Annotated in this window: 102 protein-coding genes and 1 pseudogene (1 of these 103 only partly in view); 58 read left to right on the top strand and 45 right to left on the bottom strand. The window is 72.8% G+C overall.

Going from position 1 to position 113,186, the window contains the following annotated elements; genetic code table 11:
* Window positions 1-118: 118 nt before the first annotated feature.
* From ACFVXH_RS21155 to ACFVXH_RS21145, 3 genes are all read left to right on the top strand, one after another.
* Complete coding sequence (locus tag ACFVXH_RS21155; RefSeq protein WP_049651274.1) at window positions 119-1,297, top strand: ROK family transcriptional regulator; 1,179 nt, start codon at window positions 119-121, stop codon at window positions 1,295-1,297.
* 247 nt (window positions 1,298-1,544) lie between these two features.
* Window positions 1,545-3,452, top strand: a complete 1,908-nt coding sequence (gene dxs / locus ACFVXH_RS21150) for a 1-deoxy-D-xylulose-5-phosphate synthase (protein ID WP_387825953.1) — start codon at window positions 1,545-1,547, stop codon at window positions 3,450-3,452.
* Window positions 3,453-3,601: 149 nt separating this feature from the next.
* On the top strand, window positions 3,602-5,128 hold the full coding sequence (locus tag ACFVXH_RS21145) for a glycosyltransferase family 39 protein (protein WP_234348350.1): 1,527 nt from the start codon (window positions 3,602-3,604) through the stop codon (window positions 5,126-5,128).
* A gap of 182 nt (window positions 5,129-5,310) precedes the next feature.
* Here the strand turns inward: ACFVXH_RS21145 and ACFVXH_RS21140 are convergent, their stop codons facing one another.
* From ACFVXH_RS21140 to ACFVXH_RS21120, 5 genes are all read right to left on the bottom strand, one after another.
* Window positions 5,311-7,458: a 3-hydroxyacyl-CoA dehydrogenase NAD-binding domain-containing protein gene (locus ACFVXH_RS21140; protein WP_387825949.1), complete on the bottom strand. Its 2,148-nt coding sequence runs from the start codon at window positions 7,456-7,458 to the stop codon at window positions 5,311-5,313.
* A gap of 2 nt (window positions 7,459-7,460) precedes the next feature.
* A complete protein-coding gene (locus ACFVXH_RS21135) occupies window positions 7,461-8,705 on the bottom strand; it encodes an acetyl-CoA C-acyltransferase (RefSeq protein WP_049651277.1) in 1,245 nt (414 codons plus the stop codon).
* Window positions 8,706-8,999: 294 nt separating this feature from the next.
* A complete protein-coding gene (locus ACFVXH_RS21130) occupies window positions 9,000-10,241 on the bottom strand; it encodes a ribonuclease D (protein ID WP_049651278.1) in 1,242 nt (413 codons plus the stop codon).
* A 245-nt stretch (window positions 10,242-10,486) separates the two neighbouring features.
* A complete protein-coding gene (locus ACFVXH_RS21125; protein WP_387825945.1) occupies window positions 10,487-11,203 on the bottom strand; it encodes a LuxR C-terminal-related transcriptional regulator in 717 nt (238 codons plus the stop codon).
* 320 nt (window positions 11,204-11,523) lie between these two features.
* Window positions 11,524-12,186 carry a DUF3000 domain-containing protein gene (locus ACFVXH_RS21120; protein WP_074005620.1) on the bottom strand — a complete coding sequence of 221 codons (663 nt, stop codon included), beginning with the start codon at window positions 12,184-12,186 and terminating at the stop codon, window positions 11,524-11,526.
* A 235-nt stretch (window positions 12,187-12,421) separates the two neighbouring features.
* On the opposite strand from ACFVXH_RS21120, the gene hemE reads away from it, so the two are divergent.
* Window positions 12,422-13,435 (top strand): uroporphyrinogen decarboxylase, encoded by a 1,014-nt coding sequence (gene hemE, locus ACFVXH_RS21115; RefSeq protein ID WP_234348351.1) that lies wholly within the window; start codon window positions 12,422-12,424, stop codon window positions 13,433-13,435.
* 35 nt (window positions 13,436-13,470) lie between these two features.
* On the opposite strand, the gene ACFVXH_RS21110 is transcribed toward hemE, so the two are convergent.
* Window positions 13,471-13,911, bottom strand: coding sequence for a DUF523 domain-containing protein (locus tag ACFVXH_RS21110; RefSeq protein WP_049651282.1), 441 nt, complete (start codon window positions 13,909-13,911; stop codon window positions 13,471-13,473).
* Window positions 13,912-13,956: 45 nt separating this feature from the next.
* On the opposite strand from ACFVXH_RS21110, the gene ACFVXH_RS21105 reads away from it, so the two are divergent.
* The 3 genes from ACFVXH_RS21105 to hemQ are packed head-to-tail and all read left to right on the top strand — an operon-like array spanning window position 13,957 to window position 16,716.
* Window positions 13,957-14,529 carry a Uma2 family endonuclease gene (locus tag ACFVXH_RS21105; protein ID WP_387826195.1) on the top strand — a complete coding sequence of 191 codons (573 nt, stop codon included), beginning with the start codon at window positions 13,957-13,959 and terminating at the stop codon, window positions 14,527-14,529.
* A 34-nt stretch (window positions 14,530-14,563) separates the two neighbouring features.
* Window positions 14,564-15,994: a protoporphyrinogen oxidase gene (gene hemG, locus ACFVXH_RS21100; protein WP_387825941.1), complete on the top strand. Its 1,431-nt coding sequence runs from the start codon at window positions 14,564-14,566 to the stop codon at window positions 15,992-15,994.
* The gene (hemQ, locus tag ACFVXH_RS21095) at window positions 15,991-16,716 is read left to right on the top strand and encodes a hydrogen peroxide-dependent heme synthase (protein ID WP_117489931.1); all 726 of its coding nucleotides are present in this window, start codon (window positions 15,991-15,993) and stop codon (window positions 16,714-16,716) included. The genes hemG and hemQ overlap by 4 nt, the downstream gene beginning before the upstream one ends.
* Before the next feature lie 52 nt (window positions 16,717-16,768).
* On the opposite strand, the gene ACFVXH_RS21090 is transcribed toward hemQ, so the two are convergent.
* From ACFVXH_RS21090 to ACFVXH_RS21075, 4 genes and pseudogenes are all read right to left on the bottom strand, one after another.
* Window positions 16,769-17,356 (bottom strand): hypothetical protein, encoded by a 588-nt coding sequence (locus ACFVXH_RS21090; protein WP_387825937.1) that lies wholly within the window; start codon window positions 17,354-17,356, stop codon window positions 16,769-16,771.
* Between the two features lie 66 nt (window positions 17,357-17,422).
* On the bottom strand, window positions 17,423-18,205 hold the full coding sequence (locus tag ACFVXH_RS21085; protein WP_074001688.1) for a TIGR04222 domain-containing membrane protein: 783 nt from the start codon (window positions 18,203-18,205) through the stop codon (window positions 17,423-17,425).
* Window positions 18,206-18,294: 89 nt separating this feature from the next.
* The gene (locus ACFVXH_RS21080) at window positions 18,295-19,374 is read right to left on the bottom strand and encodes a TIGR04222 domain-containing membrane protein (RefSeq protein WP_387825934.1); all 1,080 of its coding nucleotides are present in this window, start codon (window positions 19,372-19,374) and stop codon (window positions 18,295-18,297) included.
* A 117-nt stretch (window positions 19,375-19,491) separates the two neighbouring features.
* Window positions 19,492-20,765: pseudogene (locus ACFVXH_RS21075) on the bottom strand (DUF692 domain-containing protein).
* Between the two features lie 326 nt (window positions 20,766-21,091).
* On the opposite strand from ACFVXH_RS21075, the gene ACFVXH_RS21070 reads away from it, so the two are divergent.
* From ACFVXH_RS21070 to ACFVXH_RS21040, 7 genes are all read left to right on the top strand, one after another.
* A complete protein-coding gene (locus ACFVXH_RS21070) occupies window positions 21,092-22,051 on the top strand; it encodes a GNAT family N-acetyltransferase (RefSeq protein WP_387825931.1) in 960 nt (319 codons plus the stop codon).
* A gap of 221 nt (window positions 22,052-22,272) precedes the next feature.
* A complete protein-coding gene (locus ACFVXH_RS21065) occupies window positions 22,273-23,283 on the top strand; it encodes an MBL fold metallo-hydrolase (RefSeq protein ID WP_387825928.1) in 1,011 nt (336 codons plus the stop codon).
* A gap of 107 nt (window positions 23,284-23,390) precedes the next feature.
* Window positions 23,391-25,352 (top strand): ATP-binding protein, encoded by a 1,962-nt coding sequence (locus tag ACFVXH_RS21060; RefSeq protein WP_387825925.1) that lies wholly within the window; start codon window positions 23,391-23,393, stop codon window positions 25,350-25,352.
* Window positions 25,349-25,780, top strand: coding sequence for a roadblock/LC7 domain-containing protein (locus tag ACFVXH_RS21055; RefSeq protein ID WP_387825922.1), 432 nt, complete (start codon window positions 25,349-25,351; stop codon window positions 25,778-25,780). The genes ACFVXH_RS21060 and ACFVXH_RS21055 overlap by 4 nt, the downstream gene beginning before the upstream one ends.
* Window positions 25,777-26,130, top strand: a complete 354-nt coding sequence (locus ACFVXH_RS21050; protein ID WP_049649592.1) for a DUF742 domain-containing protein — start codon at window positions 25,777-25,779, stop codon at window positions 26,128-26,130. The genes ACFVXH_RS21055 and ACFVXH_RS21050 overlap by 4 nt, the downstream gene beginning before the upstream one ends.
* Window positions 26,131-26,200: 70 nt before the next feature.
* Entirely contained in the window at window positions 26,201-26,818 is a 618-nt protein-coding gene (locus ACFVXH_RS21045) for an ATP/GTP-binding protein (protein ID WP_387826192.1), read from the top strand.
* The gene (locus ACFVXH_RS21040) at window positions 26,815-28,008 is read left to right on the top strand and encodes a cytochrome P450 (RefSeq protein WP_049649594.1); all 1,194 of its coding nucleotides are present in this window, start codon (window positions 26,815-26,817) and stop codon (window positions 28,006-28,008) included. The genes ACFVXH_RS21045 and ACFVXH_RS21040 overlap by 4 nt, the downstream gene beginning before the upstream one ends.
* Before the next feature lie 72 nt (window positions 28,009-28,080).
* On the opposite strand, the gene msrB is transcribed toward ACFVXH_RS21040, so the two are convergent.
* From msrB to ACFVXH_RS21020, 4 genes are all read right to left on the bottom strand, one after another.
* A complete protein-coding gene (msrB, locus tag ACFVXH_RS21035) occupies window positions 28,081-28,485 on the bottom strand; it encodes a peptide-methionine (R)-S-oxide reductase MsrB (protein ID WP_049649595.1) in 405 nt (134 codons plus the stop codon).
* A 40-nt stretch (window positions 28,486-28,525) separates the two neighbouring features.
* Window positions 28,526-29,935, bottom strand: a complete 1,410-nt coding sequence (murC, locus tag ACFVXH_RS21030; protein ID WP_387825917.1) for a UDP-N-acetylmuramate--L-alanine ligase — start codon at window positions 29,933-29,935, stop codon at window positions 28,526-28,528.
* A 120-nt stretch (window positions 29,936-30,055) separates the two neighbouring features.
* Window positions 30,056-30,517, bottom strand: coding sequence for an indole-3-glycerol phosphate synthase (locus tag ACFVXH_RS21025; protein ID WP_107086353.1), 462 nt, complete (start codon window positions 30,515-30,517; stop codon window positions 30,056-30,058).
* Window positions 30,518-30,574: 57 nt separating this feature from the next.
* Window positions 30,575-31,360 carry a pyrimidine reductase family protein gene (locus tag ACFVXH_RS21020; RefSeq protein WP_074001682.1) on the bottom strand — a complete coding sequence of 262 codons (786 nt, stop codon included), beginning with the start codon at window positions 31,358-31,360 and terminating at the stop codon, window positions 30,575-30,577.
* Window positions 31,361-31,486: 126 nt separating this feature from the next.
* Here ACFVXH_RS21020 and zapE point away from each other — a divergent pair, with 126 nt between their 5' ends.
* The 6 genes from zapE to ACFVXH_RS20990 all read left to right on the top strand — a co-directional run bounded on the left by zapE (window position 31,487) and on the right by ACFVXH_RS20990 (window position 37,463).
* Window positions 31,487-32,533, top strand: a complete 1,047-nt coding sequence (gene zapE / locus ACFVXH_RS21015) for a cell division protein ZapE (RefSeq protein WP_387826190.1) — start codon at window positions 31,487-31,489, stop codon at window positions 32,531-32,533.
* 58 nt (window positions 32,534-32,591) lie between these two features.
* The gene (locus ACFVXH_RS21010) at window positions 32,592-32,969 is read left to right on the top strand and encodes a type II toxin-antitoxin system RelE/ParE family toxin (RefSeq protein ID WP_387825914.1); all 378 of its coding nucleotides are present in this window, start codon (window positions 32,592-32,594) and stop codon (window positions 32,967-32,969) included.
* Window positions 32,966-33,274: a helix-turn-helix domain-containing protein gene (locus ACFVXH_RS21005; RefSeq protein WP_387825911.1), complete on the top strand. Its 309-nt coding sequence runs from the start codon at window positions 32,966-32,968 to the stop codon at window positions 33,272-33,274. The genes ACFVXH_RS21010 and ACFVXH_RS21005 overlap by 4 nt, the downstream gene beginning before the upstream one ends.
* Before the next feature lie 44 nt (window positions 33,275-33,318).
* Window positions 33,319-35,409 (top strand): excinuclease ABC subunit UvrB, encoded by a 2,091-nt coding sequence (uvrB, locus tag ACFVXH_RS21000; RefSeq protein ID WP_387825908.1) that lies wholly within the window; start codon window positions 33,319-33,321, stop codon window positions 35,407-35,409.
* A gap of 268 nt (window positions 35,410-35,677) precedes the next feature.
* On the top strand, window positions 35,678-36,256 hold the full coding sequence (locus tag ACFVXH_RS20995; protein WP_049649603.1) for a TerD family protein: 579 nt from the start codon (window positions 35,678-35,680) through the stop codon (window positions 36,254-36,256).
* A 226-nt stretch (window positions 36,257-36,482) separates the two neighbouring features.
* On the top strand, window positions 36,483-37,463 hold the full coding sequence (locus ACFVXH_RS20990; RefSeq protein ID WP_375873240.1) for a TerC family protein: 981 nt from the start codon (window positions 36,483-36,485) through the stop codon (window positions 37,461-37,463).
* Window positions 37,464-37,566: 103 nt separating this feature from the next.
* Here the strand turns inward: ACFVXH_RS20990 and ACFVXH_RS20985 are convergent, their stop codons facing one another.
* Together ACFVXH_RS20985 and ACFVXH_RS20980 are read right to left on the bottom strand one after the other, a co-directional pair.
* Complete coding sequence (locus tag ACFVXH_RS20985; RefSeq protein ID WP_049649605.1) at window positions 37,567-38,220, bottom strand: MBL fold metallo-hydrolase; 654 nt, start codon at window positions 38,218-38,220, stop codon at window positions 37,567-37,569.
* 48 nt (window positions 38,221-38,268) lie between these two features.
* Entirely contained in the window at window positions 38,269-38,997 is a 729-nt protein-coding gene (locus ACFVXH_RS20980; protein ID WP_387825904.1) for a maleylpyruvate isomerase family mycothiol-dependent enzyme, read from the bottom strand.
* Window positions 38,998-39,276: 279 nt separating this feature from the next.
* On the opposite strand from ACFVXH_RS20980, the gene uvrA reads away from it, so the two are divergent.
* The 11 genes from uvrA to ACFVXH_RS20925 all read left to right on the top strand — a co-directional run bounded on the left by uvrA (window position 39,277) and on the right by ACFVXH_RS20925 (window position 52,279).
* Window positions 39,277-42,189: an excinuclease ABC subunit UvrA gene (uvrA, locus tag ACFVXH_RS20975; protein ID WP_049649607.1), complete on the top strand. Its 2,913-nt coding sequence runs from the start codon at window positions 39,277-39,279 to the stop codon at window positions 42,187-42,189.
* Between the two features lie 107 nt (window positions 42,190-42,296).
* Entirely contained in the window at window positions 42,297-42,731 is a 435-nt protein-coding gene (locus ACFVXH_RS20970; RefSeq protein WP_380744579.1) for a Rieske (2Fe-2S) protein, read from the top strand.
* Between the two features lie 84 nt (window positions 42,732-42,815).
* Window positions 42,816-44,855 (top strand): excinuclease ABC subunit UvrC, encoded by a 2,040-nt coding sequence (uvrC, locus tag ACFVXH_RS20965; protein WP_387825900.1) that lies wholly within the window; start codon window positions 42,816-42,818, stop codon window positions 44,853-44,855.
* A 118-nt stretch (window positions 44,856-44,973) separates the two neighbouring features.
* A complete protein-coding gene (gene rapZ / locus ACFVXH_RS20960; RefSeq protein WP_234348205.1) occupies window positions 44,974-45,858 on the top strand; it encodes an RNase adapter RapZ in 885 nt (294 codons plus the stop codon).
* A 63-nt stretch (window positions 45,859-45,921) separates the two neighbouring features.
* Entirely contained in the window at window positions 45,922-47,019 is a 1,098-nt protein-coding gene (gene yvcK, locus ACFVXH_RS20955; protein WP_079271949.1) for a uridine diphosphate-N-acetylglucosamine-binding protein YvcK, read from the top strand.
* Window positions 47,010-47,990: a DNA-binding protein WhiA gene (gene whiA / locus ACFVXH_RS20950; protein WP_049649611.1), complete on the top strand. Its 981-nt coding sequence runs from the start codon at window positions 47,010-47,012 to the stop codon at window positions 47,988-47,990. The genes yvcK and whiA overlap by 10 nt, the downstream gene beginning before the upstream one ends.
* A 306-nt stretch (window positions 47,991-48,296) precedes the next feature.
* Window positions 48,297-49,304: a type I glyceraldehyde-3-phosphate dehydrogenase gene (gap, locus tag ACFVXH_RS20945; protein ID WP_387825896.1), complete on the top strand. Its 1,008-nt coding sequence runs from the start codon at window positions 48,297-48,299 to the stop codon at window positions 49,302-49,304.
* A 154-nt stretch (window positions 49,305-49,458) separates the two neighbouring features.
* On the top strand, window positions 49,459-50,670 hold the full coding sequence (locus ACFVXH_RS20940) for a phosphoglycerate kinase (protein WP_387825893.1): 1,212 nt from the start codon (window positions 49,459-49,461) through the stop codon (window positions 50,668-50,670).
* 6 nt (window positions 50,671-50,676) lie between these two features.
* Window positions 50,677-51,462 (top strand): triose-phosphate isomerase, encoded by a 786-nt coding sequence (gene tpiA / locus ACFVXH_RS20935; protein WP_049649614.1) that lies wholly within the window; start codon window positions 50,677-50,679, stop codon window positions 51,460-51,462.
* Between the two features lie 87 nt (window positions 51,463-51,549).
* Complete coding sequence (gene secG / locus ACFVXH_RS20930; protein ID WP_049649615.1) at window positions 51,550-51,786, top strand: preprotein translocase subunit SecG; 237 nt, start codon at window positions 51,550-51,552, stop codon at window positions 51,784-51,786.
* Between the two features lie 205 nt (window positions 51,787-51,991).
* A complete protein-coding gene (locus ACFVXH_RS20925) occupies window positions 51,992-52,279 on the top strand; it encodes an RNA polymerase-binding protein RbpA (RefSeq protein WP_030238413.1) in 288 nt (95 codons plus the stop codon).
* Between the two features lie 96 nt (window positions 52,280-52,375).
* On the opposite strand, the gene pgl is transcribed toward ACFVXH_RS20925, so the two are convergent.
* The 5 genes from pgl to tkt all read right to left on the bottom strand — a co-directional run bounded on the left by pgl (window position 52,376) and on the right by tkt (window position 59,217).
* The gene (pgl, locus tag ACFVXH_RS20920) at window positions 52,376-53,164 is read right to left on the bottom strand and encodes a 6-phosphogluconolactonase (RefSeq protein ID WP_387825889.1); all 789 of its coding nucleotides are present in this window, start codon (window positions 53,162-53,164) and stop codon (window positions 52,376-52,378) included.
* The gene (gene opcA / locus ACFVXH_RS20915) at window positions 53,161-54,273 is read right to left on the bottom strand and encodes a glucose-6-phosphate dehydrogenase assembly protein OpcA (protein ID WP_049649617.1); all 1,113 of its coding nucleotides are present in this window, start codon (window positions 54,271-54,273) and stop codon (window positions 53,161-53,163) included. Before opcA ends, pgl begins: the two co-directional genes overlap by 4 nt.
* Window positions 54,270-55,826, bottom strand: a complete 1,557-nt coding sequence (zwf, locus tag ACFVXH_RS20910) for a glucose-6-phosphate dehydrogenase (protein WP_049649618.1) — start codon at window positions 55,824-55,826, stop codon at window positions 54,270-54,272. The genes opcA and zwf overlap by 4 nt, the downstream gene beginning before the upstream one ends.
* A 61-nt stretch (window positions 55,827-55,887) precedes the next feature.
* A complete protein-coding gene (gene tal, locus ACFVXH_RS20905) occupies window positions 55,888-57,030 on the bottom strand; it encodes a transaldolase (RefSeq protein ID WP_380744584.1) in 1,143 nt (380 codons plus the stop codon).
* Window positions 57,031-57,117: 87 nt separating this feature from the next.
* Complete coding sequence (tkt, locus tag ACFVXH_RS20900) at window positions 57,118-59,217, bottom strand: transketolase (RefSeq protein WP_074001673.1); 2,100 nt, start codon at window positions 59,215-59,217, stop codon at window positions 57,118-57,120.
* 462 nt (window positions 59,218-59,679) lie between these two features.
* Here tkt and ACFVXH_RS20895 point away from each other — a divergent pair, with 462 nt between their 5' ends.
* On the top strand, window positions 59,680-60,627 hold the full coding sequence (locus ACFVXH_RS20895; RefSeq protein ID WP_074001672.1) for a heme o synthase: 948 nt from the start codon (window positions 59,680-59,682) through the stop codon (window positions 60,625-60,627).
* 65 nt (window positions 60,628-60,692) lie between these two features.
* Here ACFVXH_RS20895 and ACFVXH_RS20890 read toward each other — a convergent pair whose 3' ends face one another.
* A complete protein-coding gene (locus ACFVXH_RS20890) occupies window positions 60,693-61,334 on the bottom strand; it encodes a DUF2461 domain-containing protein (RefSeq protein WP_049649621.1) in 642 nt (213 codons plus the stop codon).
* Between the two features lie 73 nt (window positions 61,335-61,407).
* On the opposite strand from ACFVXH_RS20890, the gene ACFVXH_RS20885 reads away from it, so the two are divergent.
* The gene (locus tag ACFVXH_RS20885) at window positions 61,408-61,734 is read left to right on the top strand and encodes a hypothetical protein (protein ID WP_053111946.1); all 327 of its coding nucleotides are present in this window, start codon (window positions 61,408-61,410) and stop codon (window positions 61,732-61,734) included.
* Between the two features lie 69 nt (window positions 61,735-61,803).
* Here ACFVXH_RS20885 and ACFVXH_RS20880 read toward each other — a convergent pair whose 3' ends face one another.
* On the bottom strand, window positions 61,804-62,784 hold the full coding sequence (locus tag ACFVXH_RS20880) for a heme A synthase (RefSeq protein ID WP_074002120.1): 981 nt from the start codon (window positions 62,782-62,784) through the stop codon (window positions 61,804-61,806).
* A gap of 258 nt (window positions 62,785-63,042) precedes the next feature.
* Between ACFVXH_RS20880 and ACFVXH_RS20875 the strand changes: the two genes are divergently transcribed.
* Both ACFVXH_RS20875 and ACFVXH_RS20870 read left to right on the top strand, forming a co-directional pair.
* Window positions 63,043-64,356, top strand: coding sequence for a choice-of-anchor A family protein (locus ACFVXH_RS20875; RefSeq protein WP_387825883.1), 1,314 nt, complete (start codon window positions 63,043-63,045; stop codon window positions 64,354-64,356).
* Between the two features lie 413 nt (window positions 64,357-64,769).
* Window positions 64,770-65,444, top strand: a complete 675-nt coding sequence (locus tag ACFVXH_RS20870; RefSeq protein WP_181970706.1) for an LAETG motif-containing sortase-dependent surface protein — start codon at window positions 64,770-64,772, stop codon at window positions 65,442-65,444.
* Window positions 65,445-65,519: 75 nt separating this feature from the next.
* Here ACFVXH_RS20870 and ACFVXH_RS20865 read toward each other — a convergent pair whose 3' ends face one another.
* The gene (locus tag ACFVXH_RS20865; protein ID WP_074001670.1) at window positions 65,520-66,296 is read right to left on the bottom strand and encodes an ABC transporter permease; all 777 of its coding nucleotides are present in this window, start codon (window positions 66,294-66,296) and stop codon (window positions 65,520-65,522) included.
* Window positions 66,297-66,316: 20 nt separating this feature from the next.
* Window positions 66,317-67,243 (bottom strand): ABC transporter ATP-binding protein, encoded by a 927-nt coding sequence (locus ACFVXH_RS20860; protein ID WP_387825880.1) that lies wholly within the window; start codon window positions 67,241-67,243, stop codon window positions 66,317-66,319.
* A 154-nt stretch (window positions 67,244-67,397) separates the two neighbouring features.
* On the opposite strand from ACFVXH_RS20860, the gene ACFVXH_RS20855 reads away from it, so the two are divergent.
* The 8 genes from ACFVXH_RS20855 to ACFVXH_RS20820 are packed head-to-tail and all read left to right on the top strand — an operon-like array spanning window position 67,398 to window position 74,193.
* A complete protein-coding gene (locus ACFVXH_RS20855; RefSeq protein ID WP_259316761.1) occupies window positions 67,398-68,222 on the top strand; it encodes a metalloregulator ArsR/SmtB family transcription factor in 825 nt (274 codons plus the stop codon).
* A 50-nt stretch (window positions 68,223-68,272) separates the two neighbouring features.
* On the top strand, window positions 68,273-69,688 hold the full coding sequence (gene sufB / locus ACFVXH_RS20850; RefSeq protein WP_387825877.1) for a Fe-S cluster assembly protein SufB: 1,416 nt from the start codon (window positions 68,273-68,275) through the stop codon (window positions 69,686-69,688).
* A 54-nt stretch (window positions 69,689-69,742) separates the two neighbouring features.
* A complete protein-coding gene (sufD, locus tag ACFVXH_RS20845) occupies window positions 69,743-70,972 on the top strand; it encodes a Fe-S cluster assembly protein SufD (RefSeq protein WP_387825874.1) in 1,230 nt (409 codons plus the stop codon).
* Window positions 70,973-70,977: 5 nt separating this feature from the next.
* On the top strand, window positions 70,978-71,295 hold the full coding sequence (locus ACFVXH_RS20840; protein ID WP_063349526.1) for a bifunctional 3-phenylpropionate/cinnamic acid dioxygenase ferredoxin subunit: 318 nt from the start codon (window positions 70,978-70,980) through the stop codon (window positions 71,293-71,295).
* A gap of 6 nt (window positions 71,296-71,301) precedes the next feature.
* Window positions 71,302-72,066: a Fe-S cluster assembly ATPase SufC gene (gene sufC / locus ACFVXH_RS20835; protein WP_049650587.1), complete on the top strand. Its 765-nt coding sequence runs from the start codon at window positions 71,302-71,304 to the stop codon at window positions 72,064-72,066.
* Complete coding sequence (locus ACFVXH_RS20830) at window positions 72,063-73,322, top strand: cysteine desulfurase (RefSeq protein WP_049650586.1); 1,260 nt, start codon at window positions 72,063-72,065, stop codon at window positions 73,320-73,322. The genes sufC and ACFVXH_RS20830 overlap by 4 nt, the downstream gene beginning before the upstream one ends.
* A 19-nt stretch (window positions 73,323-73,341) precedes the next feature.
* Window positions 73,342-73,794 (top strand): Fe-S cluster assembly sulfur transfer protein SufU, encoded by a 453-nt coding sequence (sufU, locus tag ACFVXH_RS20825; protein ID WP_049650585.1) that lies wholly within the window; start codon window positions 73,342-73,344, stop codon window positions 73,792-73,794.
* 21 nt (window positions 73,795-73,815) lie between these two features.
* On the top strand, window positions 73,816-74,193 hold the full coding sequence (locus ACFVXH_RS20820; RefSeq protein ID WP_259316762.1) for a metal-sulfur cluster assembly factor: 378 nt from the start codon (window positions 73,816-73,818) through the stop codon (window positions 74,191-74,193).
* 238 nt (window positions 74,194-74,431) lie between these two features.
* Here the strand turns inward: ACFVXH_RS20820 and ACFVXH_RS20815 are convergent, their stop codons facing one another.
* The 8 genes from ACFVXH_RS20815 to ACFVXH_RS20780 form a co-directional block, all read right to left on the bottom strand.
* Window positions 74,432-75,322 carry a hypothetical protein gene (locus ACFVXH_RS20815; RefSeq protein WP_387825869.1) on the bottom strand — a complete coding sequence of 297 codons (891 nt, stop codon included), beginning with the start codon at window positions 75,320-75,322 and terminating at the stop codon, window positions 74,432-74,434.
* Window positions 75,323-75,465: 143 nt separating this feature from the next.
* Window positions 75,466-75,897 carry an NUDIX domain-containing protein gene (locus ACFVXH_RS20810; protein WP_387825866.1) on the bottom strand — a complete coding sequence of 144 codons (432 nt, stop codon included), beginning with the start codon at window positions 75,895-75,897 and terminating at the stop codon, window positions 75,466-75,468.
* Window positions 75,898-76,126: 229 nt separating this feature from the next.
* Window positions 76,127-77,074: a thiopeptide-type bacteriocin biosynthesis protein gene (locus ACFVXH_RS20805; RefSeq protein ID WP_387825863.1), complete on the bottom strand. Its 948-nt coding sequence runs from the start codon at window positions 77,072-77,074 to the stop codon at window positions 76,127-76,129.
* A 7-nt stretch (window positions 77,075-77,081) separates the two neighbouring features.
* Window positions 77,082-77,966, bottom strand: coding sequence for a lanthionine synthetase C family protein (locus ACFVXH_RS20800; RefSeq protein ID WP_387826184.1), 885 nt, complete (start codon window positions 77,964-77,966; stop codon window positions 77,082-77,084).
* Window positions 77,967-78,257: 291 nt separating this feature from the next.
* A complete protein-coding gene (locus tag ACFVXH_RS20795) occupies window positions 78,258-81,314 on the bottom strand; it encodes a lantibiotic dehydratase (RefSeq protein WP_387825860.1) in 3,057 nt (1,018 codons plus the stop codon).
* An 87-nt stretch (window positions 81,315-81,401) separates the two neighbouring features.
* Window positions 81,402-81,548, bottom strand: coding sequence for an FxLD family lanthipeptide (locus ACFVXH_RS20790; RefSeq protein ID WP_387825857.1), 147 nt, complete (start codon window positions 81,546-81,548; stop codon window positions 81,402-81,404).
* Between the two features lie 64 nt (window positions 81,549-81,612).
* Entirely contained in the window at window positions 81,613-82,848 is a 1,236-nt protein-coding gene (gene fxlM, locus ACFVXH_RS20785) for a methyltransferase, FxLD system (RefSeq protein WP_387825854.1), read from the bottom strand.
* Window positions 82,849-82,873: 25 nt separating this feature from the next.
* Window positions 82,874-83,260 (bottom strand): ATP-binding protein, encoded by a 387-nt coding sequence (locus ACFVXH_RS20780; RefSeq protein WP_387825851.1) that lies wholly within the window; start codon window positions 83,258-83,260, stop codon window positions 82,874-82,876.
* Between the two features lie 310 nt (window positions 83,261-83,570).
* Between ACFVXH_RS20780 and ACFVXH_RS20775 the strand changes: the two genes are divergently transcribed.
* Entirely contained in the window at window positions 83,571-84,911 is a 1,341-nt protein-coding gene (locus ACFVXH_RS20775; RefSeq protein WP_387825848.1) for a hypothetical protein, read from the top strand.
* On the opposite strand, the gene ACFVXH_RS20770 is transcribed toward ACFVXH_RS20775, so the two are convergent.
* Window positions 84,908-85,936 (bottom strand): NAD-dependent epimerase/dehydratase family protein, encoded by a 1,029-nt coding sequence (locus tag ACFVXH_RS20770; RefSeq protein WP_387825845.1) that lies wholly within the window; start codon window positions 85,934-85,936, stop codon window positions 84,908-84,910. The genes ACFVXH_RS20775 and ACFVXH_RS20770 overlap by 4 nt on opposite strands.
* Window positions 85,937-86,069: 133 nt before the next feature.
* On the opposite strand from ACFVXH_RS20770, the gene ACFVXH_RS20765 reads away from it, so the two are divergent.
* Window positions 86,070-86,717 (top strand): Uma2 family endonuclease, encoded by a 648-nt coding sequence (locus tag ACFVXH_RS20765; RefSeq protein ID WP_387825842.1) that lies wholly within the window; start codon window positions 86,070-86,072, stop codon window positions 86,715-86,717.
* Between the two features lie 132 nt (window positions 86,718-86,849).
* Window positions 86,850-87,326, top strand: a complete 477-nt coding sequence (locus tag ACFVXH_RS20760) for an NUDIX domain-containing protein (protein WP_387825839.1) — start codon at window positions 86,850-86,852, stop codon at window positions 87,324-87,326.
* A 234-nt stretch (window positions 87,327-87,560) separates the two neighbouring features.
* On the opposite strand, the gene ACFVXH_RS20755 is transcribed toward ACFVXH_RS20760, so the two are convergent.
* Complete coding sequence (locus ACFVXH_RS20755) at window positions 87,561-88,895, bottom strand: MFS transporter (protein ID WP_079271943.1); 1,335 nt, start codon at window positions 88,893-88,895, stop codon at window positions 87,561-87,563.
* A gap of 361 nt (window positions 88,896-89,256) precedes the next feature.
* On the opposite strand from ACFVXH_RS20755, the gene ACFVXH_RS20750 reads away from it, so the two are divergent.
* Window positions 89,257-90,873 carry a hypothetical protein gene (locus tag ACFVXH_RS20750; RefSeq protein ID WP_107418699.1) on the top strand — a complete coding sequence of 539 codons (1,617 nt, stop codon included), beginning with the start codon at window positions 89,257-89,259 and terminating at the stop codon, window positions 90,871-90,873.
* Window positions 90,874-90,899: 26 nt separating this feature from the next.
* On the opposite strand, the gene ACFVXH_RS20745 is transcribed toward ACFVXH_RS20750, so the two are convergent.
* On the bottom strand, window positions 90,900-91,373 hold the full coding sequence (locus ACFVXH_RS20745) for a VOC family protein (protein WP_049650575.1): 474 nt from the start codon (window positions 91,371-91,373) through the stop codon (window positions 90,900-90,902).
* A gap of 148 nt (window positions 91,374-91,521) precedes the next feature.
* On the opposite strand from ACFVXH_RS20745, the gene ACFVXH_RS20740 reads away from it, so the two are divergent.
* Both ACFVXH_RS20740 and ACFVXH_RS20735 read left to right on the top strand, forming a co-directional pair.
* The gene (locus tag ACFVXH_RS20740; protein WP_143204503.1) at window positions 91,522-92,832 is read left to right on the top strand and encodes a hypothetical protein; all 1,311 of its coding nucleotides are present in this window, start codon (window positions 91,522-91,524) and stop codon (window positions 92,830-92,832) included.
* Window positions 92,833-93,078: 246 nt separating this feature from the next.
* Window positions 93,079-94,569 (top strand): alkaline phosphatase PhoX, encoded by a 1,491-nt coding sequence (locus ACFVXH_RS20735; protein WP_049654998.1) that lies wholly within the window; start codon window positions 93,079-93,081, stop codon window positions 94,567-94,569.
* Between the two features lie 36 nt (window positions 94,570-94,605).
* Here the strand turns inward: ACFVXH_RS20735 and ACFVXH_RS20730 are convergent, their stop codons facing one another.
* Window positions 94,606-96,207: a PucR family transcriptional regulator gene (locus tag ACFVXH_RS20730; RefSeq protein ID WP_387825833.1), complete on the bottom strand. Its 1,602-nt coding sequence runs from the start codon at window positions 96,205-96,207 to the stop codon at window positions 94,606-94,608.
* A 388-nt stretch (window positions 96,208-96,595) separates the two neighbouring features.
* Between ACFVXH_RS20730 and pruA the strand changes: the two genes are divergently transcribed.
* Window positions 96,596-98,224, top strand: coding sequence for an L-glutamate gamma-semialdehyde dehydrogenase (gene pruA, locus ACFVXH_RS20725; protein ID WP_049654997.1), 1,629 nt, complete (start codon window positions 96,596-96,598; stop codon window positions 98,222-98,224).
* 160 nt (window positions 98,225-98,384) lie between these two features.
* Window positions 98,385-99,314 (top strand): proline dehydrogenase family protein, encoded by a 930-nt coding sequence (locus ACFVXH_RS20720; protein WP_049654995.1) that lies wholly within the window; start codon window positions 98,385-98,387, stop codon window positions 99,312-99,314.
* A 65-nt stretch (window positions 99,315-99,379) separates the two neighbouring features.
* On the opposite strand, the gene ACFVXH_RS20715 is transcribed toward ACFVXH_RS20720, so the two are convergent.
* A complete protein-coding gene (locus tag ACFVXH_RS20715) occupies window positions 99,380-99,940 on the bottom strand; it encodes a Uma2 family endonuclease (RefSeq protein WP_387825829.1) in 561 nt (186 codons plus the stop codon).
* Window positions 99,941-100,093: 153 nt separating this feature from the next.
* Between ACFVXH_RS20715 and ACFVXH_RS20710 the strand changes: the two genes are divergently transcribed.
* The gene (locus ACFVXH_RS20710; RefSeq protein ID WP_387825826.1) at window positions 100,094-100,780 is read left to right on the top strand and encodes an RraA family protein; all 687 of its coding nucleotides are present in this window, start codon (window positions 100,094-100,096) and stop codon (window positions 100,778-100,780) included.
* A gap of 11 nt (window positions 100,781-100,791) precedes the next feature.
* Here ACFVXH_RS20710 and ACFVXH_RS20705 read toward each other — a convergent pair whose 3' ends face one another.
* The 4 genes from ACFVXH_RS20705 to ACFVXH_RS20690 all read right to left on the bottom strand — a co-directional run bounded on the left by ACFVXH_RS20705 (window position 100,792) and on the right by ACFVXH_RS20690 (window position 105,139).
* Window positions 100,792-101,310, bottom strand: a complete 519-nt coding sequence (locus ACFVXH_RS20705; RefSeq protein ID WP_387825823.1) for a GNAT family N-acetyltransferase — start codon at window positions 101,308-101,310, stop codon at window positions 100,792-100,794.
* Window positions 101,311-101,369: 59 nt separating this feature from the next.
* Window positions 101,370-102,335 carry an SGNH/GDSL hydrolase family protein gene (locus tag ACFVXH_RS20700; RefSeq protein ID WP_049654985.1) on the bottom strand — a complete coding sequence of 322 codons (966 nt, stop codon included), beginning with the start codon at window positions 102,333-102,335 and terminating at the stop codon, window positions 101,370-101,372.
* A gap of 124 nt (window positions 102,336-102,459) precedes the next feature.
* Window positions 102,460-103,764, bottom strand: a complete 1,305-nt coding sequence (locus ACFVXH_RS20695) for a TerD family protein (protein WP_387826181.1) — start codon at window positions 103,762-103,764, stop codon at window positions 102,460-102,462.
* Window positions 103,765-103,936: 172 nt separating this feature from the next.
* Window positions 103,937-105,139, bottom strand: a complete 1,203-nt coding sequence (locus ACFVXH_RS20690; protein WP_387825819.1) for a hypothetical protein — start codon at window positions 105,137-105,139, stop codon at window positions 103,937-103,939.
* A 329-nt stretch (window positions 105,140-105,468) separates the two neighbouring features.
* Between ACFVXH_RS20690 and ACFVXH_RS20685 the strand changes: the two genes are divergently transcribed.
* The gene (locus ACFVXH_RS20685; RefSeq protein WP_074001657.1) at window positions 105,469-105,969 is read left to right on the top strand and encodes an SsgA family sporulation/cell division regulator; all 501 of its coding nucleotides are present in this window, start codon (window positions 105,469-105,471) and stop codon (window positions 105,967-105,969) included.
* A 39-nt stretch (window positions 105,970-106,008) separates the two neighbouring features.
* Here ACFVXH_RS20685 and ACFVXH_RS20680 read toward each other — a convergent pair whose 3' ends face one another.
* From ACFVXH_RS20680 to ACFVXH_RS20670, 3 genes are all read right to left on the bottom strand, one after another.
* Window positions 106,009-107,445, bottom strand: a complete 1,437-nt coding sequence (locus tag ACFVXH_RS20680; protein WP_220450064.1) for a helix-turn-helix domain-containing protein — start codon at window positions 107,443-107,445, stop codon at window positions 106,009-106,011.
* Window positions 107,446-107,614: 169 nt separating this feature from the next.
* A complete protein-coding gene (locus ACFVXH_RS20675; RefSeq protein WP_387825816.1) occupies window positions 107,615-108,739 on the bottom strand; it encodes a M56 family metallopeptidase in 1,125 nt (374 codons plus the stop codon).
* Window positions 108,736-109,140: a BlaI/MecI/CopY family transcriptional regulator gene (locus tag ACFVXH_RS20670; RefSeq protein WP_049654255.1), complete on the bottom strand. Its 405-nt coding sequence runs from the start codon at window positions 109,138-109,140 to the stop codon at window positions 108,736-108,738. The genes ACFVXH_RS20675 and ACFVXH_RS20670 overlap by 4 nt, the downstream gene beginning before the upstream one ends.
* A 114-nt stretch (window positions 109,141-109,254) precedes the next feature.
* On the opposite strand from ACFVXH_RS20670, the gene ACFVXH_RS20665 reads away from it, so the two are divergent.
* The 5 genes from ACFVXH_RS20665 to ACFVXH_RS20645 all read left to right on the top strand — a co-directional run.
* The gene (locus ACFVXH_RS20665; protein WP_049654256.1) at window positions 109,255-109,923 is read left to right on the top strand and encodes a DedA family protein; all 669 of its coding nucleotides are present in this window, start codon (window positions 109,255-109,257) and stop codon (window positions 109,921-109,923) included.
* On the top strand, window positions 109,920-110,591 hold the full coding sequence (locus tag ACFVXH_RS20660) for a phosphatase PAP2 family protein (RefSeq protein ID WP_380782060.1): 672 nt from the start codon (window positions 109,920-109,922) through the stop codon (window positions 110,589-110,591). The genes ACFVXH_RS20665 and ACFVXH_RS20660 overlap by 4 nt, the downstream gene beginning before the upstream one ends.
* 148 nt (window positions 110,592-110,739) lie before the next feature.
* On the top strand, window positions 110,740-111,255 hold the full coding sequence (locus ACFVXH_RS20655) for a pyridoxamine 5'-phosphate oxidase family protein (RefSeq protein ID WP_049654261.1): 516 nt from the start codon (window positions 110,740-110,742) through the stop codon (window positions 111,253-111,255).
* Between the two features lie 115 nt (window positions 111,256-111,370).
* Entirely contained in the window at window positions 111,371-112,492 is a 1,122-nt protein-coding gene (locus ACFVXH_RS20650; protein ID WP_049654265.1) for a TIGR03364 family FAD-dependent oxidoreductase, read from the top strand.
* Window positions 112,493-112,503: 11 nt separating this feature from the next.
* Window positions 112,504-113,186, top strand: the 5' portion of a protein-coding gene (locus ACFVXH_RS20645) for a phosphonatase-like hydrolase (RefSeq protein WP_074002110.1). 22 nt of this gene lie beyond the right edge of the window; 683 of the gene's 705 nt are visible here — the first part of the coding sequence; the start codon lies at window positions 112,504-112,506; the stop codon falls past the right edge of the window.

Here is a 113,186-nt window from a genome sequence, read left to right as displayed (position 1 = left end):
CGCCCCCCTGCGCGCCCGCCCGCCGCAGCCGGGATCCCCGCCCGGGCCCCCGGGCCGTACCCTTCAGGAGTTGAAGGGGACGCCCGGCGGAGGGGTCCCCGCCCTGGGAGGGTGGATCATGTCGACGGACACACCGGGCTCGCAGTCGTCGCTGCACCGGGCGAACCTGGAACGGGTGCTCCGCGCGGTGCGGATGGCCGGCTCGCTGACCCAGGCCGAGATCGCCCGCGGCACCGGACTGTCCGCGGCCACCGTGTCCAACATCGTGCGGGAGTTGAAGGAGAGCGGCACCGTCGTGGTCGCCGACACCTCCTCCGGCGGCCGCCGCGCCCGCAGCGTCTCGCTCAGCGGGGACGCCGGCATCGTGGTCGGCATCGACTTCGGCCACACCCACCTGCGCGTCGCGGTCGGCAACCTGGCCCACCGGGTGCTGGCCGAGGAGAGCGCCCCGATCGACGTCGACGTCTCCGCCCAGCAGGGCTTCGACCGCGCCGAGGCGATGGTCGAGCGGCTGCTGACGCAGGCCGGCTTCCGTTCCGACAAGGTGATCGGCGTCGGCCTCGGCGTGCCCGGCCCGATCGACGTGGAGACCGGCGCGCTCGGCTCCACCGCGATCCTGCCCGGCTGGACGGGCATCGCCCCGGGCCGGGAGCTGGCCGAGCGGCTCGGCATGCCGGTGCACGTGGACAACGACGCCAACCTGGGCGCGCTCGGCGAGCTGGTCTGGGGCGCCGGCCGCGGGCTGAGCGACCTCGCCTACATCAAGGTCGCCAGCGGGGTCGGCGCCGGGCTGGTGGTGAACGGCCAGATCTACCGCGGCCCGGGCGGCACCGCGGGTGAGATCGGGCACATCACCCTGGACGAGGCGGGGCCGGTCTGCCGCTGCGGCAACCGCGGCTGCCTGGAGACCTTCGTCGGCTCCCGCTACCTGCTCTCGCTGCTCGCCCCCACCCTCGGCCAGGACCTCAGCCTGCCCCGGGTGGTCGAGCTGGCCCAGCAGGGCGACCTCGGCTGCCGCCGGGTGATCGCCGACGCGGGCCGGCAGATCGGCACCGGCGTCGCCACCCTCTGCAACCTGCTGAACCCCCGCCGGGTGATCCTCGGCGGGGACCTCGCCGAGGCCGGTGAGCTGGTGCTCGCCCCGATCCGGGACTCGGTGGCCCGGTACGCGATCCCGAGCGCCGCCCGTCAGCTCTCGGTCGTCCCCGGCACCCTCGGCGGCCGGGCCGAGGTGCTCGGCGCGCTGGCCCTGGTGATGAGCGAGATGGGGGAGTCGGGCGCGCTGGGCCGCGCCTGACACCGCCGTCCGGCCCGCCCGCGTATTCAAACGCCTGTACGTCAACCTGAGGTGACCCGGCTTCCCGGCCCGACCTCCCGGAATGGCGGTAACCGAACGGTGGCACCGGGCGCGCCGCTTGGTGTCCGGCAGGCGGACATTAGACTCGACCGGTCGCCACCGGCCGGACCGTCGGACTGCCGCCGGGCCGGGCAGCGACGCCCGTCGGACCGTCCGTGGTCCGCGAACACTGAACGAGGAGGAACGGGTGGCCCTGCTGACCCGCATTCGGGGACCGCGCGATCTCGACCGGCTCACGCCCGGACAGCTGGCCGCACTGGCCCAGGAGATCCGGACCTTCCTGGTGACCGAGGTCTCCAAGACGGGTGGCCACCTCGGGCCCAACCTCGGCGTGGTGGAGCTCACCATCGCGCTGCACCGGGTCTTCGACTCCCCGCGCGACCGCATCCTCTTCGACACCGGCCACCAGAGCTACGTCCACAAGCTGCTCACCGGCCGCCAGGACTTCTCCCGGCTGCGGATGAAGGGCGGCCTGTCCGGCTACCCGTCCCGGGCCGAGTCCGAGCACGACGTGATCGAGAACTCGCACGCCTCCACGGTCCTCTCGTACGCCGACGGCCTGGCCAAGGCCAACCAGATCCTGGGCAAGAACGACCCGGTCGTCGCGGTGATCGGCGACGGCGCGCTCACCGGCGGCATGGCCTGGGAGGCGCTCAACAACATCGCCGACGCCAAGGACCGCCCGCTCGTCATCGTCGTGAACGACAACGAGCGCTCGTACTCCCCGACCATCGGCGGCCTGGCCAACCACCTCGCCACCCTGCGCACCACCCAGGGCTACGAGCGCTTCCTGTCCTGGGGCAAGGACGCGCTCCAGCGCACCCCGGTGGTCGGCCAGCAGCTGTTCGAGACGCTGCACGGCGCCAAGAAGGGCCTCAAGGACTTCATCGCCCCGCAGGGCATGTTCGAGGACCTCGGCCTCAAGTACATCGGCCCGATCGACGGCCACGACATGGCCGCCCTGGAGTCCGCGCTGACCAAGGCGCGCGGCTTCGGCGGCCCGGTGATCGTGCACTGCCTCACCGAGAAGGGCCGCGGCTACCACGCCGCCGAGAACAACGACGAGGACCGCTTCCACGCGGTCGGCAAGATCCACCCGGAGACCGGCCTGCCGATCACGAGCGGCGGCGGCCGGAGCTGGACCTCGGTCTTCGCCGAGGAGATGGTCGCGCTCGGCCACGAGCGCGAGGACATCGTCGGCATCACCGCCGCGATGCTCCACCCGGTGGGCCTGGCCCCGTTCGCCGAGGCCTTCCCGGACCGGATCTTCGACGTCGGCATCGCCGAGCAGCACGCCGTTACCAGCGCGGCCGGCCTGGCCACCAACGGCCTGCACCCGGTGTTCGCGGTCTACGCGACCTTCCTCAACCGGGCCTTCGACCAGGTCCTGATGGACGTCGCCCTGCACAAGCTGGGCGTCACCTTCGTCCTGGACCGGGCCGGCGTCACCGGCGACGACGGCGCCTCGCACAACGGCATGTGGGACATGTCGATGCTGCAGATCATCCCGACCCTGCGGCTGGCCGCCCCGCGCGACGCCGACCAGGTCCGCGCCCAGCTGCGTGAGGCCGTCGAGGTCAAGGACGCCCCGACCGTGGTCCGCTACTCCAAGGGCACGGTCGGCCCGGCCGTCCCCGCGGTCGGCCGGATCGGCGGCATGGACGTGCTGCGCGCCGCCGAGGAGCCCTCCGGCGCCCACCGCGCCGACGTGCTGATCGTCTCGGTCGGCGCGATGGCCCCCACCAGCCTGGAGGTCGCCGACCTGCTGGCCGCCCAGGGCGTCACCGCCACCGTGGTGGACCCGCGCTGGGTCAAGCCGGTGGACGCGGCCCTGCCGGGCCTGGCCGCCGAGCACCGGGTGGTCGTCACGATCGAGGACAACGGCCGGGTGGGCGGCGTCGGCGCCGCCGTGGCGCAGGCGCTGCGGGACGCGGACGTGGACCTGCCGGTGCGCGACTTCGGCATCCCGCAGGAGTTCCTGGACCACGCCAGCCGGGCCGAGATCCTGGCCGAGATCGGCCTGAACGCCCCGGACATCGCCCGAAAGGTGACGGCTCTGGTCGCCAAGCTGGACGCGGCGCCGGTCAAGGCCTGACCGGAGGCCGTCCGGGGGAGCGGTCACCCGTTCCGCAGACGACCGTTTGTCGTAACTCCGTAACAGTTCGTCACGGAACAAGCTGACAATCGCACTGAAAGGCGGGACCGGCGCCACCGGCGCCGATCCCGCCCGGTAGGTTGTCACCCGTGCCGACCCCCACCCGCCTCCGCCTCACCGGACTGGCCGAGCGCCTGCCCGAGCGCGTCCGTACCCGTGTTCTCACCGGGTACTGGACCAGGCTGGTGCCGGTGCTCGCGCTGGTCGCGCTGCTCACCCACATCCCCTCCTTCGCCCGGCCCGTCTGGAGCCCGGACGAGGGCTTCCTGGCCACCCAGGCCCGGATGCTGGCGGACGGCGGGGTGCTGTACGACACCGTGGTGGACCGCAAACCACCGCTGCTGCCCTGGCTCTACCAGGCCTGCTTCGCGGTCTTCGGCTCCGCCTCGCTCTGGCCGCTGCGCACCCTGGCGGTGGTGGCCCACCTGGTCACCGCGATCCTGCTGGCCTCGATCGCCCGCGGCCGCTGGGGCAACCGGGCCGGGGCCGGGGCCGGACTGCTCTACCTGCTGGTCTCCATCGGGCTCTCCCCGGAGGACACCCAGGCGGCGACCTTCGAGGTCTTCATGCTGCCCGCCATGGTGGCCGCCTTCCGGTACGCCGAACGGCGCCGCTGGCTGGCCGCGGGCATCGCGGTCGCCCTCTGCTCACTGACCAAGCAGACCGGCGGCGCGGTGCTGCTGCCGGTGCTCTGGATGCTGTTCCAGGACGCCCGCCGGCGCGGGGTGCGCTGGCCGCCCGCGCTGTTCAAGATCGGGTTCGGCTTCACCCTGCCGATAGCGCTGGTCGCGGTGATCCTCACCAAGCCCAAGGGCTTCCTCTTCTGGGTGGTCACCGGCAGCGGCGACTACGCCTCCTTCGGCGGCGCCTGGCTCCAGATGCTCGGCCGGGCCTTCGGCAACTCGGCCATCCTGGCCGCGGCCGGCCTGGGCTTCCTGCTCCCGGTCGGACGCCGGCTCTGGCTCAAGCACCGCCACCGCCCGCTGCCGGTGGCCGGCGAGGAGCACGGCTCGACCACCGACCTGTGGGTCTGGCTGCTCTCCTCGGTCGTCGCCGTCAGCGTGGGCTTCCACTTCTTCGGCCACTACTACCTCCAGCTGATCCCGCCGCTGGTGCTGCTGGGCACCGGGGCGGTCGCCACCTCGGCGATCCGCTGGAAGCCCGTCCTGCTGTACACCACGGCCGCCGCCACGGTGTTCTGGAGCCTGGCGCTGGCCTGGCCGGGGGAGCGGCTCAACCGCACCACCGAGGTCGCCACCGCCGTCGCCGCCCAGACCACCCCCAAGGACACCGTGCTGGTCTGGGGCATGCACCCCGAGCTGTACTGGCTGGCCGACCGCAAGCCCGCCACCCGCTACCTGACCGCCGGCTTCCTCACCAACTACAGCGGCGGCAAGGACGGCAACCAGAACGTCGGCGAGCAGTTCAGCGTCTCCAACGCCTGGCAGACCTTCGACAAGGAGCTGGCCAACGGCCTGCCCGAGGTCGTGGTCGACGACTCCGGCATCGCCCCGTACCAGCCGGTCATGGTCCCCCGGATCGAGAACCTGCTGGACACCCACTACGAGATGGTCGGCGTCTTCGCCGACACCGTGGTGTACCGCCTCAAGCACTGAGGCGGCCCGTACCCGGTTTCCTCGCGGCAACGCCGTACACGCCGGGTTCCCGGCGGCAGCGCCGTACACAGGACCTCGGGCGGAAACGCCGTACACGCCGCGTCCGGGCGGCAGCCCCGTACACACGGAGGAGCCCCGGTGACCGCATGGTCACCGGGGCTCCTCCGTGTTCGGGTGCTGCGTTACGCGGGCACCGAGGCCACGCCGGGGGCGAGGAAGGCCTTGCCGTTCACCCGCTCCGAGACGCCCTCACGGTCCAGGTACGGGGTGATCCCACCCAGGTGGAAGGGCCAGCCGGCACCGGTGATCATGCAGAGGTCGATGTCCTGCGCCTCGGCGACGACACCCTCCTCCAGCATCAGGCCGATCTCCTGCGCCACGGCCTCCAGGGCGCGGGCGCGGACCTGCTCCCCGGTGAGCACCGAGTCGCCGAAGGTCAGCAGCTCCAGCACCTCGGGGTCGAGGACCTGCTGGCCGTCCGTCCAGGTGTAGAAGCCGCGCTTGCCGGCCTTGACCACCTTGGCGAGGTTCTCGGAGACGGTGAACCGCTCCGGGAAGGCGCCGTGCAGGGTCTCCGAGACGTGCAGGGCGATGGCCGGGCCGACCAGCTCCAGCAGCACGATCGGGGACATCGGCAGGCCGAGCGGCTCGACGGCCTTCTCGACGTCGGCGATCGGGGTGCCCTCGTCGATGATGCCCTGGATCTCGCCCATGAAGCGGGTCAGGATCCGGTTCACCACGAACGCGGGGCGGTCCTTGCAGAGCACCGAGGTCTTCTTCAGCTTCTTGGACACCGCGAAGGCGGTGGCCAGCGAGGCGTCGTCCGTCGAGTCGCCGCGGACGATCTCCAGCAGCGGCAGGATCGCGACCGGGTTGAAGAAGTGGAAGCCGACGACCCGCTCGGGGTGCTTCAGCTTCGAGGCCATCTCGGTGACCGACAGCGAGGAGGTGTTGGTCGCCAGCACGCAGGTCGGCGAGACCACGTTCTCCAGGTCCGCGAAGACGGCCTGCTTGACGCCCATCTCCTCGAACACGGCCTCGATGACGAAGTCCGCGTCGCCGAAGGCGGCGGCCTTGTCCAGCGAGCCGGAGACCAGGCCCTTGAGCCGGTTGGCCTTGTCCTGGCCGATCCGGCCCTTGCCGAGCAGCTTGTCGATCTCGGCGTGGACGTAGCCGACGCCCTTGTCCACGCGCGCCTGGTCGATGTCGGTGAGGACCACCGGCACCTCCAGACGGCGGGCGAACAGCAGCGCCAGCTGCGAGGCCATCAGACCGGCGCCGACGACGCCGACCTTGGTGACCGGGCGGGCCAGCGACTTGTCCGGCGCGCCGACCGGGCGCTTGGCCCGGCGCTGCACCAGGTTGAAGGCGTAGATGCCGCTGCGCAGCTCGCCGCTCATGATGAGGTCGGCCAGGGCCGCGTCCTCGGCGTCGAAGCCGGCCTGCAGGCTGGCCTTGTCCGCGAGGTCGAAGTCCTTGGCGGCGGCGATGATGTCCAGCGCCTTGTAGGCGGCCGGAGCGGCGCCGTGCACCTTGGCGTCGGCGACCATGCGGCCCCAGAGGACGGCGTCGTCCCAGGCCTTGCCGCGGTCGATCGCCTCGCGCTCGACGACGACGTCGCCCTTGACGACCTTGGCGGCCCAGAGCAGCGACTGCTCCAGGAAGTCGGCCGGCTCGAAGATCGCGTCGGCGATCCCCAGCTCGAACACGTCCTTGCCCTTGAGCTGCTTGTTCTGGTTCATCGAGTTCTCGACGATGACCTTGACGGCCTTACCGGCACCCACCAGGTTCGGCAGGATGGTGCAGCCGCCCCAGCCGGGGACGAGGCCGAGGAAGACCTCGGGCAGCGAGAAGGCCGGGACGCCCGCCGACACCGTGCGGTAGTCGCAGTGCAGGCCGACCTCGACGCCGCCGCCCATCGCCGCGCCGTTGTAGAAGGCGAAGGTGGGGACGGGCAGCGTGGCGATCCGCTGGAAGACGTCGTGGCCGCCCTTGCCGATGGCCAGCGCGTCCGCGTGCTCCTTGAGCAGCTCGACGCCCTTGAGGTCGGCGCCGACCGCGAAGATGAACGGCTTGCCGGTGATCGCGGCACCGACGATCGTGCCCTCGGCGGCCTCGGCCGCGACCTGGTCCAGCGCCTCGTTCAGCTTGAGCAGCGAGCCCGGGCCGAAGGTGGTCGGCTTGGTGTGGTCGAAGCCGTTGTCCAGGGTGATCAGGGCCAGCCGGCCGGCCTGCAGCGGCAGGTCGAGGTGGCGGACGTGCGCGGTCGTGACGACCTCGCCCGGGAAGAGCTCGGCGCCGCGGGTCAGCAGCTCGGTGGTGTTCGTCATGGTCACTTACCACCCTCGAGCTCGGTGTTCTGGGTCGCTCCGCTCCAGTGCGGGTTCTCCCAGATGATGGTGCCGCCCATGCCGAAGCCGATGCACATCGTGGTGAGGCCGTAGCGGACGTCCGGGCGCTGCTCGAAGCGGCGGGCCAGCTGGTTCATCAGGCGCACGCCGGAGGAGGCCAGCGGGTGGCCGAAGGCGATCGCGCCGCCGTACGGGTTGACCCGCTCGTCGTCGTCCGCGATGCCGTAGTGGTCCAGGAAGGACAGGACCTGGACGGCGAAGGCCTCGTTGATCTCGAAGGCCTGGATGTCGTCGATGGTCAGGCCGGCCTTGGCCAGCGCCTTCTCGGTGGCCGGCACCGGGCCGATGCCCATGACCTCGGGCTCGACGCCCGCGAAGGCGAAGGAGACCAGGCGCATCTTGACCGGGAGGCCGAGCTCCTCGGCGACGTCCTCGGCGGCCAGCAGCGAGGCGGTGGCGCCGTCGTTCAGACCGGCCGAGTTGCCCGCGGTGATGTTGCCGTGCGGGCGGAACGGGGTCTTCAGGCCGGCCAGCGACTCCATCGTGGTGCCCGGGCGCAGCGGCTCGTCCACGGTGGCCAGGCCCCAGCCGGTCTCGCCGACCTCGGGGTTGGTGTTGCGGATCGAGATCGGCACCAGGTCGGGCTGGATGTCGCCGTTGGCGTACGCCTTGGCGGCCTTCTCCTGGGAGCGCACGGCGTAGGCGTCGCAGCGCTCCTTGGTCAGGTGCGGGAACCGGTCGTGCAGGTTCTCCGCGGTCATGCCCATGAACAGGGCGGACTCGTCGACCAGCTTCTCGGAGACGAAGCGCGGGTTCGGGTCGACGCCCTCGCCCATCGGGTGGCGGCCCATGTGCTCGACACCGCCGGCCACGACCACGTCGTACGCGCCGAAGGCGATGCCGCCGGCGGTGGTGGTCACGGCGGTCAGCGCGCCGGCGCACATGCGGTCGATCGCGTAGCCGGGGACGGACTTCGGCAGGCCGGACAGCAGGGCGGCGGTGCGCCCGATGGTCAGGCCCTGGTCGCCGATCTGCGTGGTGGCCGCGACGGCGACCTCGTCGATGCGCTCGACGGGCAGGTTCGGGTTACGGCGCACGAGCTCCCGGATGCACTTGACGACGAGGTCGTCGGCGCGCGTCTCGTGGTAGATGCCCTTCGGGCCTGCCTTGCCGAACGGGGTGCGGACGCCATCGACGAAGACGACGTCCCTCGCGGTACGAGGCACGGGGGCTCTCCTCCCAGGGACCAACATGACGATTGGGCGGGCTGCCGCCGTCGAAGACCCGAGCGGCGCCGCATCACCGCCATGCTACCCGCCGGTAACCAACCTGCCCAGGCCCCTCGGAGGGATCCGACCATGTGTCCCCCGACACGTTCCCCGGCCCGTCCGACCAGGAGCGTCGTTCCCGGGCGCGGCGAACGGTGCGACGAACGGGTACGACGGGCGGGCGCGACGGACGGGTACGACGAAGGGGATGTCACCCGTACGGATGACATCCCCTTCCACGTGTTGCCGTGATCAGTCCTGGGCCGCGGCCGCGGCGAACGCGGCGGCCACCGCCGGCGCCACCAGGTCCACCTGCCACTGCCGGGCGCCGAACCCGCGCAGCGCGGCGGCCACGGCCTCGGGGCCCGGCTCGGTCGGCGGGTGCCAGCAGACCCGGCGGACGGTGTCCGGGGTCATCAGGTTCTCGGCCGGCACGTGGTACCGCTCGGCCAGCTCGCTGATCGCGGCGCGCGCGCCGGACAGCCGGGCGGCGGCCACCGGGTCCTTCTCGGCCCAGGCCCGCGGCGGCGGCGGTCCGTCGTGCGGCGCGGTGGCCGGCGGCAGCATGTTCTCCGGGATCTCCCGGGCGCGCTGCACGGCCGCCAGCCACTGCTCCAGCTGGCGCCGGTGCACCCGCGGGCCGAAGCCCTGGACGGCCTGCAGGGAGGCGATGTTCAGCGGCATGGCCAGCGCGGCGTTGACGATCGCCGCGTCGGCGAGCACCCGGCCGGGGGAGACGTCGCGGTCCTGCGCCATCCGGTCGCGGACCAGCCACAGCTCGCGCACCACGGCCAGCTGACGGCGGCGGCGGATCTTGTGCAGCTGCGAGGTGCGGCGCCACGGGTCGTTGCGCGGGCCCGGGCGGGGCGCGGCGGCGATCGAGGCGAACTCCTCCATCGCCCAGCCGAGCTTGCCCTGGGCGTCCAGCTCCTGTTCGAGTGCGTCGCGCAGCTCGACCAGCACCTCGACGTCCAGAGCGGCGTAGCGCAGCCACGGCTCGGGCAGCGGGCGGGTGGACCAGTCGACCGCGGAGTGCTCCTTGGACAGGCTCAGTCCGAGCACGTTCTCGGTCATCGGCCCGAGGCCGACCCGGGCGAAGCCGGCGATCCGCCCGGCCAGCTCGGTGTCGAACAGGCGCTGGGGTCTCATGCCGACGTCGGACAGGCAGGGCAGGTCCTGGCTGGCCGCGTGGACGACCCACTCGGCGTCCTCGACGGCCTTGCCGAGCGCACTGAGGTCCGGGCAGGCGATCGGGTCGATCAGGGCGGAGCCGGAACCCGCGCGGCGCAGCTGGATGAGGTAGGCGCGCTGCCCGTAGCGGTAGCCGGAGGCCCGTTCGGCATCGACGGCCACCGGTCCGGTGCCCGCGGCGAAGGCGGCGACGACGGCGCCCAGCGCCTGTTCGTCCGCCACGACGGGCGGGATCCCCTCCCTCGGCTCAAGGAGCGGGACCGGGGCTGCTTCTTCTGGGATGGCTGCTACGGCGTCGGTCACCCCCCAAGGGTACGACGGTCCTCGCGGCCGGGAGTGTTGTCGGACTGGTCAGACTGTTGATCGCCCGGGGGCGGCCCGCCCCGCTCCGGGGCGCGGTTCGCCCGCCGCGGGCCCTCCGGGGGTGACGGGAGTTCGGCGGCGGGAGGTTGACGACGGGAGTTCGACGGCGGGCCCCGGAACAGCGCCGCGGCGGCCGAGGAGGAAACGTTCCTCCTCGGCCGCCGCAGCGGTCCGGAGCGTCCGGCTCAGTGGATGATGCCGGTGCGCAGCGCGACCGCGACCATGCCGGCGCGGTCGCCGGTGCCCAGCTTGCGGGCGATCCGGGCGAGGTGGCTCTTCACGGTGAGCGCCGACAGGCCCATCGCCACGCCGATCGCCTTGTTGGACTGGCCCTCGGCGACCAGCCGCAGCACCTCGACCTCGCGGCCGGAAAGCTCGCGGTAGGCGGCCTGCTGCGTGCCGGGCGCACCAGGGGCTCCGGGGGCGCCCGGTGCTCCGGCCGCGCCCGGCATGCCCGGCATCCCGGGGCGGCGCATCCGGCCGGCCAGCCCGGCGGCGCCGAGCGGCATCCCGGGGCGGCCCGGCATCGCGACGTTCGTCCGGGTGCCGGTCACCACGTATCCCTTGACGCCGCCGGCCAGCGCGCTGCGGACCGCGCCGATGTCGTCGGCGGCGGACAGCGCCAGGCCGTTGGGCCAGCCCGCGGCGCGGGTCTCGGCGAGGATGGTCAGCCCGGAGCCGTCCGGGAGGTGGACGTCGGCGACGCAGATGTCGCGGGGGGTGGAGACCCGTGGGCGGGCCTCGGCGATGGAGGACACCTCGATCACGTCCCGGACACCGAGGGCCCACAGGTGGCGGGTGACGGTGTTTCGGACACGGGGATCGGCGATGACCACCATGGCGGTGGGCTTGGTCGGCCGGTAGGCGACCACGTTTGCGGGGTGCTCAAGAAGGACCGACACCAGGCCTCCTGCGGGGAGTGGCGGACGGAACCCCGATGGGGGCGGTCGGAGTGTTCCGCGTTGGGAAAGGGTCACAGACTGCTTCGGCAGCATCCGTGCCCGGCTTTAGCGAAAGATCACGATCTAGTGAGTAACAATACGGACAAATCGCGCAAATGATTGATGCGACATGCCTGGTATTCGCACAAAATCGATCAGATTCGGTGCCGATCGGTCGGTATCGACCGGTGAATTGACGCAGAGCGGGTCCGAAGTCACACTCCGTCAGCCCTGGGGGTGGCGTCCGGCCCCCGGGTGCCGCCGGAGCCGCACACCACCCGTCAGTGCGACCGCGGGCGTCGCCGGGCCGGCATCGGGACCACTCCACCGAGTGAAGGAACCTCGGCGGGACCCTGCGGAGCCGGGGCGGCCGGCGGCAGGCCGGCGCTGACGCACAGCAGGTCCCCCCAGGCCGCCAGGTGCCGCTCGAAACGGCCGTCGGCCGGGGTCCAGGAGGCCCGGATCTCGATCTCCGTCGAGGACGGGCGGTCCGCCAGGCCCCCGAAGTACTGGGAGGAGGCCAGCGTCACCGTGCCGGACGGCTCCGCGAACCCGGCGGCGTGCGCCTGCAGGGAGTCCAGCAGCCAGGCCCAGCCCACCTCGGAGAGCATCGGGTCGCCGGCCATCTCCGGCTCCAGCTCGGCCCGGGTCATCGTGACCACCCGGAACTCCCCGTTCCAGGCCTCCTGCCCGGCCGGGTCGTACAGCAGCACCAGCCGGCCGTCCGCCAGCTCCTCGCCGTCCACCTCGACCGAGGCGGTCACCGCGAACGAGTACGGGGCGAGCCGGCGCGGCGCCGGCGCGGGGGAGAGCTGCACCTCGGGCCGCAACCGGGCCCCGTCCAGGGCCGCCACGGCCGCCCGGAACTCGCTCGGCGCCCCCTCGCGACCCGCTCCGCCACCTGCTCCGCCACCCTGTGCGGGGTGCCCTCCGACCGCTGCCATGTCCCGAAGACTAGGTCGAAGGACGGGGTTATCGCCGCAACTTCTCTCCCAGCGGCGTGCCGGAACGGCAAACCCGGACAGATCTTGGAGGAACCGACGAGACCGGCCGGGAAACCGGGCCCGGCACGCGTGCGAAGATTTGACGGTGAGCGAGACTACGGCAGACAGCACGGCGGCCACCCACGACGGCCCGACCACCCCCGGGCGCCGCGGCGCCGCGCACGACTCGGCGTTCCTGCGCGCCTGCCGGCACGAGCCCGTGCCGCACACCCCGGTGTGGTTCATGCGCCAGGCCGGCCGCTCGCTGCCCGAGTACCTGAAGGTCCGCGAGGGCATCCCCATGCTGGAGTCCTGCATGCGGCCCGAGCTGGTCAAGGAGATCACCCTCCAGCCGGTGCGCCGGCACAAGGTGGACGCCGCGATCTTCTTCAGCGACATCGTGGTGCCGCTCAAGGCCGTCGGCATCGACGTCGACATCAAGCCCGGCATCGGCCCGGTCATCGCCGACCCGATCCGCACCGCCGAGGACCTGAAGCGGCTGCGCCCGCTGGAGCCCGACGACGTCCCCTACATCACCGAGGCCGTCGGCCTGCTGGTGGACGAGCTCGGCGAGACCCCGCTGATCGGCTTCGCCGGCGCGCCGTACACGCTGGCCAGCTACCTGATCGAGGGCGGCCCGTCCAAGAACCACGAGAACACCAAGGCCATGATGTACGGGCAGCCCGAGCTGTGGGCCGCCCTGGTGGACCGGCTCGCGGACATCACCTCGGCCTTCCTCAAGGTGCAGATCGAGGCCGGCGCCTCCGCGGTCCAGCTGTTCGACTCCTGGGTCGGTGCCCTCGCGCCGGACGACTACCGCCGCTCGGTGATGCCGTCCAGCACCAAGGTCTTCGACGCCGTCGCCGGGTACGGCGTGCCGCGGATCCACTTCGGCGTCGGCACCGGCGAGCTGCTCGGCCTGATGGGCCAGGCCGGCGCGGACATCGTCGGCGTCGACTGGCGGGTCCCGCTGAACGTCGCCGCCGAGCGGGTCGGCCAGGGCAAGGGCCTCCAGGGCAACCTCGACCCGGCGGTGCTGTACGCGCCCACCAAGGTCGTCGAGACCAAGGCCCGCGAGGTGCTGCACGCCGCCCAGGCGCTCGGCACCAGCGGCCACATCTTCAACCTCGGCCACGGCGTGCTGCCGTCCATGGACCCGGACGCGCTCAGCCGCCTCGTCGCCTTCGTCCACGAGGCCAGCGCACGCTGACCCCCGGTGGTGGGCCCCCGGTCTCCGGGGGTCCACTACCCGGCCGTGACCTCGATCCCGGCCCGGCGCAGCAGCGCCGCCGTTACCCCGTCACCGGGGCGCAGCTCCCCGGAGAACGTCCCGTCGTACACCTGGCCGCAGCCGCAGGACGGGCTGCGCGCCATCAGCACCGCCCGCCGGGCCCCCGCCTCCTCGGCGGCGGACAGCGCCGCCCGGGCACCGGCCAGGAACTCCGCGGTGCAGTCCGCGCCCGTCGCGTCCACCACCCGGGCCCGCCCGTCCAGCACGTCCGCGCCGTCCCCGCCCACGATCTCCGCCGGCGGCCGCGGCGTCGGCAGTCCGCCCGCCCCCTCCGGGCACACCACCACGGCCCGCCCCTCCTCGACCAGCCGCACGGCGCCGTCGGAGGTCTTCGCCCGCCCGTCGTACCGACAGGGAATCCCGGCCAGACACGCGCTCACCACGATCGGTTCCATGGCAGGAGCGTAACGACGGGGAGATGAACTCGTTCGTGCAGGATGATGAGTGAACTTCCGGATTGGATGTACGCGCCCCGCATGGAGGGGTGGTTCGCCGACGATCTCGACCACCTGCCGCAGGCGCCACCGCACACCGAGCTGCTGCACGGCGCCTTGGTCTTTCGGCTCACGCCGCAGCGCTCGTGGCACAACCGGGTCACGTCGCGGCTGACTTCGGCGCTGGAGCGGATCGCCCCGGAGGGTGATCTGGCGGAGAGCTGGATGACGGTGACGCTGGACGAGCGGAACCGGTTGGAGCCGGATGTGCTGGTGTCCCGCGCGGCCTTCGATCCCGATCGCACCGGGTACGCCCCGGGCGAGGTTCTGCTCGTGGTCGAGGTGGTGTCGCGCGAGTCGCAGCACCGCGATCGCGGGGTGAAGTTCCGCAAGTACGCCGAGGCCGGCATCCCGCACTACTGGATCGTCGAGGAGGAAGAGGGCGGCCGGGCGGCCGTGCACGTCTACGAGCTGGACGAGGTGACCTCCTCGTACGTGCCCGCCGGGATCTTCCGCAGGACGCTGGAACGTCCGGTGCCGTTCCCGATCACGATCGATCTCCGACGTGCAGCGGATTGAGGGTCCGGTGTAAGGGTCTGCGAGACTGCGGAGCATGTCGGATGCACAGGTCGTCGTCGTCGGTGGTGGGATCGCGGGGCTGGCTGCGGCCGCCTTCCTGAGCGGGGCGGCCGGGGGGCCGGCGCGGGCGCGGGTGACGGTGCTGGAGGCGTCCGGGCGGGTCGGCGGGAAGCTGTGGGGCGGGGAGGTCGGCGGGGTCCGGGTGGACCTCGGGGCCGAGTCGGTGCTGGCCCGGCGGCCGGAGGCGGTGGAGCTGGCGCGGGCGGTCGGGCTCGGCGGGGAGCTGGAGCCGCCGACCACCGCGAAGGCCGCGATCTGGACCCGCGGCGCGCTGCGGCCGCTGCCCGGCGGGCAGGTGATGGGCGTTCCCGGTGACCTGGAGGCGCTGGCCGCCTCCGGGGTGCTGACCGACGAGGGCCTGGAGCGGGCCCGGCACGAGCGGAGCACCGAGGTCGGCGAGGACGTCGCGATCGGCCGCTACGTCGCCGACCGGCTGGGCCAGGAGGTGGTGGACCGGCTGGTCGAGCCGCTGCTCGGCGGCGTCTACGCGGGCCGCGCCGAGGAGATCTCGCTGCGCGCCGCCGTGCCGCAGCTGCTGTCGATCGCGCGTGACGGCGGCTCGCTGGTCGCGGGGGTGCACGAGCTGGCCTCGCGGCCGAAGGTGGTCGGCACCCCGGTGTTCCAGGGCCTGCGCGGCGGTCTCGGTACGCTGCCCGGCGCGGTCGCCGCGGCCTGTGTGCGGGCGGGGGTGGACCTGCGCACCGACGCCCCGGTGGACGAGCTGCGCCGCACCCCCGACGGCTGGCGGGTGGTGACCGGCGGCGAGGTGCTGCACGCGGACGCCGTGGTGCTGGCCGTCCCGGCGCCCGCCGCGGCCCGGCTGTTGCGCGAGGACGCCCCGGCGGCCGCCACCGAGCTGGACGCCGTCGAGTACGCGGGTATGGCCCTGGTCACCCTGGCCTTCCGCCGCGCCGAACTGGCCGAGCCGCCGAGCGGCAGCGGCTTCCTGGTGCCGCCGGTGGACGGGCGGCAGATCAAGGCGTCGACCTTCTCCTCGAACAAGTGGGGCTGGCTGGAGCGCTCCGCGCCGGACGCGTTCCTGCTGCGCACCTCGCTGGGCCGGTACCGCGAGGAGGAGGCGCTGGGGCTGCCGGACGAGGAGCTGGTGGCGCGGTCGCTGGCCGATCTCAGGGAGGCGATCGGGCTGACCGCCCGGCCGTACGACACCTTCGTCTCGCGGTTCTCGGCCGGTCTGCCGCAGTACCCGGTGGGGCACCTGGACCGGGTGGCCCGGGTGCGGGCGGCGGCGGGGCGGGTGGGCAAGCTGGCGCTGTGCGGCGCCGCGTACGACGGGGTGGGCATTCCGGCGTGCATCGGTTCGGCGGCCGCCGCCGCGGCCGCCGTCGACAGACTGCTGACCCCGGCGACCGGGGAAGGTTCCACGGAGAGGACAATGGGCGCATGACTGAGAGCGTTGAGCGGGAGCCGGAGCAGCGGCCCGAGAAGAAGAAGGCGCGCGACCTGAACCAGGTCATCCGCTACACCATGTGGTCGGTGTTCAAGCTCAAGGGCGGCCTGCCCGAGGACCGCACCGCCCTGGCCGCCGAGGTGGACGAGCTGTTCGCGCAGCTGGACGCCAAGGACGTGACCGTGCGCGGTACGTACGACGTCTCCGGTCTGCGTGCGGACGCCGACATCCTGGTCTGGTGGCACGCCGAAGACTCGGACGACCTCCAGGAGGCGTACAACCGCTTCCGCCGCACCGGCCTCGGCCGGCTGCTGGAGCCGGTCTGGTCGAACATGGCGCTGCACCGCCCGGCCGAGTTCAACAAGTCGCACATCCCGGCCTTCCTGGCCGACGAGCGCCCGCGCGACTACGTCTGCGTGTACCCGTTCGTCCGCTCCTACGAGTGGTACCTGCTGCCGGACGCCGAGCGGCGCGCGATGCTCGCCGAGCACGGCCAGATGGCGCGCGGCTACCCGGACGTGCGGGCCAACACGGTGGCCTCGTTCGCGCTCGGCGACTACGAGTGGCTGCTCGCCTTCGAGGCGGACGAGCTGCACCGGATCGTCGACCTGATGCGCGACCTGCGCCCGTCCCGGGCCCGGCTGCACGTCCGCGAGGAGGTGCCGTTCTTCACCGGGCGCCGCAAGCCGGTGAGCGAGCTGCTGAACGGCCTGGTCTGATGAACGGCCTGGTCTGACCGGCCCACGGCTCCCGGAGGCCGGTTCCCCCGTGTCACACGGGGGAACCGGCCTCCGTGCCGTCGCGGTCCGGTCGCGGACCGGCGAACTCGCGCAGCACGGAGGTGTAGTGGTCGCCGAGGCCGACCCGGGTGACGTCGCGGAGCCGGTACTTGGTCGGCTCCGGGTACCAGCGCGCCTCGGTGTCGACCTCGTGCAGCCGCAGTGAGCGGGGGCGCAGCCCGGTGACGGTGCCGACCCGGCAGACGTCCGGATCCAGCTGTTCGGTGTGCAGGGTGATCAGGCCGTACTCGGCGCAGGCGGCGGTGAGCAGCCCGGGCAGGTCGTCCAGCGGCAGGTCGGCGCCGGGCGGGCGGACCGGCCACAGGCCGCGGCGGCGCAGCGCCCGTACGGTCAGGCCCTCCTCGCCGCCCCGGTCGCGGACCTTGCGCAGGTCGGTGGTGCGGACGGCGCTCCAGCCGTCGAGGCGGTGGTCCGTACAGGTGGCGAGCAGGGTCCAGACCGGGCCGGTGCCGAGGACGAAGCCCTCCAGCCGGTCCGCGCCGGGGAGGGTCCGGTGCAGCCGGACGAGCCGGCCCTCGGCCCGGGCGCGGTCGAGTACGGCGTGGTGGTGCTGGTCCATGGGCGGGAGTCTGCCCTGGTGGGAGGGGCCGGCGCAGCCGGTTTTCCCGGCCTTGGCCCGAGGGCCCTAGCCGCGGTGCGGGCGCAGGGCGGCGCGGAGCCGGGCGTCGGGCAGGGCGGCGGGGCCGTTCATGGCGACGGCGGTGAGCAGTTCGCGTTCCTCGTCGTCGGCCAGGCCGCGCTGGCGGGCCGGGCGGACCTCGCGCAGCACCTCCTGCCCGATCGGGGAGGCCCAGCGGGTGTACGGGTAGACGTCGACGCGGGCCATCAGCAGGGTGCCGGAGGTGAGCACCAGCGGCAGCGAGAACCAGGCGAGCGGGGCGAGGGTGTCACCGCCGGTGAAGCCGTCGAGGGCCAGCGAGGCGGCCAGCAGGAGCAGGGACAGCAGCAGCGCGTGCCGGACCTGCCGGATCACCACCACGGTGTTGCGCTGCACCAGGGCCGGGGTGGCCAGGCCGGCCAGGGCGAGCCGGGCGCCGATCTCCAGCACGTTGGGGTGCTCGGCGACCGCCTGGCGCAGCTCGTCGGTGCGGCACTGGCCCTCGGGGCCGACGGTGGCGATGACCGCCCGCTCCAGGCGGCTGCGGCCCCTGGGGTCGACCACGGTGGTCCAGCCGGTGTGCGCCAGGTGGAGCCGTCCGCGGCCGGCCATCAGGACGAGGGCGAGTTCGACCACCCGGCCCGGGCCGCCGGCCAGGTAGGCGGTCTCGTACAGGCCGATGCCCACGGCTTCGGGGGGCCGCAGGCCGTTCTGGTCGGCGAGGGCGTCGGCGGTGGCGGTCATCCGGACCAGTCGGACGCAGGACAGGACAGCCGCGACACAGGCCGGTATGAGGAACAGCAACCACATGGGCTTGTTGTATGCCTGTGCCGACTGCGCGCGGAACGCCTTCCCGGTTCGCGATACCGAACTGTGACATCCGCCGGGTGCCGCCGGAGTCAGGAGCCGCAGCCGCCACCGCCGCAGCTCGACCCGCAGCTGGAGGACGACGAGGAGCCGCAACTCGACGAGCTGGAGCCGCAGCTGGAGGAAGAGGAGCCGCAGCTCGCCGAGGAGGACCCGCAGCCGGACGAGCCGCAGCCGGACCCGGAGGAGCCGGAGGAACCGGAGTCGGAGGAGCCGCACCAGGCGGCGGAGCCGCCGTCGGAGCCGGAGGAGCAGGAGGAGGACGACGACGAGGACGAGGACGAGGTCGCGGAGCCGTTCGCGGCGGTGGCCTGCCGGAAGAACTCCTCGTCGTCGGTCGACGCGGCCAGCATCGCGGCCTCCAGCTCCGGCTCCCCCAGCCCGGCGGCGGCCAGACCGCCGAGCGCGAGCGCGCCCAGCAGCGCGCCGCCGGCCAGCCGCGGCGACACCCCGGCATTGGGCTTCCACGGCCCCTGCATCAGGGACAGCTGGCGCTGCCCGGCCGGGGTGATCCGGCTCTTGACGAGCGGGGTGACGAGCAGCGAGACGACGCCCACGATCAGCAGGATGACCGGGATCCAGAGCTTCGGGCGCTCGTGGCCGGCGGCGCCGTCGTCGAGCAGCGGGGCGGCCACCATGGAGGCCGCCACCAGGAGCAGCGCGAGCCAGAGCAGCCGGCGGGCGGTGCGGGCCCGCCGCAGCCGCTCGGGGCGGCGCATCAGGCCGCGGTCGGCGAGCCGGTCGCCGATCTCCTGGACGGCGGTGGAGCGCATCACGGTGCGGCGCAGCGGGCCGAGCTGACGGCTCCCGGTCGGTCCGACGGCGTCCTGGACCGCCTTGTCGACGGCGTCGTACGGCTTGGCGCCGGTGAGCGTGACCAGGCCGGAGCGGCTGACCACGGCCTGCTCGCTCATGTGCATCCGGACCAGGGCGGTGTCGAACACCCGCGCCGGCCCGCCGGACAGGAACGCGGTGTCGAGCAGCGGCAGGCCGCGGCCGGGCAGGCCCTTGGCGTACCGGACCTGGCCGATGCGCTGCCGGGTCCGGACCGCGTGGACCGCGGCGGCCGCCAGCAGGATGGCCGGGACGATGAAGTAGCTGTTGTGCCACATGGGCGGTTCCCCCCGAGGTGGTGATGGTTCGTCAGGGCCCGGTGGCCCCGCGGTCGCCGACGGCCGGCCGGGTGTCCGACAGTCGACGGCTACCGGCTACCGGCTACCGGCTACCGGTTACCGGCGCAGGGCCCGGCGCAGGCGGGTGAGCGGGCCCGGCGGTCGTACGGGGGCCGGGTGGAGCCACTGCTCCAGGGCCCGGCGGTGGTCGGCGGCGAGCGGGCCGCCGTCGGTGAGCACCCACTGCGCGAAGGCCCGGGCGTCGGCCCGGTAGCCGCCGGTCTGCGGGTGGGAGCGGGCGTAGTCGAGGAAGAGCGGCCCGTACCCCGCCCCGAGCGTACGGGGCAGGTCGGGGGCCACCTTGGCGGTGGTGTCCCGCCGCTTGGCGGCCAGGCCGGTGGACTGGGCGCGGACCTGCCGCTCGTCGAAGCCGGGCGGGACGGGGCCGTCGGCCACCAGGGCGGCCAGCAGCTCCTCCTGGCGCCGGGCCAGGCGCCGCCGGGCGGTGGCGAGGTCCTGGTCGGCGGTGTCCCGCGCGGTCCCGGTCGGGTCGGTCATCGCCGGGTGCTCCCCTCCAGCACCCGGCGGATGGCGTCCAGTTCACCGGCCAGCTCGCTGGGCGGCGGGAAGTTGGCGTCCCGCTCCAGCAGGACCCCGGGCGGGGCGGTCCGCGCGCACAGCTCGGCCAGCACCTCCAGCACCGGCTCGGTGACGGGGTGGGCGTGGGTGTCGTGCCAGACGCCGTCGACCAGGGTGCCGCCCGCGACGTGGACGTAGGCGAGCGCCTCCAGCGGCAGGCGGTCGAGCTCGGCGGCCGGGTCGATGCCGAGGTTGACCCGGTTGGTGTGCAGGTTGGCGACGTCGATCAGCAGCCGGACGCCGGTGCGCTCGACCAGTTCGGCGAGGAACTGGCCCTCGGTGAACTCGTCGTCCGGCCAGGCGAGCTGGGCGGCGATGTTCTCCAGGGCGAGCGGCACCGGCAGCTGGTCCTGGGCGATCCGGACGTTCTCGGCGATCACCCGCAGCGAGTCCCGGGTGCGGGGGACGGGCAGCAGGTGGCCGGCCTCCAGGCCGCCGGCCCGGACGAACGCCAGGTGCTCGGTGACCAGCGGGGAGCCGAGCGCCAGCGCGGCCTCGGCGAGCCGGGCGAGCCGGCCGGGGTCGGGCAGCTCGGCGCCGCCGAGGCCGAGGCCGACGCCGTGAGGGACGACGGTGACGCCGCGTCCGCGCAGGACGGTCAGGGAGTCGGGCAGGTGGTCGGCGCAGATGTTCTCGGCGACCACCTCGACCCAGTCCAGGCCGGGCTGGCGCTCGACCACGGTGTCGATCTCGCCGCGCCAGCCGAGGCCGACGCCCAGGCGGGGCGCGGTGTCCCGGGGCGCGGTCGCCAGCGGTGCGGCGTCCTGGGGCGCGGTGGCCAGGGGTGCGGTGGCCAGGGCAGGGGAAGTCATCGGTTCGCCCCCTTCGGAGGGCCGGGTGGGAGGGCCGTCGACCGGTGCGGCGTCGTCGCCGGACCCGTGCGGCCGTGTTGCTGAGGATGTCCCCGGGTGGGGTGGCTGCCAAGCCTCACCCGGTCTTCTCAGAGCATTATTTGAGCATGTCGTTCCGGTCGTGAGGGACTTGGGTCCCGAGCCCGGGCCGTCCCCCGCAGGTGGGGGTGCCCTCCGGCGGATAAATCGGAGGCGCCGGCAGGTGGGCGCGGCTAGCGTGGGAATCCATGACTTCTTCGAATTCCTCCCCCCTGACGATCCGGGACTTCCGCCCCGGGGACGCCGAGGCCGTGGCCGCGGCCCACCGGGCCGGGCGCGAGCACCTGGTGCTCTCCGCCGAGACCCTGCTCTGGCTGAACGGCCGGCCGAGCCCCGAGGAGCACTTCCGCACCTTCGTCGCCGAGCTGGACGGCCGGGTGGTCGGCGCGGTGCGCTGCGGGGTGGTGCTCGGGACGTCGGTCGCGGGTGTCGGCTACGCCAACGGCAGTGTGCTGCCCGGGTTCCGGCGGCGCGGCGCGGCCACCGCGCTGTTGGCGGCGGCCGAACGGCACCTGGTCGGGCACGGGGTGACGGAACTGCACACCTGGATGGACGACGAGCCCGCCTCGGTGGCCTTCGCCACCGCCCGGGGGTACCGGCTCGGGCGCACCATGCAGTTCGCCGGACGGGACCTGGCGCTGCCGCTGCCGCCGGCGCCCGTACTGCCGCCCGGCGTCGAGCTGCGCCCGGCCGCGGACTGGGCGGCCGACCCGCACCCGGTGTTCCTGGTCGAGGCGGACGCCATCCTGGACGAGCCCGGCAGCGAGGTGCCGATGGACGCCCTGGAGTACGAGGACTGGCTGCGCGACGACTGGAACCGGCCGGACCGGGACCTGGCCCTGAGCGTCGTCGCCGTGGTGGACGGCCGGCCGGCCGCGTTCAGCATGGCGCAGACCGACGGGGTGGACCGCTACTGGTCCGCGTTCACCGCCTGCCACCGGGAGTTCCGCGGCCGCGGGCTGACCAAGTCGGCCAAGCTGGAGTCCCTGCGGCTCGCCGCCGCGGCGGGCTGCCGGCACGCGTACACCAGCAACGACACGACCAACGGGCCGATGCTGGCGATCAACGCCTGGCTGGGCTACGAGCGCTGCGCGGGGGAGCGCAAGGGGATCAAGCGGCTGGGGCGGCCGTCGGAGCAGGACACCTGACGCCGCCGGGCCGCGTCCCCGGACGCGGCCCGCGCCCGTACCTGTAGCCGTGCCCGTTTCGCCCCCGGTTTCGACAGGGGCCGGGGCCGGGCCACTTCGGCCAGATGTGGTCCAGACCACGTGGGACGAATCGGGACAGCCCGGGCTGCTTCGGGCGCGAAGTGGCTTGAACTGTAATGGTTTTGCTCCACTCCTGTCACGACCTGGGCATAATCGCGCACATGACGATCAGCCGTGCGAACGTGAGCGCGATTGCCGAGGACCTGTACGTGTGGCTCCCGCCGAAGCGGGGGTGGGGCCTGGCCAACTGCGGCCTGCTGGCCTCGGAGACCACCGCGCTCTGGATCGACACGCCGTACGACCCCTCGATGGCCGGGGAGTTCCTCGCCGCGAGCCGGCGGCTGCTGCCGGACGGGGTCGGGGTCGACCGGGTGGTCGTCACCCACGCCAACGGGGACCACCTGTGGGGCGCCGGAGTGCTGCCGGACGCCGAGGTGATCGCCACCCGCGAGGCGCTGGAGCACATCCACTGGGAGCCCACCCCGCAGCAGCAGCACGCGCTGGTCACCAACAGCGACCCGGACTCGCCGCTCGGCGGCTACCTGAAGGAGCACTTCGGGCAGTTCGACTGGTCCGGCACCGAGCCGGTGCGCCCCGACACCGTCTTCACCGGCGAGCTGGAACTGACCGTCGGCCGCTACCCGGTGCGGATCACCAGCCTGCCCGCCGCCCACACCGGCGGCGACCTGCTGGTCCACCTCCCGCACCAGCGCGCGGTGTTCACCGGCGACGTGATCTTCTCCTCGACGCCCGAGCAACCCGGCGACCACCCCTCGCACTGGGCCGGACCGCTGGAGAACGTCATCGGCGCCTGCGAGCAGGCACTGGCCACCGGCGCGGAGATCTTCGTCCCCGGCCACGGCCCGGTGCTCGACCGCGACGGCGTCCGCGAGCACATCGGCTACCTCGCCTACGTCCGCGAGCGCGCCCACGCCCTGCACGCCGCCGGGATACCCGCGCTGGACGCCGCCCGGCGGGTGATAGCCGAGCAGCGCCACCCCGAACTCGGCCTGCCCGAGCGGCTGGTGATCACCGTCGCGGCCGAGTACCGGCACCTGGACGGCTCGGCGGCCCCGGGTGCCCTGGAGGCCCTGGGCCAGGTCGCCCTGGTGGCCCGGGAACTGGCCGAGGACGAGGCCCGCGCCCAGCGCCCGCGCACCGCCCGGTCCTGACCCCGCCAGGGCCCGGCACCGCCCGGCCCTGACCCCGTCCGGGCCCGCCGCCCGGTCGTCCCGGCCGCACCACCCGGTCCACCCCGCAAGCACCCCCGAGGACTTCGATGACGCAGATCGCGCTGATCGTCCTGGCGCTGGTCGCCGCCGCGGCCGCGGCCGTGCTCGCCCGCGGCCGGGCCGTCGCCGTCACCCGGGCGACGGCCGCCGAGACCGCGCTCGGCCGGGGCGAGGAGCGCGCCCGGACCGCCGAGGGCCGGCTCGCCCGCGCGGAGCAGCAGCAGCGCGACGCGCAGGAGGCCGCCCGGCGCTCCGCCGAGGAGGCCCGGCGGGCGGAGGAGCGCACCCGGGCCGCCGAGGACAGCGTCCGCGAGGCGCAGGAGGCGGCCCGGCAGGCGCAGGACACCGTCCGGGACGCCATGCAGCAGGGCTCCGCCGCGACCGCCCGGGCCGAGCAGGCCGAGCGCGCGCTCGCCGAGGCCGAGGCGCGCGGCACCGCGCTGCTCGCCGAGATCGGCCACCTCGCCCAGGAGCGGGTCGCCGCCACCGCCGTACGGCTCACCCACGGCAACGCCCCGCTGGTCGGCCCGCTGGACCCGCAGGCCGTCGGCCCGGAGGCGGTCCGGGCGCTGCAGGGCGTCCTGGACGCCGCCCAGGCCGCCCTCGCCGACGAGCGCGAGCGGGTGGACGCCGCCGCCCGCGCCGCCATGCGCGGCGCCACCTCCCGGATCCAGACCCTGCTGTACCAGATCCAGAGCCTGGTCCAGCAGCTCCAGCACGAGAACGACGACCCCCGGCTGCTGGAGGTCGACTTCCGCAACGAGGTCGCGCTGCGCCGGATCCAGACCATCGCGGTGCTCTGCGAGGCCTGGCCGGGCCTGGCCCGCACCGACTCGCCGCTCGCCGAGGTGGTCGTCGGCGCGCTCTCCCGGGTGCCCGGCTACGCCCGGATCAAGGTCGCCAACCACCTGCGCGAGCAGCGCCTCGCCGTGGTCGCCCGGGCCGCCGAGCCGATCGCCGTCACCATCGCCGAGCTGCTCGCCAACGCCACCGCCTGCTCCCACCCGGAGACCGACGTCCCGGTCACCGTCCAGCAGGGCGGCCGCGGTGCGCTGGTGATCATCGACGACAGCGGCATCGGCATGGACGAGGACCAGCTGCGCCGCGCCCGCCGGCTGCTGGCCGGCCCGCCCGACATGCTGCTCACCGAGCTCGGCAACCCGCCCAAGACCGGCTTCGCGGTGATCGGCAAGCTGGCTCGCCAGTACGGCTTCTCCTGTCACATCGAGCCCTCGCCGTACGGCGGCATGCGGACCATCCTGCGCATCCCGGCCGCGTTGGTGACCGTCGTGGACGACGAGCAGCCGCTGTCGGTGCTCACCCCGCTGCCGCTGCGGGCCGGCTCCGGCCCGGCCCCGGCGCCCACCGTCGCGGCCGTCCCGCCGATGCGCGACGCGGACGAGCAGGACGGCCCGCGGCTCGCCGACCGCCACAACCAGCCGGGCCCGCACCCGGCCCCGGCCATCCGCGTGGTGCCCGACCCGGTCGCGGACGGCCCGGTCGCGGACGGCCCGGCGGGGGAGGGCCAGGCGGGGGAGGGCCAGGCGGGTGCGTCCGTCCCGGCCGAGCCCGGCCCGGACGCCCCCGCGACGGACACCCCCTCGACGGACGCGTCCGCGGCCGACGACGGCACCGGCCTGCCGACCCGGCGCCGCCGCCGTCCGCTGGCCGCCGAGCAGCCCGCCGCCGTACGGCCGGCCGCCGCCAAGCCCGCCCCCGCCCGCGCGGCCGCGCGCACCCCCGAGCAGGCCGCCGCCCACTGGCAGGCGCTGCAGCAGGGCACCGACTCCGGCCGGGCAGCCGTGGCCCGGGCCGAGCGCGAGGAGGCCGCCGGTGCCGCACCCGGCCGGACCGCCCCCGGAAACAGCGACAGCACCACCGGCACGACCGGCACCACCGGCATGAGCGCCACCGGCGGCAGGACCGCCACCACCCCCGGCGACACCACCGCCGACCGCGACCCCGGTGACCCGAGCACCGGTCCGACCTCAGAAGGAGCCGAGCAGTGAGCAGCACGCCCAGCCCGACCGCCACCGACGAGATCTCGTGGGTGCTGACCCCGCTGCTGGAGCTCCCGGGGGTGCTGCACGCCGTCATCGCCACCGGGGACGGCCTGGTCGAGGGCGCCTCGGGCGGCCTGGAGCGCGCCTCGGCCGAGCGGGTCGCCGCGATGACGGCCACCGTGCACGCCGCCGCCCGGGCCTTCACCGCCGCGTTCACCGACGTCGAGCGGCCCCGGCTGGCCCAGACCGTGGTGGAGTCCGACCTCGGCTACGCCGTCGTGGTGCCCGCCGGGGAGAACACCTCGCTCGCCGTCTTCACCTCGCCGGACGCCCAACTCGGCAACGTCGCCTACCAGATGCAGCTGCAGGTCGCCGCCCTCGGTCGCGCGCTCGCGAGCCCGACCAGGCGGCAGGACGACGACGTCCGGTCATGACCGCCGTCCCCCGCAGGCGGATGGTGCCCGCCTACCTGGCCACCGGCGGCCGCAGCCGCCCCGGCACCAAGGGCTTCGAGCGGCTGACCGTGCTGTTCGCCGACCGCGCCGACCCGCCGGAGGCGCTCGACCCCGAACACCGCCGGCTCTGGGAACTGCTGCGCCCCGGCGCGCTGACCGTGGTGGAGGCCGCCGCGCACCTGAGCCTGCCGGTCAGCGCCACCGTCTTCCTCGCGGCCGACCTGGTCGAGGCGGGCTGCCTGCACGCCCGCGCGCCGATCCCGCGTGCCCAGCAGACCGACCGCTCCATCGTCGAGAGGCTCCTCGTTGGACTCCGTGCGCTCCGGTGACCCGGCCGCCCGGCCGGAACCGGAAGACCAGAGCCGGGTGGGCTACCTGCCCGACCAGGACCAGACGCTGATGAAACTGGTGGTGGCCGGCCCGTTCGGGGTCGGCAAGACCACCCTCATCCGGACCCTCTCCGAGATCGCCACCCTGCACACCGAGGAGGCGATGACCGAGACCGGCCGTCCGGTGGACGACCTGGCGGGCGTGCCCGGGAAGTCCACCACCACCGTCGCCGTCGACTTCGGCCGGCTCACCCTGCCCGGCAACGTGGTGCTCTACATGTTCGGCACCCCCGGCCAGCGCCGCTTCTTCCCGCTCTGGCAGGACATCGCCCGCGGCGCGGTGGGCGCCCTGGTGCTCGCCGACACCCGCCGGCTGGCCGACTCCTTCGAGATCATGGACATGGTCGAGGAGCAGGGCCTGCCGTACGCCGTCGCCGTCAACCGCTTCCCGGACGCGCCGGACCACCCGGTCGAGGTGCTGCGCACCCACCTGGACCTGCACGCCGCCACCCCGCTGCTGCTCTGCGACGCGCGCGAGCGCGACAGCAGCCTGGACGCGCTGATCGCGCTGGCCGAGCACGTCCTGGACGCCCTGCCCGCCGCCCCCGCCGGCCCGGACCCCGCCGGCCCGGACCCCGCCGGCCCGGACCCCGTCACCTCGGACCCCGCCACCCCGGAGCAGCCGTGACCGTCGAGTCCCGCCCGACCCCGATCCACGGCCCGGTCTTCGCCGCCGACCCCCAGCTGGTCTACGAGCGGCTGCGGCGGCACGGCGCGGTCGCCCCGGTGGAGATCGCGCCCGGCGTCGAGGCCCTGCTGGTCACCGACTACCAGGCCGCGCTGGACCTGCTGCGCGACACCGACACCTTCTCCAAGGACTCCCGGGCCTGGCAGCGGACCGTCCCGCCGGACTCCCCGCTGCTGCCGGTGCTCGGCTACCGCCCGACCGCGCTGTTCAGCGACGGCGAGACCCACGCGCGCTACCGGGCGGTGATCACCGACGCCCTCGCGCTGTTCGAACCGCACCGGCTCCAGCGCCAGGTCGCCGAGACCGCGCACCGGCTGATCGACCGCTTCGCCGCCGTCGGGCACGCCGACCTGATCGCCGAGTACGCCCGCCGGCTTCCCGCCTTCGCGCTCACCACCTGGTTCGGCGTGCCGCAGGAGCAGCGCGAGGAGGTGGTGGACGCGATCACCGGGCTGATCGAGTCCACCGCGCGGGCCGGCGCCTCGTACGGGAAGCTCCTGGCGGTGGTCACCGCGATGGTCGCCGAGCGCCGCGAGCGCCCCCGGCACGACCTCACCTCGATGTACGTCACCCACCCGGTCGGACTGGACGACGACGAGGTGATCCGGCAGATCACCCTGACCCTGATCGCCGGGCACGAGCCGACCACCAACCTGATCGGCAACGCCCTGCTGCGCCTGCTCACCGACGCCCGCTACGCCGGCTCGCTGTTCGGCGGGGCGATGACCGCCCACCAGGCGATCGACGAGGTGCTCTGGCACGAGCCGCCGATGGCCAACCTCTCGGCCCACTACCCGCGGTACGACATCACCTTCCACGGCCGCGAGATCAAGGCGGGCACGCTGGTGCTGGTCTCGTACGCGGCCGCCAACTCCCAGGCCGCGCCGCCCACCGACGGCGGCGGGCTGCGCAGCGGCGAGAGCGCCCACCTGGCCTGGGCGGCCGGTCCGCACGCCTGCCCGGCCCGGGACCCGGCCCTGCTGATCGCGATCACCGCCATCGAGCAGCTGGGCAGCCGCCTCAGCGACCTCGAACTGTCCACCCCCGCCGAGGACCTGCTCTGGCGCCCGGGCCCGTTCCACCGGGCCCTGACGCACCTCCCGGTCCGCTTCGCACCGGTCGAGGGGTAGGCCCGGACGGGCCCGGACGGCGCGGAGGCCCGGACACCGTACGTGTCCGGGCCTCCGCGCGCGTATCCGGCCCTACTCGGCCGGCTTCAGCGTCAGCGAGACGCTGTTGATGCAGTAGCGCTGGTCCGTCGGCGTGCCGTAGCCCTCGCCCTCGAAGACGTGCCCGAGGTGCCCGCCGCAGCGCGCGCAGCGCACCTCGACCCGGCGCATGCCGAGCGAGGTGTCCTCGATGTACTGGACCCGGTCCCCGGCCAGCGGCGCGTAGTAGGACGGCCAGCCGCAGTGGCTGTCGAACTTGGTCTCGGAGCTGAACAGTTCGGCCCCGCAGGCCCGGCAGCCGTAGACGCCGACGGTCTTGGAGTCGGTGTACTCACCGGTGAACGGCCGCTCGGTGCCCGCCTCGCGGAGCACGTGGTACTCCTCGGGGCTGAGCTGGGCGCGCCACTCGGCCTCGGTCTTCTCGATCTCGTAGCTCATCACGGGCTCCCGGTCGCGGTGGACGTCGGACGGACGTACGTCAGACGTTGGAAGCAACGTTCGCGAGGTGCCGCAGGATTTCCGGGCCGAGGTTGGTGACGTCACCGGCGCCCATGGTGAGCAGCAGGTCGCCCGGGCGGGCGAGGCCGGCCAGCAGGGCGGGGGCGGCGGCGAAGGAGTGCTCCGCGGTGACCTCGGCGCCGGCCCGGCGGGCCGCGTCGATGATCAGCTCGCTGGTCACGCCGGGGATCGGGTCCTCGCGGGCCGGGTAGATGTCCAGCACCACCGAGGCGTCGGCCAGCGCCAGGGCCTGGCCCATCTCCTCGGAGAGCTGCTGGGTGCGGCTGAACAGGTGCGGCTGGAAGACCACCAGCACCCGGCCCCCGCCGGTCAGGCCCTCGCGGATGGCCTCCAGGTCGGCGGTCATCTCGGTGGGGTGGTGGGCGTAGGAGTCGATCACCTGGACCCCGCCGGCCTCGCCCTTGAGCTGGAGCCGGCGGCGCACGCCGGTGTAGGCGCCGAGCGCCTTGGCCAGGTCGGCGGCCGGGACGCCCAGCGCGACGCCGGCGGCCAGCGCGGACACCGCGTTGTGGGCGTAGTGGCGGCCGGGCACCGAGACGGTGAAGCTCAGCTCGGCGCCGTCCAGCAGGACGGTGACCTCGCTGGTCATGCCGTGGGCGACCACCGAGAGCACCCGCAGGTCGGCGTCCTCGGCGGAGCCGACCGTCACCACGTTCAGGCCCTCGCGGCCGGCCACCCGGGAGGTGAGCTCGCGGGCGCCGTCGTGGTCGGCCGAGACCACCAGGGTGCCGCCGGGGACGATCCGGCCGACGAAGGTCTCGAAGGACTCGTAGATCTCCTCGATCGAGGCGTAGTTGGCGTGGTGGTCCAGCTCCACGTTGAGCACGATCGCCACCTCGGGCGCGTACTTGTGGAAGCTGCGGTCGCTCTCGTCCGCCTCCGCGACGAAGATCTCGCCGGTGCCGTGGTGGGCGTTGGAGCCGGGCGCGTCGAGGTCGCCGCCGATCGCGTAGGACGGGTCCAGGCCCAGCTCGCCGAGGGCGACGGCGAGCATGCTGGTGGTGGTGGTCTTGCCGTGGGTGCCGGCCACCGCCAGCGCCCGGCGCCCGCCCATCAGCGCCGCCAGCGCGTCGGAGCGGTGCACCACCGGGATGCCGCGCTCGTGGGCGGCCACCAGCTCCGGGTTGTCGGCCCGGATCGCGCTGGAGACGACCACGCTGCTGGTGCCGTCCGGCACGTGCTCGGAGGCGTGGCCGACGTGCACGGTGGCGCCGAGGGCGCGCAGCGCGAGGACGGTCTCGGACTCCTTGGAGTCGCTGCCCGAGACGCTGGCCCCGCGCACGGCGAGGATCTTCGCCAGGCCGGACATCCCGGCGCCGCCGATGCCGATGAAGTGCGGGGCGTGCAGGTCGTGCGCGGCGTCGTTCAAGGCGTGGCTCCGTAGGGGCGGGGGCAGACAGGGCGGGCGGACGGGTCGGGAAGACGGAATCGTCCTCGCGGGCGGACCGCAAGGACGATTCTGCACCACCGGCGTGCCGGGCCGGTCGGGTCAGGAGTCGCTGGCGAAGAGCCTGAGCACGGGGACGCCCACCTTGTGCCGGGCCTGGGAGGCCCAGTCGCGGTGGAAGAACTCCTCCACGAAGTGCGGTGAGGTGAGCACCACGACCTCGTCCGCCCGCTGCTCCCCGACGACCGCGCGCAGCCGCTCCAGCGGCTTCTCCCCGACCAGCTCGCCGACCGCCTCGGCCCCGGCCGAGCGCAGGTGGCGCAGGCTGTGCTCCAGCGACTCGCCGGCCACGGTCGGACCGCTCTCGGACTCGTCGTGCTCGTGCACCACCTTGTCGAGGTGGCCGAGGGCGACGTCGTCGAGCGCCCGCAGCAGTTCGTCCTGCCGGCCGCGCGGCTGCATCAGGACGACGAAGGACACCTTCTCCTCGCCGTGGAGCGTGGTGACGAGCTCCACGTCCGCGTCGGAGAGAGCCTTTTCGATCATCAGTACCGTCTTGAACACGTGAGTCCCTTCCAGTGGCCGGCCCCCGGGCCCCGGCATCCCATAACGGGATCACGATCAGGGGGTCACGGGGTTGTCCGAACCGGGGTGACGCAGGTAGCGGGTGAAGAGGAATCCTTTCTGCTCGATCAATGAGACCAGCCGCATCCGCTGCACGTCAGGCATTCGGGCATCGTGCAGGATGCGCGGCGCGTCGCCGCCGGTGAGCAGCGGAGCCAGCGACAGGCACAGCTCGTCCAGCAGGCCGGCCGCCGCCAGCTGCCCCAGCAGGCGCGGGCCGCCCTCGGTCAGCAGCCTGGTCCAGCCCCGTTCGGCCAGGGCCGCCACGCCCGCCCGCAGGTCCACCGAACCGGTGCCGGCGAGCACCAGGTCGGCCACCCCGGCGACCGCCCGGCGGCGCTCCGCGGGGGCGTCCTCGGTGGTGACGACCACCGTCCTGACCAGCGGCTCGGTGAACAGCGGCGCGGTCAGGTCCAGCTCCAGCGAGCGGCTCACCACGGCGATCGCCGGGGCGGGCGCCTGCCCCGCCGCCGCCCGGGCCGCCGCGAACTCCTTGCGGGCCCGGGCCGGCCGGTAGCCCTCGGCGCGGACCGTCTCCGCGCCCACCACTACCACGTCCGACAGCGCCCGCAGCACCCCGAAGATCCGCTTGTCGGCATCGCCGGAGAGGCCCTCGGACAGCCCGTCCAGCTTGGCCCCGCCATCCAGGCCGGACACCATGTTGGCGCGCAGCCAGGGGCGCCCCTGATTCACCTGTTCGGGGTACGCGTAGACGGCGGCGAGCGATTCCAGTGCGGCCGGATCGGCGAGCCGCCCGCCCAGCGGGCTGATCAACTGTTGCATGTCCCCAGTCTTCCACCGCGGGCCGTGGGCCGTTCGGGGCCGCGGGTCGTTCGGACGGCGTACGGGGCAGGCGTACCCTCTACTGATGTGCCCGCAGCCTCCCACTCCGCAACCGCGACCGAGCCGATAGCAGCCGCACACGCCTCCGGCTCCCCGATCGCGCTCACCGACCGCCGACCCGTCGTGCCCGCCGAGCGGCTGGTCGCCGAGATGGTCCCGCCGCCCCGGTTCGCCGACGTGAGCTTCGGGACGTACATTCCGGACCCGACCCAGCCGAGCCAGTACGAGGCCGTCCAGGTCCTGGAGCAGTTCGCGGCGACCCTCGGCGGAGGAAACGGTTCCGCGCCCAAGCGCAGCTGGTTCCGCCGCTCCGCCCCCGCACCCACCGGCCCGGCCGGGGTCTACCTCGACGGCGGCTACGGCGTCGGCAAGACCCACCTGCTCGCCTCGCTCTGGCACGCCGCCCCCGGCCCCAAGGCCTTCGGCACCTTCGTCGAGCTGACCAACCTGGTCGGCGCGCTCGGCTTCCAGCAGGCCGTGCGGACCCTCTCCGGGCACACGCTGCTCTGCATCGACGAGTTCGAGCTCGACGACCCGGGCGACACCGTGCTGGTCTCCACCCTGCTCGGCCGGCTGGTCGACAACGGCGTGAAGCTGTGCGCCACCTCGAACACCCTGCCCGAGAAGCTCGGCGAGGGCCGCTTCGCCGCCACCGACTTCCTGCGCGAGATCCAGGGCCTGTCCGCGCACTTCCGCCCGATGCGGATCGACGGCCAGGACTACCGCCACCGCGGCCTGCCGGACGCCCCGCCGCCGTACACCGACGAGGCCGTCACGGCCGCCGCGGCCCGCACCCCCGGCGCCTCGCTGGACGACTTCGACGCCCTGCTCGCCCACCTCTCCGCCGTCCACCCCAGCCGCTACGGCGCGCTGCTGGACGACGTCGCCGCGGTCTGCCTGCGCGGCGTCCGCCAGATCGACGACCAGTCCACCGCGCTGCGCCTGGTCGTGCTGGCCGACCGGATGTACGACCGCGAGCTGCCGATCACCGCCTCCGGCCTCCCCTTCGACCAGGTCTTCCCGGAGGAGATGCTGCGCGGCGGCTACCGCAAGAAGTACCTGCGCGCCATCTCCCGCCTGGTCGCCCTCGCCCGGGACAGCGCCAAGGCCTGACCCGTGACCTTCCCCCTCGCCCGGCAGTTGTTCCCACTGCCGAGCGAGGGGGAGAGGCATGACCGGTGACGACTCCCGGGCGGGCTACCGGATCGAGATCGAGCCCGAGGTGCGGGTGTGGCTCCAGAACTGCCCGACCGCCGAGTACCGGGCGGCCGAACGCGCCGCCGACCGCCTCGCCGAGGACGGCGAGGCGCTGTCGTTCCCGTTGGCGAGCCACCTGGGCGGCCCGCTGCGCGAGTTGCGGATCGGGTCCATGCGCATCACGTACTGGCTCGCGCCGGGGCGGAGGGCTGTGCTGCTGACGGTCTTCCGCAAGACTAGGAACCGCGAGACCGATCAGGTCGAACGGGCGCGCCGCGCGCAGAAGGTCTGCGAGGCGGAGCACGGGCCCGCCGCCGACCACGAGATCTACGACCGGGAGGAGCAGCGATGAGCAGCGGCTACCACACCCGCTGGACCGTGCCGGCGGAGCACCGGGAGAGCGAGGAGTACCGCGCGGCCGGGCGGCGGATGGCGCTGGCCGAGGCCGTGTACGCCCGACGCTCCGCGCTCGGGTGGACACTCGCCGAGCTCGCCGAGCGGGCCGGGCTGGAGGAGGAGACCGTCGAGGGCATCGAGGAGAGCGGGGTCGATCCGACCCTTCCGCTGATCGAGCGACTCGCCGCCGCCTTCGACTCCGTGGTGCGGATCGACCCCGCCCGGGAGCCGGCCATGAGCTTCGAGGCCCACGCGGCCTGATCGAACCGGCCTCGCTTGTCGGTGGTGGGTCGTACCGTTGAGTGGTGCGTCCCATCACGAGTATTGAGCGGTCCGTGGCGCCTTTCGAGGTCGTCAGCCCCTTCCAGCCGAACGGTGACCAGCCGGCGGCGATCGCCGAGCTGGAACGGCGGATCAGGGGAGGGGAGAAGGACGTCGTGCTGCTCGGTGCCACCGGCACCGGCAAGTCGGCCACCACGGCCTGGATGATCGAGAAGCTGCAGCGGCCCACCCTGGTGATGGCGCCGAACAAGACGCTGGCCGCGCAGCTGGCGAACGAGTTCCGCGAGCTGCTGCCGAACAACGCGGTCGAGTACTTCGTCTCGTACTACGACTACTACCAGCCCGAGGCGTACGTCCCGCAGACGGACACCTACATCGAGAAGGACTCCTCGATCAACGAGGAGGTCGAGCGGCTGCGCCACTCGGCGACCAACTCGCTGCTCACCCGCCGGGACGTGGTGGTGGTGGCCTCGGTCTCCTGCATCTACGGCCTCGGCACCCCGCAGGAGTACGTGGACCGGATGGTGCGGCTCAGGGTCGGCGAGGAGATCGACCGGGACGAGCTGCTGCGCCGCTTCGTCGACATCCAGTACGCCCGCAACGACGTGGCCTTCACCCGCGGCACCTTCCGGGTCCGCGGCGACACCATCGAGATCTTCCCGGTCTACGAGGAGCTCGCCGTCCGGATCGAGATGTTCGGCGACGAGATCGAGGCGCTGTACACCCTGCACCCGCTCACCGGCGAGATCATCAGCCAGGACGACTCGGTCCACGTCTTCCCCGCCTCGCACTACGTGGCCGGCCCCGAGCGGATGGAGCGCGCGGTCAACGGCATCGAGGCGGAGCTGGCGCTGACGCTCGCGAAGCTGGAGAAGCAGGGCAAGCTGCTGGAGGCCCAGCGGCTGCGGATGCGCACCACCTACGACATCGAGATGCTGCGCCAGATCGGCACCTGCTCGGGCGTCGAGAACTACTCGATGCACTTCGACGGCCGCGAGCCCGGCTCCCCGCCGAACACCCTGCTCGACTACTTCCCGGAGGACTTCCTCCTGGTCATCGACGAGTCGCACGTCACCGTCCCGCAGATCGGCGCGATGTACGAGGGCGACGCCTCGCGCAAGCGCACCCTGGTCGAGCACGGCTTCCGGCTGCCCTCCGCGATGGACAACCGCCCGCTGAAGTGGGAGGAGTTCCTGGAGCGGACCGACCAGACGGTCTACCTGTCGGCGACGCCCGGCCCGTACGAGCTGTCGCGCGGCGACGGCCAGGTCGAGCAGATCATCCGCCCGACCGGCCTGATCGACCCCGAGGTGATCGTCAAGCCGACCGAGGGCCAGATCGACGACCTGGTGCACGAGGTCCGCAAGCGGGTCGAGCGGGACGAGCGCGTCCTGGTCACCACGCTGACCAAGAAGATGGCCGAGGACCTCACCGACTACATGCTCGGCCTGGACATCCGGGTCCGGTACCTGCACAGCGACGTGGACACCCTGCGCCGGGTGGAGCTGCTGCGCGAGCTGCGGGCGGGCCGGTACGACGTGCTGGTCGGCATCAACCTGCTGCGCGAGGGCCTGGACCTGCCCGAGGTGTCGCTGGTGGCGATCCTGGACGCGGACAAGGAGGGCTTCCTGCGCTCCGGCACCTCGCTGATCCAGACGATCGGCCGTGCGGCCCGCAACGTCTCCGGCCAGGTCCACATGTACGCGGACAAGATCACCCCCGCGATGGAGAAGGCCATCGACGAGACCAACCGCCGCCGGGCCGTGCAGCAGGCCTACAACAAGGAGCACGGGATCGACCCGCAGCCGCTGCGCAAGAAGATCGGCGACATCCTGGACACCCTCGCCCGCGAGGACGTGGACACCGACGAGCTGCTCTCCACCGGCTACCGGAACCAGGGCAAGGGCAAGGCCCCGGTCCCGTCGCTGGGGGCGGAGCGCAAGCCGGCCAAGTCCCTGCCGGCCGCCGAACTGGCGGACCTGATCCAGGAGATGACCGACCGGATGCACACGGCCGCCGCCGACCTCCAGTTCGAGGTCGCGGCCCGGCTGCGCGACGAGGTCAAGGAGCTGAAGAAGGAGCTGCGGCAGATGCGCGAGGCCGGAGTGGCGTAGCCGCAACCGCAGGGGGCGCACCCGTACGGCGCTGGGCCTGGCCGGAATGACACCGGTCAAGTCCGCGGGTGTCTCAGCCTTGCCACAAACGGGCAGACCCGGGGGAGCCCGGGGTGCCGCAGGCCCTAGGCTGGCCTGCGGCATCGTGCCCTCGGGACGGGGTTTGCGGGCCGTACGCAGAGGGGGCCTCAGCCGGGGGACGGCGACGGGGTGTTCCACCGTGGAGCCGCTCGGCTGTGACCGCGCGGCCGGCAGAGAGGACAACGTCGTGTCGGTGAACCTGGCCAAGGGGCAGCGGGTCAGCCTCCAGAAGGGGCAGGGCGGCGCCCTGACCGTGGTCCGGATGGGCCTCGGCTGGCAGGCCGCCCCCAAGCGCGGGCTGTTCGGCAGCCGCACCCGGAAGATCGACCTGGACGCCTCGGCGCTGCTGTACGCCGAGCGGACCCCGTCCGACGTGGTGTTCTTCTCGCACCTGGAGAGCAACGACGGCTCCGTGCGGCACACCGGCGACAACCTGGAGGGCGGCTCCGGGGCCGAGGACGACGAGGCGATCCTGGTCGACCTGGTGCACGTGCCCGTGAACATCACCCAGGTGGTGTTCACGGTGAGCTCGTACACCGGGCAGACCTTCGCCGAGGTGCAGCGGGCGCACTGCCGGCTGGTGGACGAGGCCACCGGGCTGGAGCTGGCCCGCTACGAGCTGGCGGGCGGCGGGCCGCACACCGGGCAGATCATGGCCAAGGTGGTCCGGGACGGCGACGGCGGCTGGGAGATGCAGGCGATCGGCGCGCCGGCCAAGGGGCGGACCTTCCAGGACCTGCTGCCGGCGATCGAGCCGTTCCTGTAGCCGGCCGCGTAGCCGGTCCAGCAGCCCGCTCCGCACGGTTCTTTACCTTCTTTACCTTCCCTTGGGATTGCTGTTACTCTCGTTGGCAGCGGAGGGGAGTATTCCTCGACAGCCGACCCCGTCATCACGGGTGCCCGTCGTGGCACCCCGGGGCGCTGGCCCGACGGGCGGAAGAGACCTCCGGCAGTGACGATGACTGTCTCGCCTACCTGCCGGAGGAGCAGTAGTGGACGTTTCCGTAACCATGTGGGTTTCCACGATCCTGGTGCTGATCGCACTGGTCGTGGCGGACTTCTTCATCGGAGGGCGCAAGCCGCACGAGGTCTCGATCAAGGAGGCCGGGATCTGGACGGCCGTCTGGGTCGCCCTGGCGGTGCTCTTCGGCGGCTTCCTCTGGTGGCACTCCGGTGGGGAGCCGGCGGGCGAGTTCTTCGCCGGCTACATCACCGAGAAGTCGCTCAGTGTCGACAACCTCTTCGTGTTCATCCTGATCATGGGCAAGTTCGCGGTGCCCAGGATCTACCAGCAGCGCGTGCTGATGTTCGGTGTGATCATCGCGCTGGTGCTCCGGGCGGTGTTCATCGCCGGCGGCGCCGCGCTGGTCGCCGAGTTCTCCTGGGTGTTCTTCATCTTCGGCGCCTTCCTGATCTGGACGGCCTGGAAGCTGATCAAGGAGGCCCGCGCCGAGGACGAGGGCGACGAGGAGTTCGAGGAGAACCGCGTCCTCAAGTCGATCACCCGCCGCTTCCCGGCCACCGAGGACTACCGCGGCACCAAGCTGTTCGTCCGGGAGAACGGCCGCCGGCTGATCACCCCGATGCTGGTCGTCATGCTGGCGATCGGCACCACCGACGTGCTGTTCGCGCTGGACTCGATCCCGGCGATCTTCGGCCTGACCCAGGACCCGTACATCGTCTTCACCGCCAACGCCTTCGCCCTGATGGGGCTGCGCCAGCTGTACTTCCTGATCGGCGGCCTGCTGAAGAAGCTGGTCCACCTGTCGTACGGCCTGTCGGTGATCCTCGGCTTCATCGGCGTGAAGCTGGTGCTGCACGCCGCGCACGAGGCGGGCGCGACCTGGGCCCCGGAGATCGGCATCCCGTTCTCGCTGGGCTTCATCGTGGTCGTCCTGGCGATCACCACCTTCACCAGCCTGCGGGCCGCGAAGAAGGCCGAGTCCGCCGAGCACGAGAAGCTCGACGCCTGACGCCTGACGCCTGACGTTCGTGCGCCGCACGGCGCCGGGCACCGCCGAGGCCCCCGCGACCGGAGACGGTCACGGGGGCCTCGGCCGTGCGACGGGGGAGGGGCTACCAGCCGCGCTCGCGCCACTCGTCGAGGTGCGGGCGCTCGGCGCCGACGGTGGTGTCGGAGCCGTGGCCGGGGTAGACCCAGGCCTCGTCGGGGAGGGCGTCGAAGATCTTCTCGGTGACGTCCCGGTAGAGGGTCCGGAAGGCCTCCGGGTCGCCCCAGGTGTTGCCGACGCCGCCCGGGAAGAGGCAGTCGCCGGTGAAGACGTGCTGGTGGCCCTGCGGGTCGTCGTAGACGAGCACGATGGCGCCCGGGGTGTGGCCGACCAGGTGCCGGACGGTGAGCTCCACCTCGCCGACCCGGAGCGTGTCGCCGTCCGCGAGCAGCAGCTCGGTGGGGACGTCGATGCCCTCGGCGTCGTGCTCGCCGGCGGCCGTCCGGGCACCGGTGGTGGCGACCACCTCGGCCAGCGCGCCCCAGTGGTCGTGGTGGCGGTGGGTGGTGACCACCGTTTCGAGGTCGTCCCCGACGGTCTCCAGCAGCACCGGCGCGTCGGCGGCCGCGTCGATCAGGAGCTGTTCGTCGGTGGCCCGGCAGCGCAGCAGGTAGGCGTTGTTGTCGTACGGGCCGACGGCCACCTTGGTGATGATCAGGTGGGCCAGTTCCCGCACGTCCGGCGGTCCGCCGACCTTGACCGCTCCGTGGTACGTCATCCGTCTGCTCCTCGTCGTGTGGATCTCCCTGGCATCATCCTCGCGCCGTCAGCCCATGGGGGGAAGCGGGGGCAGGGCGGTGTCGGGGGTGCGGTGCAGGGCGTCGCCGGCGGAGCGGCCGGAGAGCCAGGCGGTGAGGGCGCGGACGGGGCCCCGGACGGTGAGGGCGGGCTCGCCGGTGCCGATGACGGCGCGGTCGTCGGTGTCGTCGGCGACCAGCTCGACGGCGGGCAGGCCGGCCTCCCCGGCCAGGCCGGCGGCGAGCTTGCGGAACTGGGCGACGGCGAAGTCCTCCGGCCAGTCCGCCGGGGTGTGGCCGGCGGCCAGGTCGACGTGGTGGTACTCCAGCTCCAGCAGGCGCTTGTGCGGGATCTGGTGGGCCGGGAAGACGTAGCCGAAGCGGTGCTTGACGGACGCCGCCCAGGCGTCGTCGGTCATCAGCGCGGCGGCGGCCAGGAAGCGCTCGTGGGACGCGCGCAGGTCGGAGAGGTGGGCGTCGAGCGGGCGGGGCGCGTCGCGCTCGATGTCCTGGTCGCGGGCCTCGTGGCTGGCGTACTGCGGGACGTCGGTGCCGGTGCGGGCGCCGGTCAGCAGGTTGACCAGGGAGTCGGCGTTGCGGGCGAGGTGGGCCAGCACGTGGCCCTTCGTCCAGCCGGGGAGGGCGGAGGGCTCGGCGACGGCGTCGGGCTTCAGCCCGGCGACGGTGCGCAGCAGGCGCCCGGTGCTCTCCTCGACCTGGCCGAGCCAGGAGTCGGCGGCGGACCTCGGGTCGGTCATCGAATCTGCCTTCCGTGCGGAACGGGGCGTTGCCCGGAGCGGGCTTCGCTCGTTGACCAGGTGACGCTACCGCCGAATCCGGGCCCTGAGCAGGGGGTTTTCGGGTACGCGCACCGTGCGGGTACGGACGGCCCGGGGGGTGGCCTCACTCGTTCGGGTGGTCCCGGCTGGACAAGGTCGATATTCGAACGTCTGAGCTATAGGCTGGCTGCCGCATCCTGGAAGAAGCAGCACATCCCAACGCAAGCCCTCTCGCCCCGGAGAAAGGCGCCAGAAGCAGTGGCCGACCGCCTCATCGTCCGCGGTGCTCGCGAGCACAACCTCAAGAACGTCTCGCTCGACCTGCCCCGCGACTCCCTCATCGTCTTCACGGGCCTCTCCGGCTCCGGCAAGTCCTCGCTCGCCTTCGACACGATCTTCGCCGAGGGCCAGCGCCGCTACGTCGAGTCGCTGTCCTCCTACGCCCGTCAGTTCCTCGGGCAGATGGACAAGCCCGACGTGGACTTCATCGAGGGCCTCTCCCCGGCCGTCTCGATCGACCAGAAGTCCACCAACCGCAACCCCCGTTCGACCGTCGGCACCATCACCGAGGTCTACGACTACCTGCGCCTGCTGTTCGCCCGGATCGGCAAGCCGCACTGTCCGCACTGCGGCCGCCCGATCGCCAAGCAGTCGCCGCAGGCGATCGTGGACAAGGTGCTGGAGCTCGCCGAGGGCACCCGGTTCCAGGTGCTCAGCCCGGTGGTGCGCGAGCGCAAGGGCGAGTTCGTCGACCTCTTCGCCGACCTCCAGTCCAAGGGCTACTCCCGCGCCCGGGTCGACGGCGGGACGATCCAGCTCGCCGAGCCGCCGAAGCTCAAGAAGCAGGAGAAGCACACCATCGAGGTGGTCATCGACCGCCTGACCGTGAAGGACAGCGCCAAGCGGCGGCTCACCGACTCGGTGGAGACGGCCCTGCGGCTGTCCGGCGGCATGGTCGTGCTCGACTTCGTCGACCTCCCCGAGGACGACCCGGAGCGCGAGCGGATGTACTCCGAGCACCTCTACTGCCCGTACGACGACGTGTCGTTCGAGGAGCTGGAGCCGCGCTCGTTCTCCTTCAACTCTCCGTTCGGCGCCTGCCCGGACTGCTCGGGCCTGGGCAACCGGATGGAGGTCGACCCGGAGCTGGTGGTGCCCGACGTCGAGCGCTCGCTGGACGAGGGCGCGATCCACCCGTGGTCGGCCGGGCACGCGAAGGAGTACTTCCAGCGCCTGATCGACGCGCTGGCCGGGGAGCTCGGCTTCCGCACCGACATCCCCTGGGCCGGGCTGCCGGCCCGCGCGAAGAAGGCGCTGCTGTACGGGCACAAGCACCAGGTGGAGGTCCGCTACCGCAACCGCTTCGGCCGCGAGCGCTCGTACAGCACCGGCTTCGAGGGCGCGATCCCGTTCATCCAGCGCCGGCACACCGAGGCGGAGAGCGACAGCAGCCGCGAGCGCTTCGAGGGCTACATGCGCGAGGTGCCCTGCCCGACGTGCCAGGGCACCCGGCTCAAGCCGGTGGTCCTCGCGGTCACCGTCGAGGGCAGGTCGATCGCCGACGTCTCCTCGATGTCGATCAGCGACTGCTCCGAGTTCCTCGGCGCGATGCGGCTCAACGCCCGGGACAAGCAGATCGCCGAGCGGGTCCTCAAGGAGGTCAACGAGCGGCTGCGCTTCCTGGTCGACGTCGGCCTGGACTACCTCTCGCTCGACCGCGCGGCCGGCACCCTGTCCGGCGGCGAGGCCCAGCGCATCCGGCTGGCCACCCAGATCGGCTCCGGCCTGGTCGGCGTGCTGTACGTGCTGGACGAGCCGTCCATCGGCCTGCACCAGCGGGACAACCACCGGCTGATCGAGACGCTGGTGCGGCTGCGCGACATCGGCAACACCCTGATCGTCGTCGAGCACGACGAGGACACCATCAAGACGGCGGACTGGGTGGTCGACATCGGCCCGGGCGCCGGCGAGCACGGCGGCAAGGTGGTGCACTCCGGTTCGCTGAAGCAGCTGCTCACCAACAAGGAGTCGCTGACCGGCCAGTACCTCTCCGGCAAGCGGTCCATCCCGATCCCGGCCACCCGCCGCGAGCGGGACAAGAAGCGCCAGCTGACGGTCCACGGCGCCCGCGAGCACAACCTCAAGGACGTCACGGTCGGCTTCCCGCTCGGCACCTTCACCGCGATCACCGGTGTCTCCGGCTCCGGCAAGTCGACGCTGGTCAACGACATCCTGTACACCCACCTCGCCCGGGAGCTGAACGGCGCCCGCAGCGTGCCCGGCCGGCACACCCGGATCACCGGCACCGACCAGGTGGACAAGGTGGTGCACGTCGACCAGTCGCCGATCGGCCGCACCCCGCGCTCCAACCCGGCCACCTACACCGGGGTGTTCGACCACGTCCGCCGACTCTTCGCGGAGACGCAGGAGGCCAAGGTCCGCGGCTACCTGCCCGGCCGGTTCTCCTTCAACGTCAAGGGCGGCCGCTGCGAGAACTGCTCGGGCGACGGCACCATCAAGATCGAGATGAACTTCCTGCCGGACGTCTACGTGCCGTGCGAGGTCTGCCACGGCGCCCGGTACAACCGGGAGACGCTGGAGGTCCACTACAAGGGCAAGTCCATCGCCGAGGTGCTGGACATGCCGATCGAGGAGGCGCTGGGCTTCTTCGAGGCCGTCCCGGCGATCGCCCGGCACCTGCGGACGCTCAACGACGTCGGCCTCGGCTACGTCCGGCTCGGCCAGTCGGCGCCGACGCTCTCCGGCGGCGAGGCGCAGCGCGTCAAGCTCGCCTCGGAGCTCCAGAAGCGCTCCACCGGGCGGACGGTCTACGTGCTGGACGAGCCCACCACCGGCCTGCACTTCGAGGACATCAGCAAGCTGATCAAGGTGCTCAGCGGGCTGGTGGAGAAGGGCAACACGGTGATCGTCATCGAGCACAACCTCGATGTGATCAAGACCGCCGACTGGATCGTCGACATGGGCCCCGAGGGCGGCTCCGGCGGCGGCACCGTGGTCGCCGAGGGCACCCCGGAGCAGATCGCCGCCGTCCCGGAGAGCCACACCGGCAAGTTCCTGCGGGACATCCTGCCGGCCGGTTTCGCGGACGCCCCGGCCGCCGCCCCGGCGAAGAAGGCGCCGCGCAAGCGCGCGGCCGCCGCGAAGAAGTAGCCCCGTCCGCCCACCCCGCCGCACCCGGGGACTCCCGGGAGCGGCGGGGTGGGCGCGACATAGACTTCCGTGGTCCCCGCAACAGCCGTACCCGTAGGAGCGCACCGATGTCCGAGGCCCCCGAGACCAGCCCCACCGCCTCCCGCCGCACCGTGCTCTGCGGGGCCGCGGCCGTCCTGGCGGCCGGCGGCACCGTGGCGGTCACCGGGTGCAGCTCCTCGTCCTCCGGTGGCAGCGCCCCCAAGGGCCCGGTCGACCTCGGCCCGGCCTCGGCCGTGCCGGAGGGCGGCGGCAAGGTCTTCCGCGAGCAGAAGATCGTGGTGACCCAGCCCACCGCCGGCCAGTACAAGGCGTTCAACGCCCGGTGCACCCACGCCGGCTGCCTCGTGGACCAGGTCAAGAACAACCAGATCCAGTGCCCCTGCCACGGCAGCCGGTTCGCCATCACCGACGGCGCCGTGCAGGACGGACCGGCCTCCTCCCCGCTGCCCGCCTACACCGTCACGGTCGAGGCCGGCAACCTCAAGGTGACCCCGAGCTGACCGAGTTGAGCGCCTCCCGACCGCCACGGTCCCCCCTGACGATCTCCGCCCCGCGGCCCCGGCCCCACTCGGTACGGTGGACCCATGGCTGACCCGAGCACCTACCGCCCGGCGCCCGGTGCGATCCCGACCTCCCCCGGCGTCTACAAGTTCCGCGACGCCCACGGCCGGGTCATCTACGTCGGCAAGGCCAAGAGCCTGCGGCCGCGCCTGTCGTCCTACTTCCAGGACCTGGCCGGCCTGCACCCGCGCACCGCGACCATGGTCACCACCGCCGCCTCGGTGGAGTGGACGGTGGTCGCCACCGAGGTCGAGGCGCTCCAGCTGGAGTACTCCTGGATCAAGGAGTACGACCCGCGGTTCAACGTCAAGTACCGCGACGACAAGAGCTATCCGGAGCTCGCCGTCACCCTGAACGAGGAGTACCCGCGGGTCCAGGTGATGCGCGGGGCGCACAAGAAGGGCGTGCGCTACTTCGGCCCGTACGGGCACGCCTGGGCGATCCGCGAGACGGTCGACCTGCTGCTGCGCGTCTTCCCCGTCCGCACCTGCTCCAACGGCGTCTTCAAGCGCGCCCGCCAGGTCGGCCGGCCCTGCCTGCTCGGCTACATCGGCAAGTGCGCCGCGCCCTGCGTCGGCAAGGTCTCGGCGGACGAACACCGCGCGCTGGCCGAGGACTTCTGCGACTTCATGGCCGGGCGCACCGGCAACTACCTGCGCCGGCTGGAAGACCAGATGCAGGAGGCCGCCGCCGAGCTGGAGTACGAGAAGGCGGCCCGGCTGCGGGACGACATCGGCGCCCTCAAGCGCGCGATGGAGAAGAACGCCATCGTGCTCGCCGACGCCACCGACGCCGACCTGCTGGCCCTGGCCGAGGACGAACTCGAGGCCGCCGTGCAGATCTTCCACGTCCGCGGCGGCCGGGTGCGCGGCCAGCGCGGCTGGGTCACCGACAAGGTCGAGGACGTCGACACCGCCGGCCTGGTCGAGCACGCCCTCCAGCAGCTCTACGGCGGCGGCGAGTCCGTCCCGCGTGAGGTGCTCGTCCCCGCCCTGCCGGAGCCGGCGGAGCCGGTCCGCGAGTGGCTCGGCGGCCTGCGCGGCAGCCAGGTCGACCTGCGCGTGCCCCAGCGCGGCGACAAGAAGGACCTGATGGCCACCGTGCAGCGCAACGCCCAGCAGGCGCTGGCGCTGCACAAGACCAAGCGCGCCTCCGACCTCACCACCCGCAGCCGCGCCCTCCAGGAGATCGCCGACGCGCTGGAGCTGGACTCCGTCCCGCTGCGCATCGAGTGCTACGACATCTCCCACCTCCAGGGCGAGGACGTGGTCGCCTCCATGGTCGTCTTCGAGGACGGCCTGGCCCGCAAGAGCGAGTACCGGCGCTTCCAGATCAGGGGCTTCGAGGGCCAGGACGACGTCCGCTCGATGCACGAGGTGATCAGCCGCCGCTTCCGCCGCTACCTCCAGGAGCGCGAGCAGACCGGCGAGTGGGCCGTCCCCGAGGAGGACGACCCCGACACCGCCGCCGGCGGCACCCGGGACGAGGAGGGCCGCCCCAAGCGCTTCGCCTACCCGCCCCAGCTGCTGGTCGTCGACGGCGGCCAGCCGCAGGTCGCCGCCGCCAGGCGCGCCCTGGACGAACTCGGCATCGACGACGTCGCGCTGTGCGGCCTGGCCAAGCGCCTGGAGGAGGTCTGGCTGCCCGGCGAGGACGACCCGGTGGTGCTGCCCCGCTCCAGCGAGGGCCTCTACCTGCTCCAGCGGGTCCGCGACGAGGCGCACCGCTTCGCGATCAGCTATCAGCGCAACAAGCGTTCCAAGCGACTCACCGCCGGGGAACTGGACTCCGTCCCGGGCCTCGGCGAGACTCGCCGCCGGGCGCTGCTCAAGCACTTCGGTTCGCTGAAGAAGCTCCGGGCCGCCACCGTGGACGAGCTCTGCGAGGTACCCGGCATCGGACGCCGCACCGCGCAGACTGTTGCGGAGGCGTTGTCGTCCCGTACACCCGCCGCACCCGCGGTCAACACCGCGACCGGCGAGATCATCGAGGACGGGGCCGAGCAGGCCGCCGGGCCGGTGGCCGCAGCACCCCAGACCGCACCATCCCAGGAGACGCCATGACGGCCGACGCCGCCCGTCAGCCGGTGTGCCCCGGCCCCGCCCGCCTGCCCGGGCCGGGGAAGGGCGGCCGAGCCGTACGCGTACTCCCCAGCAGAAAGACCGAGAGCGGGGAACCGAAGTGACCGTGTCAGACGTGGCCGAGAACGCGCCGGAGCTGGTGATCATCTCCGGTATGTCCGGAGCCGGCCGCTCCACCGCCGCCAAGTGCCTGGAGGACCTCGGCTGGTTCGTGGTGGACAACCTGCCGCCGGCCCTGATCCCGACCATGGTCGACCTGGGCGCCCGTTCCCAGGGCAACGTCGCCCGGATCGGCGTGGTCGTGGACGTCCGCGGCCGGCAGTTCTTCGACGACCTGCTCACCTCGCTGGACGAGCTGGAGAAGCGCGGCGTCCGGCTGCGGGTCGTCTTCCTGGACTCCTCCGACGAGGCGCTGGTGCGCCGCTTCGAGAGCGTCCGCCGCCCGCACCCGCTGCAGGCCGACGGCCGGATCGTGGACGGCATCGCCCTGGAGCGCGACCTGCTGCGCGACCTGCGCGGCGAGGCCGACCTGGTGATCGACACCTCCAACCTCAACGTGCACCAGCTGCGCGCCAAGCTGGACGCCCAGTTCGCCGACCACGACGAGCCCGAGCTGCGCGCCACCGTGATGTCCTTCGGCTTCAAGTACGGCCTGCCGGTCGACGCCGACCTCGTGGTGGACTGCCGCTTCCTGCCCAACCCGCACTGGGTGCCCGAACTGCGGGCCCGTACCGGCACCGACGCGGACGTCGCCGGCTACGTCTTCCAGCAGCCCGGAGCCAACGAGTTCCTAGACGGCTACGCCCAGCTGCTGCGCATCATCACCGAGGGATACCGCCGCGAGGGGAAGCGCTACATGACGCTTGCCGTAGGCTGCACCGGTGGCAAGCACCGAAGCGTCGCCATGTCCGAGCGTCTGACCAAGCGTCTCATCGCCGACGGAGTCGAGACGGTGCTCGTCCACCGTGACATGGGACGGGAGTAACCGCCGCCGCCCTGCCGGGCCCGCCGGCGGAGTGGTCGGCGGGCCGAGGAACGCGAGGTGAGTGTGGCGGGATACGTGCCCGGGCGGCAGCCGCAGAGCAGGACCGGTGACCGGGCGGGCAGCCCGGCCCGGCCCACGGCGCCGGGCCGTCCGCGCAGCAGTCCCGCCCGCGCCAACCCGGCCCCGAGGATCACCGCGCTCGGCGGCGGGCAGGGCCTGTCGGCCTCGCTGTCCGCGCTGCGCCGGCTCACCAGCGACCTCACCGCCGTGGTCACCGTCGCCGACGACGGCGGCTCCAGCGGCCGGCTGCGCGAGGAGCTGGGCGTGCTGCCTCCGGGCGACCTGCGCAAGGCGCTGGCCGCGCTGTGCGGGGACGACGACTGGGGCCGCACCTGGTCCGAGGTGATCCAGCAGCGCTTCACCGGCAACGGCGAGCTCGGCGGCCACGCCGTCGGCAACCTGCTGATCGTCGCGCTCTGGGAGAAGCTGGGCGACCCGGTCGCGGCGCTGGACTGGGTCGGCCGGCTGCTCAACGTGCAGGGCCGGGTGCTGCCGATGTCGGCGGTGCCGCTGGACATCGAGGCGACCGTCCGCGGCCACGACCCGGCGCGCCCCGGCGAGGTCACGGCCGTCCGCGGCCAGGCCGACGTCGCGGTGACCCCGGGCACCGTGCAGTCGATCCGGCTGCTGCCGGACGAGCCGCCCGCCGTCCCGGAGGCGGTCACCGCCGTCCGGGAGGCGGACTGGGTGGTGCTCGGCCCCGGCTCCTGGTTCACCAGCGTGCTGCCGCACCTGCTGGTGCCCGAGCTGGCCGCGGCGCTCACCGAGACCCGCGCCCGCCGCCTGCTCACCCTGAACCTGGCCCCCCAGCCCGGGGAGACCGAGGGCTTCACCCCGCAGCGCCACCTGGAGGTCATCGCCGACCACGCTCCGAACCTCGCGGTGGATGCGATCCTGGTGGACGAGCGCGCCGTCACCGGCGGGGCCTTCGGCCAGGCCGACCTGGACGGCCTGGCGAAGGCCGCCGAACGGATGGGCGCGGCTCTGGTGCTCGGCTCGGTGGCCCGCACCGACGGGACGCCGCGACACGACCCCGAGCTGTTGGCGGCAGCGTACGACCGGATTTTCCGGACACATGGAAGGATCGGGCCATGGCGATGACTCCAGCGGTGAAGGACGAGATCAGCCGGCTCCCGGTCACCCGGGCCTGCTGTCGCAAGGCGGAGGTGTCGGCGATCCTGCGGTTCGCGGGCGGGCTGCACATCGTGAGCGGCCGCATCGTGATCGAGGCGGAGCTCGACACCGGAGCGGCGGCACGGCGGCTGCGCAAGGACCTGCTGGAGATCTTCGGGCACTCCTCCGACCTGGTGGTGATGGCCCCCGGCGGGCTGCGCCGCGGCAGCCGCTTCGTGGTCCGGGTCGTCAAGGACGGCGAGCTGCTCGCGCGCCAGACCGGGCTCGTGGACGGCCGCGGACGCCCGATCCGGGGCCTGCCCCCGGCAGTCGTCTCCGGGGCCACCTGCGACGCCGAGGCGGCCTGGCGCGGGGCCTTCCTGGCGCACGGCTCGCTCACCGAGCCGGGCCGCTCCTCCTCGCTGGAGATCACCTGCCCCGGCTCCGAGGCCGCCCTCGCCCTGGTCGGCGCCGCCCGTCGGCTCGGCATCCCGGCCAAGGCCCGCGAGGTGCGCGGCGTGGACCGGGTGGTGATCCGCGACGGCGACGCGATCGGCGCCCTGCTGACCCGGCTCGGCGCGCACGAGTCGGTGCTCGCCTGGGAGGAGCGCCGGATGCGGCGCGAGGTGCGCGCCACCGCCAACCGGCTGGCCAACTTCGACGACGCCAACCTGCGCCGCTCGGCCCGCGCCGCGGTGGCGGCCGGCGCCCGGGTGGCCCGCGCGCTGGAGATCCTCGGCGACGAGGTGCCCGAGCACCTGGCCGCGGCCGGCCAGCTGCGGATGCAGCACAAGCAGGCCTCGCTGGAGGAGCTGGGCGCGCTCGCCGACCCGCCGCTGACCAAGGACGCGGTGGCCGGCCGGATCCGCCGCCTGCTGGCGATGGCCGACAAGCGGGCCTCCGAGCTGGGCCTGCCCAGCACCGAGGCGAGCCTCACCGACGAGATGGCGATGAACTGACGCCCACGGTCACACCCCGTGATCACGAAGGCCGGCGCCCGGACCCCCGGGCGCCGGCTGCGGTCGTTTCCGGACAGCCGCGACACTCCCGAATTGGTAGAGACCACTGAGCTGGGACCAACTGCCCGGCGGGCCAGGGCCGGACGGCCTGAAATGGGGTTTGGGGCACGCCACGCCCGGTCTCACCAGGCGGCGCGATGTGCCGTCCCAGGCCCCGGAGGGGTAGGGTCGTAGGCGGTCGGGGACTTCCCAAATCTCACCCCCGCCGGGCCTCGCGCCCGGCGTACCTAACGAGGAGATCGGTTCGTGACGATCCGGGTAGGCATCAACGGCTTCGGCCGCATCGGCCGCAACTTCTTCCGCGCGGTCAAGGCTCAGGGCGCGGACATCGAGATCGTCGGTGTCAACGACCTCACCGACACGAAGACCCTGGCTCACCTGCTCAAGTACGACACCACCCTGGGCACCCTCCAGGCCGAGGTCTCGCACACCGAGGACAGCATCACCGTCGACGGCCACACCTTCAAGGTGACCGCCGAGCGTGACCCCGCGAACCTCCCGTGGGCCGCCCTGGGCGCCGACATCGTCGTCGAGTCCACCGGCATCTTCACCGAGGCCGAGGCCGCGAAGAAGCACCTCGCCGCCGGCGCGAAGAAGGTCATCATCTCGGCGCCCGCCACCGACGAGGACGTCACCATCGTCCTGGGTGTCAACGACGAGAAGTACGACGCCGCCAACCACCACGTCATCTCCAACGCCTCGTGCACCACCAACTGCGTGGCGCCGATGGCGAAGGTCCTGAACGAGAGCTTCGGCATCGTCAAGGGTCTGATGACCACCGTCCACGCGTTCACCAACGACCAGGTGACCCTGGACTTCCCGCACAAGGACCTGCGCCGTGCTCGTGCGGCCTCGCAGAACATCATCCCGACCTCGACCGGTGCCGCCAAGGCGACCGCCCTGGTCCTGCCGGAGCTGAAGGGCAAGCTGGACGGCACCTCGCTGCGCGTCCCGGTCCCGACCGGCTCCATCACCGACCTGGTCGTGACCCTCGAGCGCGAGGTCACCAAGGACGAGGTCAACGCGGCCTTCCAGAAGGCCGCCCAGGAGGGCCCGCTCAAGGGCATCCTGGCCTACACCGAGGACCCGATCGTCTCCTCGGACATCGTGAACGACCCGCACTCCTGCATCTTCGACTCGCAGCTGACCATGGTCCAGGGCAACCAGGTCAAGGTGCTCGGCTGGTACGACAACGAGTGGGGCTACTCGAACCGCGTGGTCGACCTGGTCGGCCTCGTCGGCGGGCAGCTCTGACCTCGCGGGAGCTGACGTGATGTAGGGGCGAGGGCCTGGTCGGCGTACGGTGCCGACCGGGCCCTCGTTCCGCGCTCAAGGACTTCTCAGGCGGCCCCTGCGCCGTGCCGCCTCACTGCGCATCAACCATCTCCCCAGGAGAATCCGAATCCCCGTGAAGACCATCGAAGAGCTCATCGAAGCCGGTGTCGAAGGCAAGCGCGTCTTCGTGCGCGCCGACCTGAACGTGCCGCTGGACGGCAGCACGATCACCGACGACGGCCGCATCCGCGCCGTCGCGCCGACCATCGCCAAGCTGGCCGCGGCCGGCGCGAAGGTGGTCGTCGCCTCGCACCTCGGCCGTCCCAAGGGCGCGCCGGACCCGCAGTTCTCGCTCGCCCCGGCGGCCGAGCGCCTCGGCGAGATCCTCGGCAAGGGCGTCGCCTTCGCCACCGACACCGTCGGTGACAGCGCCGCGGCCACCGTCGCCGCGCTGGCGAACGGCGAGGTCGCGCTGCTGGAGAACCTGCGCTTCAACGCGGGCGAGACCAGCAAGGACGACGCCGAGCGCAAGGCCTTCGCCGAGCAGCTGGCCGCGCTGGCCGACCTGTACGTGGGCGACGGCTTCGGCGCCGTGCACCGCAAGCACGCCTCGGTCTTCGACCTGCCGGCCCTGCTGCCGCACGCCGCGGGCGACCTGATCGCCACCGAGGTCGGCGTGCTGAAGAAGCTCACCGAGGACGTGGCCCGCCCGTACGTGGTGGTGCTCGGCGGCGCCAAGGTCTCCGACAAGCTCGGCGTGATCGACAACCTGCTGGAGAAGGCCGACCGGATCCTGATCGGCGGCGGCATGGCGTACACCTTCCTCAAGGCCAAGGGCCACGAGGTCGGCATCTCGCTGCTCCAGGCCGACCAGATCCCGACCGTCCTGGAGTACCTGGCCCGGGCCGAGGCGCGCGGCGTCGAGTTCGTGCTGCCGGTCGACGTCCTGGTCTCCGCCGAGTTCCCGGACCTCAAGACCAAGGCTCCGGCGAACCCCTCGACCGTCGCCGCGGACGCCATCCCGGCCGACCAGGAGGGCCTGGACATCGGCCCCGGGACCCGCGAGCTGTACGCGGCCAAGCTGGCCGACGCGGGCACCGTGTTCTGGAACGGCCCGATGGGCGTCTTCGAGCACCCGGACTACGCGAACGGCACCAAGGCCGTCGCGCAGGCCCTGCTCGACAGCGACGCGTTCACCGTGGTCGGTGGCGGCGACTCCGCCGCGGCCGTCCGCATCCTGGGCTTCGACGAGACGAAGTTCGGGCACATTTCGACCGGCGGCGGCGCCAGCCTCGAGTACCTGGAGGGCAAGACCCTCCCCGGTCTCGCCGCTCTGGAGGACTGACAGCACATGACCGACCGTCTCCCGCTGATGGCGGGCAACTGGAAGATGAACCTCAACCACCTTGAGGCCATCCAGCACACCCAGAAGCTGGCCTTCGCGCTGGCCGACAAGGACTACGCGGCCGTCGAGGTCGCCGTCCTGGTGCCGTTCACCGACCTGCGCTCGGTGCAGACCCTGGTCTTCGGCGACAAGCTGAAGATCAAGTACGGCTCGCAGGACATCTCGCAGCACGACGGCGGGGCCTACACCGGCGAGGTCTCCGGCCCGATGCTGGCCAAGCTCCAGTGCACCTACGCGGTGATCGGCCACTCCGAGCGCCGCCAGTACCACGGCGAGAACGAGGAGATCGTCAACGCCAAGGTGAAGGCCGCCTACCGCGCCGGGGTCACCCCGATCCTGTGCGTCGGCGAGCCGCTGGAGATCCGCAAGGCGGGCACCCACGTCGAGTACACCCTGGCCCAGCTGGACGGCGGCCTGGCCGACGTCCCGGCCCACCAGGCCGAGTCGATCGTGGTCGCCTACGAGCCGGTCTGGGCGATCGGCACCGGCGAGGTGGCCACCCCGGAGGACGCGCAGGAGGTCTGCGCCGCCATCCGCGGGCGGATCGCCGAGCTGTACGACGCCGAGCTGGCCGGCAAGGTCCGGGTGCTGTACGGCGGTTCGGTGAAGTCGTCGAGCGCGGCCGGCCTGATGGCCAAGCCCGACATCGACGGCGGCCTGGTCGGCGGTGCCTCGCTGGACGCCGACGAGTTCGTCAAGATCGTGCGCTACCGTGAGCAGGCAGTAGGCTAACGCCGCCGCAGCAACGTAGGCTTTGGGGCCGGACCGCCGTACGCGGCCCGGCCCCTTCGCCGAAGATACGAGAGAGTTGGTCCCGTCGTGGTTCTCGGGTTCTCGATTGCCCTGATCATCTTCAGTCTGCTGATGATCCTTCTGGTGCTGCTGCACAAGGGGAAGGGCGGCGGCCTGTCCGACATGTTCGGCGGTGGCTCGATGTCCACCGGCGGCGGTTCGGCGGTGGCCGAGCGCAACCTGGACCGCATCACCATCGTGGTCGGCCTGGGCTGGTTCGCCTCCATCATCGTCCTCGGCCTGCTGATGAAGTCCTCGGTCTGACGTAACCCTGACGCCCCGTCGCCCGAGCGCCTATCCTGGGACGGTCGGGTGCGGAGGCGGTGGTGGCGGAGGCTTAACTCCTGCTTACACTAGGACGACTTTCGCCACCGACGCGCACCGCGGCGGGTCGGCGCACCAGTACGCAGGGAGTCAGACCGTGGCAAGTGGCAATGCCATCCGTGGCAGCAGGGTCGGGGCCGGCCCGATGGGCGAGGCGGAGCGCGGCGAGTCCGCCCCGCGCAACCGGATCTCCTTCTGGTGCGCGAACAAGCACGAGACCCGTCCCAGCTTCGCGGCCGAAGCGGCGATCCCGGACACCTGGGACTGCCCGCGCTGCGGTTTCCCGGCCGGCCAGGACCAGCACAACCCGCCGGCGCCCTCGCGCAACGAGCCGTACAAGACCCACCTCGCCTACGTCCGCGAGCGGCGCACCGACGCCGACGGCGAGGCGATCCTGGCCGAGGCGCTGGCGAAGCTCCGCGGCGAGATCTGAGCGGAGCGCCGGAGCGGAACGCAGCGGTCCGGACAGAACAGCGCGAAGGGCGCCCCCGTCGGTGACGGTGGCGCCCTTCGGCGTTGCCGGATCCGGTCAGGCCGAGGCCGGCGGGTAGAGCTGCGGCGGGATCCGCTCCGCGGCGGCGCGGTCCAGCAGCCACAGGGTGCGGCTGCGGCCGTACGCGCCGGAGGCGGGCGCCTGGAGCTCGCCGGGGCCGGACAGGGCCAGCGCGACCGCGCCCGCCTTGTCCTCGCCGGCGGCCAGCAGCCAGACCTCGCGGGCGGTGCGGATCGCCGGGAGGGTGAGCGAGACCCGGGTCGGCGGGGGCTTGGGGGCCCCGCGCACGCCGACCACGGTCAGCTCGGTCTCCCGGACGCCCGGGTGCTCGGGGAAGAGCGAGGCGATGTGGGTGTCCGGGCCGACGCCGAGCAGCAGCACGTCGAAGGCCGGGACGCCGAGCCGGTCGCCCGGCCCGGCCGCCTTCGCCAGCTCCTCGGCGTAGCGGGCGGCGGCGGCCTCCACGTCCGAGCCGTCCACCCCGTCCGAGGCGGGCATCTCGTGCACCCGCGCCGGGTCGAGCGGGACGGCGTCCAGCAGCTCGGCGCGGGCCTGGACGGCGTTGCGCTCGGGGTCGGCGGCGGGCAGGAAGCGCTCGTCGCCCCACCAGAGGTCCAGCCGGCCCCAGTCGACCGCGTCGCGCGCCGGGGAGGCGGCGATCGCGGCCAGCAGGGCGTTGCCGTTGCGCCCGCCGGTGAGCACCACCGAGGCGCTGCCGCGGGCGGCCTGGGCGTCCACGATCCGGGTGATCAGCCGGGCCGCGGCCGCCTGGGCCATCAGCTCCTTGTCCCGGTGGACGACCAGCTGCGGGGTCGCGTTGGTCATGCGCCGTCCTTGCCGGTGCGCTTGCCGGCGGCCTTGCGGGCGGGCTTCTTCTCCGCCGTCCCGGCGGTCACCCGCTCGGGGTTGGCCACGGCCTGCTCCACGGCCGCCTCGGCGGCCTCCTCGACGGCCTCCTCCGCGACCTCGCGGGCGACCTGCTCGGCCGCCGCGGTCTCGGCGTTGGACGGCTCGTGCAGCCGGTCGACGGGCGTGCGCACGGCCGTCGCGTAGATGTCGTCCGGGTCCAGGCGGCGCAGCTCCTCGGCGATCAGCTCCGAGGTCTCGCGCCGCTTGAGCGCCACCTGGCGGTCCGGCGAGCCGGGCATGGAGAGCGTGCCCAGCAGGCCGTCCGGGCGGTCCAGGGTGATGTCCCCGTCCTTGGTGCGCAGGTGCACCGCGGTGATGCCGGGGCCGTTGGTGACGACCCGCTCGACGGGCACCTGGAGCCGGTTGGTCAGCCAGAGGCCGAGCAGCTCGACGCTGGGGTTGTAGGACTCGCCCTCGACCACCGCGGAGACGATCGTGGACGGACGCTGGTCCAGCGCGGCGGCCAGCATCGAGCGCCAGCCGGTGACCCGGGTCCAGGCCAGGTCGGTGTCGCCCGGGGTGTAGCTCTGCGCGCGCTGGGCGAGCTGGCCGACCGGGGACTCGGCGGTGACGGCGTCGGTGATCCGGCGCTGGGCGATCGAGCCCAGCGGGTCCTGCGCCGGGTGGTGCGGAGCGTTGTCCGGCCACCAGACCACGGTCGGGGCGTCCGGCAGCAGCAGTGGCAGGACCACCGACTGGGCGTGCGCGGCGAGTTCGCCGTGCATCCGCAGGACGACCGTCTCGCCGGAGCCGGCGTCGGAGCCGACCAGGATCTCGGCGTCCAGCCGGGTCTCGGCGCGGGCCCGGGGCGAGCGCCCGGCGCGCTTGATCACCGCGAGGGTGCGCATCGGGTGCTCGCGGGAGGCGTCGTTGGCGGCCTTGAGGGCGTCGTAGGCGCTGCCCTCGTCGGTCACGATCACCAGGGTGAGCACCATGCCGGCGGCGCCCGAGCCGCGGGCCCGGCGCGCCTCCATCAGCGCGGCGTTGATCTTGCTGGACGTCGTGTTGGTGAGGTCGATCTTCATGGCCGGCGCCAGCTCCTGCCGTCTCGTGCGAGCATCTCGTCCGCCTCGACGGGACCCCAGGTCCCCGCCGCGTACTGGGCGGGCTTGCCGTGGGTGTCCCAGTACTTCTCGATCGGGTCGAGGATCTGCCAGGAGAGCTCGACCTCCTGGTGGCGCGGGAACAGGTTGGCGTCGCCGAGCAGCACGTCGAGGATGAGCCGCTCGTACGCCTCCGGGCTGGACTCGGTGAAGGACTCGCCGTAGGCGAAGTCCATCGTGACGTCCCGCACCTCGAAGGAGGTGCCCGGCACCTTGGAGCCGAACCGCACCGTCACGCCCTCGTCCGGCTGGACCCGGATGACCAGGGCGTTCTGCCCCAGCTCCTCGGTCGCGTAGGAGTCGAAGGGCAGGTACGGGGCGCGCTGGAAGACGACCGCGATCTCGGTGACCCGGCGGCCCAGGCGCTTGCCGGTGCGCAGGTAGAACGGGACGCCCGCCCAGCGGCGGTTGTTGATCTCCAGCTTGATGGCCGCGTAGGTGTCGGTCTTGGAGTCGGGGTCGATGCCGTCCTCGTCCAGGTAGCCGACGACCTCCTCGCCGCCCTGCCAGCCGGCCGCGTACTGGCCGCGCACGGTGTGCCGGCCGAGGTCGGCCGGGAGCTTGACGGCGCTGAGCACCTTGAGCTTCTCGGCCACCAGCGCCTTCGGGTGGAAGGAGGCGGGCTCCTCGATGGCGGTGAGCGCCATCAGCTGGAGCAGGTGGTTCTGGATCACGTCACGGGCGGAGCCGATGCCGTCGTAGTAGCCGGCCCGGCCGCCGATGCCGATGTCCTCGGCCATGGTGATCTGCACGTGGTCGACGTACGACCGGTTCCAGATCGGCTCGAACATCTGGTTGGCGAAGCGCAGCGCCAGGATGTTCTGGACCGTCTCCTTGCCCAGGTAGTGGTCGATCCGGAAGACCTCGTCCCGGGGGAAGACCTCGTGGACGACCTTGTTGAGCTCCTGAGCGCTCTCCAGGTCGTGGCCGAAGGGCTTCTCGATGACCGCGCGGCGCCAGGAGCCCTGCGGCGGGTCGGCCAGGCCGTGCTTCTTGAGCTGCTGGACGACCGTCGGGAAGAACTTCGGCGGGACGGACAGGTAGAAGGCGAAGTTGCCGCCGGTGCCCTGGGCCTTGTCCAGCTCCTCGATGGTCTCGCGCAGCTTGTCGAAGGCCTCGTCGTCGTCGAAGGTTCCGTGGACGAACCGCATGCCCTTGGCGAGCTGCTGCCAGACCTCCTCCCGGAACGGGGTGCGGGCGTGGTCCCGGACGGCGTCGTGGACCTCCTTGGCGAAGTCCTCGTCGTCCCACTCGCGGCGGGCGAAGCCGACGAGGGAGAAGCCCGGCGGAAGCAGACCGCGGTTGGCCAGGTCGTAGATGGCCGGCATCAGCTTCTTGCGGGACAGGTCGCCGGTGACCCCGAAGATGACCAGACCGGACGGCCCCGCGATGCGCGGGAGCCGTCGGTCGGAGGGGTCACGAAGCGGGTTGACGGGGGCGGGCGGGAGGTCGTCCGCGTCCGATTCCGGAGTCAACTCGGGGAAATCAGTGCTCACTTGATGGGCTCCGCTTTCGTGCGCTGGCTGTGAGCAGGGGTCACTTCTCGTCGGCGAAGGAGGCGAGCGAGGCGGTGACGGTGTCGAGCAGCTCGTTCCAGGACTGCTCGAACTTCTCGACGCCCTCGTCCTCCAGGAGCTGGACGACGTCGTCGTAGTCCACGCCGGCGGCGGCGATCGCGTCCAGCACGGCCTTGGCGTCGGCGTAGTTGGGGACGATCGTGTTGCCGGTGACCACGCCGTGGTCGCCGGTGGCCTCCAGGGTGGCCTCGGGCATCGTGTTGACGGTGCCGGGGGCGACCAGCTCGGTGACGTACAGGGTGTCCGGCAGGGCCGGGTCCTTGACGCCGGTGGAGGCCCACAGCGGGCGCTGCGGCTTGGCGCCGGCGGCCTCCAGGGCGGACCAGCGGGCGCTGCCGGCGGTCTTGCCGTCGACGCTGCCGAAGACCTCCTCGTACGCCTGGTAGGCGAGGCGGGCGTTGGCCAGCGCGGCCTTGGAGCGCAGGTCCTTCGCCTCGCCGCCGATCTTGTCCAGGCGCTTGTCGATCTCGGTGTCCACGCGGGAGACGAAGAAGGAGGCGACCGACTCGATCTGGGAGAGGTCCAGGCCCTTGGCCTTGGCGGTCTCCAGGCCGGTCAGGTAGGCGTCGATGACGGCCTTGTAGCGCTCCAGCGAGAAGATCAGCGTGACGTTGACGCTGATGCCCTTGCCGATGACCTCGGCGATCGCGGGCAGGCCGGCCTTGGTGGCGGGGATCTTGATGAAGACGTTCGGGCGGTCGACCAGCCACCACAGCTGCTTGGCCTCGGCCACGGTGGTGGCGGTCTCGTGCGCCAGGCGCGGGTCGACCTCGATGGAGACCCGGCCGTCGCGGCCGTTGGAGGCGTCGTAGACCGGGCGCAGCACGTCGGCCGCGTCGCGCACGTCCGAGGTGGTGATCATGCGGATCGCCTCGTCGGTGGTGACCTTGCGGACGGCGAGGTCGCGCAGCTGGCCGTCGTAGGAGTCGTCGCCGGAGCCGGCGATGGCCTTCTGGAAGATGGTCGGGTTGGTGGTCACGCCCACCACGTGCTTGTTCTGCACCAGTTCGGCCAGGTTGCCGGAGTTCAGCCGCTTGCGGCTGAGGTCGTCCAGCCAGATCGCAACGCCTTCGTCGCTGAGGCGCTTCAGTGCGTCAGTCATGGTGCTTCAGTCCCTTGTTCTTGCTTCGTGGGGTGGTCGGGAGGGGCCGCGTGCCCGCGTGCGGGCGGGCACGCGGCCCGGGGGCCGCTAGCGGTTGACGGCCTCGAGGGAGCGCAGGGCGTTGTGGGCCTCGGCCACCACGCGCTCGGTGGTGATGCCGAACTCCTCGAACAGCACCTTGTAGTCGGCGGAGGCGCCGAAGTGCTCCAGCGAGACGATCCGGCCGTGGTCGCCGACCAGCTCGCGCCAGCCCTGGGCGATGCCGGCCTCGACCGAGACGCGGGCCTTGACCGACGGCGGCAGCACGCTGTCGCGGTAGGCCTGGTCCTGCTCCTGGAACCACTCGAAGGACGGCAGCGAGACCACCCGGGTGGCGATGCCCTCGGCCTCCAGCGCCTCACGGGCCTGGACGGCCAGCTGGACCTCGGAGCCGGTGCCGAGCAGGATCACCTGCGGGTCGCCGGTGGAGGCCTCGGCCAGGATGTAGCCGCCCTTCGCGGTGCCCTCGGCGGAGCCGAAGACCTCGCGGTCGAAGGTCGGGACGCCCTGGCGGGTCAGCGCCAGGCCGACCGGGCCGGGGTGGCTGGTGTGGCGCTCGACGATGGTGCGCCAGGCGACGGCGGTCTCGTTGGCGTCGGCCGGGCGGACCATGGCCAGGCCCGGGATGGCGCGCAGCGAGGCCATGTGCTCGACCGGCTGGTGGGTCGGGCCGTCCTCGCCGAGGCCGATCGAGTCGTGCGTCCAGACGTAGGTGACCGGCAGCTTCATCAGCGCGGCCAGGCGGACGGCCGGGCGCATGTAGTCGGCGAAGACCAGGAAGGTGCCGCCGTAGACCCGGGTCTTCCCGTGCAGGGCGATGCCGTTCATGGTCGAGCCCATGGCGTGCTCGCGGATGCCGAAGTGGATCGTCCGGCCGTACGGGCTCGCCGACTTCAGCGGGTTGCCCTCGGGCAGGAAGGAGCTGTCCTCGTCGATGGTGGTGAGGTTGGACTCGGCGAGGTCGGCCGAGCCGCCCCACAGCTCCGGGATCACCGCGCCGATCGCCTTGAGGGTGTCGCCGGAGGCCTTGCGGGTGGCGACGTCCTTGCCGGCCGGGAAGGACGGGACGGCCTTCTTCCAGCCCTCGGGCAGCTCGCCGGCCTCGATGCGGTCGAACTCGGCCGCGCGGTGCGGGTTGGCGGCGCGCCAGGCCTCGAAGCCCTGCTGCCACTGGTCGCGGGCGGCCTTGCCGCGCTTGATGACCTGGCGGGCGTGCCCGATGACCTGGTCGCTGACCTCGAAGGTCTTCTCCGGGTCGAAGCCCAGGACCTTCTTGGTGGCGGCGATCTCGGCGGCGCCGAGCGCGGAGCCGTGGGCCTTGGCGGTGTTCTGGGCGTCCGGGGCCGGCCAGGCGATGATCGTCCGCATCGCGATCATCGACGGGCGGGAGGTCTCGGCCTTGGCCGCGGCCAGCGCCTCGGCCAGGGCGGCCACGTCGATGTCGCCGTTGGACTTCGGGGTGACGCGCTGGACGTGCCAGCCGTACGCCTCGTAGCGCTTGAGGACGTCCTCGGAGAAGGCGGTCTCGGTGTCGCCCTCGATCGAGATGTGGTTGTCGTCGTAGACGGCGACCAGGTTGCCCAGCTTCTGGTGGCCCGCCAGCGACGAGGCCTCGGCGGAGATGCCCTCCTCCAGGTCGCCGTCGGAGACGATCGCCCAGACCGTGTGGTCGAAGGGGGACTCGCCGGCCGGGGCCTCCGGGTCGAACAGGCCGCGCTCGTAGCGGGCGGCCATCGCCATGCCGACCGCGTTGGCGATGCCCTGGCCCAGCGGGCCGGTGGTGGTCTCCACACCCGCGGTGTGGCCGTGCTCGGGGTGGCCGGGGGTACGGCTGCCCGCGACGCGGAAGGCCTTCAGGTCGTCCAGCTCCAGGCCGTAGCCGGCGAGGTAGAGCTGGGTGTAGAGCGTCAGGCTGGTGTGGCCGGGGGAGAGGACGAAGCGGTCGCGTCCGACCCAGGACGGGTCGGTCGGGTCGTGGCGCAGGAACCGCTGGAAGATCAGGTACGCGGCCGGGGCCAGCGACATGGCCGTCCCGGGGTGTCCGTTACCGACCTTCTGGACAGCGTCCATGGCCAGGACGCGCGCCGTGTCAACGGTGCGCTCATCCAGATCGGTCCACTCGAATGCGTTCGTCGGCGCAGTGCTCACCCTGTCTCAGGGCTCCTTCCATTGTGAAGAGTGACCCCGTGAATGGGGACCGGGTCGGCCACGGCGCTGTGGTCCCGACGCTGGGTGGTGCCGGTCACGGAGGGTAGATCCCGCTTCTGTCCGCGAGCCTACCGTCCGGGGTGCGGCTCACCCTCCGTGCTGGGACAACCGGCAATTCCGCATGCAGATTCCCACTGGAGCGGTGCGGATGGATTTGTCCCAGACTCTCCCGGTTCGCGCCGTCGCGCCGCTCCGGTGGTCAGGACGGGCTAGCGGACCCGCCGGAGGCGCTCGACGGCCCCGCCCGGGCGGTTCACCCGGGGGTGTGCGTTCCGCCTCGCCGGGGGACCCCGGAGCCGGATGGGATATATGGAACGTCTATGGTGTCGTGGTACGCGCAGAGCGGACGATTCGGGACCCTTCGTTCCTGTGGACGCCTGCGAAGATTCATCTTCAGTTGGGGTGTTAGTGACCGCCGTCGAAACCCGTCCCGCCGGGGTCACCGGGGCGACTCCTGCGCACCGGCCGTTCGGGGCCCGTGTCGGCGCGTTCGTCGCATTGACCAAGCCGCGGATCATCGAGCTGCTGCTGATGAGCACCGTGCCGGTGATGTTCCTGGCCCAGCAGGGCGTGCCGAACATGCTGTTGGTGCTGAAGGTCGTCGTCGGCGGCTACCTCTCGGCCGGCGGCGCCAACGCCCTCAACATGTACATCGACCGCGACATCGACGCGGTCATGTCGCGCACCGAGCGGCGTCCGATCGTCACCGGGATGGTGTCGCCGCGCGAGGCGCTGGTGTTCGGCATCGTCCTCGCCGTCGTCTCGACGCTTCTGCTGGGCTTCGGGGTCAACTGGCTGTCGGCCTGGCTGGCGCTCGGCGCGCTGCTGTTCTACGTGTTCGTCTACACGCTGGGGCTCAAGCGGCGCACCTCGCAGAACATCGTCTGGGGCGGCATCGCCGGCTGCATGCCCGTCCTGATCGGCTGGTCCTCGGTGACCAACTCGGTGTCCTGGGCCGCGGTGATGCTGTTCCTGGTCGTGTTCTTCTGGACGCCGCCGCACACCTGGGTGCTGTCGATGAAGGTCCGCGACGACTACGAGCGGGCCGGCGTGCCGATGCTGCCGGTCGTCAAGGGCAACGTGGCCGTCGGCAAGCAGGTCGTCGCCTACTCCTGGGTGATGGTGGCGGTCTCGCTGGCGGTCTGGCCGCTGGGCCACATGAGCTGGCTGTACCCGGTCGCCGCGGTGCTGCTGGGCGGGGCCTGGCTGCGCGAGGCGCACGCGCTGTACGGGCGGGCCAAGGCCGGGATCGTGGGCGCGAAGCTCAAGGAGATGCGGCTGTTCCACTGGTCGATCACCTACCTGTCGCTGCTGATGGTGGTCTGCGCGATCGACCCGTTCGTGAAGTAGAGGCTTACGAAGCAGAGGCTTACGCGAAGAGCCCCGGTCCAGGCGGACCGGGGCTCTTCGCGTTCTCAGCGGGCGGGCAGCTCGGAGGGGCCGACGTGGCCGTCCAGCCAGTCCCGCAGCGGCTGGGAGGCGTGCAGGAAGCCGGCGATCCGGGTGTGGGCGGCGCGGGTGCCCAGCCACTTCGCGGGCTCCCACTCCTGCCAGGCCACCAGGCCCTTGTGGCGCAGCAGCCCGATCCGGGGGTGGTCCTTGGGGTAGCCGCGCGGGGCCGACTTGAGGGAGTCCCGGCCCACGACCAGCGGGCCCTGCTGCTCCACCCGGGCGATCACCCGCTCCAGCTCCGCGCCGGTGACGTCCTCCGCGACGGCGGCGCGGTAGCGCTCCAGCTGGTCGGGGGCGAGCTGGTAGAGGCCGTTGCCGCAGGCCAGTCCGTCGGCGGAGAGCTGGATGTAGCCGCCGCTCTCCAGATGGGCGCCGATGTGGGTCTTGTACGGGGACTTGTCGGCGCTGAACCGGACGTCGCGGTTGGGCCGGAAGATCTTCCCCGGCCCGAACTCCGGCTCCAGCTCGGCGAGCAGCAGCTCCATCGGGGCCCGGACGACGCCGTCGTAGACGTCCTTGTGGGCCTGCCAGAAGGTCTTGGAGTTGTCGGCTTCCAGGTGCTCGTAGAAGTCGAGCGCCTCGGCCGGCCAGCCGGAGAAGGTCACCCCTCCAGTATGTGGCCCGGTGCACAGGGCGCTCCCGTCGCCAGCGGCGCTACCGGTGGGTAGCATGCGGGACATGAGCAGCGCAGAGACCGCCACCGCCGCGCCGGACGCCCGCACCGAGCGCCGCGCCAAGCGCATCGCCAAGCACCTCACCAGCTTCGCCCGCGAGCACGGGGGCGGCGACGCCGTCGTCGAGTACGTCGGCTCCGTGGCCACCCGCATCGTGGTCGTCGGCGCGGACGGCGCCTGGGGCGACCAGGTGGCCCCCAGCTACGCCGTGGGCAAGCGCGCCGCCGAGCTGGCCGGGCTGACCCTGCACGACGACTTCGAGGGCGAGCTGGGCCTCAAGGTCAAGACCGGCGCGTACGAGTGGAAGCGGATGGCCGGCATCCAGATCTGACCGCATCCCGGTACGACGAACGGCCCGGTCCCCCCACGCGGGGGAGCCGGGCCGTCGGCGTGTGCGCGGTCAGACCGAGGCGGGCTGCGGGGTCTGGGCGGGGAGCTGGTCGGTGACCGCCTCGGCCCCGCGGGTGCGCAGGGCGAGGGGGACGCGCAGGGCGGCGATCCAGGTCAGTGCCGCGAGGAGCATGTGGAGGCCGACCATCAGCTCGGGGGCGTCGGTGAAGTACTGGATGAAGCCCAGGACGCCCTGGAGGAGGAGGACGGCCAGCAGCTCCTTGGTGCGGGACCTGGCCGCCTGGGGGGCCTTCACGGCGGCGAGGACGAAGATCACCGCGATGGCCAGGCCCACGGACACGAACGCGAAGTCGGCGTGGAACTGGGCGAGGCGGTCGTAGTCGATCGGGATGCGCGGGACGATCTTGTTGTCCTTGGGCGTGCCGGGGTGGTGGCCGGCGCCGGTCACCAGGGTGCCGGCCGCGACGAGCAGGCCGATCACGGTGACCAGGACGTAGGACAGCTGGTGGACCGGGCGGGGCACCACGAGCGTCGGCGGGCCGTCGCCCTCCTTGGACCGCTCCCACATCAGCAGCGCGACCCAGACCAGGGCCATCGCGGCGATCATGTGCAGCGCCACGGTGTACGGGTTGAGGCCGGTCAGCACGGTGATGCCGCCGAGCACGGCGTTGCTCATCACCAGCCAGAACTGGGCCCAGCCGAGCCGGGTCATGCTGTGCCGCCAGGGCCGGTGGCAGCGGGCGGCCAGGATGGCCCAGCCGACGGCGGCGCTCAGCACGTAGGTGAGCATCCGGTTGGTGAACTCGACGATGCCGTGGAAGCCCATCTCGGCGGTGGGCGTCAGGCTCTCGTCGGTGCACCGGGGCCAGGTCGTACAGCCGAGGCCGGAGGCGGTGAGGCGGACGGCGCCGCCGGTGACGACGATCACCACGCTCATCACCAGCGCGGCGAACGTGGCACGCCGGACCATCTCGGCGGATGGCTGCCAGCGCTCGGCGAGCAGGGAGAAGGGATTAGGCACGCGGTCAATCGTAGGCGGCCTTACAGGCGATCTTGGGGCGGGGCACGGGCCGCGCGGCGGTGTGGCGCGGGTGGTGCGGCGGGAGGCGGCGGAGCCGGCGGGCGGCGACACGCTGGGGTGCGACACGCGGACAAACCGGGGTGGTTCGGTCAAGGAGGTTATTGGTCTTGACCAATCACCCGTTTGGCCGAAAGAGTGCGGATTGGTCCATACCTTTTTGAGGACCCCTCCCCCCATCTACGCCCGCACGCAAGCGGAGACCTGCACATGCGCATACCCATTTCCGCCGCCGCGCTCGCGGTAGGCGGCTCGCTCGCACTGGCCGGGCTCGTCGCGCCGGCCGCCCAGGCCGTCGGCACCGACCAGGAGTGCCGCAGCCTCGGGGTCGCCAACCTCTACGGCGAGTTCATCGAGGGCGACGACACCCACACCCCCGACGCCGAGGGCGCGGTCGCGGTCGGCGGCAACGCCGACTTCACCGGCGGCTTCTCGGTCGGCCAGGAGCTCACCCAGGCCCAGGTCGACGCGCTGCCGGGCAAGAACGCCCTGGTCGTGGCCGGCAAGCTCACCGGCCACAACACCCAGGTGATGAAGGGCAACGGCGTCTTCGGCTCCAAGGCCGACGGCGCGGTGGCCCAGGCCCACGCCGGCACCGTCAACCAGGGCCCCTCGCCGATCGACTTCAAGGCCGAGTTCGCCAAGCTGCGCGCCGCCGCCACCTCGCTGGCCGCCGTCCCGCAGACGGCCGGCGCCACCGTCCAGGCCGAGGGCGGCAAGCTGACGCTCACCGGCGGCGACGCGAAGTACAACAGCTTCACCGTCGACGCGGCGAAGCTGCAGGGCGCCAAGGACGTCTACCTCAAGGTGCCGGCCGGCTCGGTGACGGTGGTCAACGTGACCGGCGGCTCGTACGACATGGCGGCGGCCGGGACCACCGGCTTCCACCTGTGGGACGAGGGCAAGAAGGCCTTCGTGCTGGACGACAAGCTCCAGAGCGCGGCGGGCGGGGCGATCCGGTCCAGGCTGCTCTGGAACTTCCCGACCGCCACCAAGGTGGTCAAGAACAGCCAGGCCGCCTGGGCCGGCACCGTGCTCGCGCCGAACGCCGCCTTCGACCTCGGCAGCGGCGGCCCGGTCAACGGCTCGGTGATCGCCGCCTCGCTGACCGGCAAGGGCGGTGCCGAGACGCACCACTACCCCTTCACCGGCTGCCTGCCGGGCACCACCGTCCCGACGCCGTCCGGCACCCCGACGGTGCCGCCGACCGTCCCGCCGACCGTGCCGAGCGGCTCGCCGTCGGCCACGCCGAGCGCGTCGACCGCCCCGAGCGGTTCGGCGAGCCCCTCGGGCGGCCCGTCCGCGTCGACGAGCGGCAAGCCCAGTGCGAGCGGCAGCCCGTCGGCCGGCGGCTCGACGGCCGCTCCGGCGGCCTCGGGCTCCGCCCAGCCGGACGCCGGGGGCAACCTGGCGCACACCGGCTCCGGTCCGGTGCTGCCGCTGGCGATCGGCGGTGCGGTCGTGCTCGCGGCCGGCGGCGGGATCGTGGTGGCCGCCCGGCGCAAGGCGGCCCGGAAGGCCTGAACCGGCTGAGCCCGGCGATCCGGCCGGGAACGCCGGAACGCGGGAGCGTCGGAGGCACGGGAGCGTCGGAAAGAACGGAAAGGTCGGAAACGACGGAAAGGCCGGAATGGCCCGGCGTTCGTCGGCTGACCGAATCGGAGCCCTCGGTGATTGAACCTGATCACCGGGGGCTCCGTTCTTCCCTGAAGTGGCGAAGTCCATTCAGGTTTGCCGAATCCGCGTTCTGCGAGGTGACGGCTGTGATGGGCTGGCCCAAGCACATCGGAAGACGGACGGACAGTCGATATCCGGTCGTGCGGCGGGGTGTGGCGGGGTGCGGGAGTGCCGGTAGAGTCCCCCGGACAGTCGTAGCGGGCCACCGCGTACCACTCAACACGCCTGCTGCGCACGACCGTTCGGAGGGGAACAAAGTAATGGCGCGACAGCAGCGGCACTTCGCGATCGGCGCGACGGCACTCGCCGGCACGGCTGCGGCCGGTTTTCTCCTGCCTCTGGCACTGGCCACCAATGCCTCGGCGCACGTGCCGAGTTGGTCGGTGACCTGCGACAAGATCGTGATCGATCTGATCAACTACAGCCCCAAGGCCGACGTGAAGAACACCGTCAGCCTCACCATCGACGGCGAGAAGGTCCTGGACGCCAAGGCCTTCCCCGCGGAGTTCCACGGCTCCTTCCCGGTGAAGGACCACGATGCCCCGATCAAGGCGAACCTGGTGGTCACCACCACGGAGAACCCGAACGAGAAGGGCTGGAACATCAACGAGACCAAGACCATCGAGCCGTGCCACACGCCGACTCCGACCCCGACCCCCACCAAGACCCCGACCCCGACTCCCACCCCGACGCCGACCGTGACCCCGAGCACCCCGCCGCCGGTCACGACGCCCCCGGCCACCCCGACCCCGTCGGTGACCCACACCCCGAGCAAGACCCCGACCCCGTCGCCCTCCGCCAGCGCGCCGGCGCTCGCCCAGACCGGTAGCAGCGACGCGACCCCGATGATCGCGGCGGCCGGCGGCGGCGTGCTGCTGGTCGGCGGCGCGCTCGTGCTGCTCGCCCGCAAGCGCCGTGGCGGCAGCGAGAGCTGACGCCCGGTCAGTCGACAACGGCAACGCCCCCCGGCCGCCAAGTGGCCGGGGGGCGTTGTGCGTTGCCGTCGCCGGTCACTCCCAGCGGAAGAAGCGGGCGGCCGCGGCCAGGCCGAGCACCGACCAGCCGGCCAGGATGCCGAGGTCCGCCCACGGCACCCCGGCGCCGGCCTGGAGCACCGACCGCAGGCCGTCCGAGAGCGCCGAGATCGGCAGCAGCTCCAGCACCGGGCGCACCGCGTCGGGGAACCTGCCCAGCGGCACGATCACCCCGCCGGCGAGCAGCAGCAGGATGAACACCAGGTTGGCGCCGGCCAGGGTGGCCTCGGCCTTCAGGGTGCCGGCCATCAGCAGGCCGAGCCCGGAGAAGGCGGCGGTGCCGAGGACCAGCAGCGCGGCGACCGTCAGCGGGTTGCCGTGCGGGGACCAGCCGAGGGCCAGGGCGATCACCGACAGCAGCGCGACCTGCAGCGCCTCCGTCACCAGGACGCAGCCGGTCTTGGCGGTCAGCAGCGCCCAGCGCGGCAGCGGGCTGGCGCCGAGCCGCTTCAGCACGCCGTAGCGGCGCTCGAAGCCGGTGGCGATGGCCTGGCCGGTGAAGGCGGTGGACATCACGGCCAGCGCGAGCAGGCCGGGGGCCAGGAAGTCGACCCGCTTGCCGGGGCCCTCGACCGCGACGATGTCCACGGCGGAGAACAGCACCAGCAGGACGGTCGGGATGACCACGGTGAGCAGCAGCTGCTCGCCGTTGCGCAGCAGCATCCGGGTCTCGAACGCCGTCTGGGCGAGCAGCATCCGGCCGACGGGAGCGGGGCCCGGTTTGGGGGAGTAGTCCGTCGTGGCGGCGCTCATGGTTGCCTCACTGCGTTCGCTCATGAGCGGAGCTCCCGTCCGGTCAGGTCGAGGAAGACGTCCTCCAGGCTGCGGCGCTGGACGGACAGCCGTTCGGGCAGGATGCCGGAGGCCGCGCACCAGCCGGTGACGGCGGCCACCAGCTGCGGATCGACGGGCGCCTCGACGCGGTAGTTGCCGGGGGCGGTCTCGGTGGCGGTGGCGCCCTCGGGCAGCTCCTTGAGCAGCGGGCCGAGGTCGAGCCCGGGCGGGCCGTCGAAGTGCAGCGTGCTCTCGGCGCCGCCGCGGCACAGCTCCTCGGTGGTGCCGTCGGCGATCACCCTGCCGCGGTCGACGATGGCGACCCGGTCGGCGAGTTGCTCGGCCTCGTCCATGTGGTGGGTGGTGACGACCACGGTGACGCCGTCCCGGCGCAGGTCGCGCACCAGTTCCCAGGTGGCCCGGCGGGCCTGCGGGTCGAGGCCGGCGGTGGGCTCGTCCAGGAAGACCAGCTCGGGGCGGCCGACCACGGCCATCGCCAGGGCGAGCCGCTGCTGCTGGCCGCCGGACAGCCGGCGGTAGGTGGTGCGGCCGCAGGAGCCGAGGCCGAGGCGTTCGACCAGGGCGTCCACGTCCAGCGGGTGGGCGTGCAGCTTGGCGGTGTGCCGCAGCATCTCGACGGCGCGCGCGCCCGCGTACACGCCGCCGGACTGCAACATGACGCCGATCCGGGGCCGGAGCGCGGCGCCCTGGGTGACCGGGTCGAGGCCGAGGACGCGGACGGTGCCGCCGTCCGGACGGCGGTACCCCTCGCAGGTCTCGATGGTGGTGGTCTTGCCGGCGCCGTTGGGGCCGAGGACGGCGGTGATCGCGCCGGCCGGGATGGTGAGGTCGAGGCCGTCCACCGCGAGCTTGTCGTCGTAGCGTTTGACCAGCCCGGCGATCTGGACCGCGGGTTCGGAGTGCATACCGGCGAGTGTAAGAGGGCCTGACGCGCCGGCCGGACGGCGGCTCGGTGATCGTTTTCCCAGGTCAGGTAAGGCTAACCTGCGTGACAGATGACACCGGTGAGGCCTGGGTCACGGCTTGTCCCGGCGGAAGTAATTACGCAACACTGGTGTTGTGAAAAACATGCGCGAGCACGCCCAGCAGCGGGAGGCCGAGTCGGCCTCCTCCTGTGACGTGCCCGTGACGGCGGCCGAGGTGCTGCTGGAGGGCCACCGGGCCACCCGGGACCGGGTCGCGCGGTCGATCCTGGACCACGGCCCGTCCTCCGCCGCCGACCTGGCGAACCGGCTCGGCCTCACCGCCGCCGCCGTCCGCCGCCACCTCGACGGCCTGGTCGCCACCGGTCTGGTCGAGTCCCGCGAACAGCGGGTCTACGGCAGCCGCGGCCGGGGCCGTCCGGCCAAGGTCTTCGCCCTCACCGACGCCGGCCGGGACGCCTTCTACCAGGCGTACGACCAGCTCGCCGCCGACGCGCTGCGCTGGATCGCGGACTCGGTGGGCGGCGGCAAGGCGGGCGAGGAGGCGGTCGCCGCCTTCGCCCGCGCCCGGTTCGGCAAGCAGGCCGAGAAGTACCTGGAGGCCCTGCGCCTGGCCGCCGCCGGAGAGCGCCCCGAGGCGCTGGCCCAGGCGCTCAGCGCGGACGGGTACGCTGCCACGGTGCGGCGTGTCCCGTCGGCCGCGGCCAAGGCCCCGGCGGGCGCCCAGCTCTGCCAGCACCACTGCCCGGTCGCGCACATCGCCGAGCAGTTCCCGCAGCTCTGCGAGGCGGAGACCGAGGTCTTCTCCCAGCTCCTGGGCACCCATGTGCAACGGCTGGCCACGATCGCCCACGGCGACGGGGTCTGCACCACCTATGTGCCGGCACCCGGTGCCGCATCGTCGTCCGCCCAGCCCCCGGCGGGACGCGGCTCCGATGCGATGCCGACTGCCAGTACATGAAAAATTCCGTGTCCACCGAAGATTCAGCGTCCGCGCGTTAGGAAGCTCGCATGACTGACACCGTTTCGCACCCCGAGCTCGAAGGCCTCGGCAATTACGAGTACGGCTGGGCCGACCCGGACACCGCCGGTGCCGCGGCCAAGCGCGGGCTCAGCGAGGACGTCGTCCGCGACATCTCGGCGAAGAAGAACGAGTCCGAGTGGATGCTGAACCTGCGGCTCAAGGGCCTGAAGCTGTTCGGCAAGAAGCCCATGCCGACCTGGGGCTCCGACCTCACCGGCATCGACTTCGACAACATCAAGTACTTCGTCCGCTCCACCGAGAAGCAGGCCGAGTCCTGGGAGGACCTGCCGGCGGACATCAAGGCGACGTACGACAAGCTCGGCATCCCGGAGGCGGAGAAGCAGCGCCTGGTCGCCGGCGTCGCCGCCCAGTACGAGTCCGAGGTCGTCTACCACCAGATCCGCGAGGACCTGGAGGAGCAGGGCGTCATCTTCCTGGACACCGACACCGCGCTGCGCGAGCACCCGGAGATCTTCAAGGAGTACTTCGGCACGGTGATCCCGGCCGGCGACAACAAGTTCGCCGCGCTGAACACGGCCGTCTGGTCCGGCGGCTCGTTCATCTACGTGCCGAAGGGCGTGCACGTCGACATCCCGCTGCAGGCCTACTTCCGGATCAACACCGAGAACATGGGCCAGTTCGAGCGGACGCTGATCATCGTCGACGAGGACGCCTACGTCCACTACGTCGAGGGCTGCACCGCCCCGATCTACTCCTCCGACTCGCTGCACTCGGCGGTCGTGGAGATCATCGTCAAGAAGGGCGGCCGCTGCCGCTACACGACCATCCAGAACTGGTCGAACAACGTCTACAACCTGGTCACCAAGCGTGCCGTGGCGTACGAGGGCGCGACCATGGAGTGGGTCGACGGCAACATCGGCTCCAAGGTCACCATGAAGTACCCGGCCGTCTACCTGATGGGCGAGCACGCCAAGGGCGAGACCCTCTCGATCGCCTTCGCGGGCGAGGGCCAGCACCAGGACGCCGGCGCCAAGATGGTGCACATGGCGCCGAACACCTCGTCCAACATCGTCTCCAAGTCGGTGGCGCGCGGCGGCGGCCGGACCTCCTACCGCGGTCTGATCGAGATCGGCGAGGGCTCCAAGGGCGCCAAGTCCAACGTGCTGTGCGACGCGCTGCTGGTGGACACCATCTCCCGCTCGGACACCTACCCGTACGTGGACGTCCGCGAGGACGACGTGTCCATGGGCCACGAGGCGACCGTCTCCAAGGTCAGCGAGGACCAGCTCTTCTACCTGATGAGCCGCGGCATGACCGAGTTCGAGGCGATGGCGATGATCGTCCGTGGCTTCGTCGAGCCGATCGCGCGCGAGCTGCCGATGGAGTACGCGCTGGAGCTCAACCGGCTGATCGAGCTGCAGATGGAGGGCTCGGTCGGCTGACCTCCGGCCGCCGCCGTCCACTCATTTCCGAGGAAGAGAGCACTACGAACAGCCATGGCTGAGCAGAACACCACCGGCTCCACCACCGCCGGTTCGATCGAGGTCGGCACGGCCGGCGCGGGCGCGCAGCTCGCCGGCCCCGGCACCGGCCGCACCACGGTCCAGCAGCCGATCGACGCGCGCGTCGCGGTCAAGCCGTCCTTCGACGTGAACGACTTCCCGGTGCCCACCGGCCGCGAGGAGGACTGGCGGTTCACCCCGCTGCACCGCCTCGGCGGGCTGCACGACGGCACCGCCGCCGCTGCCGAGCGCGGCGAGGACAAGGTCGAGTTCACGCTGCCGGACGGCGTCACCGCCGAGACCGTCGGCCGGGACGACGCCCGCCTGGGCAAGGCCGGCAAGCCGGTCGACCGGGTCGCCGCGCAGGCGTTCAGCGCCTTCGACCAGGCCCTGGTCGTCACCGTCCCCAAGGAGTCGGTGCTGGCCGAGCCGGTCCGGATCGACGTGCGCGGCGAGGGCGGGGTCCGCTTCGCCCACGTGGTGATCGACGTCAAGCCGTTCGCCGAGGCCGTCGTGGTGCTCAACCACGCGGGCACCGGGACCCGGGCCGCCAACGTCGAGCTGCTGGTCGGCGAGGGCGCCAAGCTCACCTTCGTCTCCGTCCAGGACTGGGACCGCGACGCCGTCCACGTCGCCCAGCACAACGCGCTGGTCGGCCGGGACGCCTCCTACAAGTCCGTGGTCGTCACCTTCGGCGGCGACCTGGTCCGGCTGCACCCGCGGGTCAACTACGCCGGCCCCGGCGGCGAGGCCGAGCTGTTCGGCCTCTACTTCGCCGACGCCGGCCAGCACCTGGAGCACCGCCTGGTCGTCGACCACGACACGCCGCACTGCCGGTCGAACGTGGCGTACAAGGGCGCGCTCCAGGGCCAGGACGCCCACGCGGTCTGGGTCGGCGACGTGCTGATCCGCGCCGCCGCGCTCGGCACCGACACCTACGAGCTCAACCGGAACCTGGTGCTCACCGACGGCGCCCGGGTCGACTCGATCCCGAACCTGGAGATCGAGACCGGCGAGATCGTCGGCGCCGGCCACGCCTCGGCGACCGGCCGCTTCGACGACGAGCAGCTGTTCTACCTGCAGGCCCGCGGCATCCCGGCCGACGAGGCCCGCCGCCTGGTGGTGCGCGGCTTCTTCGCCGAGCTGCTCCAGCAGATCGGCGTGGCCGAGGTCCAGGACCAGCTCATGGAGAAGATCGACGCCGAGCTGGAATCGGCGGTCTGAGCCCGATGACCTTCCTCCGTGCCTGCGCGCTGAGCGACCTCCAGGAGGACGTTCCCAAGCGCGTGGACCTCAACGGCGTGCCGGTCTCCGTCGTCCGCACCGACGAGGGGGTGTTCGCGATCAACGACACCTGCTCGCACGCGAACGTCTCGCTCTCCGAGGGCGAGGTCGAGGACTGCATGATCGAGTGCTGGCTGCACGGCTCCAGCTTCGACCTGCGCACCGGCAAGCCGTCCGGCCTGCCCGCCACCAAGCCGGTCGCTGTCTACCCCGTAAAGATCGAAGGGGACGATGTGCTCGTCTCCGTCAACCAGGAGTCCTGAGTACACATGGCAACCCTTGAAATCCGCGACCTGCACGTCTCCGTGGACGCCGAGAACGGCCCGCGCGAGATCCTGAAGGGCGTGGACCTGACCGTGAAGCAGGGCGAGACCCACGCCATCATGGGTCCGAACGGCTCGGGCAAGTCCACCCTCGCCTACTCGCTGGCCGGCCACCCCAAGTACACCGTCACCGGCGGCTCGGTGCTGCTCGACGGCGAGGACGTCCTGGAGATGTCCGTCGACGAGCGCGCCAAGGCCGGCGTCTTCCTGGCCATGCAGTACCCCGTCGAGGTCCCGGGCGTCTCGGTCTCCAACTTCCTGCGCACCGCCGCCACCGCCGTCCGCGGCGAGGCCCCCAAGCTGCGGCTGTGGGTGAAGGAGGTCAAGGAGGCGATGGCCGCCCTCCAGATGGACCCGGCCTTCGCCGAGCGCAACGTCAACGAGGGCTTCTCCGGCGGTGAGAAGAAGCGCCACGAGATCCTCCAGCTGGAGCTGCTCAAGCCGAAGATCGCGATCCTCGACGAGACCGACTCCGGCCTGGACGTCGACGCGCTGCGGATCGTCTCCGAGGGCATCAACCGGGTCCGCTCGACCGGCGAGGTCGGCACCCTGCTGGTGACCCACTACACCCGCATCCTGCGGTACATCAAGCCCGACTACGTCCACGTCTTCGCGGGCGGCCGCATCGTCGAGTCCGGCGGCGCCGAGCTGGCCGACAAGCTGGAGAACGAGGGCTACGAGGCGTATGTGAAGGGGGGCGCGTCCGAGTGACGCATCCGTTCGCGGGACTGCTCGACACCGACGCGATCCGCAAGGACTTCCCGGTCCTCCAGCGGGTGCTGCACGACGACAAGCCGCTGGTCTACCTGGACAACGCGGCGACCTCGCAGAAGCCGCGCCAGGTGCTGGAGGCGCTGAACGCCTACTACGAGCGGCACAACGCCAACGTCCACCGCGGCGTGCACGTGCTCGCCGAGGAGGCCACGGCGCTGTACGAGGGCGCCCGGGACAAGGTCGCGGCGTTCGTCAACGCGCCGAGCCGCAACGAGGTGATCTTCACCAAGAACGCCTCGGAGTCGCTCAACCTCGTTGCCAACATGCTGGCCTGGGCCGACGAGCCGTACCGGGTGGACGCCGACTCCGAGATCGTCATCACGGAGATGGAGCACCACTCCAACATCGTCCCGTGGCAGCTGCTCTCGCAGCGCAGCGGTGCGAAGCTCAAGTGGTTCGGGCTGACCGACGAGGGCCGGCTCGACCTGTCGAACATCGACGAGCTGATCACCGAGAAGACCAAGGTGGTCTCCTTCACCCTGGTCTCCAACCTGCTCGGCACCGTCAACCCGGTCGAGACGATCGTCCGCAAGGCCCAGTCGGTCGGCGCGCTGGTCGTCATCGACGCCTCGCAGGCCGCGCCGCACATGGTGCTCGACGTGCAGGCGCTGGAGGCCGACTTCGTCGCCTTCACCGGGCACAAGATGCTGGCCCCGACCGGCATCGGCGTGCTCTGGGGCCGCCAGGAGCTGCTGGAGGACCTCCCGCCGTTCCTCGGCGGCGGCGAGATGATCGAGACCGTCACCATGGGCTCGTCCACCTACGCCCCGGCGCCCCACAAGTTCGAGGCCGGCACCCCGCCGATCGCCCAGGCGGTCGGACTCGGCGCGGCCATCGACTACCTCCAGGGCATCGGCATGGAGAAGATCGCGGCGCACGAGCACGCGATCACCGAGTACGCCGTCGAGCGGCTGCTGGAGGTCCCGGACCTGCGGATCATCGGCCCGCGCACGGCCGTGGACCGCGGCGCCGCGATCTCCTTCACCCTCGGCGACATCCACCCGCACGACGTGGGCCAGGTGCTGGACGAGCAGGGCATCGCCGTGCGCGTCGGCCACCACTGCGCGCGGCCGGTGTGCCTGCGGTACGGAATTCCGGCGACCACGCGGGCGTCGTTCTATCTGTACTCGACGCCGGGCGAGGTCGACGCGCTGATCGACGGCCTGCACCACGTCCGGAACTTCTTCGGCTGAGGGACGGGGCAGGACGACCATGAAGCTCGACTCGATGTACCAGGACATCATCCTGGACCACTACCGCAACCCGAAGGGCAAGGGGCTGCGGGACGGCGACGCCGAGGTGCACCACGTCAACCCGACGTGTGGCGACGAGATCACCCTGCGGGTGAAGCTCGACGGTGCCAAGGTCACCGACGTCTCGTACGAGTCCCAGGGCTGTTCGATCAGCCAGGCCAGCGCCTCGGTGCTGAACGAGCTGGTGGTCGGCAAGACCGTCGGCGAGGCGCAGGCCGTCCAGGAGGCCTTCCTGGAGCTGATGCAGAGCAAGGGCCAGGGCGAGGGCGACGAGGAGGTGCTGGAGGACGCGGTCGCGTTCGCCGGCGTCTCCAAGTACCCGGCCCGGGTCAAGTGCGCCCTGCTCAGCTGGATGGCCTGGAAGGACGCCACCGCCCAGGCGCTCGCCAAGAACCCCGCCGTGAACGACTGACCCGCAGAGGAGGACAAGACCATGAGTGACGAAACCCCCTCCACTGCGGAGGAGCAGACCGGCACCGTCATCGTCGGCACCACCGCCGGCACCGTCTCGGTCGAGGACCTGACCGAGGCCCTGATGGACGTCGTCGACCCCGAACTGGGCATCGACGTCGTCAACCTGGGCCTGATCTACGGCATCCACATCGACGAGTCCGACGTGGCCACCATCGACATGACGCTCACCTCGGCGGCCTGCCCGCTGACCGACGTCATCGAGGACCAGGCCAAGACGGCCACCGACGGCCTGGTGCAGGACCTGCGCATCAACTGGGTCTGGATGCCGCCGTGGGGCCCCGACAAGATCACCGACGACGGCCGCGACCAGCTCCGCGCCCTCGGCTTCAACGTCTGAGATCTGCCGTACGGTACGCCGCTGCCGCGCGAACCCTTGGGGGTCGCGCGGCAGCGGCGTTTTTGCGCAAACACCCGCGCATCATCTGCTGTGCTGCACAGGTCCCCCGCCGTTCCCCACCATCCACCCCCCACCCGCCTGCCGGCGGGTGCCCGCCCCCGCCCTGCGCCGCGTGCGGCGCAGATGGAGCAGGGTGACTACCTGCCGGAGCCCCTTCGGGCCGGTGGGACAGCGTGTCTCAGGCGGCGATGTGTGCAGGCCGACTGCCGGTCATCGCGGAGCGTAGAGCTGTTCGGACTCGGGCGGCACCTGCGGCTGCCACGTCCGCTCCCTGGCCGGCCGTGAGGGTTCGGGTGGCCAGGCCGGCGCACGGGCGGCAGATGCCCGGTCGGGGCATGGGGTCGTGGCACTTGGCGCACTCGGCGTACCGGGTCGGTGGCCGTGCGGCGGGCCGGGCGGGTGGCAGCTTGTGCTCCAGGCGGTAGCGGAGCACGGCGGCTGCCGAGTGCATCGGGGTGGGCAGGCCCGGGAGCAGGGCGTGGGCCAGGTCGGCGGCGGTGCTGCCGCGGTCCAGCCACTGGGCGACCAGGGGAGCGAGTTCGCGCGCTTCGGCCTCGCCGAGGCGCAGGCGGGGTTCGGGTCGGATCACCCGGAACAGGGTGGCCACCGCTTCGCGGACCTCTTCGGTCTCGGAATCCTCCTCCTGTCCTTTCGACGTGAGGTCATCGGCCGGACTCGCGGGGAGGGTGGGTTCTTGCTGCCGGTCCTTTACAACAGGGCTGCCAGCAGCGCCGGTTGCCGCTCCACCGGGCGCCGGACGGGTGGTATCCGGCGCGAACCATGGTGTGTCGTACACGTGGGTCTCGGTGCGGATCGTGCCGTCCGGCATGCGGATCTTCTCGACCCGGTAGTAGCCGGCCTCGGTCAGCTCCTTCAACGCCCTACGGACGGCGCCGCGCCCCTGGGGGCTGGTGTCGGCCATGTGTCGGCCGTCCTCGCGCCAGCCGTCGGGGCGGGAGAGGAGGTCCGCGAGCAGGCCGCGGGCGGTGTAGCTCAACCGCCGGTACTGGAGCACGGCGTTGGGCAGCACGGTGAAGTTGCGCACGGAGGCGCTACGATGGACGCGCATCGGGAGGTTGGACTCCTGTTGCCGGACCCCGGGGTGTTCCAGCACCGCCGGGGTCGCCTGTTTTCGATTGGATTACAGAACGTATCACGGTAATTGACACTGCGTGAGACGTTTGGGATTGGTGGGTAGCTGCCGGCTTGCGGCTACCTGGTGGCCGGGAGGATCCCGCGTTCGACGGCCCCGCGCAGGACGGTGGCGAAGTCCTGGGGCAGGAGGTTGACCGCGTCGAGGGCTTCGGCGGTGAGGGGGATCTCCTCCAGGAGGTACTCGCCTCGGCCTTCCTGGCTGAACTCGGGACCGGTGCGGTCCTCGAAGCTCCACTTGTCGACGGTGGCGACGTAGAAGTCCTGGCGCTCGTCGTCAGTTTGGATGGTGTGGAGGAGGCCGACGATCTCGGCTTCGCCGGCGATCTCCTCACGGACCTCGCGCAGCAAGGCCTCCTCGGGGCCGGCGTCGGTGGGCTCGATCTTGCCGCCGACGATCACCCAGTACGGGGCGATGCCGGGGCGGATGCGCTTGATCAGCAGCATGGTGTCGTTCGGGGTGAGGAGGACGGCGCGGACGCGGTGCTGCATGGTGGTCTGCTTCCTGTTCGATGGGACGGGCGGTCAGTGGAGGAGCCGGCCGCCGTCGACGTGCAACGACTGGCCGGTGATGAAGGACGCGCTGGGGCCCGCGAGGAAGGCGACGGCGCGGGGCGCACTGACGGCGGATCTGGTCCTCGGGTCGGGCGTCAGGGGTGGTGGCCCGACGAATTCGATTGTGGATGCTCGGCATCGTCCATCCCTCGATGAGCTCGTCGTCTCAGCGGGGGACTCCGAGGATGTGGTTGCGTGCGGCACGGGCGAGGGTGGCCTGATGCGGGGTGGGGATTGCGGCGCGGTTCCAGTGGAAGGCGATCATGTGCGCGAGGACGTCGCGCAGGCCACGGGTGAGGCTTCCGCACAGCGCGAGGTCGGCCAGTTCACGGCCCGCGCGGGCGAAGGCGTGGACGCGATCGGTTTCTGCGTGGATGGCTTGGCCGGGGGCGCTCATGGTGAGGGTGTCGGCGGACAGCAGCACTCGGATCCTGTCGGTGACCGGTTGCGGTGGCTCTGCTGGTGCCGGGCGCATGGCGGCGACCCGGGCCCAGATGTCGCCCTGTTCCGTCCACTCCTGGCCGGCGGCACGGAGCATGGTGCTGCACAGCAGGACGGACAGTTCTCGCCGTCCGACGCGCCGGGTGACCGGCCGATGGCCCTCGGTCAGGATGGCACGGCTGTCGGCGTGGAAGAGGGCGTGTACCGCGTCGATGCCCAACGGACCGCCGAGGGCTTCGGTTTCGGGCTCGTAGATGCCGGGTGACCAGGACGTGATCGTGCCCTGGTGCCGGAGTCGGTCCAACTGCTCGGCCAGGTGGGTACGAAGGGCGGGACGGTCTGTGTGCAGGCGCAGCCGCCAGTGCGGGTGCTTGCGGACGTACCACCAGGAGGTGACAGCGCCTCGGGTCTCGGCGTCGCGCAGCGTGGGGGCGAGATGGGCGGCCAGGGTGGCCTCGGCGGTGTGCCAGTCAGTGGGCCGGATGTTGACCTGGACCCAGGCGTCGGAAGGGGTGGAGATGGCGGAGCGTCCGGCGGTGCGGTAGGTCTCGGCCGCGGTGGCCAGGTCGGCGGCGTCGATGCCGAGGCTGGCGGCGGCTCGAGTGGTGTCGGCTCCGGTAAGGACGGCGAGGATCGCCTGTTCCAGATGCGGGTGTTCGCCGTGGCGTGTCATGGGTGGTTCAGCCGAGGAGTAGGCAGGCGTCCCAACCGGTGGCGGGGGCGCCGCCGTGGTCGGTCGCGTGCAGGACCAAGCGCACTCCGGTGGTTCCGTTGAGAAATCCCGGTTCGCGGGCGGGGAGTCGGGCGTGGAGGAGGGCGCGCAGGGTGGGCAGGTGGGCGGTGAACTGGTCTGGGTTGGTGGCGTCGTGGGCGACGCGGTGGACGCTGTGCAGGAGGCCGGCGGCTCCGTGACACAGGCCGGCGTCGGTGACCTGGTCGAGTTGGGCGGGGTCGGCGATGCAGCGCAGTAGGGCGTGTTCGGCGGAGCGTTTGCGATGGGGGTCGCCGAGGGCGATGGCGGCGAGTTGCTGGGCGCGGGCCTGGCCGGGGGTGCCGTAGCACCAGCTGGGGCGGGGCGGGCCTTCCTGGAGGACCGCGCCGAGGCGGTGTTCGTCGGCGGTGACCCATTGCGGCCACCAGGCCCCTCCGGAGAAGCCGGGCTGGCGGAGGGCGTCGAGCCAGCTGAGGATGTGTAGTATGGCGTCGGTGTGTCCTTCGACGGTGGCACCTGCGCGCTTGGCGAGGGCGAGGAGGGCGAGGGGGCCGGTGATGCCGTGGGCGAGGCCGAGGTTGCCGTGGCCGTCGGGGAAAGCGGCGGAGGTTCGTCCGGCGGGGTCATAGCGCACCCACCAGCCGGGTAGGTCGGTGCCGGGCAGCGGCTGGGTCAGGCGGACGAGGTAGGTGAGGACATCGTGCAGGGAGTCGCCGCGCGGGTCGCGTTTGAGCAGATGGGCGCCGAGGCCGGTGAGCCCGTACAGCAGGTCGTACTCGGCGGCGCGGGCGAACTCGCCGGAGTCGATGCGGGCGTGGGCCCGGTCGAGACGGCAGCGGACGAGCTTGTGGATGGCCCGGTCCAGGGTGAGCTGTCTTCGCGTAGCGCTCGCTGCCTGCGGCGGCGGTGTGGAGGGTGAAGGCCAGGGCCGGTGCGCCGATGAACAGGGCGGCGTCGCCGGAGCCGATGAGGGCCTGGCCGGTCACGCCGGTCAGCCAGTTCTGGACGGTGCTCCAGGAGGTGTACCCGAGTGCGGCGCGTTCGGCATGGAGCAGGGTGATGCCGACGGCGCCGGCGGCCAGGGACTGGGCGGCGCCCGCGTCGGCGGGGCCGCACGGCGCGGCCCTGCGGGTGGTGGCGGGGTTCATCGAGGGCGGCATCCTTGGTGTCGGTGGACGAGGGTGAGCGCGGTGGCGCGGGCGAGGCGGAGGCAGTCGCGCTCGCTGTCCTGGTCGATCCCGGCGGCACGGATGTGGTGCATGTGCAGGAACGAGGCCAGGATGGAATCCGGGTCGGGCCCGGCGTGGGCGTGCAGGGCGGCACGGTAGGCGCGCACGGCTGTGCGGCGTATCGCCCAGGCACGGGCGATCTCGGTTCCGGTCTCGGCGCGCAGCCCGGCCCGGGCGTTGGCCGGTTCGGCGAGGCGAAGCGTCTGCGCGAGTACGGCTCGATCGAGGCCCGGCGCGCCGTCGGCGCGGGTGATGTGTTCGACCAGCCAGGCAGCACCGGTCCTGGTGTCGCCGGTGAAGGCGGCGGCGAGGTCGATGAAGCCGGCGGCGATGAGGGCCTGCCGAGGCAGGCGGCCCGGGCCATTTTGGCGTTGCTGGGCGAGGGCGACCGTGGAATCGGCGACGAAGACGGATTCGGCCAGTTCGAGGAGGCGGCCGGTCCCGTAGCGTCCGGTCTCGGGTTGGTAGGTGTCCCACTGGAGGCGGCCGGGGGCCAGGCCAGCGGCGTGCAGTCCGCTGGTCCAGGCGGCGAGCTTCCGGGTGAGGTCTTCGAACGGGCCGCGCAGGCGGAAGCGTAGGCGCAGGTGCGGGTCCGGGTCGCGGTAGGGGACGAACCAGCAGTCCGGGTCTGCGAGGGTGGCGAGCAGTTCGGGGAGGCGGGCCAGGATCGCGCTGTGCCGGGCCGGCTGGGCGTAGACCTTGGCGAACGCCCACCGCGTCTGCGGATCGGCCGGGTGCTCGCCGGGAGACTCGGCGACGGCCGCCAGGTTCACTGCCGGTGGTCGGTGTGCTTCCCGGACACAGACGAGTGGCAGGACGATCTCCGTTGCCCGGCCGTCTGCCCACCCGAGGTCCGTCGGGTCGGGGGCCTGCCGCAGGAGGGCCTTGCCGCTGCGGTTGAGGTGGGCGCGAAGCAACTGCCGGTGTGGGCGCTGGTCGAGGTCGATCCGTAGGCGCTGGTCACCGTCACCGAGGTCGACGTGCGCGGGGATCCGCAGGCGGTGCCGTACGCCGTCGAAGGCCCGCTCCCACTCCAGCGGGCTGTGTCCCTGGGCGGGGAGATCGGCGGCGTCGAGCCGCCACCGGGCGGTGGCCAGGATGATGCGTCCGTGCCGGACGGCTGGCAGCACCGGTAGGGCCTCGGCCATCGCACCCCAGGAGAACGGTGCGAGGACGGCGGCGCGAGCGCGGGGCAGTTCGGAGAGGAACCGGGCAAGCGGATGGGTGAAGTTCACCGCCTCGACGGCGTTGAACACCGTCGGCTCGATCACGTGCCCGCTGGTCCTGGAGACCAGGTGCATTCGCCGGGCGTCGGAGGTCACCAGCAGGTCCCGCAGAGGCAAGGCCTCGGGTGCGTGCTCGGCGACGGCGATCACGTCGTCCAGGACCCGGGGTGCGCGGGCGACATTGTCGGTGCCGACCCACAGCGGAGGGCAGGAGACCTGGGCGCGGCGGGTGCCGGCGGTCACGGCGGGGGCGCCGCGCAGCTGGGCCGAGAGACAGTGCAGGTCGGCATGGGGAAGGTGCAGGAACCGGCCGATGGTGGTGCCCGCGCCCTGCGACAGGCCGGTGACCACGAGCCGGAAGTCGCGGTTGTCAAGGTGCTGTCGGCTGGTGGCGTGGATCTGGACGCACATGTCCAGGTGGGGCGGCAGGTGGTCGGCCTGTTCCGCGCCGAGACCGGGCGCCAGCACGGCGAGGTCGACGGAGTCCGTCGCGTCGAGGGCGGCGAGGTGCGCGGCCTGGAGCAGGTGCCTGTCGCGGGTCGTGACCGGGGCGGTTGGCAGCTCCTGGGTGCTGGTGCGATACCCGGCAGGGAAGCCCAGTCCGGTATCGGGGTTCACCAGGTCCAACACCGGTACGAGCGCGCCGATGCCGTACCGCTCCAGGAACCGGAGCTGGTAGTCGCGCCAGGCTGGGGAGCCGCTCGGGTGGGGGCTGGCCCGGACGAGCAGCACGGCAGCGGTCTCTGCTGCGCGGGCCACCGTGTGCGGGATGGCCAGGTCGACATCGAGCTGGAGGTCGACGGCGAGAGCGGGACGCCCGGTTCCGTCGGTCGACTCCCGCAGGCGGGCGCGCTCCTCCCGCTGCGCGTGGCTCGGAGCCACGTTGTGTTCGACGATCCTGCGGCCGAGGTCGCAGAGCAACTGGGCAAGGCCTGCAACCGTGGGAATCGACTCGGCTTTGGCTTCCGTGAGCCGCTCCGAGACGTGGTTGAGCGGGTCGCGCGCGTCCATCGGGGGCCGCAGGGCGGTGATGAGGACGCCGTGGTGGACGAGCTGTGTGAGCATGCGGTGGGCCTGTTCGGGAGCGGCGCCAGGGTGGGCGTCGAGCACGAGCTCGGCCAGGCGGTCGAGGCGGATCGGCTGCCTGGCCGCATCGATCGCGGTACGGACGGGTCCGGTGCGTCGCACGGCGACTTCGGCGGGTGCTGCGGCGGGCTGGCGCTGGCCGACTCGGCGAAGCGGTACCACCACGTGGTCGCCACGCACCGTGCAGGTCTGATCGACTGTTACGGGCAGGCGCCGCAGCAGCTCCGGGTCGCGCTCGAGTCGGTCCACCACATCGGTGAGCCACCGGGCGTCCGGCCGGGCGATCGCGCGGTGGTCCGTGCTCCAGACGCCCTCCAGTGTGCGGCCGATCCGGACCGGGGCGACGCCGGCGAACATGCCGAAGGGAGTGGCGCGGTGGCGTTGGCGCAGCAGGTAACGGGCGAGCGTCCCAGCGGCCTTGCGAACGGCACGAGGGGCGCGTACCCGGCCGTCGATGATGTCCTCGACGCGCGCGGCGTAGGCGGGATTGGCCAGCTGGACGGCCTCGGCGAGTTGCGGGTCCGCCCAGGTGTCGGACATCCAGGACCGCCATGCCTCCGTCGCGGTCGGGCCGGCGTCGAGGTCCGGCCACGGGCGGACTTCGGGCGTGCCGGTGTGCGCGGCGGCGCGTAACAGCGCCATGTCCAGAGCCCGGTACATACGCGCCTTCCTCTCGGAGCCGGTGGGGTTGTGCCCACCTTGGTGCCGGGGCCGTTGTGGGCCCCGGCACCAAGGTGCGGGTGTGGGTCAGGCGATGCAGCCGCTGTTGGAGCAGGCGGACTGGCAGGTCTCGCCGCAGCCGTCATCGGTGCTACTCATCAGCTCGCCGATCACAGGGCCCTGCTCGATGATCGTGACGTCCAGCTCGAAGCCGTTGTCCTGTTCCTGAGCCATGGCTCGTACCTCCTGGAGGAGTTGGGGACGGGTGAGGTGGTGCTTCACCTGGCATCGGGGCCGGTCACGACTTTCCGGGCCAGGAGATGGTGATGCGGGTGTGGGTCTTGTCGACCACACGGCCCGCGGGCAGCCGGTCGTCCGGAGTTCCGGCCGGGTGGACCTCGAACTGGGCGCCGGGGCCGCCCCGGTGCTCCTGGTCCCAGACACGGATCTCGTGGACGAGGCGACCGGCGGCGGCACCGGCGGCCGGGCCGTGCCCGTACGCGCCGAGTTCGAAACGGGTGCGGGTCTCGTCGGCGGGCCGGACGGTGCGGTAGGCGAGGGTGCCGCCCACCACGACCGTGGCCACGCCCAGGGGGGAGGCGGACGCGACGATCCCCTTGGCCCGGGCGGCCGGTGTCGCGGTCAGCCGTGTGTGGCCGTCCAGCGCGGTGGCCAGCCACAGGTCCAGGTCGTCGATCGGCTCCTCGCCCCCGACCGTCACGCCCGACCACACCGCCTGATGGGGCATGGCCAGCGCCGCGCGCAGAGCTGCGACATCCACCTGGTCGCCGTCGTCCAACCGCAGCCCGACCTCCTCGCCGGGCTCGTCGTGCAGCAGCACCAGGTGTTCGCGGTTCTCCGCCGCGCCCTGCATCGGCACGAACCCGCACAGCTCGTACCCGGTGCTCACCAGATGGTCGCCGGCACGGACGAGGGCTACCGAGCGGGTCAGCCCGCGAACGCGCAGCGGCACGACGATCCGCCCATCGGGGAGCAGCTGTCGCGTCCAGGCCGGTGGGATGTCCGGGGCTCCGACAGTGACCACGACCAGGTCGAACGGGGCGTGTTCCGGGACACCGAACGCGCCGTCCGCGGTGACGACCCGCACGTGTTCGTAACCCGCGTCGTCGAGCAGCCGACGGGCCCGGCTGGTGACTTCCGGGTCGATGTCCACGGTGGTGACCGCGCCGTCGGGGGCGACGAGTTCGGCCAGATAGGCGGCGAACATGCCACCGGAGCCGATCTCCAGGACGTTCTCTCCGGGCCGGGGGTCGGCCTGCTCCAGCATGAACGCCTGGATGCGCGCGGCGGAGACGGAGCTGATCGCGAGGCCGTCCTTGTCGCGCTTGGTCACCACCGCGCGCTCCGGATCGTAGACGTCGGCGATCTGTGCCCCGGGGACGAAGGGCTCGCGCGGGACACGGCCCATGGTCTTGGCGATGCGTGCGGTACGGATCGTCCCGTCCTCGCGCAGCGCCGCCACCATGGCGGCGCGCAGGGTCTCCGGGGTCTCCCGGGCGGGTTCGGTGGTCACGATGTCTCCTTGGTGTTGGTGCGCGTTACAGGCAGCGGGGGCGGCCCAGGGCGTCGGCGACTCGAACGCTCGCCCAGACCTTCTTGGTGGTGGCCGCCAACTCCTCTCCCATGGCGTGCGCCAGGCTCCGGACGAGGAGCAGCCCGCGACCATGCTCGTCGTTGCCGCCGGCCTGAACCGCCAACAGAGGCAGGTCGGGGCGGGAGTCCAGGACCTCGATGCGGCAGTAGCCGTCGGTCTCGTCAAGCAGCACCCGGACGACGTCGCCCGGCTTGCTGGCGTGCCGGATCGCGTTCGTCGTCAACTCGGCGAAGACGAGCAGGACATCGAGAGCCGGCTCGTCGTCCACGTCCCAGCCCCACTCCACGAGTTTGGCCCGCGCGACGCGACGTGCCGTGGGAATCGCGGTCACGTCTGCCGGGAAAGCGGCCTTCCAACGCCGGAGAGGCCACGCTTGCTCGACGGCCACCATGTGCATCGCTCCGATCGGCAGGAGCGCTCGAACGCCCCGTTCCTGGTTGCCTGCGGGGATCAACCTTGGCCTGGCGACGAGGACAGAACTACTGGCAAACCTTGGACACTTGCTCCCCTTCGGGGTGACCGGTGGGGACAATCGCGGACAGTTCGGAGACACTTCCGCGTGACCCGCACGATCCCTCCGCCGGCGGTGGTAGGCAGGGAGCGGACGCAGTTCACACCGGGCTGCGGCGAAGGGATCCGCGATGAACCTGTTCGATGCCTTGGTCGCCGAGTCCGGCATGGACTTCCGCGGTTTCCTGGCCGAGTACAGGCGGGCCGCCGCGCTGCTCCACGAGAGGACCGGCGATCTCGCCTACAGGAACGTCGACCTGACGGACAAGAGCTTCACACGGTGGCGCTCCGGTCAGGTCACGCGACCCCACCACCCGGCGCCCGCGATCCTCAAGCAGATCTTCGGTAGGCCGGTGGACGAGCTCCTGGCTCCTCGGAGTGACGAGCAGGTCCGATCGCTGCTCGCAGTGGTGGACCCTGTGCTCGATGAAAGAGAGATGGCCGTGACTGCACGAGATGCCCGCGCCCACGCCGCCGATGCGGCTGCTCGACTCCTGCCGGACCTCAGCCTCGACCAGCTCGAAGACGACCTGGTACGCCTGGCCCGGGACACTGGTGCCAAACCGCCGCATCTGATCTTCATGTCAGCGAAGGAACTGCTTGGGGTCGCGACGGTTCAGCTGGATCGTACCCAGGTGTTGTCGCAGCGGGGACGTCTCTACCGCGTGGCCGGCCTGGCCTCGGCACTTCTGGCCGCTTGTGCCTTCGACCTCGGCGCCATGCCCTACGCGTTCGAACTGACGCGGGCAGCAGCCCTGTACGGCCAGGTTGCCGAGCACCAGCCCCTGCGGGCGTACGCCCACGGCTACCTGGCTGTCCTGTACTACTGGAGCGGTAACCCCGCCCAAGCCGTCCGCAAGATCGAGGAGGCTCGGTCGTTCTCCGGCATCGGTGCCACGGGCAGGGCACGACTGGCTGCGATCGCGGCCCGCGCGTACGCGCATCGAGGCCGGGCCGACGAAGCTCACCGGGCGATACTGGAGAGTGTGGCCGAGCACGGGCGTGCCGAGGATGACCTGCACGACGGCGTGGGTGGCGAGTTCGACTTCGACCTGGAGCGGGTCGAGATGAGTAACAGCGCCAGCTTGTTGCTCCTGCGGGACGGCCGTGGCGCCGAGGCCTCTGCCCGGCGGTCGCTGGAACTGATCGCTGCCCGCTCCGCGAACTCCAATCCTCTTGTCATCGCTCCCCAGGCCCGGGCCGATCTGGCTTCCGCCCTCCTGATGCGCCATGATCTGGACGGCGCTGCTGACGCGCTCTCCCCGGTGCTCTCCCTCCCCCGGGAGTGGCGTGGCGCGGGCCTTACGGGCAGGGTCAACGCGGTCCGGACCGAGTTGGCGTTGCCGGCCTTCCGCAGCGCCCAGCTCGCGCGGGATCTTGCGGACCGGATTGACGACTTCACCCTGGTGGCTCCGCCCCAGGTTCTCGGGCCCGGCACGACGCGGATCGCTCTCGGTGGAGGCAATGACTAGCGCACGCTGTCCAGGATGGCCTGCTCCTTGGCCGGGTCGATACCGTGCTTGGCCCAACGCCTGTGCGGGACCGGCGTGTTGCCTTGGCTCAGCCAGTGCCACGTGTCGGCCACGGTCTCTGCGAGCGGCCGGCTGTGGAAGCCGGCCGCGACCGCCGAGGACGAGTCGATGACGGACACGCCAGGGTGGTTCCACCACAGCGGAAGCTCGGTCCACTGCCGCAGACCGTGGCGGAGCAAGATCTCGTCCTCCACCCAGAACAGTTCCCCGGTGCTGCCGGTCACGTCCACGCACGCCTGGAGGAAGCCGCCCATCGTCTCCCGGCCGATCGGGGTGGCGAGGTTGTGGACCTGGTGACCGACGTGCAGGACCTGGTCGAGTGCGAAAGTGGCGACATCCCGAACATCGACCGCTTGGACCCGTCTCGTGGGGTCCCCAGGCGCGAGGATCGCTCCGCCCCGCTCGGCTCGGCCCAGCCACCACGGCAGCCGGCCGACGTACTCCCCGGGGCCGAGGATCACGACTGGCCTGAGAAGGCTCGTTCGGGCGAGACCGAATGCCTCGGTCACCGCATACTCGGTACCGGCCTTCCGCCGCCCGTAGTCGGGGTTGATGCCCGAGGCGCTGTCCGATGACTGAGTAGTGCCTGGCCCTGCACCGGCCGGGGCCTCCAGTACCGGCGAGTCCACGCTCAGAGGCTCATGGGGCCATCCCTCGTACACCGAAACGGTGGAGACGTAGACGTACCGGCCGACGACCGGTTCCAGGGCCCGAGTGCCCGCCAGGACAGCACGGGGCGACAGCTCCGAGGCCGAGGTGTCGATCACGGCGTCCCACGGACCGTGATCGGCCAGACGCGCCAGGTCCTCGGGGCGCTCCCGGTCGCCGTGCACGGCGACCGCTCCGGGCACCGGGGTACCGGACAGTCCGCGCGTGAACGTGGTCACCGCCCAGCCCCGTTCCAGCGCGCCGCTCACGACCGCGCGACCCAGGAACCAGCCGCCGCCCAGCACGAGAATCCTCATGTGCTGATCCTGCCAGCAGCGCACCCTTCGTCCGGAGATGAGTCGTCAATCTCCCACTGCTCAAACCTCTCCTTCGGCGGAAAGAACTGTGTGCCGCTGGTATGGCTGCTCGCGGCCGGTGAAGGTGGGGCTCATGTCGTCTGTTGTTGCGCTCGGGCAGTGGGTCTTGCCCGAATCGCCATACGCGCTTTGGGCTCGGGGCGAGCTCGATGAGCAGCTGGGGCTACCCGAAGTGCTGCGGGTTGAGGTGATCGGCGGGGAGTTCGCTGTGACTCCGTATCCGCCGGTGAATCATGCCTTGATGCTGCGGGACATCCACGAGTGGCTGTTCCGTGCCGAGTCCAGAGATGGGGGCTTCCCGTGGCGGGTAGTGCAGCACGTCGGCGTCGATCTTGCGGAGATCGGTGACGGGTACAGCCCTGACCTCATTGTGGTGACCGCTGAGGTGGACCTGTTGGCGAGGGCGGAGGACCGGTACCTCAGCCCGAACGAGATCAGCTTGGTGGCCGAGGTCACCGCGTATCCCAGCGCGCACAACGACCGGCGCCCTGTATCGGGCAATCCCACCAAGTGGAGCGGGTACGCGCGCACCGGAGTGCCGTACTACCTGCTGGTGGACCGCGACCCGCGGCAGTCCGGTGTCACCCTGTTCGGGGAGCCGAACCGGGGCGAGGGGACGTACGAGGTGCTGGGCGAGTGGAAGTTCGGTGAGACCGTCCGGCCGCCGGAGCCGTTCGACGTCGAGATCGCAACCGACGCCTGGAAGCCCTGGAGCGTCTGAGGCCTGCCGCGCGGCCCGGGACTTCTTCGGAAGTCCCGGGCAGTGGCATCTCCGTGCCTCAGCACGCGAGGGGTTCGCCCGCCGCCGGGTGAACCCCTCGCGCCGTCTGGCTGGGCGGCTACAGTCGCGGCCATGAGCGACTCCCTGTCTCCCAAGGTCGTGGCCCAGCCCCGTACCGCCGTCGGCGTGCTCTTCTTCGACGAGGAGGACGACCGCGTCCTCCTCGTCAAGCCGACCTACAAGCCTGGCTGGGAGATTCCCGGCGGCTACCTGCACGCCGGCGAGACACCGAGCGAGGGCGCGGCCCGGGAGGTCAAGGAGGAGCTCGGTATCACGCCGCCGATCGGGCGCCTGCTCGTCGCCGACTGGGCACCTCACCCCACCGAGGGTGACAAGCTCCTCTTCGTCTTTGACGGCGGCGTCCTCCCCGCCGACGAGCTGGACGACATCACCGTCGACCAGGTGGAGATCGGCGAGTACGCCTTCCACGCTATCGGCCAGCTCGACGAAGTCCTCATCCCGCGCCTCGCCCGCCGGGTCCACGCCGCCTGTGCGGCCAGGATGCAGTCCGAGACCGTCTACTTGGAGCACGGAGCGACCCGCCCGTAAGGCCATGCCACGGCGCTTTGATGTGACAGGCGGGACGGCGTGCGGCGAGGGCGGGGGCGGGCACCCGCCGGCAGGCGGGTGGGGGGTGGATGGTGGGGAACGGCGGGGGACTTGAACAGCGCAGCAGATGATGCGCGGGTGTTCACCCGGCGGCGGGCGAAGCGGGGGTGGGAAGACGCCGCTGCCCGGGACTTCTTCGGAAGTCCCGGGCAGCGGCGTTCTGTGTGTGGGCCGTCAGGCGGTGGGCTTGGGTTTGCGGGCGACGGCGATGGCGAGGGCGGTGCAGGCGAGGGCGGCGAGGGCGGCGAAGCCGCTGACGGAGGGGAGGAGGCCGTAGGTCTGGACGAGGGCGCCGAGGGCGATGATGGGGGCGGAGCTGCCGAGGTAGACGATGACCCAGAGGGCGCTCAGTTCGGAGCCGCGGCGTTCCGGGTTCATCGCGGTGACGGCGCTGGTGAACAGGGAGCGGAAGGCGACGCCCTGGGAGACGCCGCCGAGGACGCTGCCGATGAAGAGCAGTGCCGGGGTGCCGGTGTACTGGGCGGCGACGACCAGGCCGAGGCCGGTGGCCAGGCCGGTCATGCCGAGGGCGGTCACCACGCGGTCGGAGGTCGGCGGGACGAGCAGCTGGGTGGCGGCGGAGGAGCCGAGCAGGAGGGCGGCCACGATCGCGCCGACCAGCTTGGAGTCGGTGTGCAGCAGCTTGGCGGCGAAGGCCGGGGCCAGGCTGAGGTAGACGCCGAACACCGCGTAGGAGATGAAGCCGGCGGTGGCGGCGAGCAGGAACTCGCGGCGCCCGGTGCGCGGCAGCCGCAGGCGCTGGGGGCGCAGGTGGGCCGGGGTGGTGATGCGGGGCGGGGAGGCCGGCGGGCGGCTGCGGCCGGGCATCCGGGGGTGGAGGAGGGCCAGCGGCACGCAGAGCGCGAGCAGGGCGATGGCGTGCAGCAGGAAGGGCGTCAGCAACGGTTCGGAGCCGCCGGCCAGCAGGGCGCCGACCACCGGGCCGAGGGCGACGCCGCCCGCGGAACAGGCCAGGGTGATCTTGGCGGCCAGGGTCGGGTGGTCGGGCAGCAGGTCGCCGAGGGCGGCTCCGGCGGCGCCGGTGGACAGGCCGACGGCGATGCCCTGGACGGCCCGGCCGGCGGCGAGCTGCCAGAAGCTGTCGGAGGTGGCGAACACGACGTCGCCGACGGCGGACAGCGCGACGGCGGGCAGGATCAGGGCGCGGCGGCCTAGGTGGTCGGACCAGTGGCCGACCACGGCCAGGACCGGGACCAGCGCCAGCACGTAGATCGCGAACAGGACGGTGGTGTCGAGCGCGGTGAGGTGCAGCCGCTGCTGGAGGAGCGAGTAGATCGGCGTGGCCAGGTTGGCGCCGATCAGCATCAGCAGCAGGGCGGCGGCCACCAGGCCGACGCGGACGCCGCGCAGCGCGTTCCAGCGGCTGATCGCGGCGAGCCGGAGCTGGGCGCGCGGCGCGAGCTCCGGGGGAAGCAGGGCCTCCGACAGTCGGCGTCCGTCGAGCTGCGCGGTGCGCAGGCCGGAGCCGGCGGGGGAGAGGTCCGCCATGGCAGGGGTCTCCTGTGGCCGGGCACCACCGGGGTCGGCGGGGTGTGCCGGCGCGCCCGTCCGGAGGCGCTGTGGTGGTGGCCGAGGGTACGGGCTCCCTGGTGGGGCGAGGTGAGCTGAAGAGGGCCCCTCCGGCCCGGGGTCGGGCGGAGGGCGGTTGGGCTTCGTTGCCCCGGTGGCACGCGCGGGGTGTGCGCGGTACCAGACCGAAGGATAAGGGGTGGGCGTACGCCCATGGCGCGCGCCCCTGGGTGCGCCCCGTACGGCCGGGCGTCGGGGGTGCCCGGCCTATACGCTGAGGTGATGGATCGGTACGCGGCGCTGTTGGGCTGACCGCTGGGCTGAGGGAGAGCGCACAACGATGGCCGGACGACGTCGCAAGAACACCGGGGCTTCGACGGGTGAGGGCGCGGCCGAGGCGGTGCTGCCCGCCGACCTGGAGCTCCAGGACCTCTACGGGGCGTTCGCCGCGCACGGGCTGGACGACGACGACCTGGACGACGCGGCCGTCCTGGTCCCGCCGGTGAAGCTGCCCGCCGAGCGCGAGCTGGCCGAGCAGGCGAAGGCCGTACCGATGTTCGGGTACGCGCTGGCGCTGGCCCGCTGGTCCGCCCCGCACCGGGAGGTGGACGAGTTCGGCGACCTGGTCGAGGCGGACCGGGCGCCCGCGGCCCGGCTGCTGGGCCTGGCCCCGGCCGAGGGCGAGGTGCCCGAGGAGGCCGAGATCGAGGCGCTGCGGGCCTGGTCGCTGGCCTGCGACCTGGACCTGGTGGAGCTCGGTACGACCGCGGAGGGCGAGCACGTCGCCGTCCCCGGCCCGGACCTGGAGCCCGCCGAGCAGGGCGACCCGGAGACCGTCCTGGAGCTGTGGCTGACCGCCGCCGGGATCGTCCGGGAGCTGGCCGTCGAGGCGGACTCCGGCCCGGAGGAGGGCGCCGAGGAGGCCGGGGCCGGGGAGGGCGAGGAGGACGAGGACGCGCTCTCCGAGGTCGAGGAGGCCCGTGACGAGGCCGCCGAGCTGCTGGACGAGGCCCTGCAGGTGCTCTACGAGACCACCGCCTTCGCCGAGCCCGGCAACGAGACCGTGCCGCTGGGCGTGCTGGCCGCGCTGCTGGTCGTCCCGGAGGGCGAGGAGCCCAGCGAGGAACTGCTCGGCGACATCACGGACGTGATGGTCGCGCTGGACCCGATGCTGGGCGACCTCGCCGAGCTCGGCCTGCTGGACTACCGCCCGATCGACCCCGAGCTGTTCGACGAGGAGGACGGCGAGGAGCCCGCCGTGGTCGGCGAGGAGCCGCTGGACGAGGAGGAGTCGGCCCGCTTCGGGCTGGTCCGGCTCACCCCGCTCGGCCAGTACGGCATCCGGCAGTGGCTGCTGGAGGACGGCTACGACGCGCCGCTGGTCGGCGACCTGGCCAAGGGGGACGCGGCCGAGCTGCTGCGCGGCGTGTGCGAGTCGGCCAACGTGCTGCCGGAGGAGGAGCTGCGGGCGTGGACCGCCGACCGGGAGCCGGTGGCGGCGGCGCGCGAGCTGCTCGCGGCGGCGCGCGGCTCCGACGGCTACGGCCCGCTGCGCCGGATGCTCGGCGTCTCGGCGCTCAACCTGCTCGGGCCGGGCGCGGAGCCGGCCGCCCGGGAGGTCATGGACGACCCGGAGCTGGGCGGTGCGGTGCGGGCCTGGCTGACCGCGCAGGGGGCGACGGACGTCCCGGTGCCGGACCGGGCGATGGCGCTGTGGACGGTGGTCGACACCTTCGCCGCCCAGCTGCTGGACAACGGCGGGGACGCCGAGCTGCTGGGCGAGCTGGTCGCCGACCTGCCGGTGAACGGCGATCCGGCGGGGTGGTTCGGCGAGCTGTGGCGGGTCGACCACCCGTACACGGCGGACGTCCTGGAGGCGATCGGGGAGCTGCACCCGGACCGGGCGCTGGCCAAGGAGGCGCGCAAGGCGGCGTTCAAGGCGCGCTCCAGGAGCTGAGCCTTCCGAGCGCACCGTACGGCGGTCTAGGGAAGGTCCAGTGAGCCGTCCTCGGTGAAGGGGAAGAACGGGTTGTGGGCCAGCTCCCAGAGATGGCCGTCCGGGTCCTCGAAGTAGCCGGAATAGCCGCCCCAGTCGGTCGGGACCGGCGGCTTGACCACCACGGCGCCGGCCTCGACCGCCGTCCGCAGCGCGGCGTCCACCAGCGCGGGGGACTCCAGGTTCACCGCGAGGGTGACGCCGCGGAAGGAGGGCTCGCCGGTGGCGGGCACGCCCGCGTCGGCGGCCAGCTCGTCGGTGGGGAAGAGGCCGAGCACCGAGTCGGCGGTGCGGAACCAGACGATCTCCGGGCTGGAGGCGGTGGAGCGCTTCCAGCCGAGCGCCTCGTAGAAGCGGGCGCTCTCGTCGAGGTCGGTCACCCCGAGGGTGACGATGCTGATCCGGGCGGGGAAGGCGCCCTGCCCGGTGCGGTCCTGTGCTGCGTCGTTCTGTGCTGTCATGCCGCCAGGTTAGGGAGGGCGGCTGACAACCGGGCGCCCTGACACGGCCACCACCCCCGTCCGGGGGCCGAGCTGATGACCCGGCAGCTGCGGCCACGTAAGGTGGCGTCAGCGGTGCGGGTGCGAGGTCTCGGGGGTGCGGCACAGGATGATGCGGGAGAGCGGCGGCAGGCACCAGAAGCGGGACGCCGGGTCCTCGGGGTCCGCCCCGGCTCCGGACCGGCCGGTCCGGGAGGACCGTTTCGCCGGTCGGCCCGCGGACCGGTCACTGGACCGGTCGGCCGAGCAGGGTGCCGGTCGGCCCGCGGGCAGGCCCGTCGACCGGTTCGCCGACCAGGAGGAGTTCTCCCGCCGGACCCTGGCGGCGGCCGACTTCCCGGTGTACGGCGTGGCCGCGGGGCAGGCTCCCGCGGGAGGGGTCCCCGCGGGCGGGACGATGACGGCCGACGGGGCGTTGGCCGGTGAGGCGCTGGCCGCCTTCGAGACCTCCGGCGGCGAGCTGCGCTGGGTCGAGGTCCAGTGCGGCGACTGGCGCTCGGCGGCCGGCCCGTACGTGACCGTGCGCACCTACCGGCCGGGGGCCGAGCCGGGCGAGCGGCTGCCCGAGCTGGAGGACCTGGTCGAGGACGAACGGGACCGCGTCTACGAGCAGTTGGGCGTCGACGAGGGCGACGGGCCGGGCCGGGTACGGGCGTTGCGCGCGTGGATCACGGTGGACGGCGAGCCCTGCGCGGTGGAGGTGCACGAGGACCGGCCGGTGCCGGAGCCCGGCGCCCCGGCGGCGGACGGTCCGGAGCCGGTGTGGGCCGGGCGGCTGCGGGTCGGCGGGCTGACCGTGACGGTGTGCGCGCGCGGGGTGGCCCCCGGCGCGGTGGAGCTCGGCGCGATCGGCGACTTCGAGGACTGCCTGCGCGGCCGCACCGAGCTGCTGCGCGACCTGGCCGCCCGGCGCGCCCGCCGGGTGCCGGTCGAGGAGCGTGAACTGCCGCCCGCCGTCGGGATGGAGGCGCACCGGGCGCTGATCGCACAGAGCGTCGCCGAGTCCGCCGCGATCGAGGCGCAGGTGCGGGTGGGGCGCACGCCGAGGCTGCCGCGCGGGCTGCGCGGGGAGGTCGGCGCGGTGCGCTGGGAGGCGGCGGTGCGCCAGCAGATGCGACTGGCCACCGAGACCCGGGAGGAGGCCGCGGCGGCGGTGACCTCGATGGTGAACCACCTCAACCGGCTGTCCCAGCAGACGCACTGGCTGGTCGGCACGGCTGAGGGGGAGGCGGCCGTCGAGGAGGTCGTCCGGTACACGGTGTTCGCGAGCGAGGTGGCGAGCCTGCCGGCGCAGCGGGCCTGGGCGCAGCTGTGGCGGGAGCGGCCGGGCGGCGGCGGGGCGGGGGTCTGGGAGGAGCAGCGGCTGGCCGAGCAGCTGTGGCTGTCGGCCTGGGAGCAGTGGCGGGCGGCGCGGCGCTGACGGGGCGCCGGGTCTGACGGTGGAACGGGCGGCGGGGCCTGGCAGTACGGGCGGGCGGGGCCTGGTGGGTCTGCGGGGGCCTCGGTGGAGTGCCTCAGTAAAGCACAGGTCATGTGACGGTCATCAGTCGGCAAATGGCCGCCTGGGCGTGAGGTGGGCGTCATGCCGGGTTCACCCGCCCGGCGGAGCCTGCTGGGCGTCGGCATCCCGCACCGGCGCCCCCGCTCATCCTCAGGAGTTGCTGCCATGTCGCTGTCCCGTCGGGACTTCGTCAACCGTTCCACCCTCGTCGGGGCCGGCGTGCTGATCGCCGGCGGCGCCGAGGCGCTGGCCAGCGCCCCGGGCGCGATCGCCGCCCCGGTCGGCGGCGAGGCCCCGGTCGCCGCGGCCGCCGGGACCAACTCGGCCGGCGGCACCGCCGTCGGCTACGGCCAGCTGGTCCAGGACCCGGCCGGCCTGCTCTCCCTGCCGAAGGGCTTCTCGTACAAGGTCCTCAACCGGGCCGGCGTCACCAAGCTGCGCACCGGCGAGTTCACCCCGAGCAACCACGACGGCACCTCCGCCTTCGAGGACGAGCGCGGCGGCAACCTGATGGTCGTCAACCACGAGCTGGCCGGCGCCCGCGCGAACTGGCCGCACCCGGTGCCGCTGACCGAGGGCCACGTCTACGACCCGGGCGCGGCCGGCGGCTGCACCATCGTGCACGCCAAGCGGGACGGCTCGGTCGAGCAGTGGGTCGGCATCGCCGGCACCGCCACCAACTGCGCCGGCGGCGTGACCCCGTGGGGCACCTGGCTGTCCGGCGAGGAGACCGAGGACAAGGCCGGCAAGAACGGCTTCACCAAGGACCACGGCTACATCTTCGAGGTCGACCCCTTCGACGACGACTACAACCGGGACCCGCAGCCGGTGAAGGCTTTCGGCCGCTACGCGCACGAGGCCGTGGTCGTGGACCCGAAGCGCGGCCAGGTCTACCTGACCGAGGACGCCTCGAACCCGAACGGCCTGCTGTTCCGCTGGACCCCGCCGGCCGGCTTCAAGCACGGCCGCTACCAGCTGCGCAAGCTCGCCGCCGACGCCGGTGTGCTGGAGGCCTTCAAGGTCTTCGACGCCCAGGGCAAGTTCGTCGACGACCTCTCCCGCGCCACCAAGGTCGGCACCACCTACGGCGTGGACTGGGTCAAGGTCCAGGACCGCGACGCCAGGACCGTCTCGGTGCGCAAGCAGTTCAAGGACGGCGAGGTCAGCCGCGCCCGCAAGCTGGAGGGCATGTGGTGGGGTGACGGCGGCTTCTACTTCGTCTCCAGCTTCGCCCGTTCGGAGAGCCCGCTCCAGCACGACGGCCAGGTCTGGTTCTACAACCCGGCCCGCCGCACCATCACCCTGAAGGTGCTGCTGGGCGTCAACACCGATGTCTGGGGCGACCACGACAACTTCGACGGCCCGGACAACATCACCGTCTCGCCGTACGGCGGCATCGTGATCTGCGAGGACGGCGAGGGCGTCTCGCACCTGTTCGGCGCCACCGAGGACGGGCTGGTCTACCCGATCGCCCGCAACGAGCTGAACATCGGCACCGCCGAGAAGCCCGAGTTCAGCGAGTTCACCGGGGTGACCTTCTCGGACGACGGCAAGACCCTGTTCGCCAACATCCAGACCCCGGGCATCCAGCTGGCGATCAGCGGCCCGTGGCGCCGGCTGAACGAGCACAAGCGCGGCCAGGGCTACGGCGAGTGACGAACCGTCAGGAATGACCGTGCGGCTGCCCGCGGACTACTCGTCCGCGGGCAGCCGCAGTTGCAGCATCGCCAGCAGGCGCTGCTGCGGCTGGGCGAGGTCGATGCCGGTCAACTGCTCGGCGCGGCGCACCCGGTAGCGCAGGGTGTTGGGGTGGATGTGCAAGGCGTCCGCGGCCACCCGGACCTCGCCGAGCGCGTCCAGCCAGGCCAGCACCGACTCGGCGAGCCGGGTGCCGTGCCGGCGGTCGTACGCGGTGAGCGCGGTCAGCCGCGGGTCGCGCAGGCCGGCGCGCTCCTGGAGCAGCGCGAGCATCTCGCTGACCAGCACCTCCGCCTGGACGTCGATCAGCGCCGCGACGTCGAGGTCCACGCCGCCGCGGCCCATCGCGTCCAGGATGCGGTCCGCCTGGGCGCGGGAGTCGGGGACCTGGGCCAGGCCGTCGACGGTCGAGCCGATCGCGGCGCGCAGCGGGACGCCGAGGTGCTCCCGGGCGGCCGCCACCACCTCGAAGGCCCAGTCGCGCACGGTGGTCATCGGCAGGCCGGGCGGCAGCTCGGGCAGCAGCACGTACACCCGGGACTCGATCGGGGCGAGCAGCGCGGTGCGGTGCCGGGCGGCGGTGTGCACCGAGATCAGGCCGGTGACGTCGGAGCGGTGCAGCACGTCGGTGGTGTGCGCGCTGTAGGCCAGCACGGTGGCCGGGCGGCGCAGGTCCAGGCCGAGGTGGGTGGCGAGCGACTGGGGGCCGGTGGAGCCCTCCAGCAGGCCGGTCAGCAGCGTCTGGGTGAGCCGGACGTCGGCGGACAGCTCCCGGCGGCGGCGCACCAGCTGGGCGGCCGCTACCCGGGCGGCGCCGACCAGGGACTGCTCGGCCAGCGGGGCCAGCGGCTGGGCGCCCTCCTGCACCCAGATGGTGCCGAGCGGCTGCGCCCCGGCCCGGATGCCGACCGCGAGGCGGCGGCGCAGGCCCAGCTCGGGGTGCGGCTCGACCGCGATCGGGGTGTCCGAGCTGCGCAGGTGCTGGAAGATGCCCCACTCGCGGAGCTTGGACAGGTACGGCTCCGGGCCCTGCCAGCCGAGGATGGACAGCCGGCGCAGGTCGTCGACCTCGTCGGAGTCGGAGGAGCGGGAGTAGGCCAGCACCCGGCTGGAGGTGTCCTCGATCGAGACGATGCCGTTGGTGAGGACGGCGACGGTCTGGGCGAGGGAGAAGAGGTCGCCCGCGTTGGGTTCGGGGGCGCCGGGGGCGTCCGGGGCGTCCGGGCCGGCGATGATCGCCCGGGCCAGCGAGTCGAGGTGCTCCCAGCGGGTCTCGCGGCGCACCGAGAGCAGGGCGACGCCCGCGTCGGTGGCGGCCTCGCGCAGCGCGTCGGCCTGGCCGGGGCCGTCCAGCTTCACCGCGACGGCGGCGGCCCCGGCCCGGCCGGCCGCGCGCAGGGCGGGCAGGGCGGCGCGGCCGCGGGCGCCGATCGCGAGCACCAGCTCGCCGGGGGCGGCGGTCGGCGGGTCCTCCGGATCGAGGATCGCGACGTCGCGCACCGGGACGTCCAGGCCCAGCGGGGCGGCCTGCAGCTCGACCAGCGGTTCGCCGAGGGACATCAGGAGTTGACGGAGCGGCAGGCCGGGAGTGGTCACGCCGGTCCTCCTTCATCCGCTCGGACAACGTTTCGCGGTCGATTTTAGCCGGACGGACAGAGATTCGGCGTGGCCGCCGGACCGCGGCCCGGCGCGCGGGCGCGCCGGGGCCTGCTGACGGGCACCGGCGTGCGAGCCGCCTTCGCGGGCCGGGGGCGTGAGCCCGGAGGCGCGAGGTGGCGCGGGGTGGTGTGAAAGGTGGGGCGATCGGGGACGGTTCGTGACCGCGGCGTGACCGACTTCGTCGGGCCGGACAACGCCGTACGGGGGAATTTAGCCGCGCGGCCAATCAAGTCGCCCGGTGGCCAGGAATAGCGTTCGTGCTGTGGTCGGCGTGCAACCCGCGCCGGCAATCCCCCCGCACTGAACGAAGGAGAGCGTGCGCTCTATGGACGCTGTGACCCAGGTCCCCGCGCCGGTGAACGAGCCGGTCCACAGCTACGCCCCCGGGAGCCCGGAACGGGCCCGTCTGGAGGCCAAGCTGAAGGAGCTGGGCGGCCAGGAGCCGGTCCAGCTGACCATGACGATCAACGGTGAGCGCCGGATGGGCGGCGGCACCGAGATCCACGTCGTCCAGCCGCACAACCACGCGGCTCGGCTCGGCACCCTGCGCAACGCCACCCAGGCCGACGCGCAGGAGGCCATCGACACTGCCCTGGCCGCAGCCGAGGCCTGGCAGGCGCTCTCCTTCGACTCCCGCGCCGCGATCTTCCTCAAGGCCGCCGACCTGCTGGCCGGCCCCTGGCGCGAGACCCTGGCCGCCGCCACCATGCTCGGCCAGTCCAAGACCGCGCAGCAGGCCGAGATCGACACCCCCTGCGAGCTGGTCGACTTCCTGCGCTTCAACGTGCACTTCGCCCGCCAGATCATGGCCGAGCAGCCGATCTCCTCGGACGGCGTGTGGAACCGCAGCGACCACCGCCCGCTCGAGGGCTTCGTCTACGCGATCACCCCGTTCAACTTCACCGCGATCGCCGGCAACCTGCCGACCGCGCCCGCGCTGATGGGCAACGTGGTGCTGTGGAAGCCGTCCCCGACCCAGCAGTTCTCCGCGCACCTGCTGATGCAGCTGCTGGAGGAGGCCGGCCTGCCCAAGGGCGTCATCAACATGGTGACCGGCGACGGCCTGGCCGTCTCCGAGGTCGCGCTCAAGCACCCGGCGCTGGCCGGCATCCACTTCACCGGCTCCACCGCCACCTTCCAGCACCTGTGGCGCGAGGTCGGCACCAACATCTCCGGCTACCGCACCTACCCGCGGATCGTCGGCGAGACCGGCGGCAAGGACTTCCTGGTCGCCCACCCGTCCGCCGACCCGAAGGTCCTGAAGACCGCGATGACCCGCGGCGCCTTCGAGTTCCAGGGCCAGAAGTGCTCGGCGCTGTCGCGGGCCTACGTCCCGGCCTCGCTCTGGGCCGGCCTCAAGGACGAGTTCGCCGCCGAGGTCGACGGCCTCACCATGGGCGACGTCAGCGACCTGTCCAACTTCATGTCGGCCGTCATCGACGAGCGCTCCTTCGCCAAGAACAAGGCCGCGATCGACCGGGCCCAGGCCGACCCGCAGGTCGAGGTCCTCGCCGGCGGCACCTACGACGACTCGGTCGGCTACTTCGTCCGCCCGACCGTCCTGGTCTGCCAGGACCCGGCCGCCGAGTACTTCAAGGACGAGTACTTCGGCCCGATCCTGGCCGTGTACGTCTACGAGGACGAGAAGTACGAGGAGATGCTGACCCAGATGGAGTCGGTGTCCCCGTACGGCCTGACCGGCTCGATCATCTCCCAGGACCGCGCCGCGGCCCAGGACGCGATGCACAAGCTGCGCTTCGCCGCCGGCAACTTCTACATCAACGACAAGCCGACCGGCGCCGTCGTCGGCCAGCAGCCCTTCGGCGGCGGCCGGGCCTCGGGCACCAACGACAAGGCCGGCGCCAAGCAGAACCTGGCGCGCTGGACCTCGACCCGCTCGGTCAAGGAGACCTTCGTCCCGCCGACGGACTACCGCTACCCGCACATGGGCTGACCAGCCCCCTGACCAGCCGGCTCGTCCCGTAGCCACCGGTCACCCGCGACGCCCGGTCCCGCAGCCGGGCGCCGCCTCCCGGGGCGGCGGTGCCCCATCCCCGCACCGCCGCCCCGGCCCTTTCTGCCATCCTTAAGAAGCACCAGCTCCAGGAGTCACGATGCTCCGTTCCGCCCTTCTCGCGGCCTCCCGGTCCCCGCAGGTCCGCACCGTGGTCGAGAAGTTCCCGCCGACCCACGCGATAGTCGAGCGCTTCGTCGCCGGTGACGTCCTCGACGACGCCGTCACCGCCACCGACGACCTGATCGCCACCGGTCGCAAGGTCACCCTCGACCACCTCGGCGAGGACACCCAGGACGCCGCCCAGGCCGCCGGCACCGCCGAGGCCTACGAGCACCTGCTCAAGGCCCTCAAGGACACCGGCCTCGCGGCCGGCGCCGAGGTGTCGGTCAAGCTGTCGGCCGTCGGCCAGTTCCTCCCGGTGGACGGCGAGAAGATCGCGCTGGAGAACGCCCGCCGCATCTGCGAGGCCGCCGCCGAGGCCGGCACCACGGTGACCCTCGACATGGAGGACCACACCACCACCGACTCCACCCTCGCCATCGCGCGGGAGCTGCGGGCGGACTTCCCGTGGCTGGGCGTCGTGCTCCAGGCCTACCTGCGCCGCACCGAGGCCGACTGCCGCGACTTCTCCGGCGCCGGCTCGCGCGTGCGCCTGTGCAAGGGCGCCTACAAGGAGCCCGAGTCGGTCGCCTTCCAGGGCAAGCACGAGGTCGACCTCGCGTACGTCCGGGCCCTGAAGGTCCTGATGGCGGGCGAGGGTTACCCGATGATCGCCTCGCACGACCCCAACATGATCAAGATCGCCGGCCAGCTGGCCCAGTGGAACGGCCGCAAGCGGGACTCCTTCGAGTACCAGATGCTGTTCGGCATCCGCCCCGAGGAGCAGCTGCGCCTCGCCGCCGAGGGCAACACCATGCGGGTCTACCTCCCGTACGGCCAGGAGTGGTACGGCTACTTCATGCGCCGTCTCGCCGAGCGCCCCGCCAACCTGACCTTCTTCCTGCGCGCCATGGCCACCCGCGGCTGACCCGGCGCCCCAGGCCACGGCCCGCACCCCTGACGGGGGGTGCGGGTCGTCGCGCGTTGTCGACGTCAGAGGAACGGCTTCGTGTCGAGGTCGAAGTCGAACGGGGCAGGGAGCGCGAGCGGTTCGCCGAAGGCGGCGAGGTGCACCTCGGTGTACTCGTTGCGGTGCGGCTTGGCGAACAGACTGACCTGGGACTTCTCGCGGTCGATGAGGAGGTAGAGCGGGATGCCGGCCCGGGCGTAGCAGTGGCGCTTGGCGATGCGGTCCTGGTCGGGCTTGGCGGAGGTCACTTCCGCGACCATGGCGACGCCGTCCGGTTCCATCCAGGACGGTGCGCCCCGGAAGAGGCGGAGTTCCTCGGGAGCGAATGTGACGTCCGGGATGACGTGGTCCGCAGGGTGGTGCCCGCTGGCGACGAGGCGAAGTCCCTTGTTCTCCGACATCTGCATTTCGGTAGCCGACTTGCGCCACACCTGGCCGGTCAACTCGCTGATGAGATGGCAGTGGTAGCCGTCGACGGGGAGTCGGATGAGGATCTCGCCATTGACGAGTTCGGCCCTCAGGCCTTCGGGGGCGTCCAGGGCGAGAAACAGCTCGAGGAGGATCTCGTTATCCGTTGTGTTCATGAACGACCTCTCGACCGGATGCGTCGGAAGGCTATGCGCGGTGGGCACAAGCGGGGGCAGGGACTGCGTCATCGTCACTCGATGGTGTGAGTTCGGGGCGGGGCCTAGGATCTTCCTGCTGGTGAACTGGCTTTTCGAGTGGAGGAGTTGGGGATGCTGAAGGCTTTCGCGGAGCTGTCCACGCCGTTGGTGGCGGATGCCTGTGTGCGGCTCGGGGTGGGGGTGCGGGTGGCGGGGGTGGGGGCGGTGGTGGCCGGGGCCCGGGTGGCGGGGCGGGTGCTGCCGGTGCGGCACTACGGGAGCGTGGACGTGTTCCTGGAGGCGTACGGGGCGGCCCGGGACGGGGACGTGCTGGTGGTCGACAACGGCGGGCGGACCGACGAGGCCTGCATCGGGGACCTCGCGGTGCTGGAGGCGCGGGCCGCCGGGGTGGCCGGGATCGTGGTGTGGGGGCTGCACCGGGACACCCCCGAGCTGCGGGAGATCGGGCTGCCGGTGTTCAGTTACGGGGCGCTGCCGCTCGGCCCGGTGCGGTTGGACGACCGGGAGCCGGCGGCGCTGCTGACGGCCAAGTTCGGGCCGCACCCGGTGAGCGCGGAGGACGTGGTGTTCGCCGACCCGGACGGGGTGCTGTTCGTGCCAGGCGACCGGGTCGCGGAGGTGCTGGAGACGGCCGGCGGGATCGCCCGGACCGAGCGCGCGCAGGCCGCCCGGATCGCCTCCGGGGACACGCTGCGCCGGCAGACCTCCTTCGAGGAGTACCTGGAGCGGCGCGCCGCCGACCCGGCGTACAGCTTCCGGCGGCACCTGCGGCGGATCGGCGGGGCGATCGAGGAGTAGGAGTAAAGGCGTTACAGCTTCCGGTACATGACGTGCAGGCCGACGTAGCCGTCCACGGGGTGGTCGAAGGCCTCGGGGACGGTGCCGACGACCTCGAAGCCGAGCGACTCGTAGAGCCGCACGGCGTGGTGGTTGCTGGCGACCACGGCGTTGAACTGCATGGCGCGGAAGCCGGAGCGGCGGGCCCAGTCGAGGGTGTACTCGACCAGGGCCCGCCCGATCCCCCGGCCGTGGTGGGCCGGGTCGACCAGGTAGCTGGCGCTGGCCACGTGCGAGCCGTTGCCGGGGCGGTTGCGGCTCATGGTGGCGGTGCCGAGGATCCGCCCGTCCCCGTCCACCGCGACCACCGTGCGGTCCGGGGCGGCGAGCATCCACCACTCCCGGCCCAGCTCGGAGGACATGTCCAGGGGGTAGGGGAAGGTCTCGCCGGCGGCGACGACGGTGTGGAAGAACGGCCAGATGTCCGGCCAGTCCTCGGGGACGGCTTCGCGGATGCGGACGGGAGCGGGCGCGGGCGTGGGCAGGGGCATCGGACCAGGATGATGCTCGAGGGGTGGGCGGGCCAGCGGTTTTCGGTCGGAGCGGCCGGTCAACCGCCGAGGACGGCCTTCTCGACCAGGGCGGCGGTGTGCGCCTGGCCGGTGGCGTTGGGGTGCACCACGGCGTACTCGAGGGGGAGGACGCTGGTCAGCACGCCGTCCAGCCAGTGGTCGGCGTCGCAGACGCTGTGGCCGGCGCTGGCGGGGTAGAGGTCCACGAAGGTGTCGCCGTGGGCGGCGGTGCTCCGGGCGACGAGCGCGTTGAGCGGTTCCACGATCGCGGTGCGGGCCCAGACGAGGTCGCCGCCGGTGAAGGTGCCGAACTGCAGGAGGTTGCCGAACTGGCAGAGCCCGGCGTTCTCGGGGACGAGGTGCGGGTAGCCGACGGTGAGGATCCTGGCGGACGGGGCCTTGGCGTGCAGCGCGGTCAGCATCCGGTCGTAGCCGTTGCGCAGCCGGGCGAAGCGGTCGGGCAGGCCCGCGTCGAACTTGTCCTTGCAGGGCGTGCCCCGGCCGAGCTGGACGGCGCCGAGTTCGATGCAGCTCTTGAGGATCTCGGCGAAGCCGAGGTCGTTGCCGCCGATCCCGACGGTGACCAGCCCGGTGGCCGGGTCGACGGCGTCGATCTGCGGCGGGACGGGCGGGTAGGGGCCGTTCGGGTCGGTGCCGAGCGGCGGGAGCGGGCGGCCGAGCGGGGCCTGCGCGGTCACGTCGACGCCGTCGGTGGTGGCGCCGCTGCAGCTGACGTTCCGCAGGTCGGCCAGGGAGCCGAGGTCGCGGCGGATGATCTCGGGGTAGGAGTCGACGGTCCGGGCGCAGCCGTCGCGGGGCGCGGTCTCGTCGCCGGTGGCCTCGATGACCCCGGCGGTGTAGGAGTCGCCGAGGGCCGTCCAGCTCAGTGCGCCGGCGCGGGTGCCCGGCCGGGCGGCGGCCTGGGAGGTGGTCGGGGTGATCAGCCCGGCGGCGAGCACGGTGGCGGTGCCGGCGACGGCGAGGCGGGACAGGAAGCGTGGCACGGCTCTCCTCCTGGGGATAGGGGGAGAGTGCGGTTTCACCCTCCTGAGAGTCAATCGAGTCGCTCTGTGGACGACTTGATGCCTCGGGAGGGTGAAACCACGGGCAGGACAGTGACGCCGAGTGTCAGAGCGTCGCGGCGGCGGGCTCGATCATCGCCCGCGCGGTCTTGCCGTCGACGTACTCGCCGAGCGCCGTCATCTCCCACTCGCCGCCCGGGCGGCGGACCAGCTTGCACATCATCACACCGGTGTGGGGCTCGGAGTTGGTGAGGTCGAAGCGGACCAGCTCCTCCTCCGTCCGGGCGTCCAGCAGGCGGCAGTAGGCGTCGCGCACCTCGGTGAACCGCTGGCCGGAGAAGGAGTTCACGACGAAGACCAGCGCGTGGACCTCGGCCGGCAGGCCCTCCAGGTGGACGGTGATCGCCTCGTCGTCGCCGCCCTCGCCGCCGACCAGGTTGTCGCCGGAGTGGGAGATCGCGCCGTTGAAGATGCTCAGCTTCATGAACCAGGCCGTCTCCAGCCGCTTGTGGCGGGCGTCGAAGGCGAGGCAGGAGGCGTCCAGGTCGATGTCGCGGCCGCGGGCGGCGGACTTCCAGCCGAGGGCCATCCGGACGGAGGAGAGGAAGGGGCGGCCGTTCTTGACCAGGGAGACCGAGCTGCCCTTGACCAGGTTGACCCGGCCCTTGTCCAGGGTGACCTTGCCGGGGGCGGCCGGGGCCGGGGGCGCGGCGGGCGCCGGGGGAGCCGCGGGCGGGGCCGGGACGGCGGTCTGGCCGGTGGCGAGGGCGATCCGCGGGTCGATCGGGGAGGCCGCCGGTGCGGGCGGCACGGGCGGAGCGGCCGGCGGGGCCGGGAGCTGGATGGTCCGGTCCATCGGGGTGGGCGGGGCCGGCGGTGCGGCCGCTGCCACCGGGGCGGCGGGCGCGGGGGCCGGGGAGTCGTCGACGGTGACGCCGAAGTCGGTGGCGATGCCCGCGAGGCCGTCGGCGTAGCCCTGGCCGACCGCGCGCACCTTCCAGGCGCCGCCCCGCTGGTAGACCTCGACCACGATGAGCGCGGTCTCCAGGCCCAGCCGGGGCGGGGTGAAGGTGACCAGCACCTCGCCGGTGTCGGCGTCGCGGACGGTGGCGGTGGGCTCCGTCCCGGCGAAGGTGGAGACCTGGTCGGCGGGGCTCGCGGTGACCACGATCTTGGTGATGCCGGCCGGGACGGCCCGGGTGTCGACGGTGATCGCGTCGGGGGTGCCGGCGGAGGCCGGGCGGTGGCTGACGCCGGGGCCGTTCGGGGCGTTGAAGAAGACGAAGTCGTCGTCCGAGCGGACCTTTCCGGCATCGGTCAGCAGCAGGCCGGAGACGTCCAGCGCCTTGGGCGCGGTGACCTCGACGGTCACTCGCGCGGCGGTCAGCGGTGCGTTGCCGCCTTGGGTCAGGACGGTGGGCACGGACTCCTCCTCGGGTGCGGAACGGCGGCCCGGCCGGGGCCGTTGGGGGCGCCGGGCCGGGTGCTGCCCACAGTAACGAACGAGGGTGCGGGGATGCGCCCGTCCGGCGGGCCCGGCTGTCGGATCGTCGGACGATCGTCCGCTGCGGGCCGTCGGCGGCTCAGCGGGCCGCGGCGGTCGGGGTCGCGGCCGGGGTGGTGGCCGGTGCGGCGAGCGGGGTGGCGGCCGGGGTGCCGGGCGCGTACGGCTCGGCGGACGGCGGCGGCGGAGGCGGGCCGAAGGAGCCGAGTGCCGCGACCGCGCGGGGGCGGTCGAGGGCGAAGGCGGAGACGCTCCAGCTCTCCGTCGGGGCCGACTTGCGCACCACGGCGGACGGGTCGGCCGCCGCACGGGCGCCGCGGACGCCGAAGGTGTAGCGGCCGGGCCGGACGTCGGTGCCGGGCGGGGTGGTGAAGCGGTAGACGAGGGTGCCGCGCTCCTGCTGGACGGTCACCACGGCGCCCGGCAGGTCGGTCCAGGCGGAGCCGGGGCCGGGGGCCGACTCGCCCGGGACGAGCCGGAACTCGGCCTGGAACGCGGTGACCGGCTCGGTGGCCGCGAGGGTGAGCTGGTGGCGCAGGCCGTCGCGGCCCAGCGGGGAGACCCGGGCGGCGCCGGTCAGCGCGTGGTCGGTGTCCGCGCTGTCGTCGGTGCCGTCGGTGTCCGGGGTGTCGCCGGTGTCCGCCGCGCCGTCGGTGTCGGGGACGGGCAGGGCGGGCGGCGGCGCCGGGCGGCCGGGGGTGGGCGGGCCGAAGCCGGGCTGCTTGGCGCCCGGGGCCGGGACGGAGACGGAAGGGGAGGGCGAGGGGCCGGCCGGGGCCGTGGCGCCGAGCAGCCCGGCCTCGGTGCCCGCGAGCTGGGTGCCTGAGGCGGGTGCGTCCTGCCCGGCCGAGGCCTGGCCGCCGGTCTGGGGGGCGCCCGGGACCGTCGCGCGGGGCGCGGGCGGGGAGGCGGCGACCGGGGGGTCCACCGAGCGGTGCGTGGACGGGTGCGTCGAGGGCCGGTTCGCGGCGGGGGAGGACGACGGGCCGTCGGTCGGGGTCTGCGCCGAGACCGCCTCGGCCTCCTCGGTGGCGCCCGGCGTGGGCGGCGGGGTGCTGCCGACCCGGGCGACGCCGGCCCGGCGGCCGATCCCCTGCTGTTCGTTGAGCAGCAGGGTGGTCGCGATGCTGATGCCGACCACGGTGGACATCGCCATCGCGGCGCCGGAGAAGCGCAGGGTGGGCAGCCGGAACAGGCCGCCGAACGGGCGCGGCCGCCCGTGCCGGCCCTGCCGTGCGGGCTCGTGCTGCACGTCCCGCGCGGTGTCCTCGCGCACAGCCACCGGACCCCTCCCTCCCCGAAGCCGCCGTCGCGTCGCCGTATTCTCCCACGCGCCGCCGCCGGGCCCGGCTCCGGCCGCGGAGGGCCGGTTCCACGCGGGCCCGCGTGGGGAGAGGGGAGAGCGTACCAGCGGGCGGCCGCGGCCCGGTCGCACCCCCTCCACTTCGCGGACATCCGTGCGCCACACGGAAGTTGACGCTCCGTCTGATAAGCGCCGGCAAGGGAAGGAAGGCCCGGCCGGGGGTTATTGCAACCCCCTTGCAACCCTTGCCCGCCGTACCGGGCGTGACGCAGGCTGAGGGCATCCCACGCCGTCCCGGAGAGACCGTCATGCCGTCCGACCCGCTGTCCGCAGCCTCCAGTGCACCCCTCGCCGCCACCCCCACGGGCGGCGATGGGGAGGTCTCCACCGCCGCTCCGGCGGCGGTGGAGGAGGTGCTGATCCTGCGGATCTCGCTGGGCGAGGAGGTGGTCGGCGAGGTGCGTACCCGGTTCCGGTTCACCGCCGCGCGCCCGTACGAGGTGCTGCTGACCTTCCACCTGGGGCGGCCGGACGAGGCGGACTGGGTGTTCTCGCGCGAACTGCTGCGCGACGGCCTGCGCGCGCTGAGCGGCCAGGGCGACGTCAAACTGTGGCCGGCGTACTGCCCGTGCCACGGCTCGACGCTGCACCTGGCGCTCGAATCCCCGCACGGCAGCGCGCTGCTGGAGGCCTCCAAGCCCCGGGTGCAGGCCTGGCTGGACCGCACCTACGCGCTGGTCTCCGAGCACCAGGAGCGCCACTGCGGCCCCACCGACGCCGAACTGGCCGCGCTGCTCGCCGAGGGCTGAGGCCGGCCGCCGACGCCAGGCCGCCGGGGAACAGGGCCGTCAGCGGCGCTCCGGCGGCCCGGCGGCGCACGGCGGCGCGAGGGGCGGCGCGCCGGGCAACCGGGCCGTCCCCGCCGCCAGCGCGGCCCGCAGCCGCCGGACGGCCGGGGCCGAGGAGGCGGGCAGCAGGTCGTACGGGTCGTCCGGCCCGTCCACGCTGACCAGCACCGACTCGGCGATCCGGTACGGCCGGTGGGCCAGCAGCCCGCCCAGGTAGCGGCGCAGCCGGGACAGCTCGGCGCGGACCGTCACCGTCCGGCCCGCGTCGCCGAACAGCGCCTCGGCGAGCTGGGCGGCGGTGCTGCCCTCGCGTCCGGTGGCGAGCAGGAGCAGCAGTTCGGCGTGGCGCGGGCTGAGCGGGTGCGACCAGCTGTCGGCCGCGCCCCGGACGGACAGCTCGGGGCGGTCCGGGCGGCGCAGGTCGAGCCGCAGGTGGGCGCCCTCGGCCTGTTCGGCGGTCACCGTGCCGGAGCCGTCCTCCTCGGGCGGCCGGACCGGGCGCACCAGCCAGCCGTCGGCGAGCGGCTCCAGCGCGCACTCGCCGAGGCCGGGCACCCAGTGCACGGTGGCCGGGGTCCAGCCCTCGCTGGGCACCCGCAGCCGGCTGGGCGGCGGCAGTCCGGCGGCGGCGGCGGTCCAGCCGGCCGCGTCGACCACCAGCGCCGGGCCGCCGACCCGGGCGAGCAGCGGGGCGGCCAGGGCGCGCAGCTGGTGCAGCGCCTCCAGCCGGTGGGCGCGCAGCTCGGCCTCGGCGAGCCGGGCGGCGGTGGCGGTGAGCTGGATCAGGAACGGGCGGACGCTGTGCGCCGGGCCGCTCAGGTTGATGGCGCCGACCAGCCGTCCGGTCCCGGGGTCGCGCACCGGCGCGGCCACGCAGGTCCAGGCGTGGTGGCTGCGCAGGTAGTGCTCGGCGGAGTGGACGTGCATCGGGCGCCGGGCGCGCAGCGCGACCGCGATGCCGTTGGTGCCGACGCTCTCCTCGATCCAGCGGGCGCCGGTGATGAAGCCGATCCGGTCGGCGCTGCGGCGCAGGCCGCGCTCGCCCTCCTGCCAGAGCACGTGGCCCTCGGCGTCGGCGACGGCCAGCAGCAGCGGGGCCGCTCCGCCCACCTCCAGCAGGGTCTCGCGCAGCACCGGCAGGACGGCGTCGAGTCCGCTGGTGCGGCGGCGCTGTTCGATTTCGCCGGGGCCCAGCAGGACGGCGGCGGCGCCGGTGTCGGGGTCGAGGCCGAGGCGGCGCAGCCGGGCCCAGGAGTCGCCGATCTCGGGGCGGGGTTCGAGCAGGCCGGGGCCGCCGGTCTCCTCGGTGAGGGCGGGAACGGCCAGTTCCCGGGCGGCGGCGTCGGCGAGGGTGCGGTCGTGGACCTTGGCCAGCTCCGACGCGGTCGGCGGGGTGCGGCGCTCGGGTCGTCGGGACTGCCGTCCGGTCTGCCGCACTCGCTTCGCTCCTCGCCGCCGTTCGAGGACGCGTCGGGGCCGACGCGCTGACGAAAGCGTACGGGGGCGGTGGGCCGCTGGGGACGGGGTCGGGCAAGTCGGCATACCGGGCGGTACGGAACGCGGGCCCGCGCTCCGTACCGCCGTACCGCCTGGCGGCCGGACGGGGTCAGCGCTGCGCGCCGGAGCCCTGCTGGGCCGCCTCCACGGTGTGGTGCAGGTCGGCGCCGGCCTCCAGGGCGGCGCCGGTGCTCAGTGCCAGGCAGGCGGCCAGGGCCACGGCGGCGGCCCGCAGCCAGGTGCCGGGGGCGGTGGCCGGGCGGGGCTGGAGCAGTGCGGCGACCCGGCGCGGGACCGGGCCGGAGTGGGCGGCGGCGACCAGCCGGGGGCGGGCCGGCCAGGGGGAGCGGCTCGCGGCCAGGGCGGCCCGGCCGACCGCGCGGGCGGTGACGGCGCGGTCGCCGACCCGGGCGGCGGCCACCTCGTCGGCCCAGCGCTCCAGGTGGTAGCCGAGGGGTGCGCGCAGCGGGCGGAGTGCCGGGTGGATGTCGGCGGCGTGCTCGGCGAGGGCGAGGAAGAGGTGGTGGCGGGCGGTCAGGTGGGCCCGTTCGTGGGCGAGCAGGGCGGAGCGCTCGGGGCCGCTGAGGGCGCGCAGCATGCCGGAGGTGACCACGATCCGGCCGGGCTCGCCCGGTCGGCCGGGGCGGCCCAGGCGGCCGGGCAGGGCGAAGGCGTCGGCGCACTCGTCGTCGAGGACGGTGAGCGGGTGGTCGGCGGGCCGCAGCAGGGCGGCGGGCCGGAGGAGCGCGGCCGGCCATGCCGGGGGGCGTGACCGGCGCACGGAGGCGCGCGGGGGGCGCGTGTCCGGATGCTGGGCGGGGGAAGGTCCACGGTCCGGACGCGGGCTGTCGGAGGGCTCCGTGCGGTGCGCGTCGGCCGGGAGCGCGGCCCGGGCGGCGCGCAGCTCCCGCAGCCGTCGGCGGGCGGTGCGCACCGCCAGGGCGCCGAGCGCGAGGAGGGCCACGGCGGCCAGCGCGGCCGGGAACGGCGCGTCGGGCGCGGCCGCGGTGAGCCAGGGCAGCGAGAGGTGGCCGAGGGCGGCGACCGGCGGGAGCTGGAGCAGTCCGGCGGCGGCCAGCAGGCCGAGCGAGCAGAGGGTGCCGCCGGCCAGGACGGCGGCGCTGCCGGCCAGCATCCAGGCGGCGGCCCGCGGCGGCAGCGCATCGGCGAGGCGGCGGGCCAGCGGGGCGGCCAGGAAGGGCAGCAGCAGGGGGACCCAGACGGCGAGCATCATCGGCCCGCCGTTCCCGGTGTCTGAGCCCCGGGGTTGCCGTCGCCGAGGAGGTCGCGCAGCAGCTGCTCGTCCTCGGCGGAGAGGTCGGAGACGAAGCGGGCCAGCACGGTGGAGCGGTCGGTCTCGCGGCCGAGCTCGGTGTGCATCCGGCGGGCGGCGAGCCCGGCGGTGTCCTGGACGGTCGGGGTGTAGGCGTAGGCGCGGCCGGCCCGGGTGCGCTCGACCGTCCCCTTGTCGAACAGCCGGGCCAGGATCGTCGCGATGGTGGTGCGGGCGAGGTCCCCGCCGAGCGCGGCCTGGACGTCCTGCGGCGTCATCGGCTGCCGGGCGGACCAGAGGGCGGCCAGCACCTCGGCCTCCAGCTCCCCGGCGGGCCGGCGGGCGGACGGTACGTCGGGCATGGCGGCGCTTCCTCCAAGTATCGTCTACAGTCGTGTAGACCGTCTACGCAACTGTAGACGGTCCGGGCGGGTTCGGTGCGAACCGCCCTCCAACGTACGGGAGGTCCGTCGGCCTTGCTCCAGTTCCTCGCCGATCCGGCCGTTCACCTCGCGGTGAACCCGCTGGACGCGTCCTCACTGCTCGCCGCCTTCGGCGCGCTCGGCATCGCCGTCGTGCTGTTCGCCGAGACCGGGCTGCTGGTGGGCTTCTTCCTGCCCGGCGACTCGCTGCTGTTCACCGCGGGGCTGCTCTGCGTGCCCGGCGCCACCAAGGGCCCGCAGCTGCACCTGTGGCAGGTGCTGCCCGCCGCCCTGGTCGGCGCGCTCGTCGGCGCCCAGGTCGGCTACCTGATCGGCCGGCGCGGCGGCCGGGCGCTGCTCGGCCGGACCAGGCGCAAGAGCCTGCTGGAGGGCGTGGCGCGGGCCGAGGAGCTGCTCGCCAAGTACGGCCACGGCAAGGCGATCGTGCTCGCCCGGTTCATCCCGGTGGTCCGAACGGTGCTGAATCCGCTCTGCGGCGTGCTCGACGTGCCGGTCCGCTCGTTCACCCTGTGGCAGGTGGCCGGAGGCGTGGTCTGGACGGTCGGCGTGGTGTTCGCCGGGTACGGGCTGGGCTCGTCCATCCCCGGCATCGACCAGTACCTGCTGCCGATCATCGGTCTGGTAGTAGTTGTCTCCGTGCTCCCTATTGTTCTCGAACTGTTCCGCGCCCGTAAGGCGCGACGTCACGGAGGTGACATGTGACGCCCTCCAGGGCGCTCGCCGTGTACGACGGCAGCGGAATCGACGGCGGCCTGTACACCCGGGTCAACGGCTGGGCGCAGTCGGCGCCGCACTGGCTGGACGAGCTGATCAAGGTCTGGTCGGCGCTCGGCCTCGGGCTGTTCGCGGTCTTCATGCTCTACGCCTGGTGGCGGGCGCGCGGCGCGGACTCGGCCGTGATGGCCAGGGTGCTCGCCTCGCCGCTGATCGTGGTCGTCGCGTACGGCGTCAACTCGGTCTTCAAGGGCGCGGTCGAGGAACTCCGGCCGTGCGCGCAGATCCCCGGCAGCGTCTCGCTGGAGACCTGCCCGGGCACCGGGGACTGGTCCTTCCCGAGCAACCACTCGGTGATCGCCTTCGCCGCCGCGACCGCGCTCTGGTTCGTCAACCGGCGGCTCGGCCTGGTGGCCGGCCTGTTCGCGGTGCTGATGGCCGCCTCCCGGGTCTGGGTCGGCGTGCACTACCCGCACGACGTGGCGGTGGGCGCGCTGGTCGGGCTGCTGGCCGCGGCGGTGCTGGCGCCGCTCGCCGGGCGCTGCGGGCCGCTGGTGGACCGGATGCGGGCGGGCGCGCTGCGGCCGCTGCTCGGACCGGGGCAGCCGCCGGTCGTGGCCCGCGGGTACGCGTCGTACGAGTCCCGGCAGCGCTGAGCCGGACTTCCGCCCCTGCCCCTTGTCCGGTCTCGGACGGCGGGTGGAGCATGTGAGCCGGGCGTGGAGCCTCCTTCGGGGGGCGCCCGCCCGGCTCAGTCGTGCTCGGGCGCGCGGGCGCCGGGCGTGCCAGCGGAGGGAGTGCCGAATGCCGTACCGACTCGACATCACGCAGGGGGACTGGCCGGGCGACCTGCTGCACAAGGGCGTCGAGGGGCTGTTGGCCGAGGCCATGGTGCTCACCCTCGCCACCGCGGGCCACGAGCACGGCCCGCACGCCAACCTGGCCTTCTTCGCGTACGACGACGACCTCGTCCTCTACTTCGTCAGCGAGCGCTCCACCCGGCACAGCCACCACCTGGCCGAGGAGGCCCGGGCCGCCGCCACCGTCTTCCTGCCGCCGCCGGTCTTCGGCGAGCAGCTGCGCGGCCTCCAGCTGACCGGCAGCGCGAGCGAGGCCTGGGGGCGGCAGGCCGAGGCGGCGCTGGCCGCCTACCAGGGGCGTTACCCGGTCTTCGCGCGGGACGAGGAGGTCCGGCGGCAGTTCCTGACCGGGGGCGGGGCGGCGGCGCTGTACCGGTTCCAGGTGGAGGAGCTGACGGCGGTGGACGAGCCGAACTTCGGGCGGCGCAACTACCTGCGGGCCCGGGTGGTGCGGTCGTAGCCACCGCGGCGGCCTCGGGGTGGCCGACGGGTTGTCTGTACAACTTCCCAGGTGGTTCATCTGCGGGACGGCGTCCCGACGCCCCTCGGACACCCGGGCGCACCAGCCTGGACGCATGAGAGTCATCGTCGTAGGAGCAGGCGTCCTGGGCAGCATGCACGCCTGGCAGGCCGTCGAACGCGGCCACGAGGTCGTCCACCTGGAGCGCGAGACCGAGGCGCGCGGCGCCTCGGTGCGCAACTTCGGCCTGGTCTGGGTCAGCGGCCGCGCGCAGGGCGAGGAACTGGACACCGCGCTGCGCGCCCGCGAACTGTGGGAGTCCATCGGCGCCCGCGTCCCGGACCTCGGCTTCCGGGCCAACGGATCGCTCACCGCGATTCGCACCGAGGCCGAACTCGCCGTCGCCGAACAGGCCCTGGCCCTGCCGGACGCCGCCGCCCGCGGCTACCGGCTGCTCGACCCGGACGAGACCCGCGCCGCCAACCCGGCCCTGCGCGGCAAGCTGCTCGGCGCCCTGTGGTGCGGGCGCGACGCCGCCGTCGAACCCCGCACCGCCCAGCCCGCGCTGCGCGCCGCCCTGGAGGCCACCGGCCGGTACACCTTCCTGCCCGGGCGCGAGGTGCGCGAGGTGGTCGGCGAGAACGCCGTCCGCGACGACCACGGCGACGTCCACACCGGCGACCTGGTGGTCCTCTGCACCGGCGCCTGGCTCGGCGGCCTGGTCCGCGAACTCGCCCCCGCCCTGCCGGTCCGCCGGGTGCGGCTCCAGATGATGCAGACCGACCCGCTCGGCGAGACCCTCACCACCTCCGTCGCCGACGGCGACAGCTTCCGCTACTACCCCGCCTTCGCCGGCACCGCCCTGGACCGGCTGCGCGAGACCCAGCCGCAGCCGCCCGTCGCCGCCGAGCACCGGATGCAGCTGCTGATGGTCCAGCGCCGCGACGGCGGCCTGACCATCGGCGACACCCACGAGTACGACCAGCCGTTCGGCTTCGACGTCGTCGAGGACCCGTACGACCACCTGGTCGGCGTCGTCGAGGACCTGCTCGGCCGCCCGATGCCGCGGATCCGCCGCCGCTGGGCCGGGGTGTACGCGCAGTGCGTCGACACCACCCGGGTCGTCCACCGCGAGCGCGTGCGCGACGGCGTCTGGCTGGTCACCGGCCCCGGCGGCCGCGGCATGACCTGCTCGCCCGCCATCGCCGAGACCACCGCCGACCTCGCCAACCTGTAAGGAGCGCCGCTGTGAGCAACACCGCTGTGACCGATACCGCTGTGACCGCAGACATCCGCCTGGTCGTGCTCGACATGGCCGGCACCACCGTGGCCGACGACGGCCTCGTCGAGCAGGCCTTCACCGCGGCCGCCGCGGCGCTCGGCGTCGAAGCCGGCAGCCCGGAGTTCGACCCGATGCTGGCCCACGTCCGGGCCACCATGGGCGAGTCCAAGATCTCCGTCTTCCGGCACCTGTTCGGCGCGGAGGAGAAGGCCCAGCGGGCCAACACCGCCTTCGAGGCCGCCTACCACGACCTGGTCGACGCCGGGCACTGCGCCGCCCTGCCCGGCGCCGCCGAGGCCATCGCCGAACTGCGCGGCCAGGGCCGCAAGGTGGTCCTCACCACCGGCTTCTCCCGGGCCACCCAGGACCGCATCCTGGACGCCCTCGGCTGGCGGTCCGTCGCCGACCTGACCCTCTGCCCCGCCGAGGCCGGCCGCGGCCGCCCGTACCCCGACCTCGCGCTCACCGCCCTGCTGCGCACCGGCACCGACTCGGTCCGCCAGATCGCCGTCGCCGGCGACACCGGCTACGACATGCTGACCGGCACCCGGGCCGGCGCCCCGGTCGTCGCGGGCGTCCTCACCGGCGCCCACGACGAGGCCCGGCTGCGGGCCGACGGCGCCACCCACGTCCTCGGCTCGATCGCCGA

Origin of the sequence: Kitasatospora sp. NPDC058184 (genome assembly GCF_042883725.1) — a bacterium.
Classification (GTDB): domain Bacteria; phylum Actinomycetota; class Actinomycetes; order Streptomycetales; family Streptomycetaceae; genus Kitasatospora.
Note: the sequence above shows the minus strand (reverse complement) of the source record. Positions and strands in the feature narration are given on the sequence as shown.

Excerpts from the sequence above, each read along its gene's own strand:
- ACFVXH_RS21155 (WP_049651274.1), top strand. The coding sequence starts at position 119 with ATGTCGACGGACACACCGGGCTCGCAGTCGTCGCTGCACCGGGCGAAC.
- ACFVXH_RS21140 (WP_387825949.1), bottom strand. The coding sequence starts at position 7,458 with ATGACGAACACCACCGAGCTGCTGACCCGCGGCGCCGAGCTCTTCCCG.
- ACFVXH_RS21120 (WP_074005620.1), bottom strand. The coding sequence starts at position 12,186 with ATGGCAGCGGTCGGAGGGCACCCCGCACAGGGTGGCGGAGCAGGTGGC.
- ACFVXH_RS21110 (WP_049651282.1), bottom strand. The coding sequence starts at position 13,911 with ATGGAACCGATCGTGGTGAGCGCGTGTCTGGCCGGGATTCCCTGTCGG.
- ACFVXH_RS21105 (WP_387826195.1), top strand. The coding sequence starts at position 13,957 with ATGAGTGAACTTCCGGATTGGATGTACGCGCCCCGCATGGAGGGGTGG.
- hemG (WP_387825941.1), top strand. The coding sequence starts at position 14,564 with ATGTCGGATGCACAGGTCGTCGTCGTCGGTGGTGGGATCGCGGGGCTG.
- hemQ (WP_117489931.1), top strand. The coding sequence starts at position 15,991 with ATGACTGAGAGCGTTGAGCGGGAGCCGGAGCAGCGGCCCGAGAAGAAG.
- ACFVXH_RS21090 (WP_387825937.1), bottom strand. The coding sequence starts at position 17,356 with ATGGACCAGCACCACCACGCCGTACTCGACCGCGCCCGGGCCGAGGGC.
- ACFVXH_RS21085 (WP_074001688.1), bottom strand. The coding sequence starts at position 18,205 with ATGTGGTTGCTGTTCCTCATACCGGCCTGTGTCGCGGCTGTCCTGTCC.
- ACFVXH_RS21080 (WP_387825934.1), bottom strand. The coding sequence starts at position 19,374 with ATGTGGCACAACAGCTACTTCATCGTCCCGGCCATCCTGCTGGCGGCC.
- ACFVXH_RS21070 (WP_387825931.1), top strand. The coding sequence starts at position 21,092 with ATGACTTCTTCGAATTCCTCCCCCCTGACGATCCGGGACTTCCGCCCC.
- ACFVXH_RS21065 (WP_387825928.1), top strand. The coding sequence starts at position 22,273 with ATGACGATCAGCCGTGCGAACGTGAGCGCGATTGCCGAGGACCTGTAC.
- ACFVXH_RS21060 (WP_387825925.1), top strand. The coding sequence starts at position 23,391 with ATGACGCAGATCGCGCTGATCGTCCTGGCGCTGGTCGCCGCCGCGGCC.
- ACFVXH_RS21050 (WP_049649592.1), top strand. The coding sequence starts at position 25,777 with ATGACCGCCGTCCCCCGCAGGCGGATGGTGCCCGCCTACCTGGCCACC.
- ACFVXH_RS21045 (WP_387826192.1), top strand. The coding sequence starts at position 26,201 with ATGAAACTGGTGGTGGCCGGCCCGTTCGGGGTCGGCAAGACCACCCTC.
- msrB (WP_049649595.1), bottom strand. The coding sequence starts at position 28,485 with ATGAGCTACGAGATCGAGAAGACCGAGGCCGAGTGGCGCGCCCAGCTC.
- ACFVXH_RS21020 (WP_074001682.1), bottom strand. The coding sequence starts at position 31,360 with ATGCAACAGTTGATCAGCCCGCTGGGCGGGCGGCTCGCCGATCCGGCC.
- ACFVXH_RS21010 (WP_387825914.1), top strand. The coding sequence starts at position 32,592 with ATGACCGGTGACGACTCCCGGGCGGGCTACCGGATCGAGATCGAGCCC.
- ACFVXH_RS21005 (WP_387825911.1), top strand. The coding sequence starts at position 32,966 with ATGAGCAGCGGCTACCACACCCGCTGGACCGTGCCGGCGGAGCACCGG.
- ACFVXH_RS20985 (WP_049649605.1), bottom strand. The coding sequence starts at position 38,220 with ATGACGTACCACGGAGCGGTCAAGGTCGGCGGACCGCCGGACGTGCGG.
- ACFVXH_RS20980 (WP_387825904.1), bottom strand. The coding sequence starts at position 38,997 with ATGACCGACCCGAGGTCCGCCGCCGACTCCTGGCTCGGCCAGGTCGAG.
- ACFVXH_RS20970 (WP_380744579.1), top strand. The coding sequence starts at position 42,297 with ATGTCCGAGGCCCCCGAGACCAGCCCCACCGCCTCCCGCCGCACCGTG.
- uvrC (WP_387825900.1), top strand. The coding sequence starts at position 42,816 with ATGGCTGACCCGAGCACCTACCGCCCGGCGCCCGGTGCGATCCCGACC.
- whiA (WP_049649611.1), top strand. The coding sequence starts at position 47,010 with ATGGCGATGACTCCAGCGGTGAAGGACGAGATCAGCCGGCTCCCGGTC.
- tpiA (WP_049649614.1), top strand. The coding sequence starts at position 50,677 with ATGACCGACCGTCTCCCGCTGATGGCGGGCAACTGGAAGATGAACCTC.
- ACFVXH_RS20925 (WP_030238413.1), top strand. The coding sequence starts at position 51,992 with ATGGGCGAGGCGGAGCGCGGCGAGTCCGCCCCGCGCAACCGGATCTCC.
- pgl (WP_387825889.1), bottom strand. The coding sequence starts at position 53,164 with ATGACCAACGCGACCCCGCAGCTGGTCGTCCACCGGGACAAGGAGCTG.
- opcA (WP_049649617.1), bottom strand. The coding sequence starts at position 54,273 with ATGAAGATCGACCTCACCAACACGACGTCCAGCAAGATCAACGCCGCG.
- tal (WP_380744584.1), bottom strand. The coding sequence starts at position 57,030 with ATGACTGACGCACTGAAGCGCCTCAGCGACGAAGGCGTTGCGATCTGG.
- ACFVXH_RS20885 (WP_053111946.1), top strand. The coding sequence starts at position 61,408 with ATGAGCAGCGCAGAGACCGCCACCGCCGCGCCGGACGCCCGCACCGAG.
- ACFVXH_RS20875 (WP_387825883.1), top strand. The coding sequence starts at position 63,043 with ATGCGCATACCCATTTCCGCCGCCGCGCTCGCGGTAGGCGGCTCGCTC.
- ACFVXH_RS20870 (WP_181970706.1), top strand. The coding sequence starts at position 64,770 with ATGGCGCGACAGCAGCGGCACTTCGCGATCGGCGCGACGGCACTCGCC.
- ACFVXH_RS20865 (WP_074001670.1), bottom strand. The coding sequence starts at position 66,296 with ATGAGCGCCGCCACGACGGACTACTCCCCCAAACCGGGCCCCGCTCCC.
- ACFVXH_RS20860 (WP_387825880.1), bottom strand. The coding sequence starts at position 67,243 with ATGCACTCCGAACCCGCGGTCCAGATCGCCGGGCTGGTCAAACGCTAC.
- sufB (WP_387825877.1), top strand. The coding sequence starts at position 68,273 with ATGACTGACACCGTTTCGCACCCCGAGCTCGAAGGCCTCGGCAATTAC.
- sufD (WP_387825874.1), top strand. The coding sequence starts at position 69,743 with ATGGCTGAGCAGAACACCACCGGCTCCACCACCGCCGGTTCGATCGAG.
- ACFVXH_RS20840 (WP_063349526.1), top strand. The coding sequence starts at position 70,978 with ATGACCTTCCTCCGTGCCTGCGCGCTGAGCGACCTCCAGGAGGACGTT.
- sufC (WP_049650587.1), top strand. The coding sequence starts at position 71,302 with ATGGCAACCCTTGAAATCCGCGACCTGCACGTCTCCGTGGACGCCGAG.
- sufU (WP_049650585.1), top strand. The coding sequence starts at position 73,342 with ATGAAGCTCGACTCGATGTACCAGGACATCATCCTGGACCACTACCGC.
- ACFVXH_RS20820 (WP_259316762.1), top strand. The coding sequence starts at position 73,816 with ATGAGTGACGAAACCCCCTCCACTGCGGAGGAGCAGACCGGCACCGTC.
- ACFVXH_RS20815 (WP_387825869.1), bottom strand. The coding sequence starts at position 75,322 with ATGCGCGTCCATCGTAGCGCCTCCGTGCGCAACTTCACCGTGCTGCCC.
- ACFVXH_RS20810 (WP_387825866.1), bottom strand. The coding sequence starts at position 75,897 with ATGCAGCACCGCGTCCGCGCCGTCCTCCTCACCCCGAACGACACCATG.
- ACFVXH_RS20805 (WP_387825863.1), bottom strand. The coding sequence starts at position 77,074 with ATGACACGCCACGGCGAACACCCGCATCTGGAACAGGCGATCCTCGCC.
- ACFVXH_RS20795 (WP_387825860.1), bottom strand. The coding sequence starts at position 81,314 with ATGTACCGGGCTCTGGACATGGCGCTGTTACGCGCCGCCGCGCACACC.
- ACFVXH_RS20790 (WP_387825857.1), bottom strand. The coding sequence starts at position 81,548 with ATGGCTCAGGAACAGGACAACGGCTTCGAGCTGGACGTCACGATCATC.
- ACFVXH_RS20775 (WP_387825848.1), top strand. The coding sequence starts at position 83,571 with ATGAACCTGTTCGATGCCTTGGTCGCCGAGTCCGGCATGGACTTCCGC.
- ACFVXH_RS20770 (WP_387825845.1), bottom strand. The coding sequence starts at position 85,936 with ATGAGGATTCTCGTGCTGGGCGGCGGCTGGTTCCTGGGTCGCGCGGTC.
- ACFVXH_RS20765 (WP_387825842.1), top strand. The coding sequence starts at position 86,070 with ATGTCGTCTGTTGTTGCGCTCGGGCAGTGGGTCTTGCCCGAATCGCCA.
- ACFVXH_RS20760 (WP_387825839.1), top strand. The coding sequence starts at position 86,850 with ATGAGCGACTCCCTGTCTCCCAAGGTCGTGGCCCAGCCCCGTACCGCC.
- ACFVXH_RS20755 (WP_079271943.1), bottom strand. The coding sequence starts at position 88,895 with ATGGCGGACCTCTCCCCCGCCGGCTCCGGCCTGCGCACCGCGCAGCTC.
- ACFVXH_RS20750 (WP_107418699.1), top strand. The coding sequence starts at position 89,257 with ATGGCCGGACGACGTCGCAAGAACACCGGGGCTTCGACGGGTGAGGGC.
- ACFVXH_RS20745 (WP_049650575.1), bottom strand. The coding sequence starts at position 91,373 with ATGACAGCACAGAACGACGCAGCACAGGACCGCACCGGGCAGGGCGCC.
- ACFVXH_RS20740 (WP_143204503.1), top strand. The coding sequence starts at position 91,522 with ATGATGCGGGAGAGCGGCGGCAGGCACCAGAAGCGGGACGCCGGGTCC.
- ACFVXH_RS20735 (WP_049654998.1), top strand. The coding sequence starts at position 93,079 with ATGTCGCTGTCCCGTCGGGACTTCGTCAACCGTTCCACCCTCGTCGGG.
- pruA (WP_049654997.1), top strand. The coding sequence starts at position 96,596 with ATGGACGCTGTGACCCAGGTCCCCGCGCCGGTGAACGAGCCGGTCCAC.
- ACFVXH_RS20720 (WP_049654995.1), top strand. The coding sequence starts at position 98,385 with ATGCTCCGTTCCGCCCTTCTCGCGGCCTCCCGGTCCCCGCAGGTCCGC.
- ACFVXH_RS20715 (WP_387825829.1), bottom strand. The coding sequence starts at position 99,940 with ATGAACACAACGGATAACGAGATCCTCCTCGAGCTGTTTCTCGCCCTG.
- ACFVXH_RS20710 (WP_387825826.1), top strand. The coding sequence starts at position 100,094 with ATGCTGAAGGCTTTCGCGGAGCTGTCCACGCCGTTGGTGGCGGATGCC.
- ACFVXH_RS20705 (WP_387825823.1), bottom strand. The coding sequence starts at position 101,310 with ATGCCCCTGCCCACGCCCGCGCCCGCTCCCGTCCGCATCCGCGAAGCC.
- ACFVXH_RS20685 (WP_074001657.1), top strand. The coding sequence starts at position 105,469 with ATGCCGTCCGACCCGCTGTCCGCAGCCTCCAGTGCACCCCTCGCCGCC.
- ACFVXH_RS20675 (WP_387825816.1), bottom strand. The coding sequence starts at position 108,739 with ATGATGCTCGCCGTCTGGGTCCCCCTGCTGCTGCCCTTCCTGGCCGCC.
- ACFVXH_RS20670 (WP_049654255.1), bottom strand. The coding sequence starts at position 109,140 with ATGCCCGACGTACCGTCCGCCCGCCGGCCCGCCGGGGAGCTGGAGGCC.
- ACFVXH_RS20655 (WP_049654261.1), top strand. The coding sequence starts at position 110,740 with ATGCCGTACCGACTCGACATCACGCAGGGGGACTGGCCGGGCGACCTG.
- ACFVXH_RS20650 (WP_049654265.1), top strand. The coding sequence starts at position 111,371 with ATGAGAGTCATCGTCGTAGGAGCAGGCGTCCTGGGCAGCATGCACGCC.